This window comes from Burkholderia sp. Bp9143, assembly GCF_003853645.1.
Classification (GTDB): domain Bacteria; phylum Pseudomonadota; class Gammaproteobacteria; order Burkholderiales; family Burkholderiaceae; genus Burkholderia.
This window is the reverse complement of sequence record NZ_QTPO01000036.1, coordinates 1-96,777: the sequence shown is the minus strand read 5'-3', so window position 1 is coordinate 96,777 and position 96,777 is coordinate 1. Positions and strand designations below refer to the sequence as shown.

At 64.2% G+C, this 96,777-nt stretch carries 95 protein-coding genes, 1 tRNA gene, 1 pseudogene and 1 riboswitch; of the genes and pseudogenes, 69 read left to right on the top strand and 28 right to left on the bottom strand.

What is annotated here, in order from left to right; genetic code table 11:
• Positions 1–245: 245 nt before the first annotated feature.
• Together msrP and msrQ are read left to right on the top strand one after the other, a co-directional pair.
• A complete protein-coding gene (msrP, locus tag DIE23_RS25575) occupies positions 246–1,241 on the top strand; it encodes a protein-methionine-sulfoxide reductase catalytic subunit MsrP (RefSeq protein ID WP_124614653.1) in 996 nt (331 codons plus the stop codon).
• Positions 1,242–1,261: 20 nt separating this feature from the next.
• Positions 1,262–1,951 carry a protein-methionine-sulfoxide reductase heme-binding subunit MsrQ gene (gene msrQ / locus DIE23_RS25570; RefSeq protein ID WP_124614652.1) on the top strand — a complete coding sequence of 230 codons (690 nt, stop codon included), beginning with the start codon at positions 1,262–1,264 and terminating at the stop codon, positions 1,949–1,951.
• Between the two features lie 86 nt (positions 1,952–2,037).
• Here msrQ and lptM read toward each other — a convergent pair whose 3' ends face one another.
• Positions 2,038–2,319: an LPS translocon maturation chaperone LptM gene (gene lptM / locus DIE23_RS25565; RefSeq protein ID WP_124614651.1), complete on the bottom strand. Its 282-nt coding sequence runs from the start codon at positions 2,317–2,319 to the stop codon at positions 2,038–2,040.
• Between the two features lie 36 nt (positions 2,320–2,355).
• Between lptM and cyaY the strand changes: the two genes are divergently transcribed.
• Positions 2,356–2,682, top strand: coding sequence for an iron donor protein CyaY (cyaY, locus tag DIE23_RS25560; protein ID WP_124614650.1), 327 nt, complete (start codon positions 2,356–2,358; stop codon positions 2,680–2,682).
• A gap of 97 nt (positions 2,683–2,779) precedes the next feature.
• Here cyaY and DIE23_RS25555 read toward each other — a convergent pair whose 3' ends face one another.
• Positions 2,780–5,167 carry a penicillin-binding protein 1A gene (locus DIE23_RS25555; protein WP_124614662.1) on the bottom strand — a complete coding sequence of 796 codons (2,388 nt, stop codon included), beginning with the start codon at positions 5,165–5,167 and terminating at the stop codon, positions 2,780–2,782.
• Positions 5,168–5,393: 226 nt separating this feature from the next.
• Between DIE23_RS25555 and DIE23_RS25550 the strand changes: the two genes are divergently transcribed.
• The 12 genes from DIE23_RS25550 to ugpQ all read left to right on the top strand — a co-directional run bounded on the left by DIE23_RS25550 (position 5,394) and on the right by ugpQ (position 17,542).
• A complete protein-coding gene (locus DIE23_RS25550) occupies positions 5,394–6,317 on the top strand; it encodes a competence protein ComA (RefSeq protein ID WP_124614649.1) in 924 nt (307 codons plus the stop codon).
• Complete coding sequence (locus DIE23_RS25545; RefSeq protein ID WP_124614648.1) at positions 6,314–6,949, top strand: fimbrial protein; 636 nt, start codon at positions 6,314–6,316, stop codon at positions 6,947–6,949. The genes DIE23_RS25550 and DIE23_RS25545 overlap by 4 nt, the downstream gene beginning before the upstream one ends.
• A complete protein-coding gene (locus DIE23_RS25540) occupies positions 6,946–7,812 on the top strand; it encodes a pilus assembly protein (RefSeq protein ID WP_124614647.1) in 867 nt (288 codons plus the stop codon). Before DIE23_RS25545 ends, DIE23_RS25540 begins: the two co-directional genes overlap by 4 nt.
• Positions 7,809–9,461 (top strand): type IV pilus secretin PilQ, encoded by a 1,653-nt coding sequence (locus DIE23_RS25535; RefSeq protein ID WP_124614646.1) that lies wholly within the window; start codon positions 7,809–7,811, stop codon positions 9,459–9,461. The genes DIE23_RS25540 and DIE23_RS25535 overlap by 4 nt, the downstream gene beginning before the upstream one ends.
• Before the next feature lie 40 nt (positions 9,462–9,501).
• Positions 9,502–10,056 carry a shikimate kinase gene (locus DIE23_RS25530; protein WP_124501196.1) on the top strand — a complete coding sequence of 185 codons (555 nt, stop codon included), beginning with the start codon at positions 9,502–9,504 and terminating at the stop codon, positions 10,054–10,056.
• A complete protein-coding gene (gene aroB, locus DIE23_RS25525; protein WP_059692381.1) occupies positions 10,053–11,132 on the top strand; it encodes a 3-dehydroquinate synthase in 1,080 nt (359 codons plus the stop codon). Before DIE23_RS25530 ends, aroB begins: the two co-directional genes overlap by 4 nt.
• A 41-nt stretch (positions 11,133–11,173) precedes the next feature.
• Positions 11,174–12,382 (top strand): deoxyguanosinetriphosphate triphosphohydrolase, encoded by a 1,209-nt coding sequence (locus tag DIE23_RS25520; protein ID WP_124614645.1) that lies wholly within the window; start codon positions 11,174–11,176, stop codon positions 12,380–12,382.
• 90 nt (positions 12,383–12,472) lie between these two features.
• Positions 12,473–13,807, top strand: coding sequence for a sn-glycerol-3-phosphate ABC transporter substrate-binding protein UgpB (ugpB, locus tag DIE23_RS25515; protein WP_124614644.1), 1,335 nt, complete (start codon positions 12,473–12,475; stop codon positions 13,805–13,807).
• 97 nt (positions 13,808–13,904) lie between these two features.
• A complete protein-coding gene (gene ugpA, locus DIE23_RS25510) occupies positions 13,905–14,789 on the top strand; it encodes a sn-glycerol-3-phosphate ABC transporter permease UgpA (protein WP_124614643.1) in 885 nt (294 codons plus the stop codon).
• A complete protein-coding gene (gene ugpE, locus DIE23_RS25505) occupies positions 14,786–15,631 on the top strand; it encodes a sn-glycerol-3-phosphate ABC transporter permease UgpE (protein WP_059599794.1) in 846 nt (281 codons plus the stop codon). The genes ugpA and ugpE overlap by 4 nt, the downstream gene beginning before the upstream one ends.
• 32 nt (positions 15,632–15,663) lie before the next feature.
• Positions 15,664–16,749, top strand: a complete 1,086-nt coding sequence (locus tag DIE23_RS25500; protein WP_124614642.1) for a sn-glycerol-3-phosphate import ATP-binding protein UgpC — start codon at positions 15,664–15,666, stop codon at positions 16,747–16,749.
• A 28-nt stretch (positions 16,750–16,777) separates the two neighbouring features.
• Entirely contained in the window at positions 16,778–17,542 is a 765-nt protein-coding gene (gene ugpQ / locus DIE23_RS25495; RefSeq protein ID WP_124614641.1) for a glycerophosphodiester phosphodiesterase, read from the top strand.
• Between the two features lie 166 nt (positions 17,543–17,708).
• On the opposite strand, the gene DIE23_RS25490 is transcribed toward ugpQ, so the two are convergent.
• Positions 17,709–18,434, bottom strand: coding sequence for an OmpW family protein (locus DIE23_RS25490; RefSeq protein ID WP_124614640.1), 726 nt, complete (start codon positions 18,432–18,434; stop codon positions 17,709–17,711).
• A gap of 193 nt (positions 18,435–18,627) precedes the next feature.
• On the opposite strand from DIE23_RS25490, the gene DIE23_RS25485 reads away from it, so the two are divergent.
• From DIE23_RS25485 to thpR, 5 genes are all read left to right on the top strand, one after another.
• Positions 18,628–19,341: a transposase gene (locus DIE23_RS25485; RefSeq protein ID WP_124614639.1), complete on the top strand. Its 714-nt coding sequence runs from the start codon at positions 18,628–18,630 to the stop codon at positions 19,339–19,341.
• A 289-nt stretch (positions 19,342–19,630) separates the two neighbouring features.
• On the top strand, positions 19,631–24,334 hold the full coding sequence (locus DIE23_RS25475) for a glutamate synthase-related protein (RefSeq protein WP_124614637.1): 4,704 nt from the start codon (positions 19,631–19,633) through the stop codon (positions 24,332–24,334).
• Positions 24,335–24,419: 85 nt separating this feature from the next.
• A complete protein-coding gene (locus DIE23_RS25470) occupies positions 24,420–25,886 on the top strand; it encodes a glutamate synthase subunit beta (RefSeq protein ID WP_124614636.1) in 1,467 nt (488 codons plus the stop codon).
• 309 nt (positions 25,887–26,195) lie between these two features.
• The gene (locus tag DIE23_RS25465; RefSeq protein WP_124614635.1) at positions 26,196–27,686 is read left to right on the top strand and encodes a sodium:alanine symporter family protein; all 1,491 of its coding nucleotides are present in this window, start codon (positions 26,196–26,198) and stop codon (positions 27,684–27,686) included.
• Positions 27,683–28,231 carry an RNA 2',3'-cyclic phosphodiesterase gene (gene thpR, locus DIE23_RS25460; protein WP_124614634.1) on the top strand — a complete coding sequence of 183 codons (549 nt, stop codon included), beginning with the start codon at positions 27,683–27,685 and terminating at the stop codon, positions 28,229–28,231. The genes DIE23_RS25465 and thpR overlap by 4 nt, the downstream gene beginning before the upstream one ends.
• Before the next feature lie 60 nt (positions 28,232–28,291).
• Here the strand turns inward: thpR and DIE23_RS25455 are convergent, their stop codons facing one another.
• A complete protein-coding gene (locus DIE23_RS25455) occupies positions 28,292–30,061 on the bottom strand; it encodes an ABC transporter ATP-binding protein/permease (RefSeq protein ID WP_124614633.1) in 1,770 nt (589 codons plus the stop codon).
• A gap of 269 nt (positions 30,062–30,330) precedes the next feature.
• Positions 30,331–30,454, top strand: a riboswitch (TPP riboswitch).
• 234 nt (positions 30,455–30,688) lie between these two features.
• On the opposite strand from DIE23_RS25455, the gene DIE23_RS25450 reads away from it, so the two are divergent.
• The 29 genes from DIE23_RS25450 to tatC all read left to right on the top strand — a co-directional run bounded on the left by DIE23_RS25450 (position 30,689) and on the right by tatC (position 52,220).
• Positions 30,689–31,825, top strand: coding sequence for an FAD-dependent oxidoreductase (locus tag DIE23_RS25450; RefSeq protein WP_124614632.1), 1,137 nt, complete (start codon positions 30,689–30,691; stop codon positions 31,823–31,825).
• Between the two features lie 32 nt (positions 31,826–31,857).
• Positions 31,858–32,055: a sulfur carrier protein ThiS gene (gene thiS / locus DIE23_RS25445; protein WP_014898319.1), complete on the top strand. Its 198-nt coding sequence runs from the start codon at positions 31,858–31,860 to the stop codon at positions 32,053–32,055.
• Between the two features lie 38 nt (positions 32,056–32,093).
• Positions 32,094–32,909 (top strand): thiazole synthase, encoded by an 816-nt coding sequence (locus DIE23_RS25440; protein WP_124614631.1) that lies wholly within the window; start codon positions 32,094–32,096, stop codon positions 32,907–32,909.
• Complete coding sequence (gene thiE / locus DIE23_RS25435) at positions 32,906–34,030, top strand: thiamine phosphate synthase (protein WP_124614630.1); 1,125 nt, start codon at positions 32,906–32,908, stop codon at positions 34,028–34,030. Before DIE23_RS25440 ends, thiE begins: the two co-directional genes overlap by 4 nt.
• An 84-nt stretch (positions 34,031–34,114) precedes the next feature.
• Complete coding sequence (locus DIE23_RS25430; protein WP_014898316.1) at positions 34,115–34,936, top strand: ABC transporter ATP-binding protein; 822 nt, start codon at positions 34,115–34,117, stop codon at positions 34,934–34,936.
• Entirely contained in the window at positions 34,933–35,700 is a 768-nt protein-coding gene (gene mlaE, locus DIE23_RS25425; RefSeq protein ID WP_011655796.1) for a lipid asymmetry maintenance ABC transporter permease subunit MlaE, read from the top strand. The genes DIE23_RS25430 and mlaE overlap by 4 nt, the downstream gene beginning before the upstream one ends.
• A 24-nt stretch (positions 35,701–35,724) precedes the next feature.
• A complete protein-coding gene (gene mlaD, locus DIE23_RS25420; RefSeq protein WP_124614629.1) occupies positions 35,725–36,285 on the top strand; it encodes an outer membrane lipid asymmetry maintenance protein MlaD in 561 nt (186 codons plus the stop codon).
• Positions 36,286–36,317: 32 nt separating this feature from the next.
• The gene (locus DIE23_RS25415) at positions 36,318–37,283 is read left to right on the top strand and encodes a VacJ family lipoprotein (protein WP_124614661.1); all 966 of its coding nucleotides are present in this window, start codon (positions 36,318–36,320) and stop codon (positions 37,281–37,283) included.
• 110 nt (positions 37,284–37,393) lie between these two features.
• On the top strand, positions 37,394–38,023 hold the full coding sequence (locus DIE23_RS25410; protein WP_124614628.1) for a phospholipid-binding protein MlaC: 630 nt from the start codon (positions 37,394–37,396) through the stop codon (positions 38,021–38,023).
• A complete protein-coding gene (locus tag DIE23_RS25405; RefSeq protein ID WP_124614627.1) occupies positions 38,020–38,295 on the top strand; it encodes a lipid asymmetry maintenance protein MlaB in 276 nt (91 codons plus the stop codon). The genes DIE23_RS25410 and DIE23_RS25405 overlap by 4 nt, the downstream gene beginning before the upstream one ends.
• A gap of 192 nt (positions 38,296–38,487) precedes the next feature.
• The gene (locus DIE23_RS25400; protein ID WP_124614626.1) at positions 38,488–39,414 is read left to right on the top strand and encodes an ABC transporter ATP-binding protein; all 927 of its coding nucleotides are present in this window, start codon (positions 38,488–38,490) and stop codon (positions 39,412–39,414) included.
• Positions 39,411–40,265, top strand: coding sequence for an ABC transporter permease (locus tag DIE23_RS25395; RefSeq protein WP_260436155.1), 855 nt, complete (start codon positions 39,411–39,413; stop codon positions 40,263–40,265). Before DIE23_RS25400 ends, DIE23_RS25395 begins: the two co-directional genes overlap by 4 nt.
• Before the next feature lie 50 nt (positions 40,266–40,315).
• The gene (locus tag DIE23_RS25390) at positions 40,316–40,555 is read left to right on the top strand and encodes a BolA family protein (RefSeq protein ID WP_006477131.1); all 240 of its coding nucleotides are present in this window, start codon (positions 40,316–40,318) and stop codon (positions 40,553–40,555) included.
• Between the two features lie 13 nt (positions 40,556–40,568).
• Complete coding sequence (gene murA / locus DIE23_RS25385) at positions 40,569–41,918, top strand: UDP-N-acetylglucosamine 1-carboxyvinyltransferase (RefSeq protein WP_124614625.1); 1,350 nt, start codon at positions 40,569–40,571, stop codon at positions 41,916–41,918.
• Positions 41,915–42,568, top strand: coding sequence for an ATP phosphoribosyltransferase (hisG, locus tag DIE23_RS25380; protein WP_124614624.1), 654 nt, complete (start codon positions 41,915–41,917; stop codon positions 42,566–42,568). Before murA ends, hisG begins: the two co-directional genes overlap by 4 nt.
• Before the next feature lie 24 nt (positions 42,569–42,592).
• Complete coding sequence (gene hisD, locus DIE23_RS25375; RefSeq protein WP_124614623.1) at positions 42,593–43,909, top strand: histidinol dehydrogenase; 1,317 nt, start codon at positions 42,593–42,595, stop codon at positions 43,907–43,909.
• A gap of 119 nt (positions 43,910–44,028) precedes the next feature.
• Positions 44,029–45,102, top strand: coding sequence for a histidinol-phosphate transaminase (gene hisC / locus DIE23_RS25370; RefSeq protein WP_124614622.1), 1,074 nt, complete (start codon positions 44,029–44,031; stop codon positions 45,100–45,102).
• Positions 45,103–45,167: 65 nt separating this feature from the next.
• Entirely contained in the window at positions 45,168–45,755 is a 588-nt protein-coding gene (hisB, locus tag DIE23_RS25365) for an imidazoleglycerol-phosphate dehydratase HisB (RefSeq protein WP_006751804.1), read from the top strand.
• 62 nt (positions 45,756–45,817) lie between these two features.
• Positions 45,818–46,438, top strand: a complete 621-nt coding sequence (locus DIE23_RS25360; RefSeq protein WP_124614621.1) for a YchE family NAAT transporter — start codon at positions 45,818–45,820, stop codon at positions 46,436–46,438.
• The gene (hisH, locus tag DIE23_RS25355; protein WP_124614620.1) at positions 46,435–47,076 is read left to right on the top strand and encodes an imidazole glycerol phosphate synthase subunit HisH; all 642 of its coding nucleotides are present in this window, start codon (positions 46,435–46,437) and stop codon (positions 47,074–47,076) included. Before DIE23_RS25360 ends, hisH begins: the two co-directional genes overlap by 4 nt.
• 163 nt (positions 47,077–47,239) lie before the next feature.
• The gene (gene hisA, locus DIE23_RS25350) at positions 47,240–47,995 is read left to right on the top strand and encodes a 1-(5-phosphoribosyl)-5-[(5-phosphoribosylamino)methylideneamino]imidazole-4-carboxamide isomerase (protein ID WP_122944235.1); all 756 of its coding nucleotides are present in this window, start codon (positions 47,240–47,242) and stop codon (positions 47,993–47,995) included.
• 106 nt (positions 47,996–48,101) lie between these two features.
• Positions 48,102–48,875 (top strand): imidazole glycerol phosphate synthase subunit HisF, encoded by a 774-nt coding sequence (gene hisF / locus DIE23_RS25345; RefSeq protein WP_124614619.1) that lies wholly within the window; start codon positions 48,102–48,104, stop codon positions 48,873–48,875.
• Positions 48,875–49,291, top strand: coding sequence for a phosphoribosyl-AMP cyclohydrolase (gene hisI, locus DIE23_RS25340; RefSeq protein WP_044845954.1), 417 nt, complete (start codon positions 48,875–48,877; stop codon positions 49,289–49,291). Before hisF ends, hisI begins: the two co-directional genes overlap by 1 nt.
• Positions 49,288–49,653: a phosphoribosyl-ATP diphosphatase gene (locus tag DIE23_RS25335; protein ID WP_044845953.1), complete on the top strand. Its 366-nt coding sequence runs from the start codon at positions 49,288–49,290 to the stop codon at positions 49,651–49,653. The genes hisI and DIE23_RS25335 overlap by 4 nt, the downstream gene beginning before the upstream one ends.
• A 71-nt stretch (positions 49,654–49,724) precedes the next feature.
• Positions 49,725–50,117, top strand: coding sequence for a hypothetical protein (locus DIE23_RS25330; protein ID WP_124614618.1), 393 nt, complete (start codon positions 49,725–49,727; stop codon positions 50,115–50,117).
• Between the two features lie 29 nt (positions 50,118–50,146).
• Positions 50,147–50,512: a histidine triad nucleotide-binding protein gene (locus DIE23_RS25325; RefSeq protein ID WP_124614617.1), complete on the top strand. Its 366-nt coding sequence runs from the start codon at positions 50,147–50,149 to the stop codon at positions 50,510–50,512.
• Between the two features lie 93 nt (positions 50,513–50,605).
• On the top strand, positions 50,606–50,836 hold the full coding sequence (tatA, locus tag DIE23_RS25320) for a Sec-independent protein translocase subunit TatA (protein WP_034183658.1): 231 nt from the start codon (positions 50,606–50,608) through the stop codon (positions 50,834–50,836).
• 26 nt (positions 50,837–50,862) lie between these two features.
• On the top strand, positions 50,863–51,393 hold the full coding sequence (tatB, locus tag DIE23_RS25315; protein ID WP_124614616.1) for a Sec-independent protein translocase protein TatB: 531 nt from the start codon (positions 50,863–50,865) through the stop codon (positions 51,391–51,393).
• Positions 51,394–51,434: 41 nt separating this feature from the next.
• Positions 51,435–52,220, top strand: coding sequence for a twin-arginine translocase subunit TatC (gene tatC, locus DIE23_RS25310; RefSeq protein WP_124614615.1), 786 nt, complete (start codon positions 51,435–51,437; stop codon positions 52,218–52,220).
• Positions 52,221–52,449: 229 nt separating this feature from the next.
• Here the strand turns inward: tatC and DIE23_RS25305 are convergent, their stop codons facing one another.
• Positions 52,450–53,655 carry a Do family serine endopeptidase gene (locus tag DIE23_RS25305; protein ID WP_124614614.1) on the bottom strand — a complete coding sequence of 402 codons (1,206 nt, stop codon included), beginning with the start codon at positions 53,653–53,655 and terminating at the stop codon, positions 52,450–52,452.
• A 21-nt stretch (positions 53,656–53,676) separates the two neighbouring features.
• Between DIE23_RS25305 and DIE23_RS25300 the strand changes: the two genes are divergently transcribed.
• From DIE23_RS25300 to DIE23_RS25260, 8 genes are all read left to right on the top strand, one after another.
• Positions 53,677–54,423: a Nif3-like dinuclear metal center hexameric protein gene (locus DIE23_RS25300; protein ID WP_124614613.1), complete on the top strand. Its 747-nt coding sequence runs from the start codon at positions 53,677–53,679 to the stop codon at positions 54,421–54,423.
• 218 nt (positions 54,424–54,641) lie between these two features.
• Positions 54,642–55,262, top strand: a complete 621-nt coding sequence (gene petA / locus DIE23_RS25295; protein WP_124614659.1) for a ubiquinol-cytochrome c reductase iron-sulfur subunit — start codon at positions 54,642–54,644, stop codon at positions 55,260–55,262.
• Positions 55,259–56,641: a cytochrome bc complex cytochrome b subunit gene (locus DIE23_RS25290; RefSeq protein ID WP_124614612.1), complete on the top strand. Its 1,383-nt coding sequence runs from the start codon at positions 55,259–55,261 to the stop codon at positions 56,639–56,641. The genes petA and DIE23_RS25290 overlap by 4 nt, the downstream gene beginning before the upstream one ends.
• Positions 56,642–56,662: 21 nt before the next feature.
• Complete coding sequence (locus DIE23_RS25285; RefSeq protein WP_124614611.1) at positions 56,663–57,421, top strand: cytochrome c1; 759 nt, start codon at positions 56,663–56,665, stop codon at positions 57,419–57,421.
• 94 nt (positions 57,422–57,515) lie between these two features.
• A complete protein-coding gene (locus tag DIE23_RS25280) occupies positions 57,516–58,127 on the top strand; it encodes a glutathione S-transferase N-terminal domain-containing protein (protein ID WP_006400565.1) in 612 nt (203 codons plus the stop codon).
• A gap of 71 nt (positions 58,128–58,198) precedes the next feature.
• Positions 58,199–58,720 (top strand): ClpXP protease specificity-enhancing factor, encoded by a 522-nt coding sequence (locus DIE23_RS25275; RefSeq protein WP_124614658.1) that lies wholly within the window; start codon positions 58,199–58,201, stop codon positions 58,718–58,720.
• Positions 58,721–58,739: 19 nt separating this feature from the next.
• Positions 58,740–58,815 (top strand) — tRNA-Thr (locus DIE23_RS25270).
• A 174-nt stretch (positions 58,816–58,989) separates the two neighbouring features.
• Positions 58,990–60,207: a phage integrase central domain-containing protein gene (locus tag DIE23_RS25260; RefSeq protein ID WP_124614610.1), complete on the top strand. Its 1,218-nt coding sequence runs from the start codon at positions 58,990–58,992 to the stop codon at positions 60,205–60,207.
• Positions 60,208–60,825: 618 nt separating this feature from the next.
• Here the strand turns inward: DIE23_RS25260 and DIE23_RS25250 are convergent.
• The 9 genes from DIE23_RS25250 to DIE23_RS25210 all read right to left on the bottom strand — a co-directional run bounded on the left by DIE23_RS25250 (position 60,826) and on the right by DIE23_RS25210 (position 67,071).
• A complete protein-coding gene (locus tag DIE23_RS25250; RefSeq protein WP_185646530.1) occupies positions 60,826–63,687 on the bottom strand; it encodes a DUF927 domain-containing protein in 2,862 nt (953 codons plus the stop codon).
• A 127-nt stretch (positions 63,688–63,814) separates the two neighbouring features.
• On the bottom strand, positions 63,815–64,141 hold the full coding sequence (locus DIE23_RS25245; protein WP_059799537.1) for a hypothetical protein: 327 nt from the start codon (positions 64,139–64,141) through the stop codon (positions 63,815–63,817).
• Positions 64,142–64,150: 9 nt separating this feature from the next.
• Positions 64,151–64,498 carry a hypothetical protein gene (locus tag DIE23_RS25240; RefSeq protein ID WP_009908645.1) on the bottom strand — a complete coding sequence of 116 codons (348 nt, stop codon included), beginning with the start codon at positions 64,496–64,498 and terminating at the stop codon, positions 64,151–64,153.
• On the bottom strand, positions 64,491–64,703 hold the full coding sequence (locus DIE23_RS25235; RefSeq protein WP_006765346.1) for a hypothetical protein: 213 nt from the start codon (positions 64,701–64,703) through the stop codon (positions 64,491–64,493). The genes DIE23_RS25240 and DIE23_RS25235 overlap by 8 nt, the downstream gene beginning before the upstream one ends.
• Positions 64,696–64,998 carry a hypothetical protein gene (locus tag DIE23_RS25230; RefSeq protein ID WP_124614608.1) on the bottom strand — a complete coding sequence of 101 codons (303 nt, stop codon included), beginning with the start codon at positions 64,996–64,998 and terminating at the stop codon, positions 64,696–64,698. Before DIE23_RS25230 ends, DIE23_RS25235 begins: the two co-directional genes overlap by 8 nt.
• Positions 64,991–65,167, bottom strand: a complete 177-nt coding sequence (locus tag DIE23_RS25225; protein ID WP_124614657.1) for a hypothetical protein — start codon at positions 65,165–65,167, stop codon at positions 64,991–64,993. Before DIE23_RS25225 ends, DIE23_RS25230 begins: the two co-directional genes overlap by 8 nt.
• A 362-nt stretch (positions 65,168–65,529) precedes the next feature.
• The gene (locus DIE23_RS25220; RefSeq protein WP_124614607.1) at positions 65,530–65,823 is read right to left on the bottom strand and encodes a hypothetical protein; all 294 of its coding nucleotides are present in this window, start codon (positions 65,821–65,823) and stop codon (positions 65,530–65,532) included.
• Complete coding sequence (locus DIE23_RS25215; RefSeq protein WP_124614606.1) at positions 65,820–66,047, bottom strand: AlpA family transcriptional regulator; 228 nt, start codon at positions 66,045–66,047, stop codon at positions 65,820–65,822. Before DIE23_RS25215 ends, DIE23_RS25220 begins: the two co-directional genes overlap by 4 nt.
• 178 nt (positions 66,048–66,225) lie before the next feature.
• Entirely contained in the window at positions 66,226–67,071 is an 846-nt protein-coding gene (locus tag DIE23_RS25210; protein WP_124614605.1) for a hypothetical protein, read from the bottom strand.
• Between the two features lie 655 nt (positions 67,072–67,726).
• Between DIE23_RS25210 and DIE23_RS25205 the strand changes: the two genes are divergently transcribed.
• From DIE23_RS25205 to DIE23_RS25195, 3 genes are all read left to right on the top strand, one after another.
• Positions 67,727–69,520: a hypothetical protein gene (locus DIE23_RS25205; protein WP_124614604.1), complete on the top strand. Its 1,794-nt coding sequence runs from the start codon at positions 67,727–67,729 to the stop codon at positions 69,518–69,520.
• Positions 69,521–69,548: 28 nt separating this feature from the next.
• The gene (locus DIE23_RS25200; protein ID WP_124614603.1) at positions 69,549–69,848 is read left to right on the top strand and encodes a hypothetical protein; all 300 of its coding nucleotides are present in this window, start codon (positions 69,549–69,551) and stop codon (positions 69,846–69,848) included.
• A gap of 201 nt (positions 69,849–70,049) precedes the next feature.
• Positions 70,050–70,625, top strand: coding sequence for a recombinase family protein (locus DIE23_RS25195; RefSeq protein WP_124614602.1), 576 nt, complete (start codon positions 70,050–70,052; stop codon positions 70,623–70,625).
• Positions 70,626–70,833: 208 nt separating this feature from the next.
• Here the strand turns inward: DIE23_RS25195 and DIE23_RS25190 are convergent, their stop codons facing one another.
• From DIE23_RS25190 to DIE23_RS25130, 12 genes are all read right to left on the bottom strand, one after another.
• Positions 70,834–71,172 carry a hypothetical protein gene (locus DIE23_RS25190; protein WP_124614601.1) on the bottom strand — a complete coding sequence of 113 codons (339 nt, stop codon included), beginning with the start codon at positions 71,170–71,172 and terminating at the stop codon, positions 70,834–70,836.
• Positions 71,173–71,308: 136 nt separating this feature from the next.
• Positions 71,309–72,331 carry a hypothetical protein gene (locus DIE23_RS25185; RefSeq protein ID WP_124614600.1) on the bottom strand — a complete coding sequence of 341 codons (1,023 nt, stop codon included), beginning with the start codon at positions 72,329–72,331 and terminating at the stop codon, positions 71,309–71,311.
• Positions 72,321–73,988 carry an Eco57I restriction-modification methylase domain-containing protein gene (locus tag DIE23_RS25180; protein WP_124614599.1) on the bottom strand — a complete coding sequence of 556 codons (1,668 nt, stop codon included), beginning with the start codon at positions 73,986–73,988 and terminating at the stop codon, positions 72,321–72,323. The genes DIE23_RS25185 and DIE23_RS25180 overlap by 11 nt, the downstream gene beginning before the upstream one ends.
• 49 nt (positions 73,989–74,037) lie before the next feature.
• Positions 74,038–74,982: a hypothetical protein gene (locus DIE23_RS25175; protein WP_249180085.1), complete on the bottom strand. Its 945-nt coding sequence runs from the start codon at positions 74,980–74,982 to the stop codon at positions 74,038–74,040.
• A 14-nt stretch (positions 74,983–74,996) separates the two neighbouring features.
• A complete protein-coding gene (locus tag DIE23_RS25170) occupies positions 74,997–75,449 on the bottom strand; it encodes a Panacea domain-containing protein (RefSeq protein ID WP_124614598.1) in 453 nt (150 codons plus the stop codon).
• Between the two features lie 486 nt (positions 75,450–75,935).
• Positions 75,936–77,051 (bottom strand): DUF3396 domain-containing protein, encoded by a 1,116-nt coding sequence (locus DIE23_RS25160; RefSeq protein ID WP_124614597.1) that lies wholly within the window; start codon positions 77,049–77,051, stop codon positions 75,936–75,938.
• A gap of 9 nt (positions 77,052–77,060) precedes the next feature.
• Positions 77,061–77,789, bottom strand: coding sequence for a VRR-NUC domain-containing protein (locus DIE23_RS25155; RefSeq protein ID WP_124614596.1), 729 nt, complete (start codon positions 77,787–77,789; stop codon positions 77,061–77,063).
• Positions 77,786–78,313 carry a PAAR domain-containing protein gene (locus DIE23_RS25150; RefSeq protein ID WP_124614595.1) on the bottom strand — a complete coding sequence of 176 codons (528 nt, stop codon included), beginning with the start codon at positions 78,311–78,313 and terminating at the stop codon, positions 77,786–77,788. The genes DIE23_RS25155 and DIE23_RS25150 overlap by 4 nt, the downstream gene beginning before the upstream one ends.
• A 740-nt stretch (positions 78,314–79,053) precedes the next feature.
• Positions 79,054–79,335, bottom strand: coding sequence for a helix-turn-helix transcriptional regulator (locus DIE23_RS25145; protein ID WP_124614594.1), 282 nt, complete (start codon positions 79,333–79,335; stop codon positions 79,054–79,056).
• A 3-nt stretch (positions 79,336–79,338) separates the two neighbouring features.
• Entirely contained in the window at positions 79,339–79,656 is a 318-nt protein-coding gene (locus DIE23_RS25140; RefSeq protein ID WP_124614593.1) for a type II toxin-antitoxin system RelE/ParE family toxin, read from the bottom strand.
• Between the two features lie 209 nt (positions 79,657–79,865).
• Positions 79,866–80,183 (bottom strand): hypothetical protein, encoded by a 318-nt coding sequence (locus DIE23_RS25135; RefSeq protein WP_124614592.1) that lies wholly within the window; start codon positions 80,181–80,183, stop codon positions 79,866–79,868.
• 73 nt (positions 80,184–80,256) lie between these two features.
• Entirely contained in the window at positions 80,257–80,622 is a 366-nt protein-coding gene (locus DIE23_RS25130; protein WP_260436154.1) for a helix-turn-helix domain-containing protein, read from the bottom strand.
• 679 nt (positions 80,623–81,301) lie between these two features.
• Here DIE23_RS25130 and DIE23_RS25125 point away from each other — a divergent pair.
• Entirely contained in the window at positions 81,302–81,505 is a 204-nt protein-coding gene (locus tag DIE23_RS25125) for a hypothetical protein (RefSeq protein WP_059535665.1), read from the top strand.
• Positions 81,506–81,587: 82 nt separating this feature from the next.
• Here DIE23_RS25125 and DIE23_RS25120 read toward each other — a convergent pair whose 3' ends face one another.
• A complete protein-coding gene (locus DIE23_RS25120; protein ID WP_124614591.1) occupies positions 81,588–82,388 on the bottom strand; it encodes a transporter substrate-binding domain-containing protein in 801 nt (266 codons plus the stop codon).
• 357 nt (positions 82,389–82,745) lie between these two features.
• Here DIE23_RS25120 and tssI point away from each other — a divergent pair, with 357 nt between their 5' ends.
• The 7 genes from tssI to DIE23_RS25085 all read left to right on the top strand — a co-directional run bounded on the left by tssI (position 82,746) and on the right by DIE23_RS25085 (position 94,665).
• Positions 82,746–85,925 (top strand): type VI secretion system Vgr family protein, encoded by a 3,180-nt coding sequence (gene tssI, locus DIE23_RS25115; protein ID WP_124614590.1) that lies wholly within the window; start codon positions 82,746–82,748, stop codon positions 85,923–85,925.
• Positions 85,926–85,975: 50 nt separating this feature from the next.
• Entirely contained in the window at positions 85,976–90,517 is a 4,542-nt protein-coding gene (locus tag DIE23_RS25110; RefSeq protein ID WP_124614589.1) for an RHS repeat-associated core domain-containing protein, read from the top strand.
• A 69-nt stretch (positions 90,518–90,586) separates the two neighbouring features.
• Positions 90,587–91,030 carry a DUF4265 domain-containing protein gene (locus DIE23_RS25105; RefSeq protein WP_221623364.1) on the top strand — a complete coding sequence of 148 codons (444 nt, stop codon included), beginning with the start codon at positions 90,587–90,589 and terminating at the stop codon, positions 91,028–91,030.
• Positions 91,031–91,140: 110 nt separating this feature from the next.
• A complete protein-coding gene (locus DIE23_RS25100; protein ID WP_124614587.1) occupies positions 91,141–91,524 on the top strand; it encodes a DUF2750 domain-containing protein in 384 nt (127 codons plus the stop codon).
• Positions 91,525–91,862: 338 nt separating this feature from the next.
• The gene (locus tag DIE23_RS25095) at positions 91,863–92,222 is read left to right on the top strand and encodes an SMI1/KNR4 family protein (RefSeq protein WP_124614586.1); all 360 of its coding nucleotides are present in this window, start codon (positions 91,863–91,865) and stop codon (positions 92,220–92,222) included.
• Between the two features lie 234 nt (positions 92,223–92,456).
• Positions 92,457–94,253: an RHS repeat-associated core domain-containing protein gene (locus tag DIE23_RS25090; protein ID WP_409364251.1), complete on the top strand. Its 1,797-nt coding sequence runs from the start codon at positions 92,457–92,459 to the stop codon at positions 94,251–94,253.
• Positions 94,254–94,260: 7 nt separating this feature from the next.
• Positions 94,261–94,665: an Imm1 family immunity protein gene (locus tag DIE23_RS25085; protein WP_124614585.1), complete on the top strand. Its 405-nt coding sequence runs from the start codon at positions 94,261–94,263 to the stop codon at positions 94,663–94,665.
• Positions 94,666–95,351: 686 nt separating this feature from the next.
• Here DIE23_RS25085 and DIE23_RS25080 read toward each other — a convergent pair.
• Positions 95,352–96,533 (bottom strand): IS256 family transposase, encoded by a 1,182-nt coding sequence (locus DIE23_RS25080; RefSeq protein WP_260436156.1) that lies wholly within the window; start codon positions 96,531–96,533, stop codon positions 95,352–95,354.
• Positions 96,534–96,584: 51 nt separating this feature from the next.
• Between DIE23_RS25080 and DIE23_RS25075 the strand changes: the two are divergent.
• Positions 96,585–96,777, top strand: a pseudogene (locus DIE23_RS25075) (IS3 family transposase); the annotation flags it as partial.

Here is a 96,777-nt window from a genome sequence, read left to right as displayed (position 1 = left end):
GCGCTCACGGGCCTGCTCGTGACGACGTTCGCGTTCCTCGGCGTCAACATGTTCCTGTCCGGGCTGCACAGCTACGGCAAGCTGTAAGATTTCCGACGCGGGTCCGACAAAAGACCGCCGGTGCACTGCGTGCCCGGCGGTTTTCTTTTGTAACGGGCGGGCGGTCCGGGCGTCGAACGGCGCAGGATGGGTCGGGTCGAACGCTCATGAAGCGTGCGCGCCGCGCATGCAGGAGGAGCAGCACGATGTGGATCAAACACCCTTTGCGCACCGTACTGACCGGCGGTGATATCGCGCAGAGCCAGATTACGCCGCGCGCAGTGTTCGAGAACCGGCGGCGCGTATTGCAGGCCGCCGGCCTGGCGGCGGCGGGCGGATTGCTCGGGGGCAGCGGCGCTGCGTTCGCCGCCTATGCGTCGCCCGACGCGCGAGTCGCGAAGCTCGTGGCGAAAACCAACCCGAAGTTCGTCGCGGCCGACAAGGTGACGCCGTTCAAGGACATCACGTCCTACAACAACTTCTACGAATTCGGCACCGACAAGGGTGACCCGGCCCAGAACGCCGGCACGCTGAGGCCGCGCCCGTGGCGCGTGAGCGTCGAGGGCGAGGTGCTGCACCCGAAGGTGTTCGATCTCGATGAACTGCTGAATCTCGCACCGCTCGAGGAGCGCGTGTACCGGCTGCGGTGCGTCGAAGGATGGTCGATGGTGATCCCGTGGATCGGCGTGCCGCTGTCCGAGCTGATCAAGCGCGTGCAGCCGACCGGCAACGCGAAATACGTGCAGTTCATCACGTTGGCCGATCCGTCGCAGATGCCGGGGCTGTCGACGCCGGTGCTCGACTGGCCGTACTCGGAAGGGCTGCGGATGGACGAGGCGATGAATCCGCTGACGCTGCTGACGATGGGCGTCTACGGCCAGATGCTGCCGAACCAGAACGGCGCGCCGGTGCGGATCGTCGTGCCGTGGAAGTACGGCTTCAAGAGCGCGAAGTCGCTGGTGAAGATCCGCTTTGTCGACAAGCAGCCGAAGACGAGCTGGAACACGTATGCGTCGAACGAATACGGCTTCTATTCGAACGTGAACCCGAACGTCGATCACCCGCGCTGGAGTCAGGCGACCGAGCGCCGGATCGGCGAGGACGGCTTTTTCACACCGAAGCGCAAGACGCTGATGTTCAACGGCTATGGCGATCTCGTCGCGTCGATGTATCAGGGCATGGACCTGAAAAAGAACTTCTGAGCACGACGGTGAGAAACGACATGCCTCCTTCGACGCTGACGCCGGGGCACGCGTCCGGCACACGCACGGCCACCGCCGGTAGTTCCCGGGCCGGCGCGGTGCGTGCTGCCTCGCCGCGCTGGCTTGTGCCGGCCAAGGTGCTGGCTTTCGCGGCCGGCCTCTATCCGCTCGCACGTCTCGTGCTGTTCGGGCTGACCGACCGGCTCGGCGCGAACCCGATCGAATTCATCACGCGTTCGACGGGTCTCTGGACGCTGGTGATGCTCTGCCTCACGCTCGCCGTCACGCCGCTTCGTCGCGTGACGGGCGTTCCCGCGTTGCTGCGCTTTCGCCGGATGATCGGCCTGTTTGCGTTCTTTTACGCGACGCTGCATTTCACGACGTATCTGTGGTTCGACAAGTGGTTCGACGTGCTCGCGATCCTGAAGGACGTCGGCAAGCGTCCGTTCATCACGGTCGGCTTCGCCGCGTTCGTGCTGCTGATTCCGCTGGCCGCGACATCGTCACGCGCGATGGTGCGCCGGCTCGGCCGTCACTGGGCGACGCTGCATCGCGCAATCTATGCGATCGCGCTGTTCGGCGTGCTGCATTTCTGGTGGATGAGGGCAGGCAAGCACAATCTCGCGCAGCCGAAGCTCTACGCGACGATCGTCGCGGTGCTGCTCGGCTGGCGGCTGCTTGAATGGGGCTGGCGGCGCGTTCGTGCGTGACGATGCGGGCCCGAAAAAAACAAAAGGCGATGACGGGAAGTCATCGCCTTGGTCGCGAAGGAAACCGCGCGAGCGGCGGCGCGCGATTACTGCGTGGCGGCCGGGCCGGATGCCGGCGTCGCGGCCTTCGACGCATCGCTCGACAGCTCCGGCGACAGCGTGAGCGGCGTGCCGGAAGAATCGGGAATGCTGTCGGACGACGCGTTTTCGTCGGTCGGCGTGACGTCGGACGGCGGCGCGTCCTGCTGCTGGATGGGCTTCGCCGGCAACGGGGGCACGGTGGGCAGATAGAGCGGGCCGCGTTGACCGCAGCCGGCGAGAATCGCCAAAGCCGCTACAATCGCGCTCATCCGGAAAACGACTCGCATGATCGTCCCTGAACAATTTAACCGATAGAGTTTAGCATGTCCGATACTGAATACCTGGCCCGTGCCGAGGCCGTGCTGGCGGCCGTCGAGCGTACCGTGGACGCCGCGAACGACGGCGATCACGACATCGATCTGGAGCGCAACGGCAGCGTGCTGACGCTGACGTTCGAGAACGGCTCGAAGATCATCGTCAATCTCCAGCCGCCGATGAAGGAACTGTGGATTGCCGCGAAGGCGGGCGGATTCCATTACCGTTTCGTGGACGGCGAATGGCGCGATACGCGTACCGGCACCGAGTTCTTCGCGGCGCTCACCGACTACGCGACGCAGCAGGCCGGCCTGCCGATCACATTCGGCGCGTAACGTCCGGCACTCGCCCGGCCGGGCGCCGATACGCCGGATCGAAGCACAAAGAAAAAGCGCCCCGCGGGGCGCTTTTCTCATGCTCGGGCCGTTTGAGTCAGTGGCCGCGGAACAGGTTCATGATGTCCTGCTTCTCCTGCTCGTCGACGTGCGGCACCGCTTCGTCGGTGCTCTGCACCGCCGGCGCCTGCGGCACGCCGACCGTCGACACGAAGCCGTGCCCCGGCGTGAACTCGGTAAAGTACAGCTCGCTGCCGAGCGCCTGGACGTCGTCCGGCATCGCCGGCTTGAACTCCGGCACGCCCTTCAGCGCCGCGCCCATGTAGTCGATCCAGACCGGCAGCGACAGGCCGCCGCCGGTTTCGCGATCGCCGAGGCTGCGCGGGTTGTCGTAGCCGATCCATGCGATCGCCGCGAGCGTGCGCTGGTAGCCGGCGAACCACGCGTCGTGCGAGTCGTTCGTCGTGCCGGTCTTGCCCGCGAGGTCGGTGCGCTTCAGCACGTTGGTGCGCGCGCCCGTGCCGCGCTGCGCGACGCTCTGCAGCAGGCTGTTCATCACGTATGCGTTGCGCGCGTCGATTGCGCGCGGCGCGTTCTGTTCGGCGATGAGCGGCTGCGCACGTGCGACGATCGCGCCGTTCGGATCGGTCACTTCGGCGATCAGGTACGGATTCACACGGAAGCCGCCGTTCGCGAACACCGAGTACGCGCCGGCCATCTGCAACGGCGTGACCTGGCCAGCGCCGAGCGCCATCGGCAGGTAGGCCGGATGGCGCTCGGCGTCGAAGCCGAAGCGCGTGATGTACTGCTGCGCGTATTTCGTGCCGATGTGGTTCAGGATCCGGATCGACACGAGGTTGCGCGAGCGCTGCAGCGCGGTGCGCATCGACATCGGGCCTTCGAAGCCGCCACCGTAGTTCTTCGGTTCCCACGGCTGGCCGCCGGTTTCCGCGGCGCTGAAATACAGCGGGCCGTCGTTGATCACCGTGGCCGGCCCGAGGCCCTTGTCGAGCGACGCCGAGTAGATGAACGGCTTGAACGACGAACCCGGTTGCCGCCACGCCTGCGTGACGTGGTTGAACTTGTTCTTGTTGTAGTCGAAGCCGCCGACGAGCGAGCGGATCGCGCCGTCCTGCGGGATGATCGAGATGAACGCGCCTTCGACCTGCGGCAACTGCGTGATCGACCACTTGCCGGCGTCGTTCTTCACGACCCGGACGATCGCGCCCGGGCGGATGCGGCGGTTCGGCTGCGCGCTGGCCGACAGCGCGCCCGACGCGAAGCGCAGGTTGTCGCCTTCGATCGTCGCGCTGCTGCCGTCGATGAAGGCGACGGTGATCTGGCGCGGGGTGGCCGCGGTGACGACCGCCGCGATCAGCTCGCCGTTGTCGGGGTGCTCGAGCAGCGCATCGTCGATCGCCTGCTCGCGGTCGTCGGCGCCGGCCGGCAGCTCGATGAAGCCTTCCGGCCCGCGATAGCCGTGGCGGCGCTCGTAATCCATGATGCCCTTGCGCAGCGCGGTGTACGCGACCTGCTGGTCGGCGGAATCGATCGTCGTGACGACGTTGAAGCCGCGCGTGTAGGTTTCCTCGCGGTACTGCGCGTACATCATTTGTCGGACCATTTCCGCGACGTACTCGGCGTGCACGCTGAACTCGCGGCCCGCGCCCTTGACGACGAGCGGCTGCGCAACGGCTTCGTCGTACTGCGCGCGCGTGATGAAGTTCAGATCGAGCATCCGCTGCAGGATGTATTCCTGGCGCACCTTCGCGCGCTTCGGATTGACGACCGGGTTATACGCGGACGGCGCCTTCGGCAGCCCCGCGAGCATCGCCGCTTCGGCGAGCGTGATGTCCTTCAGATCCTTGCCGAAATACACGCGTGCGGCGCTCGCGAAGCCGTACGCCCGCTGGCCGAGATAGATCTGATTCATGTAGACCTCGAGAATCTGATCCTTCGTCAGCGCGCGCTCGATCCGGTACGCGAGCAGCATCTCGTAGATCTTGCGCGTATAGGTCTTCTCGCTCGACAGGAAGAAGTTGCGCGCGACCTGCATCGTGATCGTGCTCGCGCCCTGGGACGCATGGCCGTTCGTCAGCGCGACGAAGCCGGCGCGGGCGATGCCGGTGAGGTCGACGCCGCCGTGATCGTAGAAGCGCGCGTCCTCGATCGCGAGGATCGCCTTCTTGAGCGAGTCGGGCACGTCCTTGAAATGGACGATGTCGCGGCGTTCCTCGCCGAATTCGCCGATCAGCACGTGATCGGACGTATAGATCCGCAGCGGTACCTTCGGACGATAGTCGGTCAGCGCTTCGAGCGACGGCATGTTCGGCCATGCGACGACGAGCGCGTAGCCGAGCACGAGGCCGCCGGCCACGACGAGGGCCACGCACATCGCGGCGAGGCCGATCAGGACTTTCAGCCACCAGGACCGCTTCTTCGGCTCGGGCGCGGGAGGCGGGGACGTAGGAGACGTGGATTGCATAGGCATACCGGAAAACAGTCCCGCGATTATAGCTGCCCGGTAAGACCGGTCCTGACGCGGGGGGCGCCCGCCTGAAAGCGGCGAATCGCGGTGCCGCCAGCATAGCGTCCGCGCGGCCGTTCCGCGCCATGGCTGGCCGTCCGGCCGACTGTTGGGCACGCGCGCCGCTTTGCAGAATCAGGCCTCGGAATCGCGGCGTGGGCCGCAACGATCGCGGGAGGCTGGGATGGCAGGACGATGGGCGGCGCGGTTCGCGCCGGGCAGGCACCGTTCGACGGGCATCGACGTCGGGGCGGACGAGGTGAGGGTGGCCGTGCTGAGCCGGCGCGGCCGGGTCGTGGATGTGCGGGTCGAAGGGCTCGAGCGGGAGCCGGTGGGACTGGCGGGCGGGCCGGATGACGCGCGTTGGGCCGCGGTCGCACGTGCGTTGTCGGCGGCCGTGTCGCGGTTGTCGGCGGCGGGCGTGCACTGCGACGCGCGCGGCGTGATGGCGTTGCGCGACGACGAGATGCGGACCGCGACGCTCGACCTGGCCGGGCGCGACGACATCGCGGACGCCGCCCGGCAGGCGGCCGAACGGATCTCGGGCCTGGCGCCCGACAGCCTCGCGTTCGACTGGCGGCAGGACGACGGTGCGTGCCAGGGCGAGATTGCGGTCGCCGTGGCGCCGCAGGCATTGCTCGAGCGGCGGATCGACGTGGCCGCGCAGGCCGGCATCGACCTGACGGCCGTCGACGGCGAGTCGGCCGCCGCGCTGCGCGCGTTGCGCTATGCCGCGCAGTTCGAACTCGACGCGCACGGCCCGTACGCCGCATTCTGGTTCTGCGACACGGGCGTGCGCGGCTGGCGGGTCGATGGCGCGATCGCCGCGCCGGTGCTCTCGGTATCCGCCGACGTGCAGGCGGCATTCCCCGACGCATTGCGCCAGTGCGTGTTGGAGCCGGTGCGCTGCGTGCTCGTGGCAGGTGACGAGCGCTGCATCGCCCGCTGCGGCACGTCGGTCGCCGATATCGGCGACGCGCTCGGGGTGGCTGCGGTGCCGTTCGACTGCACCGGATGGGATGGGCTGCCGGGCGTGTCCGCCGGCGCGCCGGGCGGTCCGGCGTTTGCCCTCGCGGTGGGGCTGGCGCTGCGCGGGGTGTGGGAATGACGGCCGACACGGGGTTCGGGCGGGTGGCCGCCAGCCATGCCGCGCTCGGCGGCTTCAATCTGCTGCCGTACCGTGAGCGGCTGGCGCAGGCATTGCGGCGGCGCCGTGCCACGCAGTGTGGGGCGGCGATCGTGCTCGGCATACTCGGGGCCTGCGTCTGGACGGGGGCGGCGACAGTGTGGCGATGGCGCGTGGATGTCGAGCGTACGCGTGTGGAGGCGCGGCTGCGGCAGTTGCAGCCACGGGTCGATGCCGCACGGCGCGCCGCCGGCGCGGCCGCCGATCTCGCGCAACGCGATGCGCGGGCGGTCGTGCTTGCCGCGCCTTACCAGCGCGTTGCCGGGCTGCTCGTGACGCTGGCGCAGGTGCGCGACGACACCGTTCGGCTCGAGGCCTTGCGCACGACATCGTCCGGCGCCGTGCTCGATGCGCGCGCGACGAGTTACCGGGCGGCCGTGCGATGGCTCGTACGAATCGCGGCCGAGCAGCGCGAGTGGCGATTCGATGTCGGTGCGCTGACACCGGCTTCGGCCACGCCGGTCACAGGCTCGGCCGTGCCGTTCCGGTTTTCCGTGCAGGTGCGCTGGTACGACGCGCCGCCGCGGCAGAAGGCAGCGGGAGGCGACGCATGACGGTGATCGTGCATCGGTCCACGCGTGACGGTGCCGAGTGGCTCGGCCGCGTGACGCGGATGTCGCCGGCCGCGGCGCATGCCGTCGGCTGCGTGCTGGCATTCGCGTTCGTGATGGCGGGCAGTATTCATCTGATGGATGCCGTCGACGCGAGCGGACTTGCACGCAGTCGCGCGTTGCTGGCAACGGCACAAGTGCGTGCCGCCGACGCACAGCGGCTGCTCGCGGCCGCGCCACGGCGCGACATGGGCCCGGCTGCCGGGCGCATCCCCAGTTCGCCGCGTGCGCCGGGGTGGCCCGCGCTGATGCTGGAGCTGGCGGACCTGGCCGGCGTGAGCGGACTCCGGATCGTGTCGATCGAACCGCGGCGCACTGACGATGCGGTGCCGGATGGCCGTCGCACGGTGCGGATCATCGCCGATGGCGGTTTTCCGGCGCTGCTGCGGCTGATGGGCGGGCTGGCGAGTTTTCCCGCGCTGGTGGTGCCGTCGAGGCTGCATATCGAGCGGAAACCGCCCGAGTCGCGGGTGGACATGACGATCGACGTGTTTCCTGCACTGTCGGGGGCCCGTGTCCCGGATGGCACGGTGCCGGTGCTTGCCGGTGCGCCGAGCGACGATCCATTCGGCGGCGCCGGTTCGCCCACGGTGACCGTCGATACGGCGCCGCGCCTGGCCGGCACGATTCGCGACGTACGCACCGGGCTCGCGCTGTTCGACGCGGGCGACGGCGTATTCGCGACCGTCGCGCCGGGCGAAGCGTTCGGGGTGTCGCGCGTGGTGAGCGTCGATGCCGGTGCCGTGACGCTTGCGACGGCCGATGGCGCGCGCCGGTTCGTCGTGGACGACGGAGGTCGCCCATGACGAAGTGTGGACGATGGGCGATCGCATTCTGGGTCGGATCGCGCGTGGCCGCGGCGCATGCGGCGCTCCCGCCTCTGCCCCCGTTGCCGCCGGCTGGCTGGCCGATCGCATCGATGCAGGCGCACGCACAGGACACACCGCTGCCGCAGGGCGCGCCCGGCGGCGCGGACGGCGTGGACGTTGCAGCGCCCGCGCATGATGGCCCGCTGCCGTTCGATCAGGCGACGCGCGCGGCGCGTCAGGCGGACACAACCGCACCGGTGCCCCCGCTGGAAGGGCCGCCGGTTCCATTGCCGCCGCCGACGCGCATGAGCGACGCCGCGGCACGGCATCCCGGTGATGCGGGCGACGCGCGGCGGATCTCGCTGAATCTGCAAGGTGCCGGGCTTGCTGCCGCGTTCGACGCGCTCGCGCGATTCACCGGGCTCAACATCATCGTCGGCGAACAGGTGCGCGGCACCGTGACGTTACGTCTGAACAATGTCCGCTGGCGCGATGCGTTCGACACGTTGCTCGACACGCACGGGCTGGCGATGTCCCGGCGCGGCAACGTGATCTGGGTCACGCCGGCGGCCGAACTCGCAGCGCGGGAGCGCGAGCGCTTCGAAACCCACGCACGCGCGGCCGAGCTGGAGCCGCTCGCCAGCCGGACCTTCGCGCTGCATTACCCGCGCGCGCAGGACGTGCAGCGGCTGCTGGCCGGGGCGACCGGCCAGCGCCTGCTGTCGAAGCGCGGCGCCGCGGCGGCGGATTCGCGCACGAACCTGTTGTTCGTCACCGATCTTGCGCCCCGCATCGTGCAGATCGCGGGCCTGATCGACGCGATCGACCGGCCGTCGCGGCAGGTCCGGATCGAGGCGCGCATCGTCGAAGGCGAGCAGGGCTTCTCGCGCAACCTCGGCGCGCGCGTCGCGCTGCGCGCGCAGGGACGGGCGCCCGCGGCCGACGGCGCGGCATTCGCGACGGACACGCGCAACGCGCTCGACCTGGCCGCCCGACCGCTCGGCGGCTTCGAGGCGGCGACGGCCGGCTTCACGTTGTTCGCCGCGCCGCTCAGCCGCGTGCTGGACGTTGAATTGAGCGCGCTCGAGGCGCAGGGACGGGGCCAGATCGTATCCAGCCCGCGCGTGGTGACGGCCGACCGCGTGAAGGCGATCGTTGAACAGGGCTCGGAGTTGCCGTACCAGGCCAAGGTCGGCAACGGCGTGAGCGGCGTGCAGTTCCGCCGTGCGACACTGAAGCTCGAGGTCGAGCCGCAGATCACACCCGACGGGCGCGTCGTGCTCGACCTGGACGTGACGAAGGACAGCATCGGCGAGCCGACGGCGGCCGGCCCGGCGATTCATACGAAGCACGTCCAGACGCGCGTCGAGGTCGAGGATGGCGGAACGGTCGCGATCGGCGGGATTTACGAGCAGTTGAACCGGGACGATGTGACGCGGGTGCCGCTCTTGGGCAAAATACCGGTACTGGGCGCGCTTTTCCGGCACCGCGCGCGGCGTGACCAGCGCAGCGAACTGGTTGTCTTCATCACGCCGACGGTCGTCGGCGCGCGTTGCAAGACGGCCGGCGCGGGCGACGCGGATGCGGGAAAAACGGGGCCGGAAGCCGATGGCGCAGGCTCGACAAGGCAGCCGCTTTGCCAGTAAGCTGCGCCACACACCAGCAAGATTCAAGCAGAGGAAGCCGTTGCAAGCGCGGGACCCACATGCAAACGTATTTTTCGTCGGCCTTATGGGAGCGGGTAAGACCACCGTGGGCCGCGCGGTCGCGCGCCGGCTCGACAGGACGTTCTTCGACTCCGACCACGAAATCGAGGCCCGCACGGGGGCGCGCATTCCGGTGATCTTCGAGATGGAAGGCGAGGCCGGGTTTCGCGACCGCGAATCGCAGGTGATCGCCGATCTCACGCAGCGCGAGAACATCGTGCTCGCGACGGGCGGCGGCGCGGTGCTGCGGCCCGAGAATCGCGATTGCCTGAAAGGCAACGGCATCGTCATCTATCTGCGCGCCAATCCGCACGATCTGTGGCTGCGCACACGCAAGGACAAGAACCGCCCGCTGTTGCAGACCGACGATCCGAAGGCGCGTCTCGAAGCGCTCTACGAAGTGCGCGACCCGCTGTACCGCGAATGCGCGGACTTCATCATCGAGACCGGCCGCCCGTCGGTCAACGGCCTCGTCAACATGGTGCTGATGCAACTCGAACTGGCAGGCGTCATCGCCAAGCCGCTACAAGCATGATTACCGTCAACGTCGACCTGGGCGACCGCGCCTACCCGATTCACATTGGTGCCGGCCTGATCGGCCGCACCGAACTGTTCGCCCCTCACATCACCGGTTCGTCGGTCACGATCGTCACGAACACGACGGTCGATCCGCTCTACGGCGACGCGCTGCGCGCGGCGCTCGCGCCGCTTGGCAAGCGCGTATCGACGGTCGTGCTGCCGGACGGCGAGGCCTACAAGAACTGGGAAACGCTGAACCTGATCTTCGACGGCCTGCTGACCGAGCGCGCCGACCGCAAGACGACGCTCGTCGCACTCGGCGGCGGCGTGATCGGCGACATGACCGGCTTCGCCGCCGCGTGCTACATGCGCGGCGTGCCGTTCATCCAGGTGCCGACGACGCTGCTGTCGCAGGTCGATTCGTCGGTCGGTGGCAAGACGGGCATCAACCACCCGCTTGGCAAGAACATGATCGGCGCGTTCTACCAGCCGCAGGCCGTAATCGCCGATATCGGCGCGCTGACCACGTTGCCCGATCGCGAGCTGGCGGCCGGCGTGGCCGAGGTCATCAAGACGGGTGCGATTGCCGATGCGGCATTCTTCGACTGGATCGAGGCGAACGTCGATGCGCTGAACCGCCGCGAGCCGGCCGCGCTCGCTCATGCGGTGAAGCGCTCGTGCGAGATCAAGGCAAGCGTGGTCGCGGCCGACGAACGCGAAGGTGGGCTGCGTGCGATCCTGAACTTCGGCCATACATTCGGCCATGCGATCGAGGCCGGGCTCGGCTATGGCGAGTGGCTGCACGGCGAAGCGGTCGGCTGCGGGATGGTGATGGCGGGCGACCTGTCGGTGCGGCTCGGCCTGCTCGACGAAGCGTCGCGGCAGCGGCTGGATGCGGTGATTGCCGCCGCACATCTGCCGGTCCGCGGGCCGGCACTCGGCGATGCGCGCTACATGGACCTGATGCGCGTCGACAAGAAGGCCGAAGCCGGTGCGATCAAGTTCATCCTGCTGAAGCGATTCGGCGATACGCTGATCACCCAGGCGCCCGACGAAGCCGTGTTCGCGACCCTGGCGCAGACGACCCGGTAACGGCGCCCCGGATGCCCCGGCGCCCCTGACATGGAGGAGACGTGAGCGAGACATCCAGCAGCAAACCGACCAAAGCCGGCCGCGCATCCGTCGCGGCGCTGGCCGAGCCGCCGACGCTGGCGGCGCTGGAAGCCCATCTCGCTCCGTATGCCGCCCACGCGTCGCAGTCGCGCGGCCGCCGCCATCAGGAAACGCCGCCGGCGGCGCGCACCGAATTCCAGCGCGACCGCGACCGCATCGTTCATTCGACCGCATTCCGCCGGCTCGAATACAAGACGCAGGTCTTCGTCAATCACGAAGGCGACCTGTTTCGCACCCGCCTCACGCACAGCCTCGAAGTCGCGCAGATCGCGCGTTCGGTCGCGCGCAACCTGCGGCTCAACGAGGATCTCGTCGAAGCGATCTCGCTCGCGCACGATCTCGGTCATACACCGTTCGGCCATGCCGGGCAGGACGCGCTGAATGCGTGCATGCGCGAGCACGGCGGCTTCGAGCACAACCTGCAGAGCCTGGCTGTGGTCGACGAGCTCGAGGAGCACTACGGCGCGTTCAACGGCCTGAACCTGTGCTTCGAGACGCGGGAAGGCATCCTCAAGCACTGCTCGCGCGAGAACGCGCGCAAGCTCGGTGCGCTCGGCGAGCGTTTCCTGCAAGGCCGCCAGCCGTCGCTGGAAGCGCAGCTCGCGAACATCGCGGACGAAATCGCATACAACAACCATGACGTCGACGACGGCCTGCGCTCCGGCCTGATCACGATCGAGCAGCTCGCCGAAGTCGAGCTGTGGCAGCGCCACTACGACGCGGCGCTCGCCGAATTCCCGCATCTCGAAGGCCGCCGACTCGTCCACGAGACGGTGCGCCGCATCATCAACACGCTGATCGTCGACCTGATCGACGAGACCACGCGCAATCTCGCGCGCGTCGCGCCCGCGTCGCTCGACGACGTGCGCGCCGCGCCGCCGCTGGTGGCGCACAGTGACGCGATCGCCGCGCAGGCGGCGGCCCTCAAGCGTTTCCTGTTCAAGAACCTGTATCGCCACTACAAGGTGATGCGCATGGCGAACAAGGCGCAGCGCGTCGTCACCGGGCTGTTCGACGCGTTCATCGACGATCCGCGCCTGCTGCCGCCGCCGTACCAGTCGGACGACGAAGCGCAGCAGCCGCGCCTCGTCGCGCACTACATCGCCGGCATGACCGACCGCTTCGCGCTGAAGGAATATCAGCGCCTGTTCGTCATCAACGACAACTGACTGTCACAAACGATCACTAGACTTCGCCGGTTCAATGGCGATGGGAATGTTGCACACGCTGTTGGTAACGTTTTCATAGGAGAGAGGTCGATGAAGAAGAAGCCTGCGGGGACCGTGGTTCGCTCGATCGCGCTGGGCGGCGCGCTCATGTTCGGTATGCAGCATGCGGCGTTCGCCGTGACGGAGATCCAGTTCTGGCATGCGATGGAGTCGGCGCTCGGCGAGCGCGTGAATGAACTCGCCGCGCAGTTCAATGCATCGCAGGGCGACTACAAGATCGTGCCGGTGTTCAAGGGCACCTACGACCAGGCACTCGCGGCGGGCATCGCCGCCTATCGCAGCGGCAACGCGCCGGCGATCCTCCAGGTCTATGAAGTCGGCACCGCGACGATGATGCAGGCGAAGAAGGCTGTCGTGCCCGTCTACGACGTGTTCAAGCAGGCCGGCGTGCCGCTCGACGAAAAGGCGTTCGTGCCGACCATCGCGAGCTACTACAGCGACGCGAAGACGGGCCATCTCGTGTCGATGCCGTTCAACAGCTCGACGCCGGTGCTTTACTACAACAAGGACGCGTTCAAGAAGGCCGGGCTCGATCCGAACCAGCCGCCGAAGACGTGGGCCGACGTGCAGGCCGACGCCGAGAAGCTGCGCAAGTCCGGGATGGCGTGCGGTTTCACGACCGGCTGGCAGGGCTGGATCCAGCTCGAGAACTACAGCGCATGGCATGCGCTGCCGTTCGCGAGCCGCAACAACGGCTTCGACGGCACCGACGCGGCGCTCGAATTCAACAAGCCGCAGCAGATCGCGCACATCGCGTTCCTGCAGCAGATGCAGAAGGACGGCACGTTCACGTATGCGGGCCGCAAGGACGAAGCGTCCGCGAAGTTCTACAGTGGCGACTGCGGGATCCTGACGACGTCGTCGGGCGCGCTCGCGAACGTGCAGAAGTTCGCGAAGTTCAGCTACGGCACCGGCATGATGCCGTATGACGCGAACGTGAAGGGCGCGCCGCAGAATGCGATCATCGGCGGCGCGAGCCTGTGGGTGCTGGCCGGCAAGGATCCGGCGACCTACAAGGGCGTCGCGAAATTCCTCGCGTTCCTGGCTTCGCCGCCGATCGCCGCGAAGTGGCACCAGGAAACGGGCTACCTGCCGGTCACGACGGCCGCGTACGACCTCACGCGCCAGCAGGGCTTCTATGCGAAGAACCCGAGCGCGGAAACCGCGATCAAGCAGATGATGAACAAGCCGCCGCTGCCTTATACGAAGGGGCTGCGCCTCGGCAACATGCCGCAGATCCGCACGGTCGTCGACGAAGAGCTGGAGCAGGTCTGGGCGCAGAAGAAGTCGCCGAAGGACGCACTCGATTCGGCCGCGTCGCGCGGCGACGAGCTGCTGCGCCGCTTCGAGAAGTCGGGCGGCTGAGCCCGCATCGCGTTCGTGCTGCAGGTCGCCGCGCCGCATGGGCGCGCGCGGCCGGCGGCGCGGTTCCCTTCCCGTTTTGCCTGACCGGATGCCCGCGATGCAATCCCGTTCCCGTTTCGGCGCGAGCCTGCTGCCGTACCTGCTGATCGCGCCGCAGCTCGCGATCACCGCCGTGTTCTTCCTGTGGCCGGCCGGCGTCGCGCTGTGGCAGTCGACGCAGATGCAGGATGCGTTCGGCACGTCGAGTGAATTCGTCGGCTTCGCGAACTTCACGCACCTGTTCGCCGATCCGCTGTACCTCGACTCGTTCCGCACGACGCTGGTGTTCAGCTCGCTCGTCACGGTCGGTGGGCTCGCCGTGTCGCTGTTGCTCGCCGCCTGCGCCGACCGCGTGATCCGCGGCGCGCGCGTGTACCGCACGCTGCTGATCTGGCCGTATGCGGTCGCACCGACGATCGCGGCCGTGCTGTGGGCGTTCCTGTTCAACCCGAGTATCGGCCTCGTCACCTATGCGCTCGCGAAGGGCGGCATCGTGTGGAATCACGCGCTGAACGGCGGCCAGGCGATGTTCCTCGTCGTGCTGGCGTCGGTGTGGAAGCAGGTGAGCTACAACTTCCTGTTCTTCTACGCGGGGCTGCAGGCGATCCCGCGCTCGCTGATCGAAGCGGCGGCGATCGACGGTGCCGGGCCGGTGCGGCGTTTCTTCCACATCGTGCTGCCGCTGCTGTCGCCCACGAGTTTCTTCCTGCTGGTCGTGAACCTCGTCTACGCGTTCTTCGATACGTTTCCGGTGATCGACGCGGCCACCGCGGGCGGCCCCGCGCAAAGCACGAAGACGCTGATCTACAAGATCTTCACGGAAGGCTTCCAGGGGCTCGACATCGGCAGTTCGGGCGCGCAGTCGGTCGTGCTGATGATCATCGTCGTCGGCCTGACGGTGATCCAGTTCCGCTTCGTCGAACGCAAGGTGCAATACGCATGATCGAAAATCGCAAGGGCTTCGACCTGTTCTGCCACGCAGTGCTGATCGCGGGCGTCGTGCTGATCGTGTTCCCGGTGTACGTCGCGTTCTGCGCGGCGACCATGAACGCGCAGGAAGTGTTCACGATCCCGCTGTCGCTGGTGCCGAGCACGCACCTGTTGGAGAACATCGCTTACATTTGGGGGCACGGCAGCGGCGGCACGACGGCGCCGTTCGGCCGGCTGCTCGTCAACAGCTTCGTGATGGCGCTCGGGATCGCGGTCGGCAAGATCGCGGTGTCGATCCTGTCCGCGTATGCGATCGTCTATTTCCGCTTCCCGTTCCGCAACACTGCGTTCTGGCTGATCTTCATCACGCTGATGCTGCCGGTCGAGGTGCGGATCTTCCCGACCGTGCAGGTCGTGTCGACGCTGAACCTGACGAACACCTACGCCGGGCTCTCGCTGCCGCTGATCGCATCGGCGACCGCGACGTTCCTGTTCCGCCAGTTCTTCATGACGCTGCCCGACGAGCTGATGGACGCCGCGCGCATCGACGGCGCGGGGCCGCTGCGCTTTTTCCGAGACGTCGTGCTGCCGCTGTCGAAGACGAGCATCGCGGCGCTGTTCGTGATCACGTTCATCTACGGCTGGAACCAGTATCTGTGGCCGATCCTGATCACGACGGAGGCGTCGCTGTCGACGGCGGTGGTGGGCATCAAGACGATGATCGCGAGCGGCGACGCCGCGACCGAATGGCAATACGTAATGGCGGCGACGCTGCTGGCGATGATTCCGCCGCTCGTCGTCGTGCTGGCGATGCAGCGCTGGTTCGTGCGCGGCCTCGTCGATTCCGAGAAATGAACCACGGACGGCAACCGGGAGAAGGACCAAGTATGGCTGCGCTGAGCTTGAAGGGCGTCAGGAAATCCTACGACGGCAAGCAGCACGTGCTGCACGGCATCGACGTGGAGATCGCCGACGGCGAATTCATCGTGCTGGTCGGCCCGTCGGGCTGCGGCAAGTCGACGCTGCTGCGGATGATCGCGGGGCTCGAGACGGTGACGGACGGCGAGATCGCGATCGGCGATCGCGTCGTCAACGCGCTGGAGCCGAAGGATCGCGACATCGCGATGGTGTTCCAGAACTATGCGCTGTATCCGCACATGACGGTCGCGCAGAACATGGGCTACGGGCTGAAGATCCGCGGCATCGAGCGCGCGACGATCGACTCGCGGGTGGCCGCGGCCGCGAAGATCCTCGAACTCGAGCCGCTGCTCGCGCGGCGGCCGCGCGAACTGTCGGGCGGCCAGCGGCAGCGCGTCGCGATGGGGCGTGCGATCGTGCGCGAGCCGTCGGTGTTCCTGTTCGACGAGCCGCTGTCGAACCTCGATGCGAAGCTGCGCGTGCAGATGCGGCTCGAGATCCAGCGGCTGCATGCGCGGCTCGCGACGACGAGCGTGTACGTGACGCACGACCAGATCGAGGCGATGACGCTCGCGCAGCGCGTGATCGTGATGAACCGCGGCTATGCGGAGCAGATCGGCGCGCCGGTCGACGTGTACGAGAAGCCGGCGACAGTGTTCGTCGCGGGCTTCATCGGCTCGCCGGCGATGAACCTGATGCACGGCCGACTGTCGGACGATGGCGCGACGTTTGCGGTCGCGGGCGGCGGTCCGGCGCTGCCGGTCGCCGGCGCGCCTGGCATCGGCACCGCGATCGCCACGGGGCGCGACTGGGTGCTCGGTGTGCGGCCGGAGCACATGACGCCGCAGCCGGGTGTCGCGCAGGCGACGCTGCCGGTCGACTCGTGCGAACTGCTCGGCGCGGACAACCTCGCGCACGGCCGCTGGGGCAACCACGACGTCGCTGTGCGCCTGCCGCACGCGGATCGTCCCGTGCGCGGCACGGCGCTGGGCGCCGCGCTGCCCGCGCACCGGCTGCATTTCTTCGATCCCGAGACCGGCAAGCGTGCCGGCTGACCCTGACGGACCCGCTGCGAGGCGCACGATGACTTCCCGTACCGACTGGCCCTATCCGCGCGTCGTCGCCCATCGCGGCGGCGGCACGCTCGCGCCGGAGAACACGCTCGCCGCGCTCGACGAGGGCGCGCGGCGCGGTCACCGGATGGTCGAGTTCGACGCGAAGCTGTCCGCCGACGACGTGAGCTTCCTGTTGCACGACGACACGGTCGACCGCACGTCGAACGGCCGCGGTCCGGCGGCGGGCATGCGTTATGCGGCGCTGGCCGAGCTCGACGCTGGTGCCTGGTTCGACACGCGTTTCGCGGGCGAGCGGATGCCGACGCTTGAGGCGGCGGCGGCGCGCTGCATCGCGCATCGGTTGGCGGCGAACGTCGAAATCAAGCCGTGCCCGGGCCGAGAGCGCGACACGGGGCAGCGGGTGGCCGCCGATGCGGCCGCGTACTGGCACGGCGCGGCCGTGCCGCCGCTGCTGTCGTCGTTCTCGTTCGACGCGCTGCAACAGGCGCGCGCGAGCGCCCCGGCGCTGCCGCGCGGGATGCTGTACGAGGCGGTGCCGGACGACTGGCACGCGCAGGCAGTCGGCGCGCTCGGCTGCGTATCGTTGCACGCAAACCACAAGGAACTCGACGAACCGCTCGTGCGAGCGATCAAGGCAGCCGGGCTGCGCATCCTGGTTTATACGGTCAACGACCTCGCCCGGGGGCGCGAACTCGTGCGCTGGGGCGTCGATGCGGTCTGCACGGACCGCATCGACCTGATCGGCCCGACGGCACTCGACGACATCGTGTAACGCCGCGCCATACGGCAAAACCCTGCACGGGAACGTGCCTGACGCGAAAAAACGACGCCCCGGCGGGATTCCGACCGGGGCGTTTCACATCGCGGGCCCGTTACTCGAGGAAAATTCCGCTACAAATTGCAGCAGGATTAACCATTCCCCAAATATTCGACTACGCTTAGAAGCGGTAGCCGACGTTCAGGTACGTGACGATCGGGTTGAGAGAGATCTTCGCTTTCGACGTCTCGGTCAGGGTGCCGACCGGCGTCCGGCGGGCCGTCGTGAAGGTTGCGGTCACGCTGACCGGGATGTACGAGATCGACAGGCCCCCGAACCAGTGTTTCGTGAAGTTGTACGTGAAGCCAGCATTGAACACGGGGGCCCATTGGTTGCTGGTCGTAGCGCTGGTCGGGCCACCGAGCACGCCGTTCTCGAAGCTGCTGTTCGTGATCTTTGCGCCGGTGAACCAGACATACGTCGCGCCGACGCCGACATACGGACGGAACTTCGCGTTGGCGTCGTTGAAGTGGTAGCGAAGCAACACGGCGGGGCTCCACTGATACGCACGACCGAGTACGCCGAACTTTTCGAACTGACCCTTGCCGGTAATGTCGAACTTCGGCGGTATCCCCATGACGAGCTCGGTGGAGATGTGGTCGGTGACGAAGTAGCCAGCTGCGAGCCCAAGCGTATCGGCGTCGTTGATGCCGGCGCCCGTGTTGGGGATCGATTGGTTGATGGGCGTGCCGCCGACACCGTACAGGAACAGCGGGTCGCTGCTGTCCTGAGGGGACAGGTGGAACCAGCCCGTGCTGACATAGAAGTCGCCTGCAGATTGTGCGTGTGCCGTACCGCCCGCAAATGCGAGCGCTGCGGCCCCCGTAATGGCCAGTTTTCGATTCATTGTGTCTCCTCCGATCAAAGGCGTGCTCATTATGACGACTGCGTTTAAAACCAAACAAGCTCGCAAGTTAGAGCTTTCTCCCTAGCATTCGCACGACCGTACGCTTCCGCGCCCCGCCGGGACAGGCATTCTACGCAGGTGCGCATTTTCGGACCTTCGGGTATTTCCTAACGCGTTCAAACGGACATTCAGCATGGCACGGTTAGCACGACTCTACGTTCCCGACCAGCCGCAGCACGTGATACTGCGCGGCCTGGATCAGCAACCCGCGTTCGTCGACGACCAGGACTACGAACTCTTCATCGATTGTCTGAAGGCCGCGGCACGCGATCACCATCTTTCGGTACATGCCTACGTGCTGCTTCCGCGTCAGGTGCAACTCCTCGTGACGCCGAGCGACGAGGCGAGCCTGCCGAAGGCGATGCAGGCGGTCGGCCGCCGCTACGTCGCGCACTTCAACCGGCGTTATTCGCGCCGGGGCACCCTGTGGGAAGGCCGCTATCGCGCGACCGTGATCGAAGGCGAGCGCTATTTCCTGCTCGCGAGCCGCGTGGTCGAGATGAGCCCGGTGCGCTCGCAGCTGGTCGCGACGCCCGACGCCTATCGCTGGTCGAGTTTCCGGCACCACGTCGGGCTCACCGTCGACAGCCTGATCACCGACCATCCGCTCTACTGGGCGCTCGGCAACACGCCGTTCGACCGTCAGCGCGCGTACAAGGAGCTGTGCGAGCAGCCGCTCGACGAGCGGCAGGCCGATCAGCTCCAGCAGGCGACGCTGAAGGGTTGGGTGCTCGGCGGCGAAAACTACCGCGAGTGGGCAGCGCGCACCGCGAATCGCCGCGTGTCGCCGCTGCCGCGCGGACGCCCCAGAAAGGTGCGTGAAAACACTCCGCCGATCCAGCAGTAACCCGGGAAAGGCGGATCACGAGGCGGCGCTGCGGGCGCCGCTTCTTTTTGCACCATGACGATGCGGCCCCAATAAAACGGCACCAGATCGGAGCATTGGTTTAATTGGGGATCTATCAAGCGGTTTTTGTTGCTATTCCTTTGATTCGTCGCGTATATTCCGAATTCCGGTGGCCCGGGTGAAGCTCGCCCAACCACTGTCGGCCGTGCCGTCTCCCGTCGGGAGCGGGATCGACGGCAACAAAAAAATGGTTCAACGGCCCTCGAGGCCCCTTTACGACGGTGTCCCCATGAACGACCACCAGCAGCCGCTCGCCGCGGTGCCCGCCGCACAAGGTCTGTACGACCCGCAAAACGAACACGACGCCTGCGGCGTCGGCTTCGTCGCTCACATCAAGGGCAAGAAGAGCCACGAGATCATTCAGCAGGGTCTGAAGATCCTCGAGAACCTCGACCACCGCGGCGCGGTCGGTGCCGATCCGCTGATGGGCGACGGTGCCGGCATCCTGATCCAGATTCCGGACGCGTTCTATCGCGAGGAAATGTCGAAGCAGGGCGTGACGCTGCCGCCGGCCGGCGAATATGGGGTTGGGATGATCTTCCTGCCGAAGGAGAACGCGTCGCGTCTCGCGTGCGAGCAGGAGCTCGAGCGGACGGTGCGGGCAGAGGGTCAGGTTGTGCTCGGCTGGCGCGACGTGCCGGTCGACCATGCGATGCCGATCTCGCCGACGGTCAAGGCGAGCGAGCCGCTGATCCGCCAGATCTTCATCGGCCGCGGCAAGGACATCATGGTGACGGACGCGCTCGAGCGGAAGCTGTATGTGATCCGCAAGACCGCGAGCCACCGCATCCAGGCGCTGAAGCTCAAGCACGGCAAGGAGTACTTCGTGCCGTCGATGTCGGCGCGCACGATCGTCTACAAGGGGCTGCTGCTGGCGGGCCAGGTCGGCGTGTACTACCGCGACCTGCAGGACGAGCGCGTCGTGTCGGCGCTCGCGCTCGTGCACCAGCGCTTCTCGACCAACACGTTCCCGGCCTGGGAACTGGCTCACCCGTACCGGATGATCGCGCACAACGGCGAGATCAACACGGTGAAGGGCAACGTGAACTGGCTGAACGCGCGTACCGGCGCGATCGCGTCGCACGTGCTCGCCGACGACCTGCCCAAGCTGTGGCCGCTGATCTACCCGGGCCAGTCGGACACCGCATCGTTCGACAACTGTCTCGAACTGCTGGTGATGGCCGGCTACCCGCTGGTGCACGCGGTGATGATGATGATCCCGGAAGCCTGGGAACAGCACACGCTGATGGACGAGAACCGCCGCGCGTTCTACGAATACCACGCCGCGATGATGGAGCCGTGGGACGGCCCCGCCGCGATCGCGTTCACCGACGGCCGCCAGATCGGCGCGACGCTCGACCGTAACGGCCTGCGCCCGGCGCGCTACATCGTGACCGACGACGACCTCGTCATCATGGCGTCGGAAGCCGGCACGCTGCCGATCCCCGAATCGAAGATCGTCAAGAAGTGGCGCCTGCAACCGGGCAAGATGTTCCTGATCGACATGGAACACGGCCGCATCATCGACGACAAGGAGCTCAAGGACAACCTCGCGAACGCGAAGCCGTACAAGAGCTGGATCGACGCCGTGCGCATCAAGCTCGACGAGATCGAGCCGAAGGCCGAGGAAGTCGCGGCCGGCCGCACGCAGGGTGCCGCGCTGCTCGACCGCCAGCAGGCGTTCGGCTATACGCAGGAAGACCTGAAGTTCCTGATGGCGCCGATGGCGCAGCAGGGCGAAGAGGCCGTCGGTTCGATGGGCAACGACTCGCCGCTCGCGGTGATGTCGAACAAGAACAAGACGCTCTATCACTACTTCAAGCAGCTGTTCGCGCAGGTCACGAACCCGCCGATCGACCCGATCCGCGAGAACATGGTCATGTCGCTCGTGTCGTTCATCGGCCCGAAGCCGAACCTGCTCGACACGAACAACATCAACCCGCCGATGCGTCTCGAAGTGTCGCAGCCGGTGCTCGACTTCAAGGACATCGCGAAGATTCGCGCGATCGACCAGTACACGGGCGGCAAGTTCAGCGCGTACGAACTGAACATCTGCTATCCGGTCGCGTGGGGCAAGGAAGGCATCGAGGCACGCCTCGCGTCGCTGTGCGCGGAAGCCGTCGACGCGGTCAAGTCGGGCTACAACATGCTGATCGTGTCGGACCGCAAGACGGACGCCGAGCACGTCGCGATTCCGGCGCTGCTCGCCACGTCGGCGATCCACACGCACCTCGTTCAGCAAGGGCTGCGCACGAGCACGGGCCTCGTCGTCGAGACGGGCTCCGCACGTGAAACGCACCACTTCGCGCTGCTCGCGGGCTACGGCGCGGAAGCCGTGCACCCGTACCTCGCGATGGAAACGCTCGCGAAGATGGCAGAAGGCCTGTCGGGCGACCTGTCGCCGGAGAAGGCCGTCTACAACTTCACGAAGGCGGTCGGCAAGGGCCTGCAGAAGGTGATGTCGAAGATGGGCATCTCGACGTACATGTCGTACACGGGCGCGCAGATCTTCGAAGCGCTCGGCCTGTCGAGCGACCTCGTCGAGAAGTACTTCAAGGGCACGGCCTCGAAGGTCGGCGGCATCGGCCTGTTCGAAGTCGCGGAAGAAGCGATCCGCCTGCACCGCGACGCGTTCGGCGACAACCCGGTCCTGCGCGACATGCTCGACGCGGGCGGCGAGTACGCATACCGCGTGCGCGGCGAAGACCACATGTGGACGCCGGATTCGATCGCGAAGCTCCAGCACGCGACGCGCAGCAACTCGTACCAGACGTACAAGGAATACGCGCACCTGATCAACGACCAGACCAAGCGTCACATGACGTTCCGCGGCCTGTTCGAGTTCAAGGTCGAGCCGACCAAGGCCATCCCGATCGACGACGTCGAATCGGCGAAGGACATCGTCAAGCGCTTCGCGACGGGCGCGATGTCGCTCGGTTCGATCAGCACCGAAGCGCACGCGACGCTCGCAGTCGCGATGAACCGGATCGGCGGCAAGTCGAACACTGGCGAAGGCGGCGAGGACGAGAAGCGCTACCGCAACGAACTGCGCGGCATTCCGATCAAGGCTGGCGAGACGCTGAAGTCGGTGATCGGCGACGAGATCGTCAGCGACATTCCGCTGAAGGACGGCGATTCGCTGCGCTCGAAGATCAAGCAGGTCGCGTCGGGCCGCTTCGGCGTCACCGCCGAGTACCTCGCGTCGGCCGACCAGATCCAGATCAAGATGGCGCAGGGCGCGAAGCCGGGCGAAGGCGGCCAGCTGCCGGGCCACAAGGTGTCGGAATACATCGGCAAGCTGCGTTACTCGGTGCCGGGCGTCGGCCTGATCTCGCCGCCGCCGCACCACGACATCTACTCGATCGAGGATCTGGCGCAGCTGATCCACGACCTGAAGAACGTGAACCCGAGCTCGAGCATCTCGGTGAAGCTGGTGTCGGAAGTCGGCGTCGGCACGGTTGCGGCCGGTGTCGCGAAGGCGAAGGCCGACCACGTCGTGATCGCGGGCCATGACGGTGGCACGGGCGCATCGCCGCTGTCGTCGGTCAAGCATGCGGGCACGCCGTGGGAACTCGGCCTCGCCGAAACGCAGCAGACGCTGGTGCTGAACCGCCTGCGCGGCCGCATCCGCGTGCAGGCCGACGGCCAGATGAAGACGGGCCGCGACGTCGTGATCGGCGCGCTGCTCGGCGCGGACGAATTCGGCTTCGCAACGGCGCCGCTCGTCGTCGAAGGCTGCATCATGATGCGCAAGTGCCATCTGAACACGTGCCCGGTCGGCGTCGCGACGCAGGATCCGGTGCTGCGTGCGAAGTTCAAGGGCCAGCCCGAGCACGTCGTGAACTACTTCTTCTTCGTTGCCGAGGAAGTGCGCGAAATCATGGCGCAGCTCGGTGTCGCGAAGTTCGACGACCTGATCGGCCGTGCCGACCTGCTCGATACGCGCAAGGGCATCGAGCACTGGAAGGCGAAGGGCCTCGACTTCTCGCGCGTGTTCTACCAGCCGGAAGAGTGCGAGGACGTCGCGCCGCGTCACGTCGACGTGCAGGATCACGGCCTCGAGCGCGCGCTCGACCACGTGCTGATCGAGAAGGCGAAGGCCGCGATCGAGAACGGCGAGCATGTGTCGTTCATCCAGCCGGTGCGCAACGTGAACCGCACGGTCGGCGCGATGCTGTCGGGCGTGATCGCGAAGAAGCACGGCCATGACGGCCTGGCCGACGACGCGGTGCACATCCAGCTGAAGGGCACGGCAGGCCAGAGCTTCGGCGCGTTCCTCGCGAAGGGCGTGACGCTCGACCTCGTCGGCGACGGCAACGACTACGTCGGCAAGGGCCTGTCGGGCGGCCGGATCATCATTCGCCCGACCAACGACTTCCGCGGCAAGTCCGAGGAAAACATCATCTGCGGCAACACGGTGATGTACGGCGCGATCGAAGGCGAATCGTTCTTCCGCGGCGTCGCGGGCGAGCGCTTCTGCGTGCGCAACTCGGGCGCGACGGCGGTCGTCGAAGGTACGGGCGACCACGGTTGCGAATACATGACGGGCGGCACGGTCGTCGTGCTCGGCGAGACCGGGCGCAACTTCGCGGCCGGCATGTCGGGCGGTCTCGCATACATCTACGATCCGGAAGGCACGTTCGCGGCGAAGTGCAACAAGTCGATGGTCGCGCTCGATCCGGTGCTGCAGCAGGCCGAGCAGGACCGTACGGTCGACCGCGCGCTCTGGCACGCAGGCACGACGGACGAAGCGCTGCTCAAGGGGCTCGTCGAGCGTCATTTCCAGTTCACGGGTTCGCCGCGTGCGAAGTCGCTGCTGGAAAACTGGGACGCGGCGCGCCGCCAGTTCGTGAAGGTGTTCCCGCACGAATACAAGCGCGCGCTGGGCGAGATCGGTGCGAAGAAGGCGGCGAAGGAAGTGCTGGCCGCCTGAGCGACGAACGACATAGCGAATGCCGCGCGCGCCTGACTGCCGCGCGCGGCTCCCCCACCCGATACACCGAACAGAAGAGCACCTTATGGGCAAGGCAACCGGTTTTCTGGAGTTCGAACGCCGCCACGAGGCGTACGAAGCACCGCTCACGCGCGTGAAGCACTACAAGGAATTCGTCGCGGCACTGACCGACGCGGACGCGAAGGTCCAGGGCGCACGCTGCATGGATTGCGGCATCCCGTTCTGCAACAACGGCTGCCCGGTCAACAACATCATCCCGGACTTCAACGATCTCGTTTACCGCCAGGACTGGCAGCAGGCGATCGAAGTCCTGCATTCGACCAACAACTTCCCCGAGTTCACGGGCCGCATCTGCCCGGCGCCGTGCGAGGCAGCCTGCACGCTCGGGATCAACAACGATCCGGTCGGCATCAAGTCGATCGAGCACGCGATCATCGACAAGGCCTGGGCGGAAGGCTGGGTGAAGCCGCTGCCGCCCGAGCACAAGACCGGCAAGAAGGTGGCGGTCGTCGGTTCGGGCCCCGCGGGCCTCGCCGCCGCGCAGCAGCTCGCGCGCGCCGGCCACGACGTGACGGTGTTCGAGAAGAACGATCGCGTCGGCGGCCTGCTGCGTTACGGCATCCCCGACTTCAAGCTCGAGAAGTGGCTGATCGATCGCCGCATGCGCCAGATGGAAGCGGAAGGCGTGACGTTCCGCACAAGCGTGTTCATCGGCAAGGATCCGCTGCCCGAGTCGATCGGCAGCCTCGCGAAGGAAACCATTTCGCCGGAGAAGCTGAAGGAAGAATTCGACGCGGTCGTGATCGCGGGCGGTTCGGAAACGCCGCGCGACCTGCCGGTGCCGGGCCGTGAGCTCGCCGGTGTCCATTTCGCGATGGATTTCCTGCCGCAGCAGAACCGCGTGAATGCGGGCGACAAGCTCGTCGACCAACTGGTCGCGAAGGGCAAACACGTGATCGTGATCGGCGGCGGCGACACGGGTTCGGACTGCGTCGGCACGTCGAACCGTCACGGTGCGAAGCAGGTCACGCAGTTCGAGCTGCTGCCGCAGCCGCCGGAAGAGGAAAACAAGCCGCTCGTGTGGCCGTACTGGCCGATCAAGCTGCGCACGTCGTCGTCGCACGAGGAAGGCTGCGAGCGTGACTGGGCGGTCGCGACCAAGCGTCTCGAAGGCAAGAACGGTAAGGTCGAGAAGCTGATCGCGGTGCGCGTCGAGTGGAAGGACGGCAAGATGCAGGAAGTGCCGGGCTCCGAGTTCGAGATGAAGGCCGACCTGGTGCTGCTCGCGATGGGCTTCACGCAGCCGGCAGCCACCGTGCTCGAGGCGTTCGGCGTCGCGAAGGACGCACGCGGCAACGCGCGTGCGGCGACCGAAGGCGATCGCTCGTACTACACGTCGGTCGACAAGGTGTTCGCGGCAGGCGACATGCGCCGCGGCCAGTCGCTCGTCGTCTGGGCGATCCGCGAAGGCCGCCAGTGCGCGCGCTCGGTCGACGCGTACCTGATGGGGCATTCGGAACTGCCGCGGTAAGCTCGATCGCGCAAGCAGGTTCCGATGAAAACCGGGGGTCCGAAAGGGCGCCCGGTTTTTTTATGGCCGGCGCCCGCAGGCGCCGATGTCCGTCGACCCCCAGTCCCGGTCGCGCGTGTTCGGGGCTGCCGCCAACCCTCCCCATTTCCGCGAAGCGTCGCCTAACCTGATCACATCGGGTGCTGATTTTCCGCGATCCTGTTTTCTTTCGTTTTGTAATATTCCTTGAAAACTGTCATATCATGTCGCCCCTTCAGTCGCGTTCGCGCGGCCGTCGCATATGACTGACCCCATTTACAAGGACTCTGGATGGAAGCATTCGTGCAAGGGCTGATCGACGCCGTCAACGGCGTGCTGTGGAACTACGTGCTGATCGCGCTGCTGCTCGGCGTGGGCGCGTGGTTCACGCTGCGGTTCCGGATGATCCAGCTGAAGGCGTTGTTCCTCAGCACGAAACTGGTCGGCAGCAAGGGTGAGCCGGGCAGCATCTCGTCGTTCCAGGCGTTCGCGACCGGGCTCGCGAGCCGCGTCGGCACCGGCAACATCGCGGGCGTCGCGGTCGCGCTGACGGTCGGCGGGCCGGGCGCGATCTTCTGGATGTGGATGACGGCGCTCGTCGGGATGTCGTCCGCGTTCGTCGAGGCGACGCTCGCGCAGATCTTCAAGGTGTCGCATCCGGACGGCAGCTATCGCGGCGGCCCCGCGTACTACATCCAGACGGGCTTGCGCTCGCGCGGCTTCGGCGTGCTGTTCTCGCTGTCGCTGATTCTCGCGTTCGGCTTCGTGTTCAACGCGGTGCAGGCCAATGCGATCGCCGACGCGTTCCATACGTCGTTCGGCTGGCGCCGCGAGACGGTCGGCCTTTGCCTCGTGCTGCTCACCGCGCCGCTCATCTTCGGCGGGATTCGCCGCATCGCGTCGGTCGCGCAGGTGATCGTGCCGGTGATGGCGATCGGCTACCTCGCGCTGGCGGTCTACGCGGTCGCGACGCACGTCACACTTGTGCCGGGCGTGATCGCGCTGATCGTGAAGAGCGCGTTCGGGCTCGAACAGGCGGCGGGCGGCCTGACCGGCTATGCGGTCAGCCAGGCGGTCGCGATGGGCGTGAAGCGCGGGTTGTTCTCGAACGAGGCCGGCATGGGCAGCGCGCCGAACGCGGCCGCGACCGCGAGCGTGCGGCATCCGGTCGTGCAGGGACTGATCCAGATGCTCGGCGTGTTCGTCGACACGATCGTGATCTGCAGTGCGACGGCGTTCGTGATCCTGCTGTCGGGCCAGTACGAACTCGGCACCGGCATGGAAGGCGCGGCGCTCACGCAGCGCGCGATCGCGAGCCACGTCGGCGACTGGGGCGGCATCTACATGGCCGTCGCGATCTTCTTCTTCGCGTACTCGTCGGTGATCGGCAATTACGCATACGCGGAAGGCAACGTCGAATTCATCACGAAGCGGCGCGGCGTGCTGCCGCTGTTCCGCATCGCGGTGCTCGGGATGGTGATGTTCGGCAGCGTCGGGAAACTGCCGCTCGTGTGGGCGATGGCCGATACGAGCATGGGGCTGATGGCGATCATCAACCTGGTCGCGATCCTCGCGCTCGGCAAGTATGCGCATGCCGCGTGGCGCGACTATCGCCGCCAGCGCGCGGAAGGTGTCGCCGATCCGGTGTTCACGCGCAACACGATTCCCGAGCTTGCGCGCGTGCTGCCCGCCGATGTGTGGGGCGAGCACGGCCCGCTGCCGCAGCGTCCGGCTTCGGAGGATGCGGTGGTCGAAGCGCGCGTGGCGGTGCGCGAGTCATGAACGGCGACCGGCTCCGTGCATTCGTCGCGCTGGTGCCCGATGCGGCATCGCGCGATGCGCTGCACGCGTTGCCGGTCACCCGCGGCGCGCGCCGCACGATGCCCGATCAATTGCACGTGACGCTCGCGTTCATCGGCGCAATCGAACGGGAGCGGTGCAATGCGCTGGCCGCGCGCCTGCCGGCACTCGCGGCCGGGCATGCGCTGCCGTTACAGGTGGTCGAGCGGATCGCGTGGTGGCCGAGCCTGCCGCGCGCGAGGCTGATCGTCGCGGAACTGGCGTCCGATCCCGCCTGTGCGGCGCTGAATGCCGACGTGTCCGCGCTGCTGCACGAACTGGGCGTGCCGGCCGACCGCCGGCCGTTCAGGCCGCACGTCACGCTCGCGCGGCTGCCGCGCGACGCAGACGGGCAGCCTGCGCACGGCGGCGCGACCGGGCGGCCGGTCGCGCTGCGTTTCGTCGCGCTGACGCTATTTGAAAGCCGGCTGTCGCACGACGGCGTGTCGCATGTGCCGATCGTGTCGGTGCCGGTCGCGCCGGCGTAGCGGGAAGGCGGGAAGGACGAGGACGAGAAGGCCGGCATGTGCCGGCCTTTTGTTTTGCGGTTACGCGGCGACCTTGTCGCTGTCGTTCACGCGTTCGACGTTGATCGTGCCGACGTGGAACGCGGCCAGCGCTTCGCGGTGCGCGATGCTGACGATCGCGGCCTTCGGCAGCCGTTCGGCGAACAGGTGATAGAGCCGCGCTTCGTTGTCGGCGTCGAGCGCGCTCGTCGCTTCGTCGAGGAACAGGAAGTCCGGCTTGTGCAGCAGCACGCGCGCGCCGGCGAGGCGCTGCTGTTCGCCCGGCGACAGCACACGCGTCCAGTGACCGGTCTCGTCGAGGCGCTCGGCGTAGTCTTCAAGGCGGCACGCGCGCAGCGCGTCGCGGCATGCGTCGTCGGTGAACGCGTCGGGCGTGGCCGGATAGGTGAGCGCGGCCTTCAGCGTGCCGATCGGCAAGTAGCTCGTCTGCGGCACGAACATCATCCGCGCACCGACCGGCGCGTCGATCGCGCCGTCGCCGAACGGCCACAGGCCCGCGAGCGCGCGCATGAACGTGCTCTTGCCGGAACCCGACTTGCCGATCACGAGCCAGCGCGAGCCGGGTTCGATCGTGAGGTTGCCGATGTTCGCGAGCGCGTTGCCGTTCGGCAGCGCGAGCTTCAGCGACGACGTCGACAGCTTCGCGGCATCGACGTAGTGCAGGTTGATGCCGCCGTGTTCGGTCGCGGGCGACAGGCTTTCCTTCAGGTGCGACGTACCCATCACGCGCTTGAATTCACGCAGACGGTTGACGGTCGCGCGCCATTCGACGAGGGTCGAGTAACTGTTGATGAACCACGAGAACGAATCGCTGACGGTGCCGAACGCGGACGAGATCTGCATCAGCACGCCGAACGAGAACGCGCCCGCGAAATAGCGCGGCGCCGCGACGACGAGCGGGAAGATGATCGCGATTTGCCCGTAGAAGCTCAGCACGAACGTGAGGCGCTTCGTGTACTTCATCACGCGCCACCAGTTGTCGCGAATGCGCATGAACAGGCTCTGCGCGTTGCCGGTCTCGGTTTTCTCGCCCTCATAGAACGCGATCTGCTCGGCGTTCTCGCGCACGCGGATCAGCCCGAAGCGGAAGTCGGCCTCGACGCGCTGCTGCTGGTAGTTGATCGACACGAGCGGGTGGCCGACCTTCTGGATGATCAGCGAGCCGACCACCGCGTACAGCGCGGCCGCCCACACCATGTAGCCGGGGATCTCGATCGGCGTCGCGCCGAGCGAGAACGTCAGCGCGCCGGCGAGCGACCACAGGATCGTGATGAACGACACGAGCGTGACGACCGTCGACAGCAGGTCGAGCGACAACGCGAGCGTTGTCGTCGCGAACGACTGGAGGTCGTCGGTGATCCGCTGGTCGGGGTTGTCGGCGAGGCGGTCGCGTTCGATCCGGTAGAACGCGCGATCGCCGAGCCACTGGTCGAGAAACCGGTCGGTGAGCCACTGGCGCCACCGGAACCCGAGCATCTGGCGCAGGTAGCGACCGTACACCGCGAGGATGATGAAGCCGAACGCGAGCGCGGAGAACTGCATCAGCAGGTTCGGGAAGTCGTGGACGTCCTTCGACTGCAGCGCGTTGTAGAACTGCGCGTTCCACTTGTTCAGCTTGACGTTGATCCAGACCACGCAGAGGTTGATCGCGATGATCGTGACCAGCAGCCCCCACGCGATTTTCCATTCGGACGACACCCAGTAGGGCTTGATGAGGCTCCATGCGGATACCGGGCGCTCGTCCTGCGGCGCGTCGGAGGCGGAGCGGACGGAATCGATCGATTGGGTCATGTGCTTCCTGATGAGTAGCCGGCGCGTGGGCCGGGCGAAGCCGGACGCGCGCCGCGATACGGCATGCCGGGACGAGGTGCCGACTGACGGCGGGCGTCCGGATGGTGGCCCGCGCGTCTTAAACGGCACTTAAGGCCGGCGGTGACGCGGCAACCGGCCGCTCGCGCGGCTGGCCTGCGGGCATTGTGCCAGAGCGGCGCGGCGTGACGGCGAATTTGCCGCAAGGGGGACAGTTTGCGGGGCTTTCCGCTTTTATGGTCTAATGACCGACGACGAAACAGGGGTGCTTCGAGCGCGGCCGACGGACAGTTCCGGGCAACGCGGCGAGGCTGAGAAAGACCCTTCGCACCCGATCCGGGTAATACCGGCGAGGGAAGTTTCTGATCCCGCCGGGCCGCGCTGGCTGCCATCCCACATGGTCAGCGCCCGAGTCCCGCCCGGCCGGCCTTTGCTGCCGGTTTCGTCCTTTTGGGTACGCGCGTCGCGCGTTACGGAAGGAATGATGACCGCTCAATCTTCAGTCTTTTGCGCTGTTCCCGGCCCGCTGTTACGTGCGTTCGCACGGGACGGTGTACGCGCGTCGACGTCCGTCGTACGCGCCCGCTCGGTTCGAGGGGAGGGCGCGCGATGAATCTCCACGCTTCCCGGCCGGATTTCGCGGTACTCGGCGGCGGCCTCGTCGGCCGTCTGATCGCCTGGCGGCTCGCGGGCGACGGGCATCGCGTCGCGCTGTACGAGCGCGGTGGCCCGGACGGCGAGCAGTCGGCCGCGTGGGTCGCGGCCGCGATGCTCGCGCCGCTCGCCGAGGCGGCGAGTGCCGAACTGCTGATCACCGAGCTCGGCGCCGCATCGCTCGCGCGCTGGCCGCAATGGCTCGCGGAACTGCCCGAACCCGTGTTCTTCCAGCATCACGGCACGCTCGTCGTCTGGCACCACGCGGATCGTGCCGAGGCGCCGCTGTTCGAGCGGCGCGTGCGCGCGAACGCGCCTGCCGAACTGTTCGATGGCGGCTTCGTCGCGCTGGCCGGTGCGCAGGTCGACGCGGCCGAGCCCGCGCTCGCGGGGCGCTTCGCGCGCGGCCTGATGCTGCCGCGCGAAGGACAGCTCGACAACCGGCAGGCGCTGCGCGCACTCGCGGCGGGCCTCGCGCAACGCGGCGTCGAGCTGCACTGGCACGCGACGATCGACGACGCGAACCGACCCGACGCGCATTTCACGATCGATTGCCGCGGGCTCGGCGCGAAATCCGCGCTGCCCGCGCTGCGCGGCATCCGCGGCGAAGTCGCGCGCGTACGCGCGCCCGGCATCGGGCTCACGCGGCCCGTGCGGCTGTTGCATCCGCGTTATCCGCTGTACATCGCGCCGAAACAGGACGACTTGTACGTGATCGGCGCAACCGAGGTGGAGGGCGAGGACATGTCGCCCGTCAGCGTGCGCTCGGCGCTCGAACTGCTGAGCGCGGCGTTCTCCGTGCACCCGGCGTTCGGCGAGGCGCGCATCCTCGAGCTCAACGCGCAGTGCCGCCCGACGCTGCCAGATCACCGCCCGGCGGTGATCTGGGACGGCGCGACGACGCTGGCCGTCAACGGCCTGTACCGGCACGGCTTCATGATTGCTCCGGAAGTCGCGCATGCGGCGGTCGCGTTCGCGCAAGCGGCGCTCGGCGGCGCGTTCGCCGATACCGACGCGTTCGCCGCGTGGCGCGATGCCGCGCGCTGGCCGACGCTCCTTCATCACCGCGACGACGCGCGCCAGCCGGCCTGACGCGCGCCGCCGACCGAATTCGATCAAGCCTCATGGATATCCAGATCAACCAACAGACGCTGACGCTGCCCGACGGCGCGACGGTGGCCGACGCGCTCGCCGCGTACGGTGCGCGTCCGCCGTACGCGGTCGCGCTGAACGGCAATTTCGTCGCGCGCACGCAGCATGCGGCGCGCGCGCTCGCGACGGGCGACAAGCTCGACGTGGTGCACCCCGTCGCGGGCGGCTGAGCGCCGCCGGTTCGCCCCCGCTCTTCCAGGAAAACGACATGACGTCCATCACTTCCGCCGACGCGCTGACGCTGTACGGCGAAACCTTCGCAAGCCGCGTGCTGCTCGGCACGTCGCGCTATCCGTCGCTGCAGTCGCTGTCCGATTCGATCGCCGCGTCGCGCCCCGGGATGGTGACGGTCGCGCTGCGCCGCCAGATGACCGGCGGCACCGCCGAGGCCGGCTTCTTCGACCTGCTCAAGCGTCACGCGGTGCCGCTGCTGCCGAACACGGCCGGCTGCCAGACCGTCGCCGAGGCGGTGACGACCGCGCACATGGCGCGCGAGGTCTTCGACACCGACTGGATCAAGCTCGAGCTGATCGGCGACGACTACACGCTGCAGCCCGACCCGGTCGGGCTGATCGAGGCGGCCGCGCAACTGGTCAAGGACGGCTTCAAGGTGCTGCCTTACTGCACCGAGGATCTCGTGATCGGCCGGCGCCTGCTCGACGTCGGTTGCGAGGCGCTGATGCCGTGGGGCGCGCCGATCGGTACCGGCAAGGGCGTCGTGAACCCGTACGGGCTGCGCGTGCTGCGCGAGCGGTTGCCGGACGTGCCGCTGATCGTCGACGCCGGGCTCGGGGTGCCGTCGCACGCATGCCAGGTGATGGAGTGGGGGTTCGACGGCGTGTTGCTGAACACGGCCGTGTCGCAGGCCACGCACCCGGAGATCATGGCGCGCGCGTTCGCGCAGGGTGTCGAGGCCGGCCGTGCGGCCTACCTCGCCGGGCCGATGGATGCGCGCGAGACCGCGCATGCGAGCACGCCGGTCGTCGGGATGCCGTTCTGGCACCAGGACGGGGGCGGCGCATGAGCGCGCGCTTCGCCGATGCGTTCTGGCCGCCGGCCGATGAGCTGGCCGAAGCGGCCGAACGGATTCGCGCCCGCCTGGGCGACTGGCCGACCGGCACGACGCCGTGGCGGCTCTGCGTCGCGGCGCCCGACGTGCCGGTCGACGGCGACGTACTGATCGTATCCGCCGGCGACCATGCCGCGCAGGCGCGCGCGTCGGCCGCATCGCGCCCCGCATCGCCGGACGCGGTCGCGATCGAGTTCGACGAGCACGGCGCGGTGCTGCATGCCGCGGGCGTGCGGTACGCACTGGAAGCCGCGCATCCGCTCGCCGACGACTGGATCGCAGCGCTCGCGGCGTTCCTCGATTGTGGTTTCGCGCCGATCGATGCGCTGGTGCTCGCGCTGGCGTGGCGCGACGGCGACGAAACGCGCGATGCCGATGCGTGGCCGGTCGATGCCGCGCGGTTTCCGCGTGTCGCCGGCCTGGCCGCGGCACCCGAGCCGGCATTCCCGCCGTGCCCCGCGCAACTCGGCCTCTATCCGGTCGTCCCTGACGCCGAATGGGTCGAGCGCGTGCTCGATTGCGGCGCGCGGACCGTGCAGCTGCGCGTGAAGGACGCGAACCCGGACACGTTGCACCGGGAAATCGCACGTGCGGTCGCGGCAGGGCGCCGCTATCCCGACGCGCGCGTGTTCATCAACGATCACTGGCAGATCGCGGTAGAAGAGGGGGCGTACGGCGTACATCTGGGTCAGGAAGACCTGGAAACGGCCGATCTGGCCGCGATCGCGCGCGCCGGCCTGCGGCTCGGGCTGTCGAGCCACGGTTATTACGAGATGCTGCGGGCATTGCACGAGCGCCCGAGCTATCTGGCGCTCGGTCCCGTGTACGCGACCGCGACCAAGGCGGTCGCGGCGCCACCACAGGGCCTGGCGCGGATTGCCCGCTATGCGCGCTTCGCAGGGGCGCGGGCACCGCTCGTCGCAATCGGCGGCGTGGGGCTCGATGCGTTGCCGGACGTGCTGGCAACGGGTGTCGGCAGCGTCGCGGTCGTCAGTGCGGTAACGGGTGCCAGCGATTATCGGGCGGCGATTGTTGCGTTGCAGCAATGTTTTGCCCGACAATTTGACAATCATTGACCGCAGGGCCCGGAACGGCGTCACGACATCATTCCAAGGCAGGCCCTATAATTCGGCGTTCTGCGTAAAAGGACTGTCAGCTCCGTGAGCCCCACTCCTACCGAGACCCTGCTGGAACTTCGCGACGTCGACTTTGGCTACGGCGACCGCCTCGTCCTGTCGAACCTGAACCTGCGCTTCGGGCGCGGCCAGGTCGTCGCCGTCATGGGCGGGTCGGGTTGCGGCAAGACGACCGTGCTGCGCCTGATCGGCGGCCTGGTGCGCGCACGCCGCGGCCAGGTGCTGTTCGACGGCGCCGACGTCGGCGCGCAGACGCGCGACGGCCTGTACGCGCTGCGGCGCAAGATGGGCATGCTGTTCCAGTTCGGCGCGCTGTTCACCGACATGTCCGTGTTCGAGAACGTCGCGTTCGCGCTGCGCGAACACACCGACCTGCCCGAAGACCTGATCCGCGACCTCGTGCTGATGAAGCTCAACGCGGTCGGCCTGCGCGGCGCGCGTGACCTGATGCCGTCCGAGGTGTCGGGCGGGATGGCGCGCCGCATCGCGCTCGCGCGCGCGATCGCGCTCGACCCGCAGCTCATCATGTACGACGAACCGTTCGCGGGTCTTGATCCGATCTCGCTCGGCATCACAGCGAACCTGATCCGCACGCTGAACGAGGCGCTCGGCGCGACGTCGATCCTCGTCACCCACGACGTGCCGGAATCGTTCGCGATCGCCGATTACGTATATTTTCTGGCCAATGGCGGCGTGCTCGCGCAGGGTACGCCCGACGAGCTGCGCGCGTCGACCGATCCGAGCGTGCGCCAGTTCATCGATGGCGCGCCGGACGGCCCGTTCAAATTTCATTACACGAGCCCGCCGCTGGCAGCGGATTTCGGGCTCGGCGGAGGGCGCGCATGATCAGCGCGATCGGACGTTACGTCATCGGCGGCCTCGAGCGCGCGGGCTACGGCACGCGGCTGTTCGTGCGCCTCGTGCTGGAATTCTTCCCGCTGCTGCGCCGGCCACGGCTGGTCACGAAGCAGATCCACTTCCTCGGCAACTATTCGTTCGTGATCATCGCCGTGTCGGGCCTGTTCGTCGGCTTCGTGCTCGGCCTGCAGGGCTACTACACGCTGAATCGCTACGGGTCCGAACAGGCGCTCGGCCTGCTGGTCGCGCTGTCGCTGGTGCGCGAGCTCGGCCCGGTCGTGACCGCGCTGCTGTTCGCGGGCCGCGCGGGCACGTCGCTCACGGCCGAGATCGGCCTGATGAAGGCCGGCGAGCAACTCACCGCGCTCGAGATGATGGCCGTCGACCCCATCAAGACGGTGATCGCGCCGCGCCTGTGGGCCGGCATCATCGCGATGCCGCTGCTCGCCGCGATCTTCAACGCGGTCGGCGTGCTCGGCGGTTATTTCGTCGGGGTCGTGCTGATCGGCGTCGATCCGGGCGCGTTCTGGTCGCAGATGCAAGGCGGGGTCCAGGTGTGGGCCGACGTCGGCAACGGCGTGATCAAGAGCATCGTGTTCGGGTTCGCCGTGACCTTCATTGCACTGTTTCAAGGGTATGAAGCGAAGCCCACGCCCGAGGGCGTGTCGCGCGCGACGACCAAGACGGTCGTGTTCGCGTCGCTCGCCGTACTCGGCCTCGATTTCCTGCTGACCGCGCTGATGTTCAGCTAAGCCTCAGCCAAGCCAAATTTTGGGATGACGATGAAAAAGACTGCTCTCGACTTCTGGGTCGGCCTGTTCGTGGTGGTGGGCTTCCTTGCGGTGCTGTTCCTGGCGCTCAAGGTCGGCAACATGAGCTCGCTGTCGTTTCAGCCGACCTACTCGGTGAGGATGAAATTCGACAACATCGGCGGGCTGAAGGCGCGCGCAGCCGTGAAGAGCGCGGGCGTCGTGGTCGGCCGCGTGAAGACGATCGGCTTCGATCCCAACACCTACCAGGCGCTGGTGACGGTCGATATCGACGGCCAGTACCCGTTCCCGAAGGATTCGTCGGCGAAGATCCTCACCTCGGGCCTGCTCGGCGAACAGTACATCGGCCTCGATCCGGGCGGCGACACCGAAATGCTGAAGTCGGGCGATACGGTCACGATGACGCAGTCGGCGATCGTGCTCGAGAACCTGATCGGCCAGTTCCTGTACAGCAAGGCAGCCGACGCGGGCGGCGCGAAGCCGGCAGCCGGGGCATCGGCTGCACCCGCCGCGCCCGCACCGGTCGCGGTACCGGCGTCCGCGGTGTCCGGTTCGGCCGCCCAATAACCACACGAGAGAAAGACAAGAGGGTAATGACCATGCAGACGATCCGCATCAGGCACGCCGCGCTCGCCGTGGCGGCAGTCGCCGCGTTGAGCGGTTGCGCGACCGTGCAGACGCCGACCAAGGGCGATCCGCTCGAAGGCTTCAACCGGACGATGTACACGTTCAACGATACGGTCGACACGTACGCGCTGAAGCCGGTCGCGAAGGGCTACCAGTACGTGGTGCCGCAGCCGGTGCGCGACAGCGTGACGAACTTCTTCTCGAACATCGGCGACGTGTACATCGCGGCGAACAACATCGTGCAGCTGCGGATCGCGGACGGCGTCGGCGACATCATGCGCGTCGTGATCAACACGGTGTTTGGCGTCGGCGGCCTGTTCGACGTCGCGACGATCGCGAAACTGCCGAAGCATACGGCCGACTTCGGGATCACGATGGGCCGCTACGGCATGCCGTCGGGCCCCTACCTCGTGCTGCCGCTGCTCGGCCCGAGCACGCTGCGCGACACGGCTGGCCTCGGCGTCGACTACGTCGGCAACCCGCTCACCTACGTGAAGCCGGACGGCCTGAGCTGGGGTCTGTTCGGCGTGAACCTCGTCAACACGCGTGCGAACCTGCTTGGCGCGGGCGACGTGCTGGATGCCGCGGCGCTCGACAAGTATTCGTTCGTGCGCAACGCGTACCTGCAACGCCGCCAGATGCTGATCGACAACGCGCGGGGCGAGGCCTCGACGGCGTCGAGCAACGATGCGCTGCCGAAGTACGACCTGCCGGACGACGGCGCGGCTCCGGCGGCAGCCGGCGCGGCCGGTACGGCGGGCGCAGCGGCAGTCGGCGGCGCGACGGCACCGGCCGGTGCGTCGGGCGCGGCCGTTGCCGCACCGGCGTCGGGTACCGCGGAAGTGCCGAACCCGGCCAGCGCGACGACCGTGCCGCCGATGCAGGTGACGCCGCCGTCGCCGGGCGGGTTCCGCTTCCCGAGCATCCGGCTGCACTGACCCGCTTACATTCGTTACAGCCCGAAACGATTCAGTCGGTAGCGCGCGCGAACTTGCGCGTAAGCTACCGGCTCCAACCTTTGCATCGACTCTTCATGCAGGTCACTATGATGAAAAAACTGTTCCTGATCCCCGTTTTCGCGGCGCTGTTTTCGTTCGGCAGCGCAGCTCACGCGCAAGTCGACCAATCGAACCCGCAGTCGCTGATCAAGTCGGCGACGCAGCAGGTGCTCGACGAGGTCAAGCAGCAGACGATCAAGCAGGGCGATACCAACCGCATCATTACGATCGTCAACAAGGACATCCTGCCGTACACCGATTTCCGCCGCACCACGCAGCTCGCGATGGGTCGCAACTGGCGCACGGCATCGGCCGAGCAGCAGCAGCAGGTTCAGGAGCAGTTCAAGCTGCTGCTGATCCGCACGTATTCGGGCGCGCTTGCGCAACTGAAGCCGGACCAGCAGATCCAGTACCCGCCGTTCCGCGCCGATCCGGCCGATACCGACGTGGTCGTGAAGACGCTCGCGATGAACAACGGCCAGCCGGTTCAGATCGACTACCGCCTGTACAAGACGGCCAACGGCTGGAAGGTGTATGACCTGAACGTGCTCGGCGCGTGGCTGATCCAGACGTACCAGCAGCAGTTCAACGAGAAGATCCAGCAAAGCGGCGTGGACGGTCTGATCAAGTTCCTGACGCAGCGCAACCAGGAACTTGCCGCCGGCAAGCAGGCGTCGTGAGCGCCTTCGCAGCCGGCTCCTCGCTGACCGTCGCGAGCGCGAAGTCCGCGCTCGCGGACGGTCTCGCGCGCATCGGCGCGGGCGCGACCGCCGTCGATTGCGCGGCGCTGACGCAGTTCGACTCATCCGCGCTCGCCGTGCTGCTCGCATGGCAACGTGCCGCCAAAGCGCGCGGCGCGACCCTCGATCTCCTCAATCTCCCCTCGAAGCTCGCCAGCCTCGCGCGCGCCTACGGCGTCGACGCGCTCATCGACGGCGCCGGGCGACATTGACCCTGTCCGACCGAAGCCTGCCGCGCCAGCCGGCGCGCGCACGCTTCAGGCCGCGCGCCTCCGGCGCCGGCTTCACCAGCCGGTTTGCCCTATAATCAAGCGTTTTGCGGGGCAGCCAATCGGCGTCCGGCCCCCATTTTCTTTCGCAGCAAGCACAGAATAGGCGTCGCGGCCCTTGCGCCGCGCACAGTCATGTCAGCCATAGAAATCCGTCACGTCAAGAAGCGCTACAAATCGCTTCAGGCGCTCAAGGGCGTCAGCCTGTCGGTCGAGGAAGGCGAGTTTTTCGGTCTGCTCGGCCCGAACGGCGCAGGCAAGACCACGCTCATCAGTATCCTCGCCGGGCTCACCCGGGCCGATGAAGGCAGTATCTCGGTGCGCGGCCACGACGTCGTCAAGGACTTCCGGGGTGCGCGCCGCGCGCTCGGCGTCGTGCCGCAGGAACTCGTGTTCGACCCGTTCTTCACCGTCCGCGAAACGCTGCGGATCCAGTCCGGCTATTTCGGGCTGCGCCGCAACGACGACTGGATCGACGAAGTGATGGCCAATCTCGACCTCACCGAGAAGGCCGACGCGAACATGCGCGCGCTGTCGGGCGGGATGAAGCGCCGCGTGCTGGTCGCGCAGGCGCTCGTGCACCGGCCGCCCGTGATCGTGCTCGACGAGCCGACCGCCGGCGTCGACGTCGAACTGCGCCAGACGCTGTGGAAATTCATCTCGCGGCTGAACCGCGAGGGCCACACGATCGTCCTGACCACCCATTACCTCGAGGAAGCCGAGTCGCTGTGCGACCGCATCGCGATGCTCCGTCGCGGTGAGGTCGTCGCGCTTGATCGCACCGACGCGCTGCTGCGCCGCTTCGCGGGGCTGCAGCTGTACCTGCGGTTCGCAACGGGCGCGCTGCCAGCCGAATTGCGCGGGCTGGAGACAGATCCGGCCGCACGCGCGCCGGGCGAGCACCTGCTGCGCCTGTCGAACTACGACGACGTCGAGCGCATCCTCGCGCAATGCCGCGCGGCGGGCTGCACGTTCGACGAGATCGAGGTCCGCAAGGCGGATCTCGAGGATGTGTTCGTCCAGGTGATGAACGGGGCAGAAGTCGTCGAGGGGCTGGCATGAATAAACAACCCCCACGCGAACTGCGTTCGCTCGGGGGGGCGCAGCCCCCCCGTTCCCGCCAAACTCCTGAACCCGGCGCTGTCGGGCGAGTAGCGGGAAGCGGTTTTCAAACGCTGTTCTACAAGGAACTCCTGCGCTTCTGGAAGGTGTCGTTCCAGACGGTGTGCGCGCCGATCGTGACGGCGCTGCTGTATCTGACGATCTTCGGCCACGCGCTCTCGGGCCGCGTCGAGGTGTATCCGGGCGTCGAGTACGTGAGCTTCCTGGTCCCGGGCCTGGTGATGATGAGCGTGCTGCAGAACGCGTTCGCGAACAGTTCGTCGTCGCTGATCCAGTCGAAGATCACCGGCAACCTCGTGTTCATGCTGCTGCCGCCGCTGTCCTACAAGGACATCTTCGGCGCGTACGTGCTCGCGTCCGTCGTGCGCGGGCTCGCGGTCGGCACCGGCGTGTTCGTCGTGACGATCTGGTTTATCCCGATGCATTTCGCGGCGCCGTTGTTCATCATCGCGTTCGCGCTGCTCGGCTCGGCGATCCTCGGCACGCTCGGGCTGATCGCCGGGATCTGGGCCGAGAAGTTCGACCAGCTCGCCGCGTTCCAGAACTTCCTGATCATGCCGCTGACGTTCCTGTCCGGCGTGTTCTATTCGACGCACTCGCTGCCGCCCGTGTGGCGCGAGATCTCGCGTCTCAACCCGTTTTTCTACATGATCGACGGCTTCCGTTACGGGTTCTTCGGCGCGTCCGACATCAACCCGCTCGCGAGCCTCGCGATCGTCACCGGTTTCTTCGTGCTGCTCGCGATGTTCGCGATGCGGCTGCTCGCGACCGGCTACAAACTGCGTCATTGATATCGACGGCGGCGGCCGCCACGGGCGGCGCGCGCCGACAGGAGCCCCTCATGTTGCCGACTCCCGAACAGGTCAAGCAATACATCGCCGGCGGTCTCGCCTGCACTCATCTGGAAGTCGAAGGCGACGGCCAGCATTTCTTCGCGACGATCGTGTCGGCGGCCTTCGAAGGCAAGCGGCCGATCCAGCGGCACCAGCTCGTCTATGCGGCGCTCGGCGATCGCATGAAGCAGGAAATCCACGCGCTCAGCATGAAGACGCTGACGCCCGCCGAATGGCAGAACGCATAACCGGAACCACTGAGTGCAAGTCACCGTCAACGAGCGCGACGCCGTCGAGAGCGTCGCCACGGCACACCCGGCCGCCAACGGGGAATCGCAGGGACATGGGATGGACAAGCTGGTGATCGAAGGCGGTCGCCGGTTGTCGGGCGAGATCGTCGTGTCGGGCGCGAAGAACGCCGCGCTGCCGATCCTGTGCGCGGGGCTGCTCAGCGCCGAGCCGGTCGAGCTCGACAACGTGCCGAACCTGAAGGACGTGCGCACCACGCTGAAGGTACTGAACCAGATGGGCGTGAAGAGCGAAGCGGACGGTTGCCGCGTGCAGCTCGACGCATCGCGTGTCGACAACCTCGTCGCGCCGTACGAGCTCGTCAAGACGATGCGCGCGTCGATCCTCGTGCTCGGGCCGCTGCTCGCGCGCTTCGGCGAGGCGAAGGTGTCGCTGCCGGGCGGCTGCGCGATCGGCGCGCGGCCGGTCGACCAGCACATCAAGGGCCTGCAGGCGATGGGCGCCGAGATCAGCATCGAGCACGGCTTCATCGAGGCACGCGCGAAGCGCCTGAAGGGCGCGCGCATCGTGACCGACATGATCACGGTGACGGGGACGGAAAACCTGCTGATGGCCGCGACGCTTGCCGACGGCGAGACGGTGATCGAGAATGCGGCGCGCGAGCCGGAAGTGAGCGATCTCGCACACTTGCTGGTCGCGATGGGCGCGAAGATCGACGGGATCGGCACCGACCGCCTCGTGATCCAGGGCGTCGAGCGGCTGCATGGCGCACGCCATTCGGTGATTCCCGACCGTATCGAGGCCGGCACGTTCCTGTGCGCGGTTGCGGCGGCGGGCGGCGACGTGATGCTGACGGGCGTGCGCCCGCACATCCTCGACGCGGTGATCGACAAGCTGCGCGAGGCCGGCGTGTCGATCGAGGAAGGCGACAGCTGGCTGCGCGTGAAGATGGACCGCCGCCCGTCGGCGGTGACGATCCGCACATCGGAATACCCGGCGTTCCCGACCGACATGCAGGCGCAGTTCATGGCCCTCAATTCGGTCGCGACGGGCACCGCGCAGGTCGTCGAGACCATTTTCGAGAACCGCTTCATGCACGTGCAGGAGCTGAACCGGCTCGGCGCGAACATCACGATCGACGGCAACACGGCGCTCGTGACGGGCGTCGACAAGCTGTCCGGCGCGAACGTGATGGCGACCGACCTGCGCGCCTCGGCGAGCCTCGTGATCGCCGGGCTGCGCGCCGAAGGCGAAACGCTCGTCGACCGCATCTATCACCTGGACCGCGGCTACGACCGCATGGAAACGAAACTGACCGCCGTCGGCGCGAACGTGCGCCGCCTCTCCGGGAGCCAAGCATGACCGCGCCGCTGACCCTCGCCCTGTCGAAGGGCCGGATTTTCGAGGAAACCCTGCCGCTGCTGGCGGCCGCCGGCGTGCAGGTGGCCGAGGATCCGGATACGTCGCGCAAGCTGATCCTGCCAACGACCGATCCGAACCTGCGCGTGATCATCGTGCGCGCGAGCGACGTGCCGACCTACGTCGAATACGGCGCGGCCGATTTCGGCGTGGCCGGCAAGGACGTGCTGGTCGAGCACGGCGGCTCGGGCCTGTACCAGCCGATCGATCTGAACATTGCGCGCTGCCGGATGTCGGTGGCCGTGCCGGCCGGCTTCGACTATGCGAACGCGGTGCGCCAGGGCGCGCGCCTGCGGGTCGCGACCAAGTACGTCGAAACGGCACGCGAACACTTCGCCGCGAAAGGCGTGCACGTCGACCTGATCAAGCTGTACGGCTCGATGGAGCTGGCGCCGCTGGTCGGGCTGGCCGACGCGATCGTCGACCTCGTCAGCTCGGGCGGCACGCTGAAGGCGAACAATCTGGTCGAGGTCGAGGAGATCATGGCGATCTCGTCGCGCCTCGTCGTGAACCAGGCTGCGCTGAAGTTGAAGCGCGCGGCGCTCAAGCCGATTCTCGACGCGTTCGAACGCGCGTCGCAGAATGGCAATTGAGCGCATCACCGTAACGGAACTCCCATGGCCATCACCATCCGCAAACTCGATTCGACGAGCGACGGCTTCGATGTCGCGCTGCGTGCGGTGCTCGCGTTCGAGGCGAGCGAGGACGAAGCGATCGAGCAGTCGGTCGCGAAGATTCTCGCCGACGTGAAGTCGCGCGGCGACGCCGCGGTGCTCGAGTACACGAACCGCTTCGACCGGCTGGACGCGAACAGCGTCGCCGCGCTCGAACTGCCGCAGGACGCGCTGCAGACGGCGCTCGACGGCCTCGCGCCGAAGGCGCGCGCGGCGCTGGAAGCCGCTGCCGCACGCGTGCGGGCGTACCACGAGAAGCAGAAGATCGAGTGCGGCACCCATAGCTGGCAGTACACGGAAAGCGACGGCACGGTGCTCGGCCAGAAGGTCACGCCGCTCGACCGCGTCGGCCTGTACGTGCCGGGTGGCAAGGCCGCCTATCCGTCGTCGGTGCTGATGAACGCGATTCCCGCGCGCGTCGCGGGCGTCGGCGAGATCGTGATGGTCGTGCCGACCCCGGACGGCGTGAAGAACGACCTCGTGCTCGCCGCGGCGCTGCTCGGCGGCGTCGATCGCGTGTTCACGATCGGCGGCGCGCAGGCGGTCGGCGCGCTCGCGTACGGCACGGCCACGGTGCCGGCGGTCGACAAGATCTGCGGGCCGGGCAATGCGTACGTCGCCTCGGCGAAGCGCCGCGTGTTCGGCACGGTCGGCATCGACATGATCGCCGGCCCGTCGGAAATCCTCGTGCTGTGCGATGGCACGACCGATCCGAGCTGGGTCGCGATGGACCTGTTCTCGCAGGCCGAACACGACGAACTCGCGCAGTCGATCCTGCTGTGCCCGGACGCCGCGTTTCTCGAGCGCGTCGAGAAGGCGATCGACGAGCTGCTGCCGACGATGCCGCGCCGGGACGTGATCCGCGCGTCGCTCGAAGGCCGCGGCGCGCTGATCAAGGTGCGCGACATGGCCGAAGCGTGCCGGATCGCAAACGACATCGCGCCGGAGCACCTCGAGATTTCCGCGCTGGAGCCGCAGCAATGGGGCCAGCAGATCCGCCACGCCGGCGCGATCTTCCTCGGCCGCTACACGAGCGAAAGCCTCGGCGACTACTGCGCGGGCCCGAACCACGTGCTGCCGACGTCGCGCACCGCGCGCTTCTCGTCACCGCTCGGCGTGTACGACTTCATCAAGCGTTCGAGCCTGATCGAGGTCAGCGCCGAAGGCGCGCAGACGCTGGGCGAGATCGCCTCCGAGCTGGCATACGGCGAAGGGCTGCAGGCGCACGCGCGCAGCGCCGAACTCCGGATGAAGGGGTGACGCGCGCGCCGGAGCCGATGCCGACGCATCGGCTTCGGTCGCCAGGAGACCGGAGCAGGGCGGCAGCCGCCGCCTTGCCGACCATTTGACGCCGGCGCGATGCACGCCGGCTTGAGACCATGACGACGCCACAAGACATCATCCGCCGCGACGTGCTCGCGATGACGAGCTACCCGGTGCCCGACGCGAGCGGGTTCGTGAAGCTCGACGCGATGGAGAACCCGTATTCGCTGCCCGCGCCGCTCGCGGCGGCGCTCGGCGAGCGCCTCGCGCAGGTCGCGCTGAACCGCTATCCGGCGCCGCGCCCGGGCGCGCTGCTCGACAAGCTGCGCCACGCGATGGGTGTGCCGGCGGCGTGCGACGTGCTGCTCGGCAACGGCTCGGACGAAATCATCAGCATGATGTCGGTGGCATGCGCAAAGCCGGGCGCGAAGGTGCTCGCGCCGGTGCCGGGCTTCGTGATGTACGAACTGTCCGCGAAGTTCGCGCAGCTCGAATTCGTCGGCGTGCCGCTCAGGGCCGACCTGACGCTCGACGCCGACGCGATGATCGCGGCGATCGCCGAGCACCGGCCCGCGATCGTCTATCTCGCGTACCCGAACAACCCGACCGGCACGCTGTACGACGAAGCCGACGTCGAGCGGATCATCGCTGCCGCGCGCCACAGCCTGATCGTGATCGACGAGGCGTACCAGCCGTTCGCGGAGCGCTCGTGGCTGCCGCGCGCCGCCGAGTTCGACAACGTCGTCGTGATGCGCACGGTGTCGAAGCTCGGCCTCGCGGGGATCCGTCTCGGCTATCTCGCCGGGCTGCCGACGTGGCTGACCGAGTTCGACAAGGTGCGCCCGCCTTACAACATCAACGTGCTGACACAGGCGACCGCCGATTTCCTGCTCGATCACCTCGATGTGCTCGACGCGCAGGCGGCCGAACTGCGTGCGGAACGCACGCGTCTCGCGCAGGCCGTGGCCGCGCTGCCGGGCGCGACGGTGTTCCCGAGCGCCGGCAATTTCCTGCTGGTGCGCGTGCCGGACGCGGCGGCCGTGTTCGATGCGTTGCTCACCGAGCGGGTGCTGGTCAAAAACGTGAGTAAAATGCATCCGTTGCTGGCCGAATGCGTGCGGCTGACCGTCGGTTCTCCCGACGAAAACGCGCGCCTGCTGGCTGCTTTGAAAATCGCGCTGCCCGGTTGAGCCCAGGGCGCGGCGGCGCGCGACGATCAATCCCCATTTACATCAGACTCATTCAAGGAATTGCCATGCGTGTGGCGGAAGTCGTTCGCAATACCAGCGAAACGCAGATCCGTGTGAAGCTCGATCTCGACGGTACCGGCCGGCAGAAGCTGGCCACCGGCGTGCCGTTTCTCGACCATATGCTCGACCAGATCGCGCGACATGGCCTGATCGATCTCGAGGTCGAAGCGCATGGCGATACGCATATCGACGACCACCATACGGTCGAGGACGTCGGCATCACGCTCGGTCAGGCCGTCGCGAAGGCGATCGGCGACAAGAAGGGCATCCGCCGCTACGGCCATTCGTACGTACCGCTCGACGAGGCGCTGTCGCGCGTCGTGATCGACTTCTCGGGCCGGCCGGGTCTCGAATTCCACGTGCCGTTCACGCGCGCGCGGATCGGAACGTTCGACGTCGACCTGTCGATCGAATTCTTCCGCGGGTTCGTGAACCACGCGGGCGTCACGCTGCACATCGACAACCTGCGCGGGATCAATGCGCACCACCAGCTCGAAACGGTGTTCAAGGCCTTCGGCCGGGCGCTGCGTGCGGCGGTGGAGCTCGACGAGCGCGCGGCGGGGCAGATTCCGTCGACGAAGGGCAGCCTCTAACTTTCGAACGGACAGGACGCCAAGGACAACCTCACGGCTTCGGCGCGGCGCGCCGGCTTGCGATGGATCTGCTCAAATCGTTCATTTCGCTGCTGGCGCTGATCAACCCGGTCGGCGCCGTGCCGTTCTTCCTGAGCCTGACGGCACAGCAGACGGACGACGAGCGGCGCCGTACGATCCGGATCGCGTCGGTGTCGGTGTTCTGCGTGATCACGGTGACGACGCTGCTCGGGCAGCAGATCATCAACTTCTTCGGCATTTCGGTCGGCTCCCTTGAAGTGGGCGGCGGGATCATCATGTTACTGATGGCGATCAACATGCTGAACGCGCAGATCGGCAACACGCGATCGACGCCGGAGGAGCGCCACGAGGCCGAGCTGAAGGACAACATCGCGGTCGTGCCGCTGGCGATTCCGCTGCTCACGGGCCCCGGCTCGATCAGCACGGTGATCATCTATGCGGCGAACTCGCATCACTGGTATGAGCGGGCCGGGCTGGTCGCGATCGGCGCGGTTCTGGCGCTTCTGTGTTTTCTCGCGATGCGGCTCGCCGAGCCGATCGCGAACTGGATCGGCCGCACCGGCATCAACATCGCCACGCGGCTGATGGGTTTGATGCTGTCGGCGCTGGCGGTGGAATTCATCGTCAATGGACTGAGGGCGCTACTGCCTGCACTGAGATGAAAACTTCGATTGCGATTGTGGATTATGGGATGGGCAACCTGCGCTCGGTCGCGCAGGCGCTCAAGAAGGCCGAACCGGCCGCCGACGTGGCGATCGTCGACACGCCGGCCGCGATTCGCGCGGCCGACCGCGTCGTGCTGCCCGGCCAGGGCGCGATGCCCGACTGCATGCGCTGCCTCGGTGAGTCGGGGCTGCAGGAAGCGGTGATCGAGGCGTCGCGCACGAAGCCGCTGCTCGGCGTGTGCGTCGGCGAGCAGATGCTGTTCGACTGGAGCGCGGAAGGCGACACGAAGGGCCTGGGCCTGCTGCCCGGCAAGGTCGTGCGCTTCGAGCTCGACGGCCAGCTGCAGGACGACGGCTCGCGCTTCAAGGTGCCGCAGATGGGCTGGAACCGCGTGCGCCAGTCGCAGCCGCACCCGCTGTGGGACGGCGTGCCCGACGATGCATACTTCTATTTCGTACACAGCTATTACGTGACGCCGGACAACCCGGCACACACGGTCGGCGAAACGGCATACGGCGCGCCGTTTACGTCCGCGGTCGCGCGGGACAATCTCTTCGCGACCCAATTCCACCCCGAGAAAAGCGCGGAAGTCGGGTTGCGTCTGTACCGCAACTTCGTACACTGGAAGCCGTGAACGTCGCGTGCGTGCCACAGTCGGCGGGCCGGAAAGGCCTGTCGCGCGGGGCTTGCGCGCTTATGCGCCGAAAGAGTTGTACTAAACTAGCGAGACGGCGCGGCACCGGTTTGGCCGGTACGCGCCGGATTCTTTTCATTTTCCACGACGACACCCGATTGCTATGTTGCTGATTCCGGCCATCGATCTCAAAGACGGTCAGTGTGTGCGCCTCAAACAGGGCGATATGGACCAGGCCACGATTTTCTCCGAGGACCCGGCGGCGATGGCCCGCAAATGGGTCGATCTCGGCGCCCGGCGGCTGCATCTGGTCGACCTGAACGGCGCATTCGCCGGCAAGCCGAAGAATCTCGAGGCGATCGAAGCGATCCTCGACGAAGTCGGCGACGAAATCCCCGTGCAGCTCGGCGGCGGCATCCGCAGCCTCGAGACGATCGAGAAGTATCTCGACGCCGGCCTGTCCTACGTGATCATCGGCACCGCGGCCGTGAAGGACCCGGGTTTCCTGCAGGACGCGTGCACCGCGTTCGCGGGCAGCATCATCGTCGGGCTGGACGCGAAGGACGGCAAGGTCGCGACCGACGGCTGGAGCAAGCTGACGGGCCACGAGGTGATCGATCTCGCGAAGAAGTTCGAGGACTACGGCGTCGAGTCGATCGTCTACACGGACATCGGCCGCGACGGGATGCTGCAGGGCATCAACATCGAGGCGACCGTGAAGCTCGCGCAGGCGGTCGGCATTCCGGTGATCGCCAGCGGCGGCCTGTCGAACCTCACGGACATCGAGAACCTGTGCGAAGTGGAAGAGCACGGCGTCGAAGGCGTGATCTGCGGCCGTGCGATCTACTCCGGCGATCTCGATTTCGCGGCCGCGCAGAAGCGCGCGGACGAACTGAACGGCGAACTCGACAACGCCTGAGCGTCGTCGTTCCGTTCGCCGGGGCCGCCAGCAGGCGGCCCCGACCGGGCGCCTCGCGCGAGGCGCCCGTAACCGGCCGTCCCATCGCGGCATTTGGCGCAACATCATGGCTCTAGCTAAACGCATCATCCCCTGCCTGGACGTGACCGCCGGGCGTGTCGTCAAGGGCGTCAACTTCGTCGAACTGCGCGATGCCGGCAATCCCGTCGAAATCGCCCGCCGTTACGACGACCAGGGCGCCGACGAACTGACGTTCCTCGACATCACCGCGACCTCCGACCAGCGCGACCTGATCCTGCCGATCATCGAAGCCGTCGCGTCGCAGGTCTTCATTCCGCTGACCGTCGGCGGCGGCGTGCGCGCCGTCGAGGACGTCCGGCGCCTGTTGAACGCCGGCGCGGACAAGGTCAGCATGAATTCGTCGGCGGTCGCGAACCCGCAGCTCGTGCGCGACGCGGCCGACAAGTACGGCTCGCAGTGCATCGTCGTCGCGATCGACGCGAAGCGCGTGTCGGCCGACGGCGAGACGCCGCGCTGGGAAGTTTTCACGCACGGCGGCCGCAAGGGCACGGGCCTCGACGCGATCGAATGGGCGCGCAAGATGGCAGAGCTCGGCGCGGGCGAAATCCTGCTCACGAGCATGGACCGCGACGGCACGAAGTCGGGCTTCGACCTCGCGCTCACGCGCAGCGTGTCGGACGCGGTGCCGGTGCCGGTGATCGCGTCGGGCGGCGTCGGTTGCCTGCAGGATCTCGCGGACGGCATCAAGGACGGCCACGCCGACGCGGTGCTGGCCGCCAGCATCTTCCACTACGGCGAGCACACGGTCGGCGAGGCGAAGCGCTTCATGGCCGACCAGGGCATCGCGGTGAGGCTGTGATGAATACGGAAACGAAATCCCTGCCCGCGTGGCTCGACAAGGTCCGCTGGGACGACAACGGCCTCGTGCCGGTGATCGCGCAGGAAGCGTCGACGAACGACGTGCTGATGTTCGCGTGGATGAACCGCGAGGCGCTGGCGAAGACGATCGAGACGCAGCGCGCGGTCTACTATTCGCGCTCGCGCAAGCGCCTGTGGTTCAAGGGCGAGGAGTCGGGCCACGTGCAGCACGTGCACGAGGTGCGGCTCGATTGCGACGAGGACGTCGTACTGCTGAAGGTCGAGCAGGTGTCGGGCATCGCATGCCACACCGGCCGGCATTCGTGCTTCTTCCAGAAATTCGAAGGTACTGTGGACAGCGGCGACTGGGTCGCGGTCGATCCGGTGCTGAAAGACCCCGAACACATTTACAAATGACGCAATCGACCGAAGACACGCTGCTGCGCCTCGCGGCCGTGATCGATAGCCGCAAGGGCGGCGACCCCGAGCAATCGTACGTATCGCGCCTGTTCCACAAGGGCGACGACGCGGTGCTGAAGAAGATCGGCGAGGAGGCGACCGAAGTCGTGCTGGCCGCGAAGGACGTGCGCCAGGGCGGCGCGCCGACGGCGCTGGTCGGCGAGGTGGCCGATCTGTGGTTCCACTGCCTCGTGATGCTGTCGCATTTCGACCTGAGCCCGGCCGACGTGATCGCCGAGCTCGAGCGCCGCGAAGGGCTGTCGGGCATCGAGGAAAAGGCGCTGCGCAAACGCCGCGAGCGCGAGGAAAATGGCGGGTGACGGCCGACGGCCTGCCGCGCCGGCGACAGTGCGGTAAGCTGTAAGAATTGTCATCTAACGGGGGTAGCATCATGACCGAGACGCCGAGCCAGTTTCCGACACCGTCGGTGCCGGGCGCAGCGGACGCCGAGCGACTGAACGGTTTGCGCACGCTGACGCACGTGCTGTATGGCCTCTATGCGATTCATTGGCTGACGGGCGGCGTCACCGGCATCATCGCGATCATCATCAACTACGTGAAGCGCGGCGACGTGGCCGGCACGCCGTACGCCGACCATTTCGAATGGCAGATCCGCACGTTCTGGCGCGCGCTGATCGCCTACGTGATCGGCTTCGCGCTGATGTTCGTGGTGGTGGGATTCGTCGTCATGTTTGTCACATGGATCTGGACGCTGTACCGTATCATCAAGGGTTGGCTGTACCTGAACGATAACAAGACGCTCGATCCCCAGGCCTGGTTCTGACCGGTGCGCGGGCGTTTCGCAGGAGCAACATGAGTCACGATCCGAATTGCCTGTTCTGCAAGATCGCGGCGGGCGAGATCCCGAGCACGAAGGTGCACGAGGACGACGAATTCGTCGCGTTCCGCGACATCCGCCCCGCGGCCGAGACGCACGTGCTCGTGATTCCGCGCCGGCACCTGCCGACGCTGTCGGCGGCAAGCGACGCCGATGCGCCGATGCTCGGCCGCCTGATGCTGCTGGTCGCCCGTCTGGCCGATCAGCTCGGCGTCGCGTACACGGGCGGTGAAACCGGCTTTCGCACGGTGATCAACACGGGCCCCGGCGGCGGGCAGGAGGTCTACCACCTGCACGCGCATATTCTCGCCGGCCCGCGCCCGTGGCTGCGGATGGGTTGACGTCGCGGGGCGTTTCCCCGCATCGATAGTCGAAGCCGGCGTGCCGCCGGCGATTTGCGCCGCGAAGCGGCGTGGTTGAGGAGAGGTTTCATCATGGGTGGATTGAGCATTTGGCACTGGCTGATCGTGCTGCTGATCGTCGCGCTGGTTTTCGGTACGAAGAAGCTGCGTAACATCGGCAACGACCTCGGCAGCGCCGTGAAGGGTTTCAAGGACGGCATGAAGGAAGGCGAGACGCCGGCGGACGCGCAGCAACTGCCGCGCTCGGGCTCGGTCGACGTCAACGCGAAGGAAACGACGCGTTCCGACTCGAACAAGGCGTAACGCCGGCACGCTGACAGGCATTCGCGATGCTGGATCTCGGTCTTTCGAAGATGGCGCTGATCGGCGTCGTCGCGCTCGTGGTGCTCGGCCCCGAGCGCCTGCCGCGCGTCGCGCGTACGGCAGGCGCATTGTTCGGCCGCGCGCAGCGGTACATCAACGACGTGAAGGCCGAGGTCTCGCGCGAAATCGAACTCGACGCGTTGCGGACGATGAAGACCGATTTCGAGACGGCCGCGCGCAATGTCGAGACGACGATTCACGACAACCTGCGCGAGCACGAGAAGGAACTGAACGACACGTGGAACTCCGCGGTCGGCGGTCCTAACGAAGGCTCGGTCGATGCCGGCACGTACGGCTCCGACACGCCCGCGGCGCCGTCGTGGCGCGGCAGCACGGCCGCGCTCGCGTCGAAGCGTCGCAACTGGCGTGTGAAGCAGGCGGCGACGCCTGTCTGGTACAAGCGCGCGACCACCCGCCGCACGCACGTGCAGTCGGGTGCCGCGCGTGTCGCGCGCCACCAGCCGGCCAGCCTGCGCCGGCCGACGCGCTTCTTCTGAGCCGAGCGCATGCTCGCTCGTCAATCCTACCGAGGGCCGGTGTGAGCGACCCCCAGCAGAATCCGGGCGACGCCCCGGAAGAAACCTTCATTTCCCATCTCGTCGAGCTTCGCGATCGCATCATTCGCGCGGGGCTGGCCGTGATCGTCGTGTTCCTCGGGCTCGTGTACTGGGCGCCCGACATCTTCCGGCTGCTCGCGCGGCCGCTGATGGAAAACCTGCCGAAGGGCGGCAGGATGATCGTGACCGATGTCACCGGCTCGTTCTTCGTGCCGATGAAGGTCACGATGCTCGTCGCGCTCGTGATCGCGTTGCCGATCGTGCTGTACCAGATCTGGGCGTTCGTCGCGCCGGGGCTGTACCAGCACGAGAAGCGGCTCGTTGCACCGCTCGTCGGCAGCAGCTACTTCCTGTTCCTGTGCGGGATGGCGTTCGCGTACTTCCTCGTGTTCCCGACGATCTTCCGCGTGATGGCGCACTACAACGCGCCGCTCGGCGCGGAGATGTCGACCGACATCGACAATTACCTGAGCTTCGTGCTCGGGATGTTCATCGCATTCGGGGTTACGTTCGAGGTGCCGATCATCGTCGTGCTGCTCGTCCGGATGGGCGTGCTGACGCTGAAGAAGCTGAAGGAGATGCGGCCGTACGTGATCGTCGGCGCGTTCGTCGTCGCGGCGGTCGTCACGCCGCCGGACGTGTTCTCGCAGCTGATGCTGGCGCTGCCGCTCGTCGTGCTGTTCGAGATCGGGCTGCTGGCCGCGCGATTCTTCGTGCCGAAGCCGACGGAAGAACCCGAGGCGGAGAACAACGGCGCCGCGAGTTGACGAACGCGCTGCGGACCGTAGCCGGCATGAGGGTCGCGGTGGATGCGGCCTCCGCGCAACGTTGACGCGGGGCCGGCGACGGGAAGGTGCAGACGGTGACGGCCAACGCGGCTTCACCGTGAACCGTGATCCCTGATACAAAGCAATAGGGCAGCCTGATCGGCTGCCCTGTTCATTTCCGGCTATGGCCCTGGCGGGCGGCGCCGACGCACCGGCCACACGCCCGGCGTTATCCGGAGTCGCTGTCCTGTTCGTCGAGCGTCTGCTTCGGCGGCGGCGGGCGTTTGCCGATCACGACGTTCACGTCGAACTCCTTGCCCTTGCGCACGACGTGCACCTTGGTCGGCGTGCCCGGCTTGATCTGCGCGACGGTGTTCAGCAGCTTTGTCGTGTCGGTGATTTCGTCGCCGTTCACGCTCACGAGGATGTCACCCGGCTTGATGCCGGCCTTGTCGGCCGGGCCGCCCTGCAGCACGCCCGCGACGATCGCGCCCGACTTCTGCTGGAGCCCGAACGATTCGGCGATTTCCGGTGTGACGTCCTGCGGCTCGACGCCGATCCAGCCGCGCGTGACCGAGCCCGTCGTGATGATGCTTTCGAGCACGGTGCGCGCGGTCGACACGGGAATCGCGAAGCCGATCCCGAGCGAGCCGCCCGAGCGCGAGTAGATGGCCGTGTTGATGCCGAGCAGGTTGCCGTTCACGTCAACCAGCGCGCCGCCAGAGTTGCCGGGGTTGATCGGCGCGTCGGTCTGGATGAAGTTCTCGAACGTGTTGATGCCGAGGTGATTGCGGCCGAGCGCGCTGATGATCCCCATCGTGACTGTCTGGCCGACGCCGAACGGGTTGCCGATCGCGAGCACGACGTCGCCGACCCGCGACTGGTCCGAACGGCCGAGCGTGATCGTCGGCAGGTTCGTCATGTTGATCTTCAGCACGGCGAGGTCGGTTTCCGGATCGCTGCCGATCACCTTCGCGGTGGCCGTGCGGCCGTCGGCGAGCGCGACTTCGATCTGGTCGGCGCCGTCCACGACGTGCTGGTTCGTTAGAATGTAACCTTCAGGGCTCACGATAACGCCCGAGCCAAGGTTGGCGGCCGGTTCGTCCTGCTGCTTGCGGGCGTTGCGGTCGCCGAAGAAGTAGCGGAACAGCGGATCTTTCGCGCGCGGATCGGGCGGCAGCGAGCCGTCCTTGCTGGAGAAGACGTTGACGACGGCGGGCATCGCCTTTTGCGCGGCCTCAGCGTACGACGTGGTCGCGGGTGCCCCGCCAATGCCCGGCGCGACTTCCCGCAGCGCGACGATCGGCGTGGCGAGCTGCTTGCCGAGCTGTCCTTGCCGTTGCAGCCATTGCGGCTTGAGCGTCACGACGATGAACATCAGCGCGAGCAGCACGGTCACCGCCTGCGCGAAGAACAGCCAGAAGCGTCTAAGCATCTGAATAGATTAGAGGTTTATATGGATCGGATCGAACTCGAATTGTACTTGAACAATACCCTTGAAATCGCGCGCTTCAAGGACTATTGCCCGAACGGCCTCCAGGTCGAGGGGCGCCGCAAGATCGAGAAGATCGCCACCGGCGTAACGGCGTCGGTCGCGTTCCTCGAAGCCGCGCTCGAATGGGGGGCGGATGCGGTGCTCGTCCATCACGGCTACTTCTGGCGCAACGAGGCGCCGCAGATCACGGGCCGCAAGTACCGGCGCCTGAAGCTGCTGCTCGCGAACGACCTGAACCTGTTCGCGTTCCACCTGCCGCTTGACGCGCACCCCGAGTTCGGCAACAACGCGCAGCTCGGCGAGAAGCTCGGGCTGCTCGGCGAGCAGCGTTTCGGCGACGGCGACCTCGGCTGGATGGCCACGCTGCCGATGCCCGTCTCGCTCGAGCACTTCGTCGCGAAGGTCGAGCGCACGCTTGGCCGCACGCCGCTCGTGCTCGGCGATCCGGACATGCAGTTGCGCCGCATCGCGTGGTGCACGGGCGCCGCGCAAAGCTATTTCGACGCGGCGATCGACGCGGGAGCCGACGTGTTCCTCACCGGCGAGGTGTCGGAATCCGTCACGCACGCATCGGCCGAGAGCGGCGTCGCGTTCGTTGCGGCAGGGCACCATGCGACCGAACGCTACGGAATCCAGGCGCTTGGCACCCACTTGTCCGAAGAATTCGATATCGAACACCTTTTTATCGACATTCATAATCCGGTCTGAACGAAGGATTTGCGGCGGCGCATCGAAATTTCACAATGTAGCGGGTGCTTAAAAGTGAAATGATTTAATCACTCCGATAGTGGGGGAAAACCCTTAACTATCAACTACTTCGAAGGGATTTTCATCTCCGGGCCTTGTAAATGGCGACTCCATTCGCGCAAACTAGCGGCGGAATGAAAAGTCGTGACGGAAAATCCAACTCAGAAGTGGGGCGTGTGATGCGAGACAAGGAAGAGAAACGCGTCGACAGCGGCCGCCGTACCTGGCTGATTGCGACATCCGTAGCAGGTGGCGTGGGAGGCGTAGCCACCGTCATACCTTTCGCGGCGTCGCTTGCGCCGTCCGCGAAAGCGAAAGCGGCCGGGGCCCCGGTCGAGATCGACATCAGCGGCCTGAAGCCCGGCGAGATGGTCACCGTGCCGTGGCGCGGCAAGCCGGTCTGGATCCTGAATCGCACCGATTCGATGCTGGCCGATGTGGTCAAGGCCGACAAGGAAGTGGCCGATCCGACCTCGAAATCCCCGTATTCGATGCCGTTGCCCGCGTATTGCGCGAACGAATATCGCGCGCGGGCTGATCGCAAGAACATTCTCGTCGTGATGGCCGTGTGTACGCACCTCGGCTGCACGCCTAGCCAACGCTTCACGCCGGGTCCGCAGCCGAACCTGCCGGACGACTGGCCGGGCGGCTTCCTGTGCCCGTGCCACGGTTCGACCTACGACCTCGCCGGCCGCGTGTTCAAGAACAAGCCGGCGCCTCAGAATCTCGACATCCCGCCCTACATGTTCACGTCGGCGACGACCCTCGTGATCGGCAAGGACGAGAAAGGAGAAGCGTGATGGCCGATAACAAGGAAGTCTCCACGACAGGTCTCACCGGCTGGATCGACCAGCGCTTCCCGCTCACGTCCACCTGGAAGAATCACCTTTCCGAGTACTACGCGCCGAAGAACTTCAACTTCTGGTACTTCTTCGGCTCCCTTGCGCTGCTGGTGCTCGTCAACCAGATCGTCACGGGCATCTTCCTGACGATGAACTACAAGCCCGACTCGGTGCTCGCGTTCGCGTCGGTCGAGTACATCATGCGCGAGGTGCCGTGGGGCTGGCTGATCCGCTACATGCACTCGACCGGTGCATCGATGTTCTTCGTCGTCGTGTACCTGCACATGTTCCGCGGGCTGATGTACGGGTCGTATCGCAAGCCGCGCGAGCTCGTGTGGATTTTCGGTTGTGCGATCTTCCTGTGCCTGATGGCCGAAGCGTTCTTCGGCTACCTGCTGCCGTGGGGCCAGATGTCGTTCTGGGGTGCGCAGGTGATCGTGAACCTGTTCTCGGCGATCCCGTTCGTCGGCCCGGACCTGTCGTTGTGGATCCGTGGCGACTATGTCGTGTCCGACGTCACGCTGAACCGCTTCTTCGCGTTCCACGTGATCGCGATTCCGCTCGTGCTGATCGGCCTCGTGATCGCGCACATCGTCGCGCTGCACGAAGTGGGGTCGAATAACCCGGACGGCATCGAGATCAAGGCGAAGAAGGACGCGAACGGCATTCCGCTCGACGGCATCCCGTTCCATCCGTACTACTCGGTGCACGATTTCTTCGGCGTCTGCGTGTTCCTGATGGTGTTCGCGCTGATCGTGTTTTTCACGCCGGAGATGGGTGGTTACTTCCTCGAGTCGAACAACTTCGTCCCGGCGAACCCGCTGCAGACGCCGCCGGAGATCGCGCCGGTCTGGTACTTCACCGCGTTCTACGCGATGCTGCGCGCGACCACTGACCCGTTCAAGATCGTGCTGATGATCGTGATCGCGCTGCTCGGCGTACTCGCGCTGATCCGCGCGCGCGGCAAGTGGAAGCTCGGCCTGCCGGTGCTGGCCGCGGCGATCGTCGTGTTCATGTTCGTGACGGAATCGAAGTTCTGGGGCGTCGTCGTGATGGGCTCGGCGGTGATCACGCTGTTCTTCCTCCCATGGCTCGACCGCAGCCCGGTGAAGTCGATCCGCTACCGGCCGCTGTTCCACAAGGTGTTCCTTGGGATCTTCGTCGCGGCGTTCCTGATCCTCGCGTTCCTCGGCACACGGCCGCCATCGCCGGTCGCGACGCTGATTGCGCAGGGCTGCGCGCTGATCTACTTCGCGTTCTTCCTCGGCATGCCCTTCTGGACGCCGCTTGGCACGTTCAAGCAACCGCCGGAACGGGTGCGCTTCAAGCCCCATTAACGTGAGCGAGGAGAGAACGACATGAAGAAACTGCTTTCGACACTCGCACTGATCGGGGCGACGGCCGTGGCGCTGCTGACGGCGCCGGCCGTGCGCGCGGAAGGTAATTTTCCGCTCGACCGGGCGCCCGATAACACGGAAAATCTCGTTTCGCTTCAGCACGGCGCGCAATTGTTTGTAAACTATTGCCTGAACTGCCACAGCGCGAACCTGATGCGCTACAACCGTCTGACGGATCTGGGCATATCCCAGAAGGAGATCGAAACGAATCTCCTGTTCACGACCGACAAGGTCGGGAGCACGATGTCCGTCGCGATGCGGCCCGACGACGCGAAGAACTGGCTCGGCACCTCGCCGCCCGACCTGTCGGTCGAGGAGCGGGCGCGCGGCCGCGACTGGCTGTACACGTATCTGCGGAGTTTCTACCGCGACGATGCGCGGCCGAGCGGCTGGAACAACGCGGTGTTCGAGAACGTCGGCATGCCCCATGTATTGTGGCAACTGCAGGGGCAGCGCACTGCCAAATTCGAAGACAAGACGGACGAGGAGACGGGCGAGAAGGTCCACACGCTCGTCGGCTTCCAGCAGGTCACGCCGGGGACGTTGTCGTCGCCCGACTATGATGCTGCGGTGGCCGACCTGGTGGCCTATATGACATGGATGTCCGAGCCGGCCCAGCAGACCCGCAAACGCCTCGGCGTGTGGGTGCTGGTCTTTCTCGGCGTCCTGACTTTCCTGTCCTGGCGGCTCAATGCCGCGTACTGGAAAGATATCAAGTAAACACGCCTGACCGGCGTGGGGCCGGCGCAAGGCGGAACCCGTAAAAGGGGTTGCGCCGCGTGCCGGCCCTCGGCTTTTTTGAGGAAACGCAAATATGATGGTTCTGTATTCCGGCACAACTTGCCCGTTCTCCCAGCGTTGCCGGCTGGTGCTGTTCGAGAAGGGCATGGATTTCGAGATCCGTGACGTCGACCTGTTCAACAAGCCGGAAGACATCTCGGTGATGAACCCGTACGGTCAGGTGCCGATTCTGGTCGAGCGCGACCTGATTCTGTACGAATCGAACATCATCAACGAATACATCGACGAGCGCTTCCCGCACCCGCAACTGATGCCGGCCGACCCGGTGCAGCGCGCACGTGCACGCCTGTTCCTGCTCAACTTCGAGAAGGAGCTGTTCGTTCACGTCAGCACGCTCGAGAACGAGAAGGGCAAGGCAGCGGAGAAGAACCACGAGAAGGCACGCCTCGCGATCCGCGATCGCCTGACGCAGCTCGCGCCGATCTTCGTGAAGAACAAGTACATGCTCGGCGAGGAGTTCTCGATGCTCGACGTCGCGATCGCGCCGCTGCTGTGGCGTCTGGATCACTACGGCATCGAACTGTCGAAGAACGCCGCGCCGCTGATGAAGTATGCCGAGCGGATCTTCAGCCGTCCGGCCTACATCGAAGCACTGACGCCGTCCGAAAAGGTCATGCGTCGTTGATGATGCAATGAAGGCAAGACGGAGTGGGCGGCGCGGCGTGCCGCGTGCCCACTCCGGGTTCGAGGATTGTGATGCAAGAGATTTCAACGAAGCCTTATCTGCTGCGCGCGCTGTACGAGTGGTGCACCGATAACGGTTACACGCCGCATATCGCGGTGAGGGTCGACAACTCGACGCGCGTGCCGCGTCAGTTCGTGCGTGACGGCGAGATCGTGCTCAACATCAGCTTCGAGGCGACGAGCCAGCTGCAGATGGGTAACGAGTGGATCGAGTTCACCGCCCGGTTCTCCGGGAAGGCGCACAAGATCGAGATTCCGGTGGCCAACGTGCTCGCGATCTACGCGCGGGAGAACGGGCAGGGGATGGCGTTCCAGGTCGATGCGGTGGCGGGTGAGGGCGCGGATTCGGGTGCGTTCGAAGACGAGGCCGAGCAGGGCGATGATACGCAGCGTGATGAATCGCCTGCCGTGTTGACGCCGGTCGCTGATCACGGTGCGAATGAAGAACCGTCCGAAGGCGCCGACGAACCGCCGAAAACCGACGGAGATGGCTCGAAAGGTGGCAGCAGACCTCGCCTCAAGATCGTGAAATGAGGTAGAATCTCGCGCTTACGCCGGCTTAGCTCATCTGGTAGAGCAGTTGATTTGTAATCATCAGGTGGCGGGTTCGAGTCCTGCAGCCGGCACCAAACACTAGTTTCAAGTAGTACCCGGAAGTCCCAAAACCCGCGTCCAGCCTAGCGCTGACGCGGGTTTTTTGTTTCAGGACGTCCCGTGAGAGGCCGGGGCATCCCCAAAATTTGGGGGTAAGATTCGGGGTATGACTTCCGGGATTTGGGGGTATGCCGTACCCCCGACGAACAATGAAAACCAAACCTCTTACCGACGCCAAGTGCCGCAACGCTAGATTCGATGAGGCCGGGGGAAACAAACTCTTCGACGGCGGCGGCCTGTATCTTGATCTGCGCTCCAGCGGTTCGAAGAAATGGCGGCTCAAATACCGGTTCAATGGCAAAGAAAACCTGCTGACGTTCGGCGACTATCCCGCGACGTCGCTCGCTGATGCTCGGTCGAGGCGTGACGAAGCGAAGCGGCTGTTAGCGGAAGGGAAGAACCCTGCGTTCGAGCGTGACGTCGAGAAGCAGACTCGCGCCATTGCCGCACAGAACACCTTCGAGGCCGTCGCGCTGGAGTGGTACGAGGCGCAGCAAGCAACATGGAGCGCTTCGCACGCGAACCGAGTCAAGAAACAGCTCGATCGCGAGGTGTTTCCCCTGATCGGCCGGCGTCCGATTTCTTCGATCGGCGCACCGGATTTGCTCGCGGTCATTCGACGAATCGAAGGTCGAGAGGCGTTCGAGACGGCGCGCAAGACGTTGCAGACATGCGGCCAAGTGTTTCGTTATGCCGTGGCGACGAGCCGTGCCGAGCGAGATCCGTCGCCGGATCTGCGAGGCGCATTGAAGGCGGTGCCCGTCAAGCATATGGCGCGAGTCGGCGAAAACGAGCTGCCGGAGTTGCTTCGCTCGATCGCTACTTATGAGGGTGAGCCCGAGACTCGGCTCGCTCTGCGATTCCTGGCATTAACGTTCGTTCGCACTATCGAGCTGCGGCAGGCCGAGTGGACGGAGGTCGATGTGGAGCGCCGAGAGTGGCGAATTCCGGCCGAGAAGATGAAGATGCGCCGCGTGCATATCGTGCCGCTCGCCGAGCAGACGATCGCGCTGCTTTCCGAGTTGCGCGCGCTGACGGGCCACCGTCGCTGGCTGTTCCCGAACAGCCGCAGACCGTTGCAGCAGATGAGCGAGAACACGATTCTGTACGCTCTATACCGGATGGGCTATCGCAGCCGTATGACCGGGCACGGGTTCCGTGGTCTCGCTTCAACGATCTTGAACGAGAAGGGATTCAATTCCGACTGGATCGAGCGCCAGCTCGCCCACTCGGAGCAGGACGGGGTGCGGGCGGCATACAACCATGCCGAATATCTGTCTGAGCGCCATCGAATGATGCAGTGGTGGGCGGACTATCTCGACAAGCAGAGCGGGGCGCAGATTATCCCGATCGCGGCGGCAGGATAGATCCGTGCCGCTGCGAGTATGACCCCCTTCCATGCGTCCCCCACCAGCAAAACGGACACGGCCTAGGCATAGGGTAAGCTGATGATTTGGCCCCTTATTATGTGCCCCCCCTATGTTTGCCGTCAGTAGAGAAAACACGCGGGTGTGAGCCCCCGCGTCTTTGCCCTAGACGCAGGGTCCCCCGCTTTCCGGCCACCCGGACACTTGCGGCCGGCGCAACAATGCCCGATCGGGGCGCATCGCGGACACCCCCCTCAAAAACACGTCTCCGACACCCGTCAAATCCCGGAAAGCCGCGCCCCGTCTGGCGTCGCGGTCGACGCAGAAGCTCGACGCCTGTCCGCTCACTGCACAACGCGTTGGAGATTTGGAGATAAACGCCTGAATCGGCCGCAAAGCCTTATGGGGTAAGGATTCGCGTGTCTCCAAACGATTTGGAGAACGCTGGAGATACTGGAGATAAACCGGGCTGGATTGTTACGATAGCGGCAAGATTCGCGGCAGCCGCCCGCCCGGTTCCGTCTGGAGCGTATCGCTCAAAGTAACTTTGACGCACGGGCCAAAAATGCCGCGCAAAGGAATGCCCGCCACCGCCCTCCCGGACGGCGGCGGCGTCTTTCACAGTTCGAGCGTGAAGATGGACGGCAGCACACGGTAGACCATGAACTTGCCGTGACCGGGGATGTATTCCTGCCGGTACGGATAGCCGTCGCTACGCGGCATCAGCACGCCCCGCTTCATCAGTGCCTTGGCGACGATCTTGTGATCGAAGCCGGCGCACACGTCCTTGCGGAACACGGCCGCTTCGATCAGGTACTCCGTCTCGACGCTTTCGGCATCGTCGGCGCTCATCTTGCCGCCAAACTCGGCGTAATACTCGCGATCGGAGGCGATGGGCGTGCGCCGCTCGTCGCGCTTCACGTGCTGCTTGAAGCCCGCTCGATGCGGCACGTTCGGCCGATGGTCGTCCTGCGCCCGGTTCATCCACACGAAACGGTTGTCGCCATGTGCGGCGAGGAAATGCTGTACCTGCCGCACGGCTTCGGCCTCGTCCGAGTTGCCGGTGCCGCCGCGCAGTTCGAGCCAGCCCTCGAAGCAGCGACGTGCTGCCTCGACCGCTTCGCCCTGCGGCCAGCCCGTTAGCCCGTGCGCGGTCGCCAGCTCGCCGGCCACCGCGACGAGGCAGAACCGCTTGGCGACGCGCGCGACCTGCGAATGCGAGCCGTCCGGCACCCATTGCCCGACCAGCTCATCGACGCGCATGCGCAGATGCTCGGCCAGCTCGCCGGCCTGCGACGACGCCCACTCGATGAACGCGGGGCCGGCCGTGCCGTAGTGCATGCCTGCGTGCCGCTCTAGATGCTCGATCAGCGCGGCCGGCGTCGGGAAGCCGTGCAGCTTCTCCACGACGCCCATTTCGCCGACCTCGGCCGGGATCGCGGGCAAGCGCACCTCGATCCCGCCTTTCATCGGCTTGTTGCCCTCGGCCATCAACGCGGACACGCTCTTTTCGCCGTTCGACAGGAACAGCAGCCGCCACGTGAGAACCGGCTTTGCCGAGCCGCTACGCGATGCGCGGGCCTTGCCCGACTCGTTCGCCAGCATGTAGATCACGTCGCCGACCAAACGCGGCTCGACCTGCCCGATTTCATCGAGGATCAGCAACGCGTCGCTATGCTGGGTGGCGACGGCTTCGAGCGCGTTGTCGGTCGCCTTCCAGCTCCGCACGTAGTCCGGCGAGCCGAACACGGACGCGGCGATGACGCCGCCCGTCGACTTGCCCTTGGACGTCGTGCCGAGCAAGTGGAAACCGCCCGACTGGAGCCCGGAGAAGTGCAGCAGCGGACCAGCGAAGGCGGTAGCGACGCAGAACAGCAGCCGGCTATTGCCGACGCAGTAGGCCGCGACCTCGCGCTGCCAGTCGTCCAGCGTCCCGCGCTCCTTGAACTGGCTCTGGATCGGCGTGTCGGCCTGATAGATCAGCGCCTCTTTGCCGGTGCCGATGACGCGATCGGGCAGCACAAACGCGCCGTGATGCCAGCCGACGCGCGGCACGCAGCGCACGCGCTCGTCCGGCTGCGCCATCTGCACATAGTTCGCGATCTGCGTGCGGGCGATCTGCGTCACGCCAAGCTTCACGCCCATATCGAGCAGCATGCGGCGCAGCTCCGTGCCGTCGCCGGCAAAGAGGCCGGCCGGCACCGCCCACCGTTTCAGGATGCCGTCGCGATCGGTGAATTCGAGCAGGTAGCCCCACTCGCTGTTCATCTCGTTCCGGGTCTCCGCGATCACGTCGATCCGCGTGCTGACCCAATGCGGGGGCAGTGGATCGCCTTGATTGTTGAAGCCGTGAAACCACACGCCCTTGTCGTCGACGACGAACCGCGACTTGCCGTCCTGCGCGCGAGCCGTTTTCGGGCGCTTGGCGGGCTTCGCGGCGGCTGGAGCGGGCTTGCCCTTGCCGGCATCCGCCGAGCCGGTCGGCGCGAGCGCAGCGCGCACGGCGGCCACCACCGCATCCGGGCCGACGTGCGCAGCGAGGTCGTTGAAGTCGGTGCCGGCGGCCGGGCGGTTCGGACCGAAGTCGGGCACGGCCAAGATGCCGGCGACGGCCTCGGCCGCCGCGCGGGCCTTCGTCACGCCCGGATTGCCCTTCGTCGTGTGGTCGTCGTCGGCGCACACGACAATGCGGGCGTCCGGATACTGGCCGCGCAGCGCCGTCGCGACCGCGTGCAGGTTGCCGGCGTCGAACGCGACGGCGGCCGGACAGCTCGTCGCGGCCGCGAGCGTCGCACACGTGGCGTAACCCTCGCCAATCAGCAGCGTGGACGGCGCGGAAGATAGCGGGCCGCCGATCAACGAGAAGCAGCCCGCCTTGCGGCCGTTCGGCAGATAGCGCTTCTGGCCGTCCGTGAGGATAAATTCCAGCGTCCACAGCTTGCCGTCCGCGTCACGCGCCGGGATGACGAGTGCGCCGTCGCATGCGGCCGTGCCGATGCACAAGCCGCCGCGATAGATGCGCAGCGCGTCGACCGAGATTCGCTTGCGAACGAGATACGGGTGATCGGCCGGCGCAGGCTCGGCCGCCGACCAGATCGACTCAGCGAGCGCCGACGCGGTTTGCTGTTTCTCGGTCAGTTCGGCCAGCTCGGCCGCCTCGCGGGCCGCACGCTCGGCTTTCTGCCGCTCGCGCTCCACTGGATCGACGGGCTTGGCTCGATGCGCGCGCGGATCGAAGCCGCTGAGCTTGGCGAGGTGAAACAGCGTGTTGATGGTGATCTTGCCGCCCTTGAACGACTTCCACACATCGCGCGCGTCCTTGCCGTTGTAGTTCTGCGCGCCTTGGCTCCATTCGTTCCAGAGGGCGAAGCCCTCCTCGCCAAACTCGGCCTTGAGCGCCATCCCCACCTGACGCCACGTGTCGCGGTCGTCGGGCGGAACATAGCCGAGCGCGACTCTCGCCCGCTCGAATTCGGACATGGGTGCGTTACTCATAGGTTCCCACTGGACGCGCGTCGGTCGGCTTCCGATTAGTAGTCCATATCGGACAAGCAGCTACCCGACGCGCGAAGAATTGAATGATGCGACGATGCCTAGCGCCGCAGCGTCAGCCGGCCGCGCGAGGCACCGACAGAACCGCACCGCCGGCCGTGATGTCGTTGCTGTAGACGTAGCGGCCGAGCCGCGACTCGCCGAGTGCGTCGTTCGCCGCCTCCAGCGCCGCGCCGATCGACGGCAGGGACGCGCGGAACAGGCTCAGCACAAGCCAGTAGTCGTCATCGGACATTGCCTTGTCGGCCGCCCAATGCAGGCTGTCCAGCAGCTCCATGGCGTCACTGATCCGCGTGCCGATGCGGTTGCGGTCGGGGCGATTCACCTCGGCCACGAAGTGCGACGCGAGCGGTTGCACGGCATTCTTGTTCGTCTTTGCCATGACTGCCCCTCAATGCGTCGTGCGCGGTTCGCGCGTGACGAGGCCGAGCGCCGCGAACAGGTGCTGCTGCACGCGCCCCATCAGGCCGGCCGCGAACGCTTGGCGGCTGATCGTCACGCGGTGCGCGTCGACGTCGCCTGCGTCCTGCATGGCAGCTTCCATGCCGCGTGCGAACGCAGCGGCTTGATGCGCCGCGTAGTCGTGCAGCCGCACGTCGCCTTTCAGGTCGAGCCATGCGTCGGCGCAGATCGCGCCCAGGTCGACGGCGAATTGCAGCTCGATCGGAGCCCCGGTATCCAACGGCGGTGCGTTGTCGAATCCGTCGACAACCGCGGTTCGGATGCGCTGATCAGTCATGGCACACCTCCGGCTGCGCAGTACGGCGCATTTCGGCCGAGTACCGGCTCGCGACGCTTTGCCCCATGTCGACGAGCGCTCGCTCGTAGGTGCCCTCCGCAAGATGCGAACGGACAGCATCGAACAGGGCTTCGAGCTGGGCGAACTGATGGGCCGCACACATGGCGATCATCGTGACTTCGTTCGGCAGGCGGTATTTAGACATGGCGCACCTCCAGAATCGATGCGAGGAGTTGCCGGACGTCGGCCGCGCAATCCAACTCCGCCTCGCCGCGAATCGGCGTGAGATTCCAGTCATGGACGGCTGCGTGCATGAAGTCGCCAGACCGGCGACCGCAGACGCTACGCCCCGAGACGGGGCCGCCCAAGATCCGCACGCGCCAATCGTGATCGGGCGTCGGGCGAGCCGATGCCACCTCGACCAGCATGCCGATACGCGAGCGTGCATCGCACTTCGTGACGATCGCCAGATCGCCAATCTTGCAGCGCAGCTCAGCCATGGCGCACCTCCGCACGGACGAGCGCTGCGATTGCGGCCAGTGCCGCGCCGGTCGCGTCGAGCGCATCTTGATACGTGCTGGCGGTTGCCGCGTCGCGCAGTGCTGCGCGGACGATGGATTGAATAAGGTGGGATTGCTGCCCGGTCTGGGCGTGCGACGACTGGCGCATTGGGTGCGACCTCCTTTTGCTGGGTTCCGGAACCCGGCCCCCAACGCCAATTGGGGTGGCCGAGCACATGACGGAGTTGGCGTACCGGCGCAAAAGGAAACCGGCGTGCCCGAAGGCACCCCCGCCAAGGCCCGACCATTGAAGGAGCTTAGCGTGCGGACGTAAAAAAACCGCGCTGCGGCGGTTGTCCGCCTTTTGCATGTTCCGGACGCCAATCCGGGTCGCTGTTGTCTCAGCGACGTGCACAGGATACTGCGCACCGCCGCGATGTGCAAATCGAGGAAGGGACGGACCAGCGGCAGCGGTGTGCCGCGGCCGACTCCTCGCGCCCTTTGTCACAACAAAGTGACTTTGGCTCGACGTCATGCTGGGGCTTTCGGGTCAAGCAAGAAGACCGCGATTTTGATTGTTTCGGCCGCCTTTTTCAGTCGTGACGGAACAGTTTTTCCGTCGCGCTCGAACATCGTTGCCGCCGCGACCATACCGTCCGCCGCTTCTCGTCGCGCCGAATCATCGCAGCGACGATATGCGGTCGCATAGCGCTCACGCTGATGCGCAATCCTTGCAAGGTAATGGTCAATCTCCGCAGCTTTCTGTGCGGCGCGTGCCGATTCTAGATCGGATGCGGTTTGCTTGTCTGCCACACGTGCATTCATGCCTCACCTCGCTTCGTCAGCGACGCAAGCCATGCTTCAATATCTGCCTCACGCCAACCAACTGCGCGTGGGCCGAGTGCGATTGGCTTGACGAAGGTGCCGGCGCTAATTCGTCGATAGATCTCGCTGCGACTGAGACCGACTCGCTCCGTCAACGTGCGCATCCGGATAATACGGGTCGATTGTGCCGATACAGCCGACAAGTCATCGAGCTTTTCTTGCATACGGGTATCTCCTTTGATTGCCCCCAAAATGGAACGATTTGGGACGGCCGCAAAGTATTCTTGAGTCCGATACCTGCTACAAGATTTGCGCATGCACGATGCAGACGAGGCGCGCAAAATGCGCGCTGTTCTCGCACAATAACTAGCTAACAAGCAGAGTGGTTAGCCTGCGTGCAAACTAGCTTTTCTGTTGGGTCGTCGTCGCTGTCTTTTTTTTCCATGCTCGACACCAGCCCTCAATGACTGCCGAGCTTTCGAGATGTTCCGACTTGTCCAGAACCTCGCGCGCGAACTCGGCGGCGCTCTTGTACTGAACGGAGCCGGCTTGCCACGCCAACCAGTGCCGAAAGGCGGCTTCTTTTTCCCTTGCTTTGGGGCTACTGTTGTGACGCGCAATGGCGGCACGACGGCCATTCTCAGAAAGAGCCTCCGCTACTGACACGGAAGGCAATGTTCCATTCGGAGCCTCTTTGTGCTGCCGCGATAAATTGAGTGCTTTGACAGCGTTAAGAACGTCGTGCACTGATAAGTTGGATGCGTGAGCCGGTCTCAATGACGACGCTTCGAGGTGGGACACGGCCTCAGCAAGATACATGCGTCGAATCCAATGCCTATGCACAAAACGTGGGATGCCGAACGACAATGCCGGAACGGACAGTTCATCCGTGATTGGGCGTCGCAGCCACGCGTCAGCGATGATGCTGAGGTGATCGCAGAACAACGCCGAAAAGGTGCCGTCGTCATCAAACACGTCTGGAGCACGCGTAGTCAGCTCGGCCGGCATAGAAGTTTGCTCCTGCCGAACGCAGTTCAAGAATTCGATGACCTCTCGTCGGAATTGCGCTGCTTGCTTCAGTAGCGTATCAAGCCCAGGGCCGGGAGCACATGCACGCTCCGCTTCAAGGTGCGCAGCGAGACCAGTCAGATTATCGGGAATCTTGATCGCGATATCGTGGGCTTCATCGGGTGTCATGTCAGGATAAAGCCGTGCAAATACTTCGGCGCGATATGCCGCGTCGACCATGAATCGCTTTCCGAAGTGCCGATGCAGTGTCGCGTTCCGATATGCCTCATCGCGTTCGAACCAGAGGCCGCAAAGCGAATACTCAACGGCTCTGAGCTCCGCGAACACCTCAATGCATAGGCTTCTTATCTCTGCACGGAGCCGAGATCTCGTCAGTCGCGCTCGCATCCGTTGCAAGCCGCGTGGATGGTAGCGGCTCTCCATGTGCTTTTCGGCGGGCAGTAGAACTGCCCCAATTCGATCGTAAACATAAGGTTTGCAGTTAATAGAACTCATTTCTCGACCGATGAACGACATTTGGCCTCCAAATCGAAGCGTCTAGTTCCGTATTGTCTCAAGATTTCGGACCTCGGGAAGCGTCATCCTTACTGCCGTGAATTGAAGCTTTCCCAATGTAGAGAGAATTTCCGACGAAGTGGAGTTAATTGTGTCGCGGAAGGATATGAACGAATCCCATCGCTAAAGACTACAAGTACTAGGGAGGAGCCTGCTTGCAGGTGAGTTCGCGCGGCGGTAGAGTCGTTCACCCGGCAAATCAGTCGGCTCGAACAAACAACATAGTCAACCACGCGCAGCCATGTCTTCATTTAAGCCTCTGTGGCCACGGCGGCCGCACCGACGCACCGGCAGGTTTCGAACTCAGGCGTTCTTGGACGTGTCGGCTGACGACATTGACACCGCGATACCGCCTGTGCGCACTGTCCTCGACATAGTCGAGGAGTTATTGCCGGATGGGACGCGGCCAGAGATGCATCCGGCTGCGACCCGGCTCGAACGCCTTTTGCTCTGTCCCGAGTGGCCGGCAGATGTATTCGCAGTTGCTGCGACGTTGATGGAGATTTCCGGGTGCTACGCGGGTGCGACGCTAGTCGACGGTGATTATCTGCGTCACGCGGCGTACATCGGGGAAGTGATCGCGGCAGCGCAAGCTTGGAAAACAACTGGCAATTGTCCAGGGCTGGTGGAGGGATGGTGGGCTGCCCTGTTAACGGTGCACGGTGGTTCGCCAATCAGTCAACTCGATATGACACAGGTACCGTATTCGCCGGCAGTTTCGCTGTTGATGCGGTTACTTGCCACGGCAGACGAGGCGTCTGCCGGAGTTGGCTGGATTTCTCGTCCGGCCGATCCAGCTGGGCCTTCAGTCATCGTAAACCGAGCGGCGGTATCCTTCCTCGACCGGGTTGTGGCGCATCCGACAAAAGCGGCTGCTCTCTTGAAGTATGTACCGAGATCATTGTGCGAGATGGTGCCTCCGGATCGCGCGACGGTACTCCCGAAATCACTTACGCCGTCGGTGGGATGTACCGTTCGTTCGATGAGTCATCACCTCGCGCTGCTCCCGCCGACAACAATTGTCGAATCGCAGTGGATTCTTCCAGACAATGGAACCAATAACGACCTGATGCGGTTGCTCGTTATTCCGTATCCGTTCCGGGTTGATGACGAAAGCTTTATTTCGGCCGGCCCTCCCCGTAATTTGGGCCATAACGCGAGGATGCAACCGTACTTCGCACTGAATCCTACTTGGCTTGAACACCCGCAAAAAGTCACTGCCGCAATGTTGCGCGATGAGCTGATAGCCCCGTTGGTGACTGGTGCGGTGCGTAAATTCGGTGCCAGAGCAATTGATGGAATCCTTTTCCCGGAGTGTGCACTTACGGCCGAACTAGCCGGCGATCTGCTTGATTTGCTCAAGCAACGACCAATCGAGGGACTGAAATTCCTGATCGCTGGCACATTGGTTGCTGGGATTCCAGGCGATGGCAACAGCGACGGTGCGCCGGGTAGAAACCTCGCCAAAACGATGTTGTTTGCGCCTGACGCAGCGCAAGGAGAGGATCCGCTACTATGGGACGATGAGCATTCTAAGCATCATCGCTGGGCGTTGGATGGGGCGCAGATTAGACGGTACGGGCTAACTGGTATCGAGGCAGCCGATCGCGTTAAGGTGTGGGAGCATATCGGTGTCGCGCCGCGAAAGCTTCAGTTTCTCGCGCTGCGTGACGATCTGTGCATGACAGTGCTCATTTGTGAGGACCTCGCACGCGCGGATCCAGCTATGCCGGTAATTCGCTCGGTTGGGCCAAATCTAGTCGTTGCGTTGCTGATGGATGGGCCGCAGCTCGGAGGCCGCTGGCCCGGCCGCTATGCGACGGTGTTGGCGGAAGACCCCGGATCATCTGTTCTGTCGATTACCTGCTCGGGAATGGTGGACCTATCGAATCTTGGCGAGCGGTCCCCAGCGCGGGCGGTGGGGCTGTGGCGCCATGAGGGTGGCTCCAATACGGAACTCTATTTGCCTCAGGGGCACCACGGCTTGGTGCTGACTGTTCGCGCGAAAGAGGATGAGCAGTTCTCGCTTGACCATCGCACTGACGGAAAAGCGACGAAGCGCTGGGTACTTGAAACGATCACGCCGCTTGCAGCGCCTGCGAATTGGTTCTAGTCTGACAGTGAAACACTAGGGAGTGGCAATGAACACACGACGTAGCAAGGCCGATATGGGCGTGATTGGCCGCCCCGCGACGGCCGAGGAGCGTGATCGACTTCAGCGATTCGTTGCCGAGTATGAACGGCAGGTCAATCAACGGCGCGCAGACGATGCGGACAAGTTGCGCGCGCTTGCGGCGCAGTACCGAATTAACATCCAAGGGACGACTGAAGTGGCCAAGCCCACTAATAACGCGCGTCTGTCACGAATGGCCACGCTTCGAAAGGAGCATCGCCAACGAATGATGCTTAAGGCAGCCAAGAAAGGAGGGACGTCCAGATAATTCCTGGATGTCCTCAGAAACCGCCGGACGACCGGCGGTTTTTTTTTCGTCCGTCGTAAGCCCGATCAGAGGCTCGCAGCCATGTCCGAAACCGATCCCTTTCGGACAGCGTTGTTTTGGCCTGTCCGAAAATAAGGGTTGAAATGTTTTGGACAGGTGTATATATTCGGACGTCCATTTCGTACAGATTGAGTGCCCGATATGTCCCGAACCTTCGCTTATGCCCGCGTCAGCACGTCCGACCAGACCACCGCGAACCAGTTACGCGAGATCGAGGCGGCCGGCTTCTCGGTCGACAAGCGCCGTGTTGTGTCGGAAAGCATTTCGGGGAGCGTGAGCGCTGACCAGCGTCCGGGGTTTGCGCAGTTGCTCGTCAAGATGGAAGAGGGCGACGTGCTGATCGTGACGAAGCTCGACCGGCTGGGCCGCAATGCGATGGACGTGCGGGCCACGGTCGAGGGATTGGCGGAACGTGGTATCCGGGTTCACTGTCTTGCCCTGGGCGGCGTTGATCTGACGAGCGCGGCCGGCCGGATGACGATGCAGGTGTTGAACGCGGTGGCCGAGTTCGAGCGGGATCTGTTGATTGAGCGCACGCACGCCGGCATCGCTCGCGCGAAGGCGGAAGGCAAGGCGATGGGGCGGCCGTCTGCCCTGTCGGACGATCAGCGGGCGGACGTGCTGCGCGAGCTGGACGCGGGGGCGAGCGTGGCCGCGCTCGCCAGGCGATTCGGCACGAGCCGCCAGACGATCATGCGGGTACGCGATGCGGCGTAGCCTCTAGCGCTCAAAGTCACTTTTCGCGGGGTGAATCATCGTCGCACCTTGCACGAGCGCATTCGTACTAGTGACGGGGCTGAGATTGGCAAACGCTGGTCTGCAACCAAAACGAAGGCCGAAGGCGACCGCCAAGACTACCGTAGGAAGCAGAAGCCTTTCAACGGCACCTTATTACTCCGCGCAGCTCGTCGGACAGCGGCTCTTATTACGCATCTTCCAGCCATGGAAGCGCCACGGGCGACACTGTAAAACAGGTGCCATTGTTGTCTTGCTTCCAGAAAAAGCCATAGACGAAAGCGTTGACATTCGGATCGGGCAACCAAAACACGACTGGGCCTTGGCGATAGTCTCCTTCCCATCCATTCTGCTGAGCAAGAATCTGCGCGTCGCTGAAGGCCGCATCAAATTCTTCAACAGGATGCTGACTCAAATCATCAAAGGACTCCGGGGCGCCTTGGGCGAGCAACGCTCTGGTCTCGTCCACCGATTTGAGCGCGCTCCACGCCCAATCAATATAGCTGGTTTGATAAACGTGCCACCTCATATCGGTCTCCTAGAATAAGGGACCTCATTCTAACAGCGGGTATATCGCACCTTTCGAATCTGTTTCGAAATCACACCGCGGCATCTCCTCATTATGCGTAAATGCTCATATATGCCTGGCCGGTTTTTACCGCACCCTATCCGAGTTCGGGCGAAGCACGACGTTGCCGCGCTGTCTCGTGCATGTTGACCGGTGTTGCGTCAAGAACACGCGTGACCATTGCCGCGAGGAAGCGTCCAGGAGCGAGGTCTTCTGGAGTCTCTTTTTCAAGGATTGTCACCTTTGGTAGTCGCGCAATCTCCCTGTCGACTTCGGACTCGGAGGCGGGTGCGGGCAGATCTTCCTCTTTGTCCGGTTCGAGGCCTGGTTCCGGCACGCCTTCGACGTGCCTTTCTTCCCCGGTGTCCGGTATATGAGCGTCGTCCGCGTATTCCATCAAGACCAGGCAGGTGGCGTGGTACGCATCGTCTTCGCGTCCGAGCTTGCCGAGCAAATCGAAGAGCCACGCCGCAGTACGGGGTTCTTTTTGCAGGATGTCGGAACGGAGCCCAAACACGAAGCCGAGAGCAGCAAGGGGATGCCTCAATCGCAGGTTCTTAGCATCACCGTACGACTCCTCGACTCGGTTCGGGGCATTTTTTCCGTAAGAGGAATCCATTCGCTTTGTCGAAATCAGCAACTCGGGCCCCGTGGCCCAGTCCGTGATGATTACGTCAACCTGCTTGAGATAATTCTTGCCAAGGATGGACGCGCTCGAGGACGTGACATCACGGATCGACGCCTCTTTGGTCAGTCGTTCGGCAACAGCATCTCCGACCTTGCGGGGTAGTTCCTTCAGCAACGCTGCGACAGGCGCCGGCAGGATGCGGGGATGGACTGGTCGCGGCCAAGCTTGATCTTTACCGAAGCCTGCTCGTCGTAGCTCATAGCTGAGCCATACATCGAGTGCCAACGCGGGAACCCCGGATTGAGTCTCTGCATTTAAGTAAAGCGGGACACCCAGCAATCGGACGAGCGTGTCGTAGTCCGGCTCGAAGCACAACTGTCCGTCGGAGTATTTTTTCCAAGGATTGCTGTGGGCACCGCTAGGGGCGGCGAGGTCTACGATTCGGTCGAAAAGGACCCAGGCTTTTGCTTTTGTAGATTGTTTAGCGGCCACTGGCTGCCCTCACTGTACGGCGGTGGGCGAGCTCGGCTCTCGCTTGCCGGATGCGTTTGACGTGTTTTGCTGACAAGTCACCACATCCATGAAGAATTATTTTGTCTACGATCTCGACGGCGTCGAGCAGTCTGCCTTCGTCGAGGAGGTCAGCGACTTGCTGCTTGATTGCGCGAAGTGCGTTGGCTCGGGCCAATATCAACTCGGGTGAAGGCATCGCCCATACATCTGCCTCCTTTGGCTCAATCTTCAATATGCCCCCGCCATAGGCGCGACCAACCATCTCTGCATGCAGGAGCGTGACCGAGTTCAGGCTTGCAAGCGGCAAAAGCTCACGGCCGAGTTCTCGGTGCACGCCGTCGAGGTACACCCCATGCACCGAGTTGAGGTGGCGAGCCCCAGCATCGTTTGCGGTAAGCCTGGGCGTGTCCGCGTTCATGCAGGTCAATAACAAGTCCGCGGGAGGGACAAGCGGCACTTGGTACCAAGTCTTGCGGACGCGGCACTTATATGCCGTATCGACACCAGTCCGATGGCCGTCTTCGATGTACGCTGCGGCTTCAGCGGAGGGTGGATCGCTTGGATAAAAAAGATAGGTAGCGTGCCCCTCGCGGCCCAGCTTGGTCAGCATAGCGCTGGAGAGCGAGAGGCCACGCAGGTGAGAACTTCCTGGCGGCGAAAGGCGCAGCAATTCATTGCGACGCAGGCCGAGCTCCTTCACTCGCTTTGGCGAGAGAGTGAAGTACTTGTTGTTGCCTGTGACAATTCCGAGAGTAGTGTCTCCCCACGTTTCCAAGTGAGTAAACAGTCCCCGCTGCAGTAGCTCGTGCAGCGGCTCGATCGCTTTCGGGTCAATCAGGCTGCTTGTCCACTTGGCCGCCGGATCAGTCGGCCTCCAAATTTGTCCTGCGCCAAGCGACGCAAGGTCGGCGACGTTCTTCGATTGCCGAATAGTCGCGTGATGTGCCGGGCCTTCGAGATAACCGTCGGCTAGTAGGAGCACGACGTCGGCCTCGGCCTCGGGGAACACCTGCTCATCAAAGAGCACGAGCTCCACGTCGCGAAAGCGGTTGAATAGAAATCGGCGCACGGGAGCCGCATAGTTCACGGAAAGCAATTCGGCCGGGAGTACGAGTCCGAGCCGACCACCCCGCTTCAAGAACATAGCGGAGTGAACAGTGAATGCGGCCCAACTGGAGGCGAGGCCGGTCAGCGATACACCACCCCGAAGGGCGGCCTCGCGGGATCGTGCGCGTGATTCGCCGGAAAAATCCTGGTAGCGAATATAAGGCGGGTTGCCGACAACTGCGTCGTAGACCGGGTTCGGTTCGACCGCGAAAAAGTCGCTGTGCAGAATTTGAGCCTTACCACCAGCTTCACGGACGCGTTTGTCCGCAATGCGAGCGCTGTGTGCGTGAATCTCGACGCCATCGACAGTCGGGCGCGAATCCTTGCGCGGGTTCAGAGCGCGCAGGCGGTCCACAGCGGCGACAAGGAACGCTGCATCGCCTGCAGACGGTTCCAATGTCAAGTCGTCCGGCGTCCGAATGGCCCAGTTGACGACAAATCGGGTGATCGCATCGGGCGTGAAGAATGCGCCTCGCTCCTTACGGAGAGCGGGCGTATCGTCGGGATCGATGGAGTGTACGAGAGTCACTTGCAAATCCAGGGAAGCAGCGCCGCCGCTCTTAACGGGAGCGCGTGAATTAGTACTCGCGGGTCGGAAGCTGATCGCCGTTGATCATAAGCTCTTCGCGTCCAGCTTTTTCCAGTGCAGCGTTAAATTGGCGTGCCAACTGAGCGTTCTTCTTGAAGTACAACGGTTTGTCGGCGGTGCGGTTGAGTGCGTCGCAGATATGCGCCCGAATAGTCTCGACCTCAGATGAAATATCAGGCGCTGTTTCGTAGTACTCGTTCGGTCCGAAATCGGCAAAGATGTCGATGAAGGCAGGTCCGTCCGCGGCACGTTGGACGTGCGTCCGGAGAAACGATGTCAACTTCGTATCGGGCAATTCGGAACATTTTCGAAGGATGTGCTCCCGGACCTTGTTCTGAAGAATGACGCGTGGGCCGTCCGCGTGAGACGACTCGAACAAGTAGGCTTCGACGAACGCCGGTCCGAAAACCATCGGCGGCCCGGCCTCGGCATCTTTCCCGGAGTCGTCGCGATGATATAGCAGACCTTTTGCGATACCGCCGCGGCTTAGAAAGCCGGAAACGAGAAGCTGCCGGCAAATCTTGAAGATGATGTAGACCATCAAGCCAATTTCGCGGATATCGGGTCGGACCGATACGACCACGAAATCGGAGAACGAGTGCAGTCGATCCTGGAAGTCGGCGGCCGTCATGTCCAAACCGACGTCGGCCGCGAACACGGTCGCCCAATCGTTGTTGCGTACATCAAGGGCGTGGTGAACTTTGCGGACGAGTTCGGGCTCAGTGGCGGATCGCTTGATAATCTCCTTGAACCCTAAGACGTCGACGAATGCAACAATTCTCTCTTCGTACTCCGCATGACGCGGAGAATCGGCAACAAATCCAGCATCGGCAACCGGCGGAGCTACCCCCACAGGTGTTTCGACAATGGTAATTCCGGACGTATCAACGCCTTCGGCGGTGCCGCCGCCATTTTCTTCAGTTGTATCGGACACCGCTCCCCCGCGGCTTAGTGCTTAATGAGCGACCGGAAATACGCTTGGATTGCGACATCATCGAGCTCGCTCTGGCCCGCTTCCCATGCCGTTGCCCACGGGCCGCCCGCAACATGGGACATATCCACGAGCTGCGCGCCAGTGTAGCGACCATACAACTCAAGGACGCGATCAACGACGCTTGCCGAATCGGCATCCAAAAGGGTCGGTGCCGTTCCGACGAGCGGATGCGATGGTGGGATGGGATTCGAAGAGAACACCTTCAGCATGTGATAAGCGCTCGGGAGGACCGGCCCAAACTTCCATGCAGCGAACCTCTCGCTAACAAGTGGTGTACCTTTCAGCGCCAAGTGCCAGCCATGGCAAAAATAGGCCAGCTTCTGCACTGACAAATTGGTCAATAGACGGCCATTCGCGCTGGAGCGGCGAATGATCTCCCCTGCGAGCTGCAGTGCTGTAACCGTCATTTCCTTTTCCTCGCCGGTGTTTGTCGTGTTCGCGACGCTCGGCTCCAATAGCCACATGGCATCACTGTATGTTTATACAGTGCAAATTTCAAGTTCTACTTTAACTTTTGCCTCAATCACCAGCGGCGGCGCCGGTATACATAGGCGCCGCCGCTGGTGAGCGGAGGGTAGTGCAAGGTTACGGTTTAGTCAACAGATTTCTGCGCGAGTTCGGCACTTCTGGTGCGAGCAGGGGCATGCCGTCGCGATTCGCCGGTGGCTGCGTCCCGCGTGACGCGAAGCTCGAGGCAGTAGCCGTGGCGGAACAGCGCGACGTTGTACAGCTAAATTGCCGCCTGGACGGGCTGGATCGGCCTTGATTAACCTTGTGCAGCTTTGGCTTTGCAGTTTGCGAGTTGCGTAAGGCTTTGATGTAACAAGAAATGTCGCGTGCCGGTAAAGCTCCGAAGGCAGTGTCTTTCGCGAACGACGCTCGCGCCTAGACGGCTACGCATCCTTATGGAGTTTTGGTGTTTTGTGCAGCTCCGCCCAGTAGGCGTTGAGCTGGTCATCCGACACATCAAAGCGGCGCAGCCATCCTTCGGTCGCGACGACCGTATTGAGCAGGGGCGCAGTGCTATCGAGCGTCCCGTCCTGCAGGGTATCGACCGAATCCGCAATGATCGGCTTCAGCGCGCGATTCAGAATGACGTACGCGGCCGGCGGCGAGACGGGAATTCCCGGTCCGTTGAACACGCCCGACTCCGGTGCGACACCGGCCTTGATCAGTAGTCCGTCATCGCCGAATGGCTGACGGGAGAACCAGTCCGGCGGAAGCATGAGCGACGATGCGCCGCCAGCCGCGCGAACGAGATCCCCGTCGAGCGCGTTCAGCCAGTCAACGGTCTTGATCTTCGTGTAGAGCTTGCGGACAGTCGACCGCATCGGATCGCCGACGTCGATGCCAGGCCCGAAGCGGCGCGCGTAGAAATACTCGCTGGCCTCGTTCGGCCGCCGCCCCATCGGAGGCACGTTCACGGCCAGGCCGCCGTGCCCGTGGACGGTCGGTAGATCCTTCGCGAAGGCATTGAACAGCGTTTCGAATACGCCCGGCCGCTGGAGGAGAAACGCGCGCGGCACCGTGAAGGCCAGGCCGTCGAGACCGCGCTTGCGCGCTGCTTTCCCTTCGCTCAGCGCGAACACGGTAAATTCGTAGAACCCGGTGGCGAGCTTGTGCTCGGCGCTCGTCATGGCGACCGCGAGCGTTTCATCGGCGGGAACGCGCGCCGCGATGCTCTCGAATCCCAGAGCTTTGTCGTATTGGGCCGGCTCTTGTCCCTCGGCGTACAGCCAACGCAGCGGCCCGGATTTCGACGGCTGCTCGCCGGCTGCCACCTGGAGCGCTTGGTTATATTCCTCGATCGCCGCGTTGTATTGCGTGAAGCAGCGCACCAAGGCTTGGCGGACGGCGGGTGTGAAGCCGTCGCGGAAGTAGAGCACGCCCCGCACAACCAAGGCGGCACCGGTGATGCCCTTCTGGTGCGCGGGCTCGTACAGGCCGAAGGGCATCGTGTCCGCTCGACGCGGATCCTTGGCCCAGGCGGCGATTTCGTCGTTTGTCATGGCGTCAGCTTACAAAGCAGGGAACGGCTGGAGTTGCGGCGGCGGGAGCGGCGGGGCTCCGGGCGCGCTGGGACTGGTCCCGTACAGTTCGTCCAGATCAGATTGTGAGGCGGTTTGCCTTGAGCGCGAAGTCTTCTTCTGCCCGTCGTCGTCGCCGCATCCGCAGTCAGCCGCGCCGAGGTGGACGAACTTGGACGGGCCGCCGGCGATCTCGATATAGTCGTCTTCCTGGTCGGGCCCGTACGTGTCCCCGGGGAACTTCATCTCCACGACGGTCTTGATGTTCGACTGCACGGGCGGCAGTGCCGGGTCGTTCACGATGACGACGTCGGGGCGGCGCACGTCGCCCTTCTCGTACTTCTTGCCCTTGCTCGGCCACTTGTCCTTGATCCACTGCCGAATCCCTGTATTGGGCTCGAGAGGGTCCTCGTAGTCCACGATCGGCTCAGGCGGATCCGTTGTCATATCGTACGGCTGTTCCGGGCGGTATTCGGTCGGAACGCCTGTCTGCATCTTCGACACTTCGTTCGGCAGCCCGAGGCGCATCTCAACGCACCGCTGCCGCTGGATGGTTCCGGCTTTCGTTGCGACGCCGATGCGCCGGCACTCGCAGAACGTGTGACACAGAACCTTGCGGTCTTTCGGTGAGAGCTTGGCGGCACTTACCCCTACCTGAGTCGTCTGGCCGGTTGGGCTCATGCCCCCAGGCGACGAGCCTGGGGAGTAGCCGCCGCTCATTCACTACTCCCGGGCTGCTGGAAAGATAGGGAAGAGGCCTGGTGGCTGCTGAGCCAATCAGTGTGGCCGCTCGCATCGGTCGTGCCCTGGATCGTCTTGCCGTCCGCCGACGTCACCGTGTACGGGTGGTTGGCGATCGGTTCGCGCGTCCTGTCGTCGACGAGCTGGAAGCGTCCGCGATACGCGCCATCGTCCTGCGTGACGTTCTGTGCCAGAACGCTTCTACCCGCGCCGATCGAGCCGCCCGCGCCGGACGTCGGTTCTACCGTCGCCTCGTCTTGCGACGCGATCAGCGTTGCGCCGCACGCCGTCTTGTCCCCATCGGTCGCCACGGCCCGTCCGCCGAACGTCATGCTGCGCACCCGGACGCCGATGATCGGATAGACGCCACTGCATTTCGGGCACGACACCATGTCGCCTTCGAGGGCGAGTGGCTTGCCGAAGACGATGTTGGTAGACGTGCAGGCGAGCACCCGGCCACCGTGCGAGGTCGTATCGCCTTCCCGAATGAACGCAGAACTCATGCCGAATCCTCTGTTGAAATTTTGCGAGGACTGTAGCACGCACCGAATAAGGGTAACTACCCTGTCAAAGTTGCCGGGAGGCTTCGCAAGTGAATGGCGCGGTGCAATTTTTGACCGGCCAAAGTCACTTTTCATTGAACACAAGGCTAGCTTTTGCCGTGGCATCGGGGAGGGCTGCGGCACGGGAGTTTCTTTGCGCGCAGCGTTCCAGACCGCAGGGTGCTTCTCGACACGGCTGGCGTCATGCGACCTATTTGCCGGCTATCTCCAACTTTGTCTCCAAGTAAATGAGTGTTTTGGAGATACACTTGGAGATAGTCGGACCCTTGCCCAGTAAGGCTTCCGGGGTGAATTGAGCGTATATCTCCAAATCTCCAGAAGTTTTCTGTTCGGGCGGCCGGCGATCGACGACTTACGCCGCAATTTCTCGCTCGATGGCCTCGTCCGCATGGGCTTAACCGATTGGGGGTATGTTTGGGGGTTTGTGCTCCAATCGTTGATTCAATTTTCGTTTTGAATCAGTGGATTGGATGAGGATTGTTGATCCTGCAGCCGCACCAAATCCGAAAGTGGGTTACGGAATTATCCGTAACCCCTATTTCGTTTGTGGAGATCGCCGGCAGGGGGAGCTTGCGCATCGCGGCAATGGTCCCGACGGGGCGGCGTCGTCACTGCGCGGGGACGCGTATCGTCCATCGAATTCCGCTGCCTTCGCGTGGTGCCATCACGCGACAATCGAACTACTTCATCGCTTCCAGACGTACCACGGCACGACTTCCCGTTGCTTTCGCGTAGCGGGCCAGCGTACGCAGCGACGGCATCGTGCGACCACTCTCCATCCGCGCGATGGTCGATTGAGTGGTCTGCATCCGCTCGGCGACCTGTTCTTGCGTCAATCCGGCGCGCACGCGTGCGGCGACGAGCTCGCGTGCGACGGCGAACTCCGGTGCTTGTGCGTCGTACTCGGCCTGCGTGGCCGGATCGGCTAGCAGGCGCTTCTTCAAAGTTGCAAGGCCGGTCATTGCTCACTCCTCTTTCATCCGGGCATACGCCGTTTCGATAGCGCAACGCGGTGTTCTCTGTGTTTTCTTCACGAACACGTGCAACACGATCAGGCGTTGCCCAGCCCGTGCGACGTAGATCGCCCGCGCGATGCCGTCACGCCCGGACATACGGATTTCCCACAGCCTTCCCGTAAGTGCGCGCACATGCGGCATCCCGACGCGTTGCGGGCCGAACTCCGCCAGCATCTCCGCGATATGAAGGAAGCGGGCTCGCATATCGGGAGGCAGCGCCAGCAACTCGGCCGTCGCCTCGGGTATCAACTCAACATGCCAAGTCATCAGTTTATCGCTTTTTTGCTATATCTGGTGGGTGAGTGGTCCACTGCGTGCAATCCACGTGGAGTGAATCGACGCTCATCCTTTGATGCGTGGATATAAGCAGCAGTGGCGCCGGCGGTGACGACTATGCGGCGCTCATGTCACGCATTCGCCCTCAACGGCGCGGGAGCCCGCTCACAGTTTCAACTGCGTCACGATGCGTCGAGCGACTAGCCCGTCAACGACATCCCCGGAAGATCGAACTGGGTGCCGGTCTGCGGGATGCGTTCCACCACATGACCTCTGACACGCGGATCCGAATGATCCGGCGTGATCGTAATCTTCCGGGTGGCGTGACTGATGGAGAGGTAAACGTGCCCGCCCGGTTCGAAACCGAACAGCTTGAAGTGTGCATCGATCACTTCCATCCACGGCAGGCAGGGCAGATCGGACCACATGGCCGGATCGGGTGAACCTCGAAGCGGCAACCAAAGGGTGGTCTCCGGTTCCCGGTGCTTCGTACGTGACTTATGATTGGCGTCAGCCATGATCAACTCCTCTGTTGAGTTGGTTGTGGTCAGCGGGCCGTGAGTGTTGGCGCACTCACGGCCCGCGCTTCGTTTACTGCGCTGCGCTCCTCTTCTCCTGGAGCCGGTTTCTGACAATCAACGCATCCAGCAACTCGCGCGCAAGCTCGCGAACATGCTCGGGCATCGTGGCAAGCACCTCGAACTGATCCCGCAGTACGCCGCCCACCTCGAGTTCTTTATTGCCGAACACGATCGTTCCGGCACTCACCTGCAGCACGATCGCCAGTTGGCGAGTGACGTTCAACTTGGGAAACGAGGTTCCGGCTTCGATGCGTCGGATTAGCTCGACCGAGACCCCGGCCGCACTTGCGAGTTCGCGTTGGGTTAAACCGCGAGCGACGCGGAGCTGTCTCAAACGTCGTGAAAATTCCATGTGGTCTGCCTGCTTGAAGTTCATTGATTTCGACACGATCTTTCACAATCTCGGTGAAGATTTGCGGAGAGAAAAATCCTTTGACGTACGTTCAATGTAGGCGTTTTCTGTTGCTTTGAGTGCAAATTGGCCAATCGGTATAGAAACACTGACCGAACGGCAGATGAGGCGGGGCGAAGATTCCGGGGAGAGGGAAACTGCGAGAGGCGATTCGATTTCGAGCGGCGAACGCCGCCTGTCCCGTCAACGGAATCGCGCCGAGAGTAATGGGAGTCCTAACAATTTGAAGGGGGCGAATTTTGCAACGGATTGGCAGGGGCGGCTAATGTCCTGAACGCATGGCACTGCCCATCCGGATCGGCCACAAGCGTCACCTTCGAGGCCGAAGATACCTACGCTCCCGCCCCGATCCGTACCGCGTGCGCCACGCGGAGCAATCCGGGCACCCAGCACGCATCGCTGCGCCCCCGTTTTCCTGTCACGCCCGCGTCACGATGCCCCCCTAAGGTTGAACGTTCCCGTCGCGGCACCACCGTCGCGATCCGGGCGTGCGTAACCCGCACGCGACGCCGTGCCCGCGTCGCGCAGCGGTCAACCGGGATCTCGCTCCCGGCGACGCATCGACAATGCCTCGCACCATTTCATTCGAAAACACGATCGACGCCGATCGAGCTGGATCGCGGACGATCAGGAGACAGGGACCATGTTGAGTCCGCACGAATTTTCGATGCTGCTGCGCATTGCCCGCGCACCGGACAGCGTCGACCCGTCGAACCCGGCGTTCGCCGTGCTCGTCGAAAAGCGTCTGGTCGACGATACGCAGGTACGCGTGAATGCGGTGGCCGCGCGTCCGGCGCTGACGCCGATCGGCCAGATGCTGCTTGCGCGCTTTGACGAAGCGGCTTGAGGGGAAGGGAACAGAACTGAAGAGGCGCGTCACGCCTTCGCCGCGGCGAAGGACGTGACGCGATGAAAGCGCGGCGAACCGCTTACTGCGCGACCGGCACCGTCACGTCGCTGCCGAACCAGTGCATCGAGATCTTCTTCAACGTGCCTTCCTTGCGCAGGGAATCCAGCGCGTCGTTGATCGCCTTCTCGAACTTCGGATTGCCCTTGCGGAACGGGATCGCCATCTCCTGCTTGCCGCCGTTCAGCACCGCGCCCGAGCGCAGCGGCAGGTTCGACGTCTTGATCATGTACGGCAGCATCAGGCGGTCGTCGAGCGTCGCCTCGATCCGGCCTGCGGCGAGGTCGCGAAGCTTCTCCGGCGCGCCCGGATAAGTCTGTACCTCGATGCCCGGCACGCTGCGCGCCATCTGGTCGTAGTTGGTGCCGAGCGTCACGCCGAGCTTCTTGCCCTTGAATTCTTCGAGCGACTTGAAGTTGCGCGTGTCGTCCTTGCGCTGGATCAGCTGCGCGGCCGAGTACGTGTACGGCTCGCTGAAGTCGAGCACTTCCTTGCGCTGCGGCGTGATCGTGACCTGGTTGACGATCACGTCGAACTTGCCGGCCTGCAGCCCCGCGATGATGCCGCTCCATTCGGTCGGGATGAACTGCGTCTTCACGCCGAGCTTGCCGGCGACCGCGTTCGCGACATCGACGTCGAAGCCCTCGAGCTGACCCGACGTGCCGCGCGAGTTGAACGGCGGATACGTGCCTTCGAGGCCGACGCGCAGCACGCCGGCTTTCTTTACCGAGTCGAGCAGGTCGTCCGCGTGCGCGGCGACGGCCGTGAAACCGAGGGCCGACGCGAGCAGCAGGCCCGACAGCAGGAACTTCGAACGTTTCATCGCAGATCTCCAGTGTTCAGTGTGGTAATCGAGCGCCGGGCATCGATGTGCCGGGCTGGGCCGGAATACGGGCACGTAGACACTACTCGCAACCGGGCCGCGCCGGAAGTCGAATTGGCCCTGATTGCAAGCGATTTCAGCCGGCGAAGGGTGAGCCGTGCAGCGTGACGGCGTGGCTTCTACGTGCCGAACAGGCGTTCGAACCGTTCTCCCGGCCTATTCGGAATACGCTTAAAAATACTCTTTTAAATCAGGTCATTTTTCCGATTCGCGCAGTAATTTGTCTGTAAAATCGCGCGAGCGAAATCGCTCAACGCGCCATCCGAGGGCGCGTCAAAAGAAGAAAAGGCCGTTGCCATGAACATGCAGAACACTGTTGCCGCATTGCGCGGCGGGTTGCTTCAGCAGGACAGGCTGCTGAAGCTCGATACGCCGTTGGGCGCCAACGTGCTGACCGTGCAGCGGGCGGTCGGCCGCTCGCGCATCGGGCGCGCGTACGAATTCACGCTCGACGTGCTGTCGACCGATAGCGATCTGGAACTCAAAAAGCTGATCGCGCAGCCGGTCACGTTGTGGATCCAGCAGGGCGATCGCAGCTACCGGCCGATCAACGGGTACGTGCACACCGCGCGCCGCCTCGGCGCCGACGGCGGTCTCACGACCTATCAGCTCACGTTCGCCGATTTCACCCATTTCCTGAAGTTTCGTCGCGACCAGCGGCTCTGGAACGACACGACCGTCGACCAGATCATCAGCGATGTGCTGAATCAGCATCCGCAGGCGCAGGGGCATTTCCGCTTCGCGCTGTCGCAGCCGCTGCCGAACCGTTCGTACACGCGTCAGCACGATACCGACTGGCATTTCGTGCATCGGCTGATGGAGAGCGAAGGCCTCTACAGCATCTGGCAGCAGGCCGACGACGGCAAGTCGCATACGCTCGTGATCACCGACAACTTGCAGGCGTTCGCGCCGCTGTCGCCGGAAACCGTGCGCTTCTATCGCGGCGGCGCGGCGAGCGAAGCCGACGCGTTTACGCAATGGTCGGGCTCGCGCACGCTGCAGAGCGTGACCCGCACGACGCGCACGTTCGACTACAAGAATCCGTCCCAACCGTCGAACCCGAAGGGCACGACGCTGCCGACGATGGGCGGCCAGGGGGAATTGCCCGATCAGCTCGAGGTCTACGAGTACACCGGTGCGTATACGTATCTGGACCAGACGCGCGGCGACCATCTGACGAAGGTGCGGATGGAGGAGTGGGAGTCGCAGGCGAAGCGCTTTCATGGCGCGGGCGGCGTGCGCACGATCGATGCCGGCCGGCGCTTCACGCTGTCGGATCATCCCGAACATGACCGCGATCCGGCCGACCAGCGCGAGTTCGCGGCGATCGGCGTCGAGTGGTGGATCGAGAACAACCTGCCTGTGGCGAGCAGCAGCGCGGACTTTCCGTACAGCCTGCGCGATGCGTTGACGCAAGCGCAGGAGGGCTATGGTGCCGATCCCGCATTTCGCGTGCCGCATGACGACGGCTCGGTCGGCTTCTACCTTGTCGAGGTCGAGGCGCAGCGCGTGAACGTGCCGTATCGCAGCCCGTTCGAACACGAGAAGCCGAAGATGCACCTCGAGACGGCGCTCGTCGTCGGGCCGCAGGGCGAGGAAGTCTATACCGACGAGTTGAACCGGATTCGTGTGCAGTTCGTGTGGGATCGTCTGAACCCGGGCAACGAGAACGCGTCGTGCTGGGTGCGCGTCGTGCAGTCGGATACTGGTGGCGGCTACGGCGGCGTGCATGTGCCGCGGATCGGCGAGGAAGTGCTGATCGACTACGTCGGCGGCGATTGCGACCGGCCGTTGGCCGTCGGGCGCGTGTACAACGGCGCGAATCAGCCGCAATGGCATAGCGACGGGATTCTCTCCGGTTATCGGTCGAAAGAGTATTCGGGCAGCGGCTACAACCATCTCGTGATGGACGACGCGACCGGGCAGAACCGCGTGCAGCTGATGAGCAGCAGCGCAAACAGCCTGCTGCATCTCGGCTACATCATCGACCAGAACGGAAATTCGCGCGGGTCGTATTTGGGAAGTGGCTTCGATTTGCGTTCGGACGCGTATGGCGCGGTGCGGGCGAGTCAGGGCCTGTACGTCACCACGCATCCGAAGGTGCCGAACAGCCAGCCGCTCGACGTGAAGGAAGCGCAGCAGCAGCTCGTGACGGGCGAGAGCCTGATCGAGGCGATGTCGGGCGTGAGCGAGCAGCATCAGGCGGAAAGCCTGAAGGATGCGCACGACACGATGCGCGCGTTCACCGACGCGACGCAGGACAGCGCGTCGGGCAACGCATCCGGCGGACGCACGGCAGGCGGCGGCACGGGCAGCGCGAATGCGTTCAAGGAACCGGTGATGCTGTTCGGCAGCCCGTCCGGGATCGGGATGTCGACGCAGCAGTCGCTGCACATGGTCGCGAACGATCACGTGAACGTCGCGAGCGGGCAGAGCGTGCATGTCGCGACGGGCAAGTCGCTGATCGGCAGCATCGGGCAGAAACTGAGCCTGTTCGTGCAGAACGCGGGGATGAAGCTGTTCGCCGGCAAGGGCAAGGTCGAGATTCAGGCGCAGTCGGACAACGTCGAAGTCACTGCGCAGAAGGCGGTGAAGGTCGTGTCGGCGACTGATCGGATCGAGATCGCGGCCGATCAGGGGATTTTGCTGACGAGCGGCGGCGGCTATATCCGCATCCAGGGCGGCAATATCGAGATTCATACGCCTGGCGCGGTGGACGTGAAGGGTGCGTCCCATACGTTCGCGGGCCCGGCGAGCATGGGGTATCCGTTGCCGAGCCCGCGGCCGGATCAGCCGGGACAGTTGGAGTTGTTTCACAAGTATGTGAACGGCGAGGCGGTGAAGGGCGGGCTGTTCACGGTGAGAGACGTGAATGGCGCCGTGCTGAAGAAGGGCGCGCTCGACAACAGTGGCTATACGGTTGTGAGTGGTTTGCCGCCGGGGGCGGTGCGAGTCGAGTTCGGGAAGGACCCGCGCGAGTCGGATCAGCCGGCAAATTACTTTAAGCAGGCGCAGTGGCCAGTCGAGCCGGTTGAGCCGTCGCCGCAGGCGGCGCAGGCCGCAGCGACGGAGCAGCTCGCGAGCCAGTTGAAGGGGATGGCACCTGCGGCGACGACGGCTGCGATGGGGCTTGCGAGCGGAGGTGGGGCCAGCGCTGCGTTAGGCGGACTGGCCAGTTCTGCGTTGCCGGCTGCGGCAAGTGCGCTGGGTGGGGCAGGCGCTGTTTCTGCGCTACAGACGGCTTCGAGCCTGGGCAGTGCTGCGAAGCAGGTGGCCGGGATGGTTCAGGCGGCGCGCCAGGGCGGGCTCGCGGCGCTGGCCACGCCGGTTGCGAATGCGGCGTCCGGTGCAGTGCAGGGCGCGCTACCAGGTGTCGCCGGGATCGCCGGCAAGGGCGCTACGACGGTGGCATCCGCTGCCGGTGCGACCGGCATGAAGCTGCCGACGAGCGGGTTCGGCGGACCGCTGAAATCCTGAGAGGGCGGCTTATCAGCCGTCTTGAAAAAACGATTTGAACGAAGAACGACATGGCACAACAACTTCCACCGGGCGCCGAGAAGGAACAGGCCGTTTCCTGGCTCAGCGATATTTCGCCGAAAGATGTGGCGGCGGGGGGCGACCGTTTCAATAAGTGGTTGCTCAAGATCAGCGGCAATCACATTTCGTTCGAGGATCTCAAAACCTTCGCAAGCGCGGTGCCGATCATCGGCAACCTGATGGCGTTTTACGACGCGGTTTGCGACATCGTGATGATCGTCGAGAAGCGCCACGCCAACCTGCTCGATTATCTTGGGCTTGCGATCAACCTGATCGGCGTCATTCCGGTTCCGCCGCCGCTGGCATCGTTTCGACTGTCGGCGCGGCCGCTGCTGGCGCTCGTGCGCAATCAGTTGCTGGTGTCTCGCGGCAATCTCGGCGCGGCGCTCATTTCGGTGCTCGTCACGCATGTCAACGCCGCGGCCGCGACTGAAATCGAAAACTTCCTGAAGACCCTGCAGGACGTTCTTGTCGAATTGCTGAACGACTGCGCGCACAAGGCGCAGGAGTTGATGGTCGGTATTGCTACCGGGCTGGAGCTTGCCCTCAAAGGGCAAATTTTCGACAGCAGCGCGAATGTACGACGAACTGCGAAGATCGCTCAGAAGATGGACAAGCGGTCCTGGTACAACCCGATGCTGGTGGTTGACGCGATCGAGTACGGTTACGAAGGCTCGATCGCGTTGGGGAAGGAAGCCGGGAACGCGACGATGGGGACTGCTGCGAAGCTCGCTCCGGATTCGTGGCTGCAACCGTTCCGCGATATCGTCGCATTCCTGAAGGCCGAGGCTCCGAAAGTCGCGAACGCGATCCGTGATCTGAATGGCAGCGAGGAAGGCAAGATGCTGTGGCTGATCGCGCAAGTGATCGAGGCCGTGGCAAGGGTGCGCGCGCGCGGGAAGCTTCGTGAAAAGACCGCCGACGTGCCGCCCGGCGGTAAGGGGCGGGCACAGCATGATCGTCCGCAGGAGCCGGTGGGGGCGACAGGACAGCAGGCGCGTGCGGAGGGCGCCGGCCAGAGTCCTTGCAAGGGGTGCCAGATCGGTGCGTCGACTGGGTCGATCGATTTTGCTTTCGGCGATGAGACCTTCACACATACGGACTTCGAACTGCACGGTGCATTGCCGCTCGTCTGGGCGCGTACGTATCGGTCACGCTTGTCTGCATATGACAACGGCGAACACGGCGCGCGGTGGCTCACGCCGTACACGACGCGCATCGATGCCGAAGGCGACACATGGTTCTTCCGCGACGCCAGCGGGCGCAGCATCGAATATCAAGCGCTTGCAGTCGGAGGTGTATATGCCGATCTCTCGGAAAATCTGACGCTGTCGCGTCTTGACGAGACGTGGGTCACGATTGCATACGGCCACGATCAGCTTCACGTGTATGAGCGGCGCGGCAATGCGTTCCGGCTGGCGATGCAGAAAGATCGCGCGGGCAACACGATCACGCTCGATTACGACGCGCTCGACCGCGTGGCACGCTTGATCGATGCGAGCGGCAACGTGCTGTCGTTCGAGCACGACAAACAAGGGCGAATCGTACTGATCGAGCAGGTGCTCGAGGATGGCAAGCGCCGTACGCTAGCGAGTTACGCCTATGACGAAGCGGGCGATCTCGTCCGGGCAACCGACCGGCACGGCAACGCGTGGAACTATCAGTACAACCGACATCTCGTGACGCGCTATACCGATCGCACTGGCCGCGGGATGACGCTTGAATGGGATGGCGCGGACGCTGACGACAACGCGAACGCGAAATGCGTGCGCGAGTATGCGGACGACGGCAGTCTCGACATCCGTCTTGCGTGGCATCCGAATATCCGTCTCACCTATGTGACCGATGCGCTTGGTCAGATGACGCGCTATTACTTCAACATCAAAGGGTACGTTTATCGAATCGCCTATCCGGACGGAAGCGAGGAGTGGTTCCGGCGCGACGAGCACAACAATCTGACGCTGCATATTCTGCAGGACGGCAGCATTGAACAGATGCGTTACGACGCACGCGGCAATCGGACGTGGCACGAGCGTCCGGACGGCAGCGTCGTCGAGATGGCATACGACGACAAGGATCAGATGATCCGGCTCGTCGATCCGAATGGCCATGCATGGGAGCGCAAGTACGACGATGCGGGCAACCTCGTCGAGGAAATCGATCCGCTCGAGCATGCGACGAAGTACAGCTATAACGACAAGGGGTTGCCGACGCAGATCACCGATGCGAAGGGTGGCTCGAAGGCGCTCGAATACAACGACGCCGGGCAGTTCACGAGCTATACGGACTGCTCCGGAAAGAAGACTGAGTGGCGCTACGACGAAATCGGGCGCGTGATCGAGGCAAAGGACGCTTCGGGAGGCATAGTCGCCTATGGCTATGGTCTGAACGGCCAATTGACGGAGATTCGGTCGCCGGCCGGTGTCGAGCAGGTGCAATACGACGCAGAAGGTCGCTTGTTGCGGCATACCGATCAACTCAATCGATCGACACGATACGGCTATGACGCGGTTGGCCGCATTTCGAGCCGAGCGGATGCACTCGGACAGACGCTTGCGTATCGCTATGACCGTCTCGGTCGCTTGACCGCGTTGACCGATGCGAACTTTGCGACGTACCAGTTCCGCTACGATCCGGCAGGGCGGCTGATCGAGGAAATCGGCTTCGACGGCAAGTCGACAAGCTATCAGTATGACAAGGACAGCGGCAGCCTTGTTTCGGTTGACGATGCAGGTTGCGTGACATCGATTGACGTCGACGCGAACGGCCGTCTGATGAAGCGTGTCGCGGGGGAGAGCGAGGAGCGGTTTGCCTACGACCCGAGCGGTCGGTTGATCGACGCCGTGAACCGATACAGCCGTGTGCAGTTCTTCTTCGATCCAGTCGGCAATCTCGTGCGTGAACATCACGCCTACGATTTGTTCGGCGAACGGCGCAGCTACGTGTGGCATCACGAATACGACGAACTCGGCAATCGGCGACGCACCGTGCGGCCGGACGGCCATGCGGTCGACTGGTTGATATACGGCTCCGGGCATGTGCACGGGATGCTGCTCGATGGCGAGGAGCGTGTGCAGTTCGAGCGCGACGACCTTCATCGCGAGACGGTACGCGTGCTGTCGAGCAAGGTCGGGCAGCGCACGCACTACGATCCGGCAGGACGCGTGCTACAGCAGACGATTCAGCGATCGACGTCGCCCGCGCCGCTTGCCGAACGGCGGTATCGGTATGACGCGGCGGGGCAGTTGTCGCGGATCGAGGACAGCCGCAAGGGCGGGACCGACTATCGGTACGATCCGGTCGGACGACTGATCGAGGCGATCAGTCCTGTCGCGAAGGAACGGTTTGCGTTCGATCCGGCGAGCAATATCATCGATCCGGTGCGCACTGCGGAGACGCCCGCGTCGCGTCCGAGCCCGGTGCGGCCGGAAAGCACGTTGCCGGTTGAGGTGCCGAAGGTGCTGGGCAACCTGCTGAAGGCGTACGCGGGGATGCACTTTGAGTACGACGCACGCGGGAATCTGGTGCGCAAGCGTACGCCGGCGGGTGAGCAGGAATATGAGTGGGACGAGTTCAATCGCTTGCTGTCCGCGCGAGTTGCGGAGACGTCGCGGCAGAGCCAGTCGCGGTATTTCTATGACGCTTTTGGTCGACGGATCGCTAAGGAGGTGAACGGCGAGCGGACGGTGTTCGGGTGGGATGGCGACACGCTGGCGTACGAGAGCGATGGCGAGCGTGGCACGCACTATATCTACGAGCCGGGAACGTTCGTGCCGCTGGCGCAGTATGTGGCGGAACCGGTCGAGGGGTTCTCGACGCCGGAATGGAAGAGTACGGATCGCTACGTGCCGGAGGAGGATCCGCTGCAGAAGATGCCGGAGCGGCGGGGCGACGCGGCGCTGTTCTATTACCACTGCGACCAGATCGGTACACCGCAGTTGCTGACGGATGACGATGGCGAAGTCGTGTGGGAAGCATCGTACAAGGCGTTAGGTGAAGATCGGGAGGTGATCGCGCGAGCGTCGAAGGCGGCGGGGATCGTGGCGAGGAATCCGCTGCGATTCCAGGGACAGCAGGTTGATGATGAAACCGGGCTCGCTTATAACCGATATCGATATTACGATCCAGTAACCGGGCGATTTACCTCCGAGGATCCCATCGGGCTTAATGGGGGCGTCAACGTCTACCAATACGCTCCGAATCCAATCGAGTGGATTGACCCCCTTGGCTTGGCTCGCATTCCGAAATCCGTTAAGGACAAGGTCGCGAAAGAGAATCAGGAATTCTTCGGGAAAGAAACCTGTGAATGCTGCGGGGTTGAAGTTGTTCCAGGACAGAAGAGTCAACGAGGGGTCACGCCGCCAACAAATGAGCGCCAATTTGATCATATTGAGCCGGACGTCCTAGGCGGAGCAAATGATGAAGCGAATACGCAGGTTCTGTGCCGCAAGTGTAATAGACGGTTGTGGGATAGAATCAAGGATAATTTCAAGCGACTTAATCGTTTGGGACGTACGCCGTGTGACAATTAAGGACGAAATATGCAAGAGCTTAGGAAGATTATTTTTCGATTGAAGAAGGACGAGGATGGATATCCTCCGATGGAATATGAATCTCTCTGGGGGATATTTTCGGATGATTTATCTTGTGTTATCGACAATGTGCCGTATTACGTCTGTGGCGTGAGTAAAGGGGACACGGTAGCGGTTGAGGATGTCGATGGTGAACTGTTTGCAACATCGGTGGTTGCTCGGGGAGGACATTCAACGCTGCGAGTTTTTGCCGAGGACCCCGACACCAAAGCATCGATCATTTCCGATCTGAAGTCGCTCGGAGCACAATGTTCCGTCACTTCTGGGCTTTCCCTCTTCGCGGTTGATATTCCTTCCGATGCTGATTTCGGAAAGATCGACGCGTTGCTCGCTTCGCAATCTGATGGTGAGTATGTTGCATATGAGGACGCGTGCTTGCAACACGGGGGCGTCAGTGGCGACCGGGCACTCGAATGTGAGTCGCTCGCATCAGTTCCTCTACGACTGCACTAAGTAATGTATCGGAAGATGCTGGGGGCACGATGCCGTCGGCTACGGGTTAGGTCGCAGAAATTGGTCTGCAGTATCTATCATCGTTGCATCAATGGCTCACGTGAGAATCGATGACGGCACATCTGAAGAAGATAGAGAACGTGCTGCGACTCGATGCACAGTCTCGATGCGAATATTTCGTCCGCAAGGTCGCTGATTTTGAAGTTGTCTGGAGCCTCTTTGATAAGGGATGGGCCACTGCCCGCACCGGTGCAGCGACAGTGGTGCCTTTCTGGCCTGAGGAGGAGTTCGCAAAGTTATGCGCGACTGATGAATGGCAGGGATTTCGTCCAAAGGCGATTCCTCTAGATGATTTTCTAGAGCGATGGCTGCCGGGGATGGCGAATGATCAGCGAACTTGTGCTGTCTTCGCGGCGCCGAGTGATCACGGAACACTCATGTTGCCCATGGATCTCGAAAAACTGATCAGACGGGAACTCGAGCAATACGAATAATGCTGCTAACGAGATCATCCTTGTGAGGCGGAGTCGCACTAATCCGCATCGGCAATGTAAGTCGAACGGTAACCCCCCGTCTTAGAATTAAAAGTCGGCGCAAATGAAGTTGCAGTGGTGCAGATCGCAATAATTGCTTTCGTATGAAAATTGTAAAATCCTCACTGCCCCGTCGGTCGCGATATCTTTGGCATTGATTGGCGGAAATTCAGGAGAGATCGTGCGGTAGGGCGAGTATTACAAAAAAGCGAAGGGCGCAAACTGTGATCCCATCAACAGTCGAGCAGTATCTGGCTGGGTCTACTGGTGACATCGCTAGGGATGATCCAAAAACAGCCATGAGGGCACTTCAGGATCTGGGTGTTGCGTCAGATACTGATTTCGGACAATTCTACCTCAAGTATCAGGGGGGCTTTATAAGTCCGCGACCTGTTGCTGAGTTGCTTGATATCGAGGGCCCATCTATTCCCGCAATTCCAGACCAAACGGAGTATGTTAGGGATCGCTACGGTATTCCGGAACAGTATTTGGCTTTAACATCGGATGAAAGCGAGGGGATGTACCTGTACGGCAAGGACGATGGCGCCGTCTATGATCTCGATATTTCGGTTCTAAATTATTTTCTAAAATGGAAGGTCCCGGCCCGCTGGGCTACATTTAACGATTTCTTGATTTGGTATTTTGAGTCATCGGTGTAGGAAAAAAGGGCCGCGCGAGCGGCCCTTGGTGTTATTGGTGGTTGGGGCTGAAATTGTTGCCGCAGGACCAGTCTCGTCGGACAAGACAGGGAGATCGGCTGCCTCGTTTCGATTGATGAGGTCGGGTGCGTGACATCGATCGACGCCGATTTGAACGGTCGTCTGATGACGTGTGTCACAGGGGAAAGCGAGGAACGGTTTGCCTACGATCCGAGCGGCAGGCTGATCGATGCTGTGAACCGATACAGCCGCGTGCAGTTCTTCTTCGATCCGGTCGGCAATCTGGTGCGTGAACATCACGCGTACGATCTGTTTGGCGAACGGCGCAGCTACGTGTGGCATCACGAGTACGACGAACTTGGCAACCGGCGACGCACCGTGCGTCCGGACGGCCATGCGGTCGACTGGTTGATGTACGGCTCGGGGCATGTGCACGGGATGCTGCTCGATGGCGAGGAGCGTGTGCAGTTCGAGCGTGATGACCTTCATCGCGAGACGGTACGCGTGCTGTCGAGCAAGGTCGGGCAGCGCACGCACTACGATCCGGTGGGACGCGTGCTGCAACAGACGATTCAGCGGTCGACTTCGCCCGCGCCGCTCGCCGAGCGGCGGTATCGCTATGATGCGGCGGGGCAGTTGTCGCGGATCGAGGATAGTCGCAAGGGTGGGACCGACTATCGATACGATCCGGTCGGGCGGTTGATCGAGGCGATCAGTCCGGTTGCGAAGGAACGGTTTGCGTTCGATCCGGCGAGCAACATCATCGATCCGGTGCGAACCACCGAGACGCCTGCATCACGTCCGAGTCCTGTGCGGCCGACAAGCACGTTGCCGGTTGAAGTGCCGAAGGTGCTGGGCAACCTGCTGAAGGCGTATGCGGGAATGCACTTCGAATACGACGCACGCGGGAATCTGGTGCGCAAGCGTACGCCGGCGGGTGAGCAGGAATACGAGTGGGACGAGTTCAATCGCTTGCTGTTTGCGCGGGTTGCCGAGACGTCGCGGCAGAGTCGGTCGCGGTATTTCTATGACGCTTTCGGTCGACGGATCGCCAAGGAGGTGAACGGCGAGCGGACGGTGTTCGGGTGGGATGGTGACACGCTGGCGTATGAGAGCGATGGCGAGCGTGGTACGCACTATATCTACGAGCCGGGGACGTTCGTGCCGCTGGCGCAGTACGTGGCGGGGCCAGTCGAGGGAATCGCGACGCCGGAATGGAAGAGTACCGACCGCTATGTGCCGGAGGAAGATCCGCTGCAAAAGATGCCGGAGCGTCGGGCGGATGCCAAGCTCTTCTATTACCACTGTGACCAGATCGGTACGCCGCAGTTGCTGACTGATGACGATGGCGACATCGTGTGGGAAGCGTCGTACAAAGCGTGGGGTGAAGCGCGTGAGGTGATCGCGCGAGCGTCGACGGTGGCGGGAATCGAGGTGAGGAATTCGCTGCGGTTCCAGGGGCAGCGGGTCGATGAGGAAACCGGGCTGCACTATAACCGCCATAGATACTATGATGCGCAGAGTGGTCGGTTCGTATCAAAAGATCCAATCGGACTCGTCGGCGGAATCAACGTCTATGCATATGTCGCGAACCCGACTGGATGGATTGACCCCTTGGGACTTGAAGGTTCCCCATGTGATGGTTTCGGCTCGTTGGCTGCGCGTCGGCAGTCACTGGGACTACCAGCTGCAGGCTCTGAAGGAGACACGTCTACGCTGTCTTTGCTGAGGGTAAACGGACAAAGCTTTGAGGGAATCAATTCAAGCGACCAAAATCCCAAAACCCCGATCACCTTGGATCGCGTCAATGCTCAGACAAAGACTCACGCAGAGGCTGAGGCAGTGCAAAAGGCTGTAAACGCAGGTATGGCCGGAAAGGCGTCGCACGCTGAAATGTGGGTGGACCGTGATCCTTGCCGTGCGTGCGGAATTCCGGGAGCGGGGGGACTTAGGTCACTAGCTCGAAATTTGGGTTGTCCAATCACCGTGCATTCGCCCAGCGGAACCCAAGTGTACACACCGACCAAGTGAGCTTGAAATGCAAGTAGTAAAAATTATCGAAGAAAGGTATATCGGTAGCCGCTCGGAAGTGACTGAGCAGGTGTATGGCGACGCCGCACAAGTCATATCAGCGGTGGAGAAACTGAATGGTAAGGACCGTACGTCGATTGCGTTTTTAATGAGTGATGAGGCGACGTTTTCGGTTGGCGGCGGCGATGGCAATCAATATGTGGCATTTTTAGCGATTGATACGGACGACACCTTTTTTACGCTGACAGACCCAGACAAGTCTGAGCACGAATGCGTTGATTTGGTGGTTGGTGGGCAGCGCGGCAGTTATCCGCTAAGACAATGTGTAGACAAAGCAGCAGTAATACAGGCGGCCTTGTATTTCTGCCAATTTGCTAAACCAGACCCGAGTTTGAACTGGCAAGACGGGTGAACGCTTGACGCAACGCTGCGCTATGACGAGCGTCGGTACTGATGATCCGAGTGGCCGCAGAATTGTCAGCAGTGACGTAATCAGGCAAGCGGGAGGGATAAACGTCCATCAATGCGCGACAAAGCCGGTTGACTGGATCGATCCATTGTTTTTTGAAAGATCGATGGATGTTCGGGGGATTCGAATTTTTGGGTCGCTCACGCTTTAGGGGCGCACGGTCCGTCCGGTTGATTTTGATATGCCTAAAAAAAGATTTGTAATCATCGATCTGAATCATGTGGCGGGCGAATCATTGCCCGCTTCGCAGACGATTTTTTACCAATGCTCAAAATGCTGGGGCATCCTTCTGTCTCAACCTGACGACAACTTACATTGCTCGTGTGAAAACATATCGATCGATATAGACGCAGGAAGAGCGGGCGCGAGGGATGAGCAACTGATGAGAGTGTTGCAGATTGTCTCCGACTCGGAAAATAGCTGACGATTGCGTGGTCCTCTTGGTGTTACCGGCGTCCCTGGAATCCTGTCAGTCGAGGTGTATTGGGCCGCTTGTTCATGCAGTCCCAAATGACGGATCCTCCTAAATGTGCAGGTATCGTGGAGCGCTAAGGACTGCAACTGACATTTTTTGCGCGATCAAGCAGATCGGAGGTATCCGGAATTTCGTGTGTGAGGCGGGTTAAGACTCAGACCTCGACGTTGAATCGCTCCGGGTAAAGCAGCGCAAACTGCGTCATCGCACTTTTCCAATCGTGCCGGGAGCCGGTCCACTTGGCAATGACGTTGCGCAGGGCCAACCAGATCAGCTTGAGTGCGGCTTCGTCCGACGGGAAGTGGCCGCGTGCCTTGATGATCTTCCGAAGCTGCATGTGCAGCGACTCAATGGCGTTCGTGGTGTAGATGATCTTCCGGATGTCCGGCGCAAACGCGTAGAACGGAATCACCTGCTCCCAAGCCCGACGCCAGAGCGCGGCGATTGGTGGGTATTTCGTGCCCCATGGGCCGGCGTCGAACGCGTCCAGCGCCACGGCGGCCGCTTCAGCCGTCGGCGCCCGGTACACCTCCTTGAGCGCGGCGGCAGCCGTCTTGCGATCTTTCCAGCTCACGAAGTCCAGCGAGTTCCGGATCAGATGCACGATGCAGGTCTGGACGGTCGTTTCCGGGAACACAGTGTTGATCGCTTCCGGGAAGCCCTTCAGTCCGTCGACCACGGCAATCAGAATGTCCTGCACGCCGCGCAGCTTCAGGTCGTTGACGACTCGCAGCCAGAACTTCGCGCCTTCGGTTTGCTCGATCCAGAGGCCCAGCACGTCCCGTGTGCCGTCGCGGCGCACGCCCAGCGCCAGATAGATCGCCTTGTTGCGCACCACGCCTTCGTCACGGATCTTCACGCGCAAGGCGTCGAAGAACACGACCGGATACATCGACTCCAGCGGCCGCTGCTGCCATTCACGTACTTCGTCGATCACGGCATCGGTGACCGTGCTGATGAAGTCCGGCGACACCTCGATGCCGTACATCTCGAGCAGGAAGCCCTGAATCTCCCGCACGCTCATGCCGCGGGCGTACATCGCGATGATCTTGTCGTCGAACCCGGTAAAGCGTCGCTCGCCCTTGGCGATCAACACCGGATCGAAGGTGCCTTCGCGGTCGCGCGGAATCTCGACGTCGAGCAGGTCATCGTCGGTCGCGATGCGCTTGCGGCTCGTGCCGTTGCGGTAGTTCGTGCTGCCGGCCGGCTTGGCTTCGCCCTTCTCGTAGCCGAGGTGGTGGGTCAGTTCGCCGCCCAGCGCGCGCTCGAAGATCGCCTTCTTGAGCGCCGCGAGCTGCTCATTGATCGTCGCCCGGTCCAGCGTTCCGGGCACCAGTTGAACCGCACCGGATTTTGTGGAGGCTCGTATTCTTGAGAGAATCGAGTCATGAACAAGAAGGCAAGCAAATTTTCCCCGGAAGTGCGGGAGCGCGCAGTGCGTCTGGTACGCGAACAGCGTAGCGAACACCCGTCGATGTGGGCAGCGGTCGAATCGATTGCGCCGATGATCGGCTGTACGCCGCAGACGCTGCTGGATTGGGTCAAACGCGACGAGGTCGACCGCGGGGAGCGCGATGGCG

What these genes read in the sequence shown, in the direction of transcription:
- msrP (WP_124614653.1), top strand. Translation starts at nt 246, where the DNA reads ATGTGGATCAAACACCCTTTGCGCACCGTACTGACCGGCGGTGATATC.
- msrQ (WP_124614652.1), top strand. Translation starts at nt 1,262, where the DNA reads ATGCCTCCTTCGACGCTGACGCCGGGGCACGCGTCCGGCACACGCACG.
- lptM (WP_124614651.1), bottom strand. Translation starts at nt 2,319, where the DNA reads ATGCGAGTCGTTTTCCGGATGAGCGCGATTGTAGCGGCTTTGGCGATT.
- cyaY (WP_124614650.1), top strand. Translation starts at nt 2,356, where the DNA reads ATGTCCGATACTGAATACCTGGCCCGTGCCGAGGCCGTGCTGGCGGCC.
- DIE23_RS25555 (WP_124614662.1), bottom strand. Translation starts at nt 5,167, where the DNA reads ATGCAATCCACGTCTCCTACGTCCCCGCCTCCCGCGCCCGAGCCGAAG.
- DIE23_RS25550 (WP_124614649.1), top strand. Translation starts at nt 5,394, where the DNA reads ATGGCAGGACGATGGGCGGCGCGGTTCGCGCCGGGCAGGCACCGTTCG.
- DIE23_RS25545 (WP_124614648.1), top strand. Translation starts at nt 6,314, where the DNA reads ATGACGGCCGACACGGGGTTCGGGCGGGTGGCCGCCAGCCATGCCGCG.
- DIE23_RS25540 (WP_124614647.1), top strand. Translation starts at nt 6,946, where the DNA reads ATGACGGTGATCGTGCATCGGTCCACGCGTGACGGTGCCGAGTGGCTC.
- DIE23_RS25535 (WP_124614646.1), top strand. Translation starts at nt 7,809, where the DNA reads ATGACGAAGTGTGGACGATGGGCGATCGCATTCTGGGTCGGATCGCGC.
- aroB (WP_059692381.1), top strand. Translation starts at nt 10,053, where the DNA reads ATGATTACCGTCAACGTCGACCTGGGCGACCGCGCCTACCCGATTCAC.
- ugpB (WP_124614644.1), top strand. Translation starts at nt 12,473, where the DNA reads ATGAAGAAGAAGCCTGCGGGGACCGTGGTTCGCTCGATCGCGCTGGGC.
- ugpA (WP_124614643.1), top strand. Translation starts at nt 13,905, where the DNA reads ATGCAATCCCGTTCCCGTTTCGGCGCGAGCCTGCTGCCGTACCTGCTG.
- ugpE (WP_059599794.1), top strand. Translation starts at nt 14,786, where the DNA reads ATGATCGAAAATCGCAAGGGCTTCGACCTGTTCTGCCACGCAGTGCTG.
- DIE23_RS25500 (WP_124614642.1), top strand. Translation starts at nt 15,664, where the DNA reads ATGGCTGCGCTGAGCTTGAAGGGCGTCAGGAAATCCTACGACGGCAAG.
- ugpQ (WP_124614641.1), top strand. Translation starts at nt 16,778, where the DNA reads ATGACTTCCCGTACCGACTGGCCCTATCCGCGCGTCGTCGCCCATCGC.
- DIE23_RS25490 (WP_124614640.1), bottom strand. Translation starts at nt 18,434, where the DNA reads ATGAATCGAAAACTGGCCATTACGGGGGCCGCAGCGCTCGCATTTGCG.
- DIE23_RS25485 (WP_124614639.1), top strand. Translation starts at nt 18,628, where the DNA reads ATGGCACGGTTAGCACGACTCTACGTTCCCGACCAGCCGCAGCACGTG.
- DIE23_RS25475 (WP_124614637.1), top strand. Translation starts at nt 19,631, where the DNA reads ATGAACGACCACCAGCAGCCGCTCGCCGCGGTGCCCGCCGCACAAGGT.
- DIE23_RS25470 (WP_124614636.1), top strand. Translation starts at nt 24,420, where the DNA reads ATGGGCAAGGCAACCGGTTTTCTGGAGTTCGAACGCCGCCACGAGGCG.
- DIE23_RS25465 (WP_124614635.1), top strand. Translation starts at nt 26,196, where the DNA reads ATGGAAGCATTCGTGCAAGGGCTGATCGACGCCGTCAACGGCGTGCTG.
- thpR (WP_124614634.1), top strand. Translation starts at nt 27,683, where the DNA reads ATGAACGGCGACCGGCTCCGTGCATTCGTCGCGCTGGTGCCCGATGCG.
- DIE23_RS25455 (WP_124614633.1), bottom strand. Translation starts at nt 30,061, where the DNA reads ATGACCCAATCGATCGATTCCGTCCGCTCCGCCTCCGACGCGCCGCAG.
- DIE23_RS25450 (WP_124614632.1), top strand. Translation starts at nt 30,689, where the DNA reads ATGAATCTCCACGCTTCCCGGCCGGATTTCGCGGTACTCGGCGGCGGC.
- thiS (WP_014898319.1), top strand. Translation starts at nt 31,858, where the DNA reads ATGGATATCCAGATCAACCAACAGACGCTGACGCTGCCCGACGGCGCG.
- DIE23_RS25440 (WP_124614631.1), top strand. Translation starts at nt 32,094, where the DNA reads ATGACGTCCATCACTTCCGCCGACGCGCTGACGCTGTACGGCGAAACC.
- thiE (WP_124614630.1), top strand. Translation starts at nt 32,906, where the DNA reads ATGAGCGCGCGCTTCGCCGATGCGTTCTGGCCGCCGGCCGATGAGCTG.
- mlaE (WP_011655796.1), top strand. Translation starts at nt 34,933, where the DNA reads ATGATCAGCGCGATCGGACGTTACGTCATCGGCGGCCTCGAGCGCGCG.
- mlaD (WP_124614629.1), top strand. Translation starts at nt 35,725, where the DNA reads ATGACGATGAAAAAGACTGCTCTCGACTTCTGGGTCGGCCTGTTCGTG.
- DIE23_RS25415 (WP_124614661.1), top strand. Translation starts at nt 36,318, where the DNA reads ATGCAGACGATCCGCATCAGGCACGCCGCGCTCGCCGTGGCGGCAGTC.
- DIE23_RS25410 (WP_124614628.1), top strand. Translation starts at nt 37,394, where the DNA reads ATGAAAAAACTGTTCCTGATCCCCGTTTTCGCGGCGCTGTTTTCGTTC.
- DIE23_RS25400 (WP_124614626.1), top strand. Translation starts at nt 38,488, where the DNA reads ATGTCAGCCATAGAAATCCGTCACGTCAAGAAGCGCTACAAATCGCTT.
- DIE23_RS25395 (WP_260436155.1), top strand. Translation starts at nt 39,411, where the DNA reads ATGAATAAACAACCCCCACGCGAACTGCGTTCGCTCGGGGGGGCGCAG.
- DIE23_RS25390 (WP_006477131.1), top strand. Translation starts at nt 40,316, where the DNA reads ATGTTGCCGACTCCCGAACAGGTCAAGCAATACATCGCCGGCGGTCTC.
- hisG (WP_124614624.1), top strand. Translation starts at nt 41,915, where the DNA reads ATGACCGCGCCGCTGACCCTCGCCCTGTCGAAGGGCCGGATTTTCGAG.
- hisD (WP_124614623.1), top strand. Translation starts at nt 42,593, where the DNA reads ATGGCCATCACCATCCGCAAACTCGATTCGACGAGCGACGGCTTCGAT.
- hisC (WP_124614622.1), top strand. Translation starts at nt 44,029, where the DNA reads ATGACGACGCCACAAGACATCATCCGCCGCGACGTGCTCGCGATGACG.
- hisB (WP_006751804.1), top strand. Translation starts at nt 45,168, where the DNA reads ATGCGTGTGGCGGAAGTCGTTCGCAATACCAGCGAAACGCAGATCCGT.
- DIE23_RS25360 (WP_124614621.1), top strand. Translation starts at nt 45,818, where the DNA reads ATGGATCTGCTCAAATCGTTCATTTCGCTGCTGGCGCTGATCAACCCG.
- hisH (WP_124614620.1), top strand. Translation starts at nt 46,435, where the DNA reads ATGAAAACTTCGATTGCGATTGTGGATTATGGGATGGGCAACCTGCGC.
- hisA (WP_122944235.1), top strand. Translation starts at nt 47,240, where the DNA reads ATGTTGCTGATTCCGGCCATCGATCTCAAAGACGGTCAGTGTGTGCGC.
- hisF (WP_124614619.1), top strand. Translation starts at nt 48,102, where the DNA reads ATGGCTCTAGCTAAACGCATCATCCCCTGCCTGGACGTGACCGCCGGG.
- hisI (WP_044845954.1), top strand. Translation starts at nt 48,875, where the DNA reads ATGAATACGGAAACGAAATCCCTGCCCGCGTGGCTCGACAAGGTCCGC.
- DIE23_RS25335 (WP_044845953.1), top strand. Translation starts at nt 49,288, where the DNA reads ATGACGCAATCGACCGAAGACACGCTGCTGCGCCTCGCGGCCGTGATC.
- DIE23_RS25330 (WP_124614618.1), top strand. Translation starts at nt 49,725, where the DNA reads ATGACCGAGACGCCGAGCCAGTTTCCGACACCGTCGGTGCCGGGCGCA.
- DIE23_RS25325 (WP_124614617.1), top strand. Translation starts at nt 50,147, where the DNA reads ATGAGTCACGATCCGAATTGCCTGTTCTGCAAGATCGCGGCGGGCGAG.
- tatA (WP_034183658.1), top strand. Translation starts at nt 50,606, where the DNA reads ATGGGTGGATTGAGCATTTGGCACTGGCTGATCGTGCTGCTGATCGTC.
- tatB (WP_124614616.1), top strand. Translation starts at nt 50,863, where the DNA reads ATGCTGGATCTCGGTCTTTCGAAGATGGCGCTGATCGGCGTCGTCGCG.
- DIE23_RS25305 (WP_124614614.1), bottom strand. Translation starts at nt 53,655, where the DNA reads ATGCTTAGACGCTTCTGGCTGTTCTTCGCGCAGGCGGTGACCGTGCTG.
- DIE23_RS25300 (WP_124614613.1), top strand. Translation starts at nt 53,677, where the DNA reads ATGGATCGGATCGAACTCGAATTGTACTTGAACAATACCCTTGAAATC.
- petA (WP_124614659.1), top strand. Translation starts at nt 54,642, where the DNA reads ATGCGAGACAAGGAAGAGAAACGCGTCGACAGCGGCCGCCGTACCTGG.
- DIE23_RS25285 (WP_124614611.1), top strand. Translation starts at nt 56,663, where the DNA reads ATGAAGAAACTGCTTTCGACACTCGCACTGATCGGGGCGACGGCCGTG.
- DIE23_RS25280 (WP_006400565.1), top strand. Translation starts at nt 57,516, where the DNA reads ATGATGGTTCTGTATTCCGGCACAACTTGCCCGTTCTCCCAGCGTTGC.
- DIE23_RS25275 (WP_124614658.1), top strand. Translation starts at nt 58,199, where the DNA reads ATGCAAGAGATTTCAACGAAGCCTTATCTGCTGCGCGCGCTGTACGAG.
- DIE23_RS25260 (WP_124614610.1), top strand. Translation starts at nt 58,990, where the DNA reads ATGAAAACCAAACCTCTTACCGACGCCAAGTGCCGCAACGCTAGATTC.
- DIE23_RS25250 (WP_185646530.1), bottom strand. Translation starts at nt 63,687, where the DNA reads ATGTCCGAATTCGAGCGGGCGAGAGTCGCGCTCGGCTATGTTCCGCCC.
- DIE23_RS25245 (WP_059799537.1), bottom strand. Translation starts at nt 64,141, where the DNA reads ATGGCAAAGACGAACAAGAATGCCGTGCAACCGCTCGCGTCGCACTTC.
- DIE23_RS25240 (WP_009908645.1), bottom strand. Translation starts at nt 64,498, where the DNA reads ATGACTGATCAGCGCATCCGAACCGCGGTTGTCGACGGATTCGACAAC.
- DIE23_RS25235 (WP_006765346.1), bottom strand. Translation starts at nt 64,703, where the DNA reads ATGTCTAAATACCGCCTGCCGAACGAAGTCACGATGATCGCCATGTGT.
- DIE23_RS25230 (WP_124614608.1), bottom strand. Translation starts at nt 64,998, where the DNA reads ATGGCTGAGCTGCGCTGCAAGATTGGCGATCTGGCGATCGTCACGAAG.
- DIE23_RS25225 (WP_124614657.1), bottom strand. Translation starts at nt 65,167, where the DNA reads ATGCGCCAGTCGTCGCACGCCCAGACCGGGCAGCAATCCCACCTTATT.
- DIE23_RS25220 (WP_124614607.1), bottom strand. Translation starts at nt 65,823, where the DNA reads ATGAATGCACGTGTGGCAGACAAGCAAACCGCATCCGATCTAGAATCG.
- DIE23_RS25215 (WP_124614606.1), bottom strand. Translation starts at nt 66,047, where the DNA reads ATGCAAGAAAAGCTCGATGACTTGTCGGCTGTATCGGCACAATCGACC.
- DIE23_RS25210 (WP_124614605.1), bottom strand. Translation starts at nt 67,071, where the DNA reads ATGGTCGACGCGGCATATCGCGCCGAAGTATTTGCACGGCTTTATCCT.
- DIE23_RS25200 (WP_124614603.1), top strand. Translation starts at nt 69,549, where the DNA reads ATGAACACACGACGTAGCAAGGCCGATATGGGCGTGATTGGCCGCCCC.
- DIE23_RS25195 (WP_124614602.1), top strand. Translation starts at nt 70,050, where the DNA reads ATGTCCCGAACCTTCGCTTATGCCCGCGTCAGCACGTCCGACCAGACC.
- DIE23_RS25190 (WP_124614601.1), bottom strand. Translation starts at nt 71,172, where the DNA reads ATGAGGTGGCACGTTTATCAAACCAGCTATATTGATTGGGCGTGGAGC.
- DIE23_RS25170 (WP_124614598.1), bottom strand. Translation starts at nt 75,449, where the DNA reads ATGACGGTTACAGCACTGCAGCTCGCAGGGGAGATCATTCGCCGCTCC.
- DIE23_RS25160 (WP_124614597.1), bottom strand. Translation starts at nt 77,051, where the DNA reads ATGACAAACGACGAAATCGCCGCCTGGGCCAAGGATCCGCGTCGAGCG.
- DIE23_RS25155 (WP_124614596.1), bottom strand. Translation starts at nt 77,789, where the DNA reads ATGAGCGGCGGCTACTCCCCAGGCTCGTCGCCTGGGGGCATGAGCCCA.
- DIE23_RS25150 (WP_124614595.1), bottom strand. Translation starts at nt 78,313, where the DNA reads ATGAGTTCTGCGTTCATTCGGGAAGGCGATACGACCTCGCACGGTGGC.
- DIE23_RS25145 (WP_124614594.1), bottom strand. Translation starts at nt 79,335, where the DNA reads ATGACCGGCCTTGCAACTTTGAAGAAGCGCCTGCTAGCCGATCCGGCC.
- DIE23_RS25140 (WP_124614593.1), bottom strand. Translation starts at nt 79,656, where the DNA reads ATGACTTGGCATGTTGAGTTGATACCCGAGGCGACGGCCGAGTTGCTG.
- DIE23_RS25135 (WP_124614592.1), bottom strand. Translation starts at nt 80,183, where the DNA reads ATGGCTGACGCCAATCATAAGTCACGTACGAAGCACCGGGAACCGGAG.
- DIE23_RS25130 (WP_260436154.1), bottom strand. Translation starts at nt 80,622, where the DNA reads ATGAACTTCAAGCAGGCAGACCACATGGAATTTTCACGACGTTTGAGA.
- DIE23_RS25125 (WP_059535665.1), top strand. Translation starts at nt 81,302, where the DNA reads ATGTTGAGTCCGCACGAATTTTCGATGCTGCTGCGCATTGCCCGCGCA.
- DIE23_RS25120 (WP_124614591.1), bottom strand. Translation starts at nt 82,388, where the DNA reads ATGAAACGTTCGAAGTTCCTGCTGTCGGGCCTGCTGCTCGCGTCGGCC.
- tssI (WP_124614590.1), top strand. Translation starts at nt 82,746, where the DNA reads ATGAACATGCAGAACACTGTTGCCGCATTGCGCGGCGGGTTGCTTCAG.
- DIE23_RS25110 (WP_124614589.1), top strand. Translation starts at nt 85,976, where the DNA reads ATGGCACAACAACTTCCACCGGGCGCCGAGAAGGAACAGGCCGTTTCC.
- DIE23_RS25105 (WP_221623364.1), top strand. Translation starts at nt 90,587, where the DNA reads ATGGAATATGAATCTCTCTGGGGGATATTTTCGGATGATTTATCTTGT.
- DIE23_RS25100 (WP_124614587.1), top strand. Translation starts at nt 91,141, where the DNA reads ATGACGGCACATCTGAAGAAGATAGAGAACGTGCTGCGACTCGATGCA.
- DIE23_RS25095 (WP_124614586.1), top strand. Translation starts at nt 91,863, where the DNA reads ATGAGGGCACTTCAGGATCTGGGTGTTGCGTCAGATACTGATTTCGGA.
- DIE23_RS25085 (WP_124614585.1), top strand. Translation starts at nt 94,261, where the DNA reads ATGCAAGTAGTAAAAATTATCGAAGAAAGGTATATCGGTAGCCGCTCG.